General features: G+C 66.0%; 84 protein-coding genes, 1 tRNA gene and 1 pseudogene. 46 read left to right on the plus strand and 40 right to left on the minus strand.

Annotated features, from left to right (window positions below; translation table 11 throughout):
• From EHV23_RS05545 to EHV23_RS05550, 3 genes are all read left to right on the plus strand, one after another.
• Positions 1–1,522: thioesterase domain-containing protein (locus EHV23_RS05545; protein WP_238990294.1), on the plus strand; the 1,522-nt coding region annotated here is incomplete at its 5' end.
• A 9-nt stretch (positions 1,523–1,531) separates the two neighbouring features.
• Positions 1,532–1,816, plus strand: coding sequence for a hypothetical protein (locus EHV23_RS15195; protein WP_158615847.1), 285 nt, complete (start codon positions 1,532–1,534; stop codon positions 1,814–1,816).
• Between the two features lie 34 nt (positions 1,817–1,850).
• Positions 1,851–2,627: a thioesterase II family protein gene (locus tag EHV23_RS05550; protein ID WP_158615848.1), complete on the plus strand. Its 777-nt coding sequence runs from the start codon at positions 1,851–1,853 to the stop codon at positions 2,625–2,627.
• A gap of 8 nt (positions 2,628–2,635) precedes the next feature.
• Here EHV23_RS05550 and EHV23_RS05555 read toward each other — a convergent pair whose 3' ends face one another.
• Positions 2,636–3,349 (minus strand): autoinducer binding domain-containing protein, encoded by a 714-nt coding sequence (locus EHV23_RS05555; protein ID WP_125095055.1) that lies wholly within the window; start codon positions 3,347–3,349, stop codon positions 2,636–2,638.
• Positions 3,350–3,517: 168 nt separating this feature from the next.
• Positions 3,518–4,339 carry an autoinducer binding domain-containing protein gene (locus EHV23_RS05560; protein WP_238990295.1) on the minus strand — a complete coding sequence of 274 codons (822 nt, stop codon included), beginning with the start codon at positions 4,337–4,339 and terminating at the stop codon, positions 3,518–3,520.
• Between the two features lie 774 nt (positions 4,340–5,113).
• Here EHV23_RS05560 and EHV23_RS05565 point away from each other — a divergent pair.
• The 5 genes from EHV23_RS05565 to pflA all read left to right on the plus strand — a co-directional run bounded on the left by EHV23_RS05565 (position 5,114) and on the right by pflA (position 12,935).
• Positions 5,114–6,157, plus strand: coding sequence for a type IV pilus twitching motility protein PilT (locus EHV23_RS05565; protein ID WP_125095056.1), 1,044 nt, complete (start codon positions 5,114–5,116; stop codon positions 6,155–6,157).
• A 321-nt stretch (positions 6,158–6,478) separates the two neighbouring features.
• Positions 6,479–7,615: a PilT/PilU family type 4a pilus ATPase gene (locus EHV23_RS05570; RefSeq protein ID WP_125095551.1), complete on the plus strand. Its 1,137-nt coding sequence runs from the start codon at positions 6,479–6,481 to the stop codon at positions 7,613–7,615.
• A gap of 213 nt (positions 7,616–7,828) precedes the next feature.
• Complete coding sequence (locus EHV23_RS05575; RefSeq protein ID WP_125095057.1) at positions 7,829–8,752, plus strand: carbonic anhydrase; 924 nt, start codon at positions 7,829–7,831, stop codon at positions 8,750–8,752.
• A gap of 798 nt (positions 8,753–9,550) precedes the next feature.
• On the plus strand, positions 9,551–11,833 hold the full coding sequence (gene pflB, locus EHV23_RS05580; protein ID WP_125095058.1) for a formate C-acetyltransferase: 2,283 nt from the start codon (positions 9,551–9,553) through the stop codon (positions 11,831–11,833).
• Between the two features lie 7 nt (positions 11,834–11,840).
• Positions 11,841–12,935, plus strand: a complete 1,095-nt coding sequence (pflA, locus tag EHV23_RS05585; RefSeq protein ID WP_238990296.1) for a pyruvate formate lyase 1-activating protein — start codon at positions 11,841–11,843, stop codon at positions 12,933–12,935.
• Here the strand turns inward: pflA and EHV23_RS05590 are convergent.
• From EHV23_RS05590 to leuS, 5 genes are all read right to left on the minus strand, one after another.
• Positions 12,932–14,329, minus strand: a complete 1,398-nt coding sequence (locus tag EHV23_RS05590; RefSeq protein ID WP_125095059.1) for a THUMP domain-containing class I SAM-dependent RNA methyltransferase — start codon at positions 14,327–14,329, stop codon at positions 12,932–12,934. The genes pflA and EHV23_RS05590 overlap by 4 nt on opposite strands.
• Positions 14,330–14,496: 167 nt before the next feature.
• Positions 14,497–14,937, minus strand: a complete 441-nt coding sequence (locus tag EHV23_RS05595) for a CopD family protein (protein WP_125095060.1) — start codon at positions 14,935–14,937, stop codon at positions 14,497–14,499.
• A 160-nt stretch (positions 14,938–15,097) separates the two neighbouring features.
• Positions 15,098–16,162 (minus strand): DNA polymerase III subunit delta, encoded by a 1,065-nt coding sequence (gene holA, locus EHV23_RS05600; protein WP_125095061.1) that lies wholly within the window; start codon positions 16,160–16,162, stop codon positions 15,098–15,100.
• A gap of 4 nt (positions 16,163–16,166) precedes the next feature.
• Positions 16,167–16,712: an LPS-assembly lipoprotein LptE gene (locus tag EHV23_RS05605; protein ID WP_125095062.1), complete on the minus strand. Its 546-nt coding sequence runs from the start codon at positions 16,710–16,712 to the stop codon at positions 16,167–16,169.
• 58 nt (positions 16,713–16,770) lie between these two features.
• Positions 16,771–19,434, minus strand: a complete 2,664-nt coding sequence (leuS, locus tag EHV23_RS05610) for a leucine--tRNA ligase (protein ID WP_125095063.1) — start codon at positions 19,432–19,434, stop codon at positions 16,771–16,773.
• 73 nt (positions 19,435–19,507) lie between these two features.
• Here leuS and EHV23_RS15200 point away from each other — a divergent pair, with 73 nt between their 5' ends.
• Both EHV23_RS15200 and EHV23_RS05620 read left to right on the plus strand, forming a co-directional pair.
• Positions 19,508–20,749, plus strand: coding sequence for a cytochrome b family protein (locus tag EHV23_RS15200; protein WP_158615849.1), 1,242 nt, complete (start codon positions 19,508–19,510; stop codon positions 20,747–20,749).
• Positions 20,750–20,758: 9 nt separating this feature from the next.
• A complete protein-coding gene (locus EHV23_RS05620) occupies positions 20,759–23,170 on the plus strand; it encodes a UvrD-helicase domain-containing protein (protein ID WP_125095064.1) in 2,412 nt (803 codons plus the stop codon).
• 22 nt (positions 23,171–23,192) lie between these two features.
• On the opposite strand, the gene EHV23_RS05625 is transcribed toward EHV23_RS05620, so the two are convergent.
• The 6 genes from EHV23_RS05625 to EHV23_RS05655 all read right to left on the minus strand — a co-directional run bounded on the left by EHV23_RS05625 (position 23,193) and on the right by EHV23_RS05655 (position 31,796).
• Positions 23,193–25,250: a hypothetical protein gene (locus EHV23_RS05625; protein ID WP_125095065.1), complete on the minus strand. Its 2,058-nt coding sequence runs from the start codon at positions 25,248–25,250 to the stop codon at positions 23,193–23,195.
• 9 nt (positions 25,251–25,259) lie between these two features.
• Entirely contained in the window at positions 25,260–25,484 is a 225-nt protein-coding gene (locus EHV23_RS05630; protein ID WP_125095066.1) for a hypothetical protein, read from the minus strand.
• Positions 25,485–25,503: 19 nt separating this feature from the next.
• A complete protein-coding gene (locus EHV23_RS05635) occupies positions 25,504–28,551 on the minus strand; it encodes a hypothetical protein (RefSeq protein WP_158615850.1) in 3,048 nt (1,015 codons plus the stop codon).
• Between the two features lie 264 nt (positions 28,552–28,815).
• Positions 28,816–29,748 (minus strand): hypothetical protein, encoded by a 933-nt coding sequence (locus EHV23_RS05645; RefSeq protein ID WP_125095069.1) that lies wholly within the window; start codon positions 29,746–29,748, stop codon positions 28,816–28,818.
• 1 nt (position 29,749) lies between these two features.
• Positions 29,750–30,703: a homoserine kinase gene (locus EHV23_RS05650; RefSeq protein ID WP_125095070.1), complete on the minus strand. Its 954-nt coding sequence runs from the start codon at positions 30,701–30,703 to the stop codon at positions 29,750–29,752.
• Between the two features lie 346 nt (positions 30,704–31,049).
• The gene (locus tag EHV23_RS05655) at positions 31,050–31,796 is read right to left on the minus strand and encodes an LOG family protein (protein WP_125095071.1); all 747 of its coding nucleotides are present in this window, start codon (positions 31,794–31,796) and stop codon (positions 31,050–31,052) included.
• A 333-nt stretch (positions 31,797–32,129) separates the two neighbouring features.
• Here EHV23_RS05655 and polA point away from each other — a divergent pair, with 333 nt between their 5' ends.
• From polA to fbp, 3 genes are all read left to right on the plus strand, one after another.
• On the plus strand, positions 32,130–35,204 hold the full coding sequence (gene polA, locus EHV23_RS05660; protein WP_125095072.1) for a DNA polymerase I: 3,075 nt from the start codon (positions 32,130–32,132) through the stop codon (positions 35,202–35,204).
• A 264-nt stretch (positions 35,205–35,468) separates the two neighbouring features.
• Positions 35,469–36,197: a DUF4197 domain-containing protein gene (locus tag EHV23_RS05665; RefSeq protein WP_125095073.1), complete on the plus strand. Its 729-nt coding sequence runs from the start codon at positions 35,469–35,471 to the stop codon at positions 36,195–36,197.
• 353 nt (positions 36,198–36,550) lie between these two features.
• Positions 36,551–37,555: a class 1 fructose-bisphosphatase gene (gene fbp / locus EHV23_RS05670; protein WP_125095074.1), complete on the plus strand. Its 1,005-nt coding sequence runs from the start codon at positions 36,551–36,553 to the stop codon at positions 37,553–37,555.
• A gap of 224 nt (positions 37,556–37,779) precedes the next feature.
• On the opposite strand, the gene EHV23_RS05675 is transcribed toward fbp, so the two are convergent.
• The 3 genes from EHV23_RS05675 to EHV23_RS05685 form a co-directional block, all read right to left on the minus strand.
• A complete protein-coding gene (locus tag EHV23_RS05675) occupies positions 37,780–38,622 on the minus strand; it encodes a sulfurtransferase (RefSeq protein ID WP_125095075.1) in 843 nt (280 codons plus the stop codon).
• 95 nt (positions 38,623–38,717) lie between these two features.
• Complete coding sequence (locus EHV23_RS05680) at positions 38,718–38,966, minus strand: recombinase RecA (protein ID WP_125095076.1); 249 nt, start codon at positions 38,964–38,966, stop codon at positions 38,718–38,720.
• A 159-nt stretch (positions 38,967–39,125) separates the two neighbouring features.
• Positions 39,126–40,325 carry an aromatic ring-hydroxylating oxygenase subunit alpha gene (locus EHV23_RS05685; RefSeq protein WP_125095077.1) on the minus strand — a complete coding sequence of 400 codons (1,200 nt, stop codon included), beginning with the start codon at positions 40,323–40,325 and terminating at the stop codon, positions 39,126–39,128.
• A 333-nt stretch (positions 40,326–40,658) separates the two neighbouring features.
• On the opposite strand from EHV23_RS05685, the gene EHV23_RS05690 reads away from it, so the two are divergent.
• From EHV23_RS05690 to dxs, 3 genes are all read left to right on the plus strand, one after another.
• Complete coding sequence (locus tag EHV23_RS05690; RefSeq protein ID WP_125095078.1) at positions 40,659–40,931, plus strand: exodeoxyribonuclease VII small subunit; 273 nt, start codon at positions 40,659–40,661, stop codon at positions 40,929–40,931.
• Between the two features lie 68 nt (positions 40,932–40,999).
• Positions 41,000–41,995, plus strand: a complete 996-nt coding sequence (locus EHV23_RS05695; RefSeq protein WP_238990370.1) for a polyprenyl synthetase family protein — start codon at positions 41,000–41,002, stop codon at positions 41,993–41,995.
• Positions 41,996–42,101: 106 nt separating this feature from the next.
• Complete coding sequence (gene dxs, locus EHV23_RS05700) at positions 42,102–44,006, plus strand: 1-deoxy-D-xylulose-5-phosphate synthase (RefSeq protein ID WP_125095080.1); 1,905 nt, start codon at positions 42,102–42,104, stop codon at positions 44,004–44,006.
• 480 nt (positions 44,007–44,486) lie between these two features.
• Here the strand turns inward: dxs and EHV23_RS05705 are convergent, their stop codons facing one another.
• Positions 44,487–44,972 carry a YajQ family cyclic di-GMP-binding protein gene (locus tag EHV23_RS05705; RefSeq protein WP_125095081.1) on the minus strand — a complete coding sequence of 162 codons (486 nt, stop codon included), beginning with the start codon at positions 44,970–44,972 and terminating at the stop codon, positions 44,487–44,489.
• A gap of 446 nt (positions 44,973–45,418) precedes the next feature.
• Between EHV23_RS05705 and tal the strand changes: the two genes are divergently transcribed.
• Both tal and EHV23_RS05715 read left to right on the plus strand, forming a co-directional pair.
• Positions 45,419–46,372, plus strand: coding sequence for a transaldolase (tal, locus tag EHV23_RS05710; protein ID WP_125095553.1), 954 nt, complete (start codon positions 45,419–45,421; stop codon positions 46,370–46,372).
• Positions 46,373–46,374: 2 nt separating this feature from the next.
• Positions 46,375–48,105 carry a hypothetical protein gene (locus tag EHV23_RS05715; RefSeq protein WP_125095082.1) on the plus strand — a complete coding sequence of 577 codons (1,731 nt, stop codon included), beginning with the start codon at positions 46,375–46,377 and terminating at the stop codon, positions 48,103–48,105.
• Positions 48,106–48,121: 16 nt separating this feature from the next.
• On the opposite strand, the gene EHV23_RS16385 is transcribed toward EHV23_RS05715, so the two are convergent.
• The 6 genes from EHV23_RS16385 to EHV23_RS05745 form a co-directional block, all read right to left on the minus strand.
• On the minus strand, positions 48,122–49,483 hold the full coding sequence (locus EHV23_RS16385) for a tRNA (uridine(54)-C5)-methyltransferase TrmA (protein ID WP_275265082.1): 1,362 nt from the start codon (positions 49,481–49,483) through the stop codon (positions 48,122–48,124).
• A 222-nt stretch (positions 49,484–49,705) separates the two neighbouring features.
• Entirely contained in the window at positions 49,706–50,230 is a 525-nt protein-coding gene (gene dut / locus EHV23_RS05725; RefSeq protein WP_125095083.1) for a dUTP diphosphatase, read from the minus strand.
• Between the two features lie 217 nt (positions 50,231–50,447).
• Positions 50,448–51,923 carry a bifunctional phosphopantothenoylcysteine decarboxylase/phosphopantothenate--cysteine ligase CoaBC gene (gene coaBC / locus EHV23_RS05730; protein ID WP_125095084.1) on the minus strand — a complete coding sequence of 492 codons (1,476 nt, stop codon included), beginning with the start codon at positions 51,921–51,923 and terminating at the stop codon, positions 50,448–50,450.
• 62 nt (positions 51,924–51,985) lie between these two features.
• The gene (gene lspA, locus EHV23_RS05735; RefSeq protein WP_238990372.1) at positions 51,986–52,447 is read right to left on the minus strand and encodes a signal peptidase II; all 462 of its coding nucleotides are present in this window, start codon (positions 52,445–52,447) and stop codon (positions 51,986–51,988) included.
• A gap of 321 nt (positions 52,448–52,768) precedes the next feature.
• The gene (ileS, locus tag EHV23_RS05740; RefSeq protein ID WP_125095086.1) at positions 52,769–55,636 is read right to left on the minus strand and encodes an isoleucine--tRNA ligase; all 2,868 of its coding nucleotides are present in this window, start codon (positions 55,634–55,636) and stop codon (positions 52,769–52,771) included.
• A gap of 21 nt (positions 55,637–55,657) precedes the next feature.
• On the minus strand, positions 55,658–56,668 hold the full coding sequence (locus tag EHV23_RS05745; RefSeq protein WP_125095554.1) for a bifunctional riboflavin kinase/FAD synthetase: 1,011 nt from the start codon (positions 56,666–56,668) through the stop codon (positions 55,658–55,660).
• Positions 56,669–57,256: 588 nt separating this feature from the next.
• Here EHV23_RS05745 and purN point away from each other — a divergent pair.
• From purN to EHV23_RS05760, 3 genes are all read left to right on the plus strand, one after another.
• Positions 57,257–57,982, plus strand: a complete 726-nt coding sequence (gene purN / locus EHV23_RS05750) for a phosphoribosylglycinamide formyltransferase (protein WP_125095555.1) — start codon at positions 57,257–57,259, stop codon at positions 57,980–57,982.
• Positions 57,983–58,099: 117 nt separating this feature from the next.
• Entirely contained in the window at positions 58,100–59,638 is a 1,539-nt protein-coding gene (locus tag EHV23_RS05755; RefSeq protein ID WP_125095087.1) for an RsmB/NOP family class I SAM-dependent RNA methyltransferase, read from the plus strand.
• 578 nt (positions 59,639–60,216) lie between these two features.
• Positions 60,217–62,271, plus strand: coding sequence for a TonB-dependent receptor (locus tag EHV23_RS05760; RefSeq protein ID WP_125095088.1), 2,055 nt, complete (start codon positions 60,217–60,219; stop codon positions 62,269–62,271).
• Positions 62,272–62,382: 111 nt separating this feature from the next.
• Here EHV23_RS05760 and rpmG read toward each other — a convergent pair whose 3' ends face one another.
• The 3 genes from rpmG to radC all read right to left on the minus strand — a co-directional run bounded on the left by rpmG (position 62,383) and on the right by radC (position 64,202).
• A complete protein-coding gene (rpmG, locus tag EHV23_RS05765) occupies positions 62,383–62,538 on the minus strand; it encodes a 50S ribosomal protein L33 (protein ID WP_125095089.1) in 156 nt (51 codons plus the stop codon).
• A 45-nt stretch (positions 62,539–62,583) separates the two neighbouring features.
• The gene (gene rpmB, locus EHV23_RS05770) at positions 62,584–62,814 is read right to left on the minus strand and encodes a 50S ribosomal protein L28 (RefSeq protein ID WP_125095090.1); all 231 of its coding nucleotides are present in this window, start codon (positions 62,812–62,814) and stop codon (positions 62,584–62,586) included.
• Positions 62,815–63,200: 386 nt separating this feature from the next.
• Positions 63,201–64,202 carry a RadC family protein gene (gene radC, locus EHV23_RS05775; RefSeq protein ID WP_338034493.1) on the minus strand — a complete coding sequence of 334 codons (1,002 nt, stop codon included), beginning with the start codon at positions 64,200–64,202 and terminating at the stop codon, positions 63,201–63,203.
• A 182-nt stretch (positions 64,203–64,384) separates the two neighbouring features.
• Between radC and EHV23_RS05780 the strand changes: the two genes are divergently transcribed.
• The 5 genes and pseudogenes from EHV23_RS05780 (at position 64,385) to EHV23_RS15975 (ending at position 69,178) form a co-directional block, all read left to right on the plus strand.
• Positions 64,385–64,921 carry an FKBP-type peptidyl-prolyl cis-trans isomerase gene (locus EHV23_RS05780; RefSeq protein WP_420813032.1) on the plus strand — a complete coding sequence of 179 codons (537 nt, stop codon included), beginning with the start codon at positions 64,385–64,387 and terminating at the stop codon, positions 64,919–64,921.
• Between the two features lie 193 nt (positions 64,922–65,114).
• Positions 65,115–66,062, plus strand: a pseudogene (gene ispH, locus EHV23_RS05785) (4-hydroxy-3-methylbut-2-enyl diphosphate reductase); the annotation flags it as partial.
• A 174-nt stretch (positions 66,063–66,236) separates the two neighbouring features.
• Positions 66,237–66,491 carry a glutaredoxin family protein gene (locus tag EHV23_RS05790; protein ID WP_125095094.1) on the plus strand — a complete coding sequence of 85 codons (255 nt, stop codon included), beginning with the start codon at positions 66,237–66,239 and terminating at the stop codon, positions 66,489–66,491.
• Between the two features lie 166 nt (positions 66,492–66,657).
• On the plus strand, positions 66,658–67,152 hold the full coding sequence (locus EHV23_RS05795; protein ID WP_125095095.1) for a four-helix bundle copper-binding protein: 495 nt from the start codon (positions 66,658–66,660) through the stop codon (positions 67,150–67,152).
• Between the two features lie 445 nt (positions 67,153–67,597).
• The gene (locus tag EHV23_RS15975) at positions 67,598–69,178 is read left to right on the plus strand and encodes a glycerate kinase type-2 family protein (RefSeq protein WP_125095096.1); all 1,581 of its coding nucleotides are present in this window, start codon (positions 67,598–67,600) and stop codon (positions 69,176–69,178) included.
• Between the two features lie 45 nt (positions 69,179–69,223).
• Here the strand turns inward: EHV23_RS15975 and EHV23_RS05805 are convergent, their stop codons facing one another.
• Together EHV23_RS05805 and EHV23_RS05810 are read right to left on the minus strand one after the other, a co-directional pair.
• Positions 69,224–70,462 carry a solute carrier family 23 protein gene (locus EHV23_RS05805; protein ID WP_125095097.1) on the minus strand — a complete coding sequence of 413 codons (1,239 nt, stop codon included), beginning with the start codon at positions 70,460–70,462 and terminating at the stop codon, positions 69,224–69,226.
• A 540-nt stretch (positions 70,463–71,002) separates the two neighbouring features.
• Positions 71,003–72,043 carry a LysR substrate-binding domain-containing protein gene (locus EHV23_RS05810; RefSeq protein WP_125095098.1) on the minus strand — a complete coding sequence of 347 codons (1,041 nt, stop codon included), beginning with the start codon at positions 72,041–72,043 and terminating at the stop codon, positions 71,003–71,005.
• Between the two features lie 459 nt (positions 72,044–72,502).
• On the opposite strand from EHV23_RS05810, the gene EHV23_RS05815 reads away from it, so the two are divergent.
• The 3 genes from EHV23_RS05815 to EHV23_RS05825 all read left to right on the plus strand — a co-directional run bounded on the left by EHV23_RS05815 (position 72,503) and on the right by EHV23_RS05825 (position 74,771).
• Positions 72,503–73,417: a pirin family protein gene (locus tag EHV23_RS05815; protein ID WP_125095556.1), complete on the plus strand. Its 915-nt coding sequence runs from the start codon at positions 72,503–72,505 to the stop codon at positions 73,415–73,417.
• A 149-nt stretch (positions 73,418–73,566) separates the two neighbouring features.
• On the plus strand, positions 73,567–74,181 hold the full coding sequence (locus tag EHV23_RS05820) for a glutathione binding-like protein (RefSeq protein ID WP_125095099.1): 615 nt from the start codon (positions 73,567–73,569) through the stop codon (positions 74,179–74,181).
• Positions 74,178–74,771: an NADPH-dependent FMN reductase gene (locus EHV23_RS05825; RefSeq protein WP_125095100.1), complete on the plus strand. Its 594-nt coding sequence runs from the start codon at positions 74,178–74,180 to the stop codon at positions 74,769–74,771. The genes EHV23_RS05820 and EHV23_RS05825 overlap by 4 nt, the downstream gene beginning before the upstream one ends.
• 148 nt (positions 74,772–74,919) lie before the next feature.
• Here the strand turns inward: EHV23_RS05825 and EHV23_RS05830 are convergent, their stop codons facing one another.
• Positions 74,920–75,462: an ImmA/IrrE family metallo-endopeptidase gene (locus EHV23_RS05830; RefSeq protein WP_125095101.1), complete on the minus strand. Its 543-nt coding sequence runs from the start codon at positions 75,460–75,462 to the stop codon at positions 74,920–74,922.
• A 117-nt stretch (positions 75,463–75,579) separates the two neighbouring features.
• Here EHV23_RS05830 and EHV23_RS05840 point away from each other — a divergent pair, with 117 nt between their 5' ends.
• Entirely contained in the window at positions 75,580–75,846 is a 267-nt protein-coding gene (locus EHV23_RS05840) for a DUF2442 domain-containing protein (protein WP_125095103.1), read from the plus strand.
• A 416-nt stretch (positions 75,847–76,262) separates the two neighbouring features.
• Here EHV23_RS05840 and EHV23_RS05845 read toward each other — a convergent pair.
• Positions 76,263–76,338 (minus strand) — tRNA-Thr (locus tag EHV23_RS05845).
• Positions 76,339–76,598: 260 nt separating this feature from the next.
• Here EHV23_RS05845 and EHV23_RS05850 point away from each other — a divergent pair.
• The gene (locus EHV23_RS05850) at positions 76,599–76,856 is read left to right on the plus strand and encodes a FitA-like ribbon-helix-helix domain-containing protein (protein WP_125095104.1); all 258 of its coding nucleotides are present in this window, start codon (positions 76,599–76,601) and stop codon (positions 76,854–76,856) included.
• The gene (locus EHV23_RS05855; RefSeq protein WP_125095105.1) at positions 76,853–77,272 is read left to right on the plus strand and encodes a type II toxin-antitoxin system VapC family toxin; all 420 of its coding nucleotides are present in this window, start codon (positions 76,853–76,855) and stop codon (positions 77,270–77,272) included. The genes EHV23_RS05850 and EHV23_RS05855 overlap by 4 nt, the downstream gene beginning before the upstream one ends.
• Before the next feature lie 14 nt (positions 77,273–77,286).
• On the opposite strand, the gene EHV23_RS05860 is transcribed toward EHV23_RS05855, so the two are convergent.
• Entirely contained in the window at positions 77,287–78,402 is a 1,116-nt protein-coding gene (locus EHV23_RS05860; protein WP_238990299.1) for a Rossmann-fold NAD(P)-binding domain-containing protein, read from the minus strand.
• A 115-nt stretch (positions 78,403–78,517) separates the two neighbouring features.
• Here EHV23_RS05860 and EHV23_RS05865 point away from each other — a divergent pair, with 115 nt between their 5' ends.
• Both EHV23_RS05865 and msrAB read left to right on the plus strand, forming a co-directional pair.
• Positions 78,518–79,576 (plus strand): CDP-6-deoxy-delta-3,4-glucoseen reductase, encoded by a 1,059-nt coding sequence (locus EHV23_RS05865; protein ID WP_125095107.1) that lies wholly within the window; start codon positions 78,518–78,520, stop codon positions 79,574–79,576.
• A 152-nt stretch (positions 79,577–79,728) separates the two neighbouring features.
• Positions 79,729–81,429 (plus strand): bifunctional peptide-methionine (S)-S-oxide reductase MsrA/peptide-methionine (R)-S-oxide reductase MsrB, encoded by a 1,701-nt coding sequence (msrAB, locus tag EHV23_RS05870; RefSeq protein WP_238990300.1) that lies wholly within the window; start codon positions 79,729–79,731, stop codon positions 81,427–81,429.
• Positions 81,430–81,667: 238 nt separating this feature from the next.
• Here msrAB and EHV23_RS05875 read toward each other — a convergent pair whose 3' ends face one another.
• Complete coding sequence (locus EHV23_RS05875) at positions 81,668–83,047, minus strand: serine hydrolase domain-containing protein (protein WP_125095108.1); 1,380 nt, start codon at positions 83,045–83,047, stop codon at positions 81,668–81,670.
• 450 nt (positions 83,048–83,497) lie between these two features.
• On the opposite strand from EHV23_RS05875, the gene EHV23_RS05880 reads away from it, so the two are divergent.
• The 4 genes from EHV23_RS05880 (at position 83,498) to lgt (ending at position 86,227) form a co-directional block, all read left to right on the plus strand.
• Positions 83,498–84,055 (plus strand): TetR/AcrR family transcriptional regulator, encoded by a 558-nt coding sequence (locus EHV23_RS05880; RefSeq protein ID WP_203228885.1) that lies wholly within the window; start codon positions 83,498–83,500, stop codon positions 84,053–84,055.
• Positions 84,052–84,234 (plus strand): hypothetical protein, encoded by a 183-nt coding sequence (locus EHV23_RS05885; protein WP_125095110.1) that lies wholly within the window; start codon positions 84,052–84,054, stop codon positions 84,232–84,234. Before EHV23_RS05880 ends, EHV23_RS05885 begins: the two co-directional genes overlap by 4 nt.
• Before the next feature lie 604 nt (positions 84,235–84,838).
• The gene (locus tag EHV23_RS05890) at positions 84,839–85,105 is read left to right on the plus strand and encodes a TIGR04438 family Trp-rich protein (protein WP_238990301.1); all 267 of its coding nucleotides are present in this window, start codon (positions 84,839–84,841) and stop codon (positions 85,103–85,105) included.
• Between the two features lie 312 nt (positions 85,106–85,417).
• A complete protein-coding gene (gene lgt, locus EHV23_RS05895) occupies positions 85,418–86,227 on the plus strand; it encodes a prolipoprotein diacylglyceryl transferase (protein WP_125095111.1) in 810 nt (269 codons plus the stop codon).
• 41 nt (positions 86,228–86,268) lie between these two features.
• On the opposite strand, the gene EHV23_RS05900 is transcribed toward lgt, so the two are convergent.
• The 4 genes from EHV23_RS05900 to EHV23_RS05915 form a co-directional block, all read right to left on the minus strand.
• A complete protein-coding gene (locus EHV23_RS05900; protein ID WP_125095112.1) occupies positions 86,269–86,466 on the minus strand; it encodes a CopG family antitoxin in 198 nt (65 codons plus the stop codon).
• Positions 86,467–86,496: 30 nt separating this feature from the next.
• Positions 86,497–92,373: a hypothetical protein gene (locus EHV23_RS05905; protein WP_125095113.1), complete on the minus strand. Its 5,877-nt coding sequence runs from the start codon at positions 92,371–92,373 to the stop codon at positions 86,497–86,499.
• Positions 92,374–93,115: 742 nt separating this feature from the next.
• Positions 93,116–93,424: a cell division protein ZapA gene (locus tag EHV23_RS05910; RefSeq protein ID WP_125095114.1), complete on the minus strand. Its 309-nt coding sequence runs from the start codon at positions 93,422–93,424 to the stop codon at positions 93,116–93,118.
• A 17-nt stretch (positions 93,425–93,441) separates the two neighbouring features.
• A complete protein-coding gene (locus EHV23_RS05915) occupies positions 93,442–93,651 on the minus strand; it encodes a hypothetical protein (protein WP_125095115.1) in 210 nt (69 codons plus the stop codon).
• A gap of 842 nt (positions 93,652–94,493) precedes the next feature.
• Between EHV23_RS05915 and EHV23_RS05920 the strand changes: the two genes are divergently transcribed.
• Positions 94,494–97,415, plus strand: coding sequence for a thioredoxin family protein (locus EHV23_RS05920; RefSeq protein WP_158615852.1), 2,922 nt, complete (start codon positions 94,494–94,496; stop codon positions 97,413–97,415).
• Between the two features lie 6 nt (positions 97,416–97,421).
• Here the strand turns inward: EHV23_RS05920 and dapB are convergent, their stop codons facing one another.
• Together dapB and EHV23_RS05930 are read right to left on the minus strand one after the other, a co-directional pair.
• The gene (gene dapB, locus EHV23_RS05925) at positions 97,422–98,234 is read right to left on the minus strand and encodes a 4-hydroxy-tetrahydrodipicolinate reductase (RefSeq protein WP_125095117.1); all 813 of its coding nucleotides are present in this window, start codon (positions 98,232–98,234) and stop codon (positions 97,422–97,424) included.
• Complete coding sequence (locus tag EHV23_RS05930) at positions 98,231–98,650, minus strand: outer membrane protein assembly factor BamE (protein WP_158615853.1); 420 nt, start codon at positions 98,648–98,650, stop codon at positions 98,231–98,233. Before EHV23_RS05930 ends, dapB begins: the two co-directional genes overlap by 4 nt.
• Positions 98,651–98,820: 170 nt before the next feature.
• Here EHV23_RS05930 and EHV23_RS05935 point away from each other — a divergent pair, with 170 nt between their 5' ends.
• The 5 genes from EHV23_RS05935 (at position 98,821) to EHV23_RS05960 (ending at position 110,260) form a co-directional block, all read left to right on the plus strand.
• Positions 98,821–100,218 (plus strand): efflux RND transporter periplasmic adaptor subunit, encoded by a 1,398-nt coding sequence (locus EHV23_RS05935; RefSeq protein WP_125095119.1) that lies wholly within the window; start codon positions 98,821–98,823, stop codon positions 100,216–100,218.
• Between the two features lie 14 nt (positions 100,219–100,232).
• Entirely contained in the window at positions 100,233–103,448 is a 3,216-nt protein-coding gene (locus EHV23_RS15980; protein ID WP_238990302.1) for an efflux RND transporter permease subunit, read from the plus strand.
• Entirely contained in the window at positions 103,445–106,537 is a 3,093-nt protein-coding gene (locus EHV23_RS05950; RefSeq protein WP_125095120.1) for an efflux RND transporter permease subunit, read from the plus strand. The genes EHV23_RS15980 and EHV23_RS05950 overlap by 4 nt, the downstream gene beginning before the upstream one ends.
• Before the next feature lie 254 nt (positions 106,538–106,791).
• Positions 106,792–107,757: a bile acid:sodium symporter family protein gene (locus EHV23_RS05955; RefSeq protein WP_125095121.1), complete on the plus strand. Its 966-nt coding sequence runs from the start codon at positions 106,792–106,794 to the stop codon at positions 107,755–107,757.
• A 523-nt stretch (positions 107,758–108,280) separates the two neighbouring features.
• Positions 108,281–110,260 (plus strand): TolC family protein, encoded by a 1,980-nt coding sequence (locus EHV23_RS05960; protein WP_158615854.1) that lies wholly within the window; start codon positions 108,281–108,283, stop codon positions 110,258–110,260.
• A gap of 312 nt (positions 110,261–110,572) precedes the next feature.
• Here the strand turns inward: EHV23_RS05960 and recN are convergent, their stop codons facing one another.
• Both recN and EHV23_RS05970 read right to left on the minus strand, forming a co-directional pair.
• Positions 110,573–112,228 (minus strand): DNA repair protein RecN, encoded by a 1,656-nt coding sequence (gene recN / locus EHV23_RS05965; protein ID WP_125095123.1) that lies wholly within the window; start codon positions 112,226–112,228, stop codon positions 110,573–110,575.
• A gap of 227 nt (positions 112,229–112,455) precedes the next feature.
• Positions 112,456–113,325, minus strand: coding sequence for an NAD kinase (locus EHV23_RS05970; RefSeq protein ID WP_125095124.1), 870 nt, complete (start codon positions 113,323–113,325; stop codon positions 112,456–112,458).
• A gap of 508 nt (positions 113,326–113,833) precedes the next feature.
• Here EHV23_RS05970 and hrcA point away from each other — a divergent pair.
• Together hrcA and EHV23_RS05980 are read left to right on the plus strand one after the other, a co-directional pair.
• Positions 113,834–114,853 (plus strand): heat-inducible transcriptional repressor HrcA, encoded by a 1,020-nt coding sequence (gene hrcA / locus EHV23_RS05975; protein WP_125095125.1) that lies wholly within the window; start codon positions 113,834–113,836, stop codon positions 114,851–114,853.
• 111 nt (positions 114,854–114,964) lie between these two features.
• Positions 114,965–115,342, plus strand: a complete 378-nt coding sequence (locus EHV23_RS05980) for an AlbA family DNA-binding domain-containing protein (protein ID WP_203228886.1) — start codon at positions 114,965–114,967, stop codon at positions 115,340–115,342.
• Position 115,343 lies beyond the last annotated feature (1 nt).

Consider the following 115,343-nt stretch of genomic DNA (forward strand, 5'->3'; position numbering starts at 1 on the left):
GTTCAGTGATGAGCCGGATGCCCGGATGTACAGGACGGGAGATCTGGGTTACTGGCGCGCAGACGGTCTGATCGGGTTCGTGGGCCGCAATGACTTCCAGGTCAAGATTCGGGGCTTCCGGATAGAGCTGGGCGAGATAGAGGTGCGGTTGGGCGAGCTGGCTGAAGTGAAGGAAGTGGTGGTGCTGGCGCGGGAGGACCATCCGGGCGACAAGCGGCTGGTGGCGTACTGGACGGCCCGAGAGGGAGTGGACGAGCAAGCATTGCCGGATGTGGAGCGGCTGCGGGATCATCTGAAGGCGGAGTTGCCGGAGTACATGGTGCCCAGTGCATTCGTACGACTGGAAGCGATGCCGCTCACACCCAATGGGAAGGTGGACAGGAAGGCGTTGCCGGCGCCGGATGCGGATGCGCTGGTCAGGCACGAGTACGAGGCGCCACAGGGACCGGTGGAAGAGGTGCTGGCCGGAATCTGGCAGGAGCTGCTGGGTGTGGAGCGGGTAGGGAGAAACGACAGTTTCTTCGACATGGGCGGACACTCGCTGCTGGTGATCTCTCTACTGGAAAAAATGAAGGATGCGGGGTTGATCTTGGCGGTTGCTGATGTATTCAAACTTCCGACAATTGCTGGGCAGGCAGGGGCTTTGAGAACGGAAAGAGGGTTTGCGTCTGATGGAAACAAAAATCTCGTCGTTATGAGGTCTGGCAATGAGGAGCTCCCCACGCTCTTTTTGATTCACGATGGGACGGGGGGGGTTGTTCCTTATGTTTCCTTGGTTGAGTGTTTGCCGGGGGAGGGGATGGTTTATGGTATTCAGGCGGCGAATATTGATGTGGGTGGTTATATCCTGGCGTCGATCGAATCCATGGCATCAGAGTATATTGATTCGATAAGATCAGTTCAGCCTCAGGGGCCTTATAGGCTGGCTGGGTGGTCATCGGGTGGAGTAATCGCATATGAGATAGGAGTACAGTTGTCGAGGGCAGGGGAGAAGGTTGATTTTGTTGCGATGATAGATTCGTATGCTCCCGCAGGAATGCATATAGAGAATGCGCATCTGTCTATGAAGGATTCGATGATCTCATTCATAAGATCCCGTTGGTATAACGTCGATGATGACATGATCGAGATGTTGATGGCTAAGGATCGTGCAGATGAAATTGCCGAAGAGTTTTGTGGTTATTCGGGTGATAAGATTGACATGAGTGTGGAGGATCTCATTCGTAGGGCAAATTTGTTGCAAAAAATTGCGGGTGCCACAGCTGAGTACGTGCCGGGTAAGCTGCTTTGTGACTCATATCTCTTTCTTGCGGATCAGCAAGGGCAGTCAGCCAGTGGGGATTCGCAGGAGCTTGTTGCTGCACGTGGCTGGGTAACTGTAGCAGGTATGCCTCCAGAGGGGGTGTATATTGGGGGAGATCATTACTCCATTATGCAGTCTCCAAGGGTAGACAGGATAGCTAGGTTTATAGGAAAGCTCCTTAGACTCAACTTTCAAGTGCAACACCCCACCCCCATATGAGGTGTTGCCATGGAACAGACCCGAACCTACACCCACCTGAGCCCCGAAGAGCGCCCTATGAGTCATCCGGAGGATCCATCGGCCAGACTGGGGGCTTTTCTGCTGCCAGCAGAAAGTTCGGGTGGCGAAGAATCAGATGAGCCGGCGTCATCAGTTCCGATAGACAGTACTCTGACCTGTGATGCGGCAAGAGTCTTGGGCGTCGATTTGGAACCAGCTGATGCGCCGATGCTGGATCGCTACATCAGATATTTCCAATCGGTGGGGTTTTTCCCAAAAGGCTCGGAGTACTGATGAAAAATTCCTTTGTTGGATAGCTCGCTTTATATTGTCTTATTTCGTAAAAATCATGCACAGAACCTGGTTTCAGTCGAAGAAGCATCCGGATGCTTCATCATTGAACACTCACGTGTTCGGTTTTCCCTACGCTGGCGGCTCCGCAACCTCATTGCGCCCGCTCGAAGAGACAGTCAATCCGGAAATCAGTCTGCACCTGGCCACGCTCCCCGGTCGTGGCCGTCGCTTCGGCGAGCCCGCGACCTCGGACATCTCCGTTCTGGTCAACGGCTTCTGCGATGCCATCGAGCGCATCACCCCGCAGCGATTCGTCCTGTTCGGCCATAGCATGGGCGGCATTTTGGCTTTCGAGGTGGCGCGAGCCCTGCGCCGGCGGCGTAACCGCTTCAAGCCGGTTGCGCTGGTCGCTTCCGGGGTGAGCGCACCACACCTGTTTGCCCGGGAGGAGAAGGAGCATCGCTACAACCTACCCAGGGACGAGTTCGTCGAGTATTTGCGGGAACTCGAGGGGACACCGCCGGAGCTGCTCGAGCACGAGGAGGCGCTGAATGTGATGTTGCCCACGCTGAGGCGTGATTTCGAACTATGTGACACCTATCGCTTCGTGATGGAGTCACCGTTGTCGGTGCCGATTGTCGTGCTGTCCGGCGTGGATGATCACCATGTGCAGGGGAAGAAGGTCACGGACTGGTCATTGCACACAACGGCGGGATGCCGTGTGCACAGGTTCTCTGGCGGACACTTCTTCCTGAACGATCACTGGGAGGAAATCGGTGCCTTGCTGGGTGAGCTTGTAATGCCCCAGTAGAAGCATGTTCAGTGAATCATCCCCATCAACACCGCCCGTACCACCGCGGCCGTCTTGTTTGGCACGTTCAGCTTGCGGATGCTGTTCTTGATGTGGAAGTCCACGGTGTTTTTCGACAGCAGCAGGATTTCGGCGATATCCTGCGCCGATTTGCCGTCGGCGGTCCATTTCAGGACCTCGATTTCCCGCTCCGACAGGGGGCGGTCCCGCTGGACCTGCTGCTGCAGGATCAGCCGGGACAGCAGGGTGTGAGCCATGTGGGCCAGCCAGTTCAGGCGGTCGCGCTTGGCTTCCAGTTCATGCGGGTTCAGGGCCGGGTGACGCCGCACCAGTGACAGGAAGGCGGTGCCGGCCGGGCTGTCTCCGAATACCTGGGTCCAGCCGTGACAGATGCCGTGTTCCCGGGCGCTCTGCTGTACGTTCGGGTTGCGGGCAAAGACTTCGTCCGTCCACAGGATGGGGAGGCTGGACTGCATGCGGCTGCGAATCTGGGCTTCGTTCAGAAAGTGTCCGGCGTCGGCGTTGTGGGAACGCCAGTCTTCGGGGTAGTTGTTGACCAGCGTGACCCGGGGGTTGCTGGCCGGCAGGGGGGCCTGATGACAGTACGAGACGTAGTCGAAGCCCAGGGCGATTGCCGCCTGTTCGATGCGGGCGAAGGCCTGGGGCAGGGAGGTTGCATCGTCCAGGGGGTGATGCAGCAGGTCGGTTTGCCAGGGTTCCATGGTGGTGAGGCCGGTTCGTTGGCGCTGCGGTTGGTGGATGTCGTGGTTGGGCTTCTACGGCTGCTATTGCCGCGGCTGGCGTTGGTACAGCCATTTCTGCCACAGCCGGCGCTGTCATGACCGGGATGCGGCCGATTGCCCGTCCGTTCGCGGGCTGCTGCGTCTGCATCACTGGAACAGCCCCGTCAGGATGGCGCGCACGACGGCGGCCGTCTTGTTGGGCGCTGCCAGCTTGAGGATGGCGTTGCGTATGTGGAAGTCGATGGTGTTTTTCGACAGACCCAGGATCTGGGCCACGTCCTGCGCCGATTTGCCGTCGGCGGTCCATTTCAGGACTTCGGTTTCCCGCTGGGTGAGGGCGGGGGCCTGCTGGCGTGTCCGTTCGTGCAGGATGCGGGAGAAGGCCTGGTGCGCCAGCAGGCCGAGCCAGCGCAGGTGCTGCTGGTGTGCCTGCAGTTCCTGTTGCGACAGTGGTGTGGCCCGCGACAGGGTGATCATGCTGATGCCGCCCGGTTCATCGAGGACCGACTGGGTCCAGCCGTGGCCCATGCCCAACCGGTCGAGGGTGTTCCACAGTTCCGGTTCGTCGGCAAAGAACCGTTCGTCCCAGCTGAACGGGGTGGATGACTGGCGGGCGCGCAGCAGGCGGGGGTCGTGCAGGGCGTGGCCGCCGGTGGCGTAGTGCTGCCGCCAGGCGTCCGGGTAATTGTTGAGCCATGACCATTCCGGGTCCCCCACGGGCAGCGAGGCCTGATAGATGCATGACACATGGGGGAATCCCAGGGTTTCGGCGGCCTGTTGCAGGCAGGAGAAGATGTGGGACTCGGAGGGCAGATCGCTGCTCATGGCTTCCATCAGCCGGTTCTGGCAGTGCATCATGGCCGTGTCGAGCGCCGCGGGGGCCCGGGGAGATGTGGCGGGCGGGGTCAGCCCGGACAGCAGTCCGGGATGGGGAAAGGTCGATGGGTTCTCGTGTGGGCTGGTATTCATCCGGAAAAAGGCCGGTATTCGCCTTCTGATTGAGTTGCGGCCAGTGTATCGGCGCAATGCATCTGGAAAAGCAGCATGAAGTACACGATGGTAATGGTCTGTGCCCGTGCGTATTTTTCCTGAATGGGATACGGGACAGGCCTGAACCGGGGGTGATCCGGCAGGATATGACACGAAATGGCGGATATTGGCGCCGTGATTGGTGACCGGCGACGGATGGATCGGCGCATGCTGAAGGTATCAAGGGTATGCATGCCGCGCAGTGGCGCGTCTGTACGCCGTTCCTGTGGGTATTGTACTGTGGTTGCGGCGCCACAGGTGTGCTGCAAACGGGAAAGGGTGGGGGAATTTGAGGGGGGCCGTACACCGGTTTTTTGGTGGGTCTGTTACGTGCTGAATACAGTGTGAAAATGGATTGAGGGGGAGTCGTCGCGGAGGTGTTGTGGCACGGCAACGGGTGAAGGTACATACCGTTCATCGCCTGTGGCAGCGAGTTCGCCTGACCGGGCGAGGCTTTTCCCGCATCAGCCCCTAGTATGGGCAGTGGATGAGGCTCCTGGCCGTGTCCGGCTTTCGGTTGTCCGGGGGCTGGCGGGGTGTGGCCGGGGGTCATGGATTCGCTGCGCGGACCTGCAGAGGTGCTGGGCCGGATCCGTTGCGTGAACTTTTTGTCAGGCATGGCAGGGCAGGCTGGCGCGGTTTTCTGTGTCCATGGATTGGGGGCGCGGGGAAGCTGGCGGGCCTGTGGCTGCCCGAGCTGAGCCAGGGATCGGCATGGATATCACAGAGCTGTTGGCGTTTTCGGTCAAGAACAAGGCGTCGGACCTTCACCTGTCGGCGGGGCTGCCGCCGATGATCCGGGTGCATGGGGATGTGCGGCGCATCAATCTGCCGGCGATGGATCATGAAGAGGTGCACAACCTCATCTACGACATCATGAACGACTCGCAGCGCAAGGAATATGAAGAGCGGCTGGAGTGCGACTTTTCGTTCTCGATTCCGGGGCTGGCGCGTTTCCGTGTGAATGCCTTTGTGCAGGAGCGCGGGGCAGGTGCGGTGATGCGGACGATTCCGTCCAAGATTCTGACGCTGGAGCAGCTGAATTCGCCGAAGTCGTTTACCGATATTGCGATGCAGCCGCGGGGCATCGTGCTGGTGACGGGGCCGACGGGCTCCGGCAAGTCCACTACGCTGGCGGCGATGATCAACCACATCAACGAGAACGTGTACGGGCACATCCTGACGGTGGAGGATCCGATCGAGTTCGTGCATGAGTCCAAGCGCTGCCTGATCAACCAGCGTGAGGTGGGGCCGCACACGCAGTCGTTCAACAATGCACTGAAGAGCGCGCTGCGTGAGGATCCGGACATCATTCTGGTGGGTGAGCTGCGGGATCTGGAAACGATCCGGCTGGCGCTGACGGCGGCCGAGACGGGCCACCTGGTGTTCGGGACGCTGCACACGTCGTCGGCGGCCAAGACGATCGACCGTATCGTGGATGTGTTCCCAGCGGCGGAGAAGGACATGGTGCGGGCGATGCTGTCGGAGTCGCTGAAGGCGGTGATTTCGCAGACGCTGCTGAAGACGAAGGATGGCAGTGGCCGGGTGGCGGCGCACGAGATCATGATCGGTACGCCGGCGATTCGCAACCTGATCCGGGAGGCGAAGGTGTCGCAGATGAATGCGGCCATCCAGACCGGGGCTTCGGTGGGGATGCAGACGCTGGACCAGTGTCTGACCGATCTGGTGCGCAAGAACGTGATTTCGATGGCCGAGGCGCGTTCTGCCGCGGCCGTGAAGGAAAACTTCCCGCTGTAAGAGTCAGAGTGCCCGGGGAATCTGCCAGGGAAGCTCTGCAAAAGTCTGCGAGTGCTTGGGGCTCAGGATTGCCCGAGCATGGGAGCCAAAGAGCCACAGGATCACAGGATTTTTGCAGAGCTTCCCCGGACGGCACAGTACAGCCTGGCTTTGCCAGGATTGTGCGGGTTCCACGGGTTTCAGAACGTTGCAAGCTGATGGCTTCGGCAGACATGCCGTGAGGTGAAGCCGTCAGGCTACAGGAGTGCAAAGATGAGTACCGCTGCCCACCCGGCCAGTCCGGCATCCCGTCCGGCCGCCGGCCCCCAGAAAACCGCGATGATGGAGCGGGAGCAGGCTTCGGCCTTCCTGTATGACCTGCTGCGGCTGATGATTGCCAAGGACGGGTCGGACTTGTTCCTGACGGTGGATTTTCCGCCGGCGTTCAAGATCAACGGCAAGATGGTGCCGGTGTCGGACAAGCCGCTGACGACGCAGCATACGATCGAGCTGGCGCGGGCGCTGATGAACGACCGTCAGGCGGCGGAGTTCGAGGCCAACAAGGAGCTGAACTTTGCGATCAGCCCGGGGGGGATCGGTCGTTTCCGGGTGAATGCGTTCACGCAGATGGGGCGCACGGGGCTGGTGCTGCGGGTGATCAAGAGCGAGATTCCGGATCTGGAAAGCCTGGATCTGCCGCCGGCGATGCGCGAGCTGTCGATGACCAAGCGCGGGCTGATCCTGATGGTGGGGGCGACCGGTTCGGGCAAGTCGACGACGCTGGCGGCGATGATCGGCCACCGCAACGAGAACAGTCATGGCCACATCATCACGATCGAGGATCCGGTGGAGTTCGTGCATGTGCACAAGAACTGCATCGTGACGCACCGCGAGGTGGGAGTGGATACGCTGGACTGGGAGGTGGCGCTGAAGAATACGCTGCGCCAGGCGCCCGATGTGATCATGATCGGCGAGATTCGCGACCGCGAGACGATGGAGCATGCGGTGGCCTTTGCGGAGACGGGCCATCTGTGCATGGGCACGCTGCACGCCAACAGTGCGAACCAGGCGCTGGACCGGATCATCAACTTCTTCCCGGACGAGCGTCGCCAGCAGCTGCTGATGGACCTGTCACTGAACCTGAAGGCGGTGGTGTCGCAGCGGCTGGTACCGGCCGAGGGCCGCAAGGGCCGGGTGGCGGCGGTGGAAATCATGATCAATTCGCCGCTGATCTCCGATCTGATCTTCAAGGGCAGCGTCAGCGAGATCAAGGAGATCATGAAGAAATCGCGGGAGCTGGGCATGCAGACTTTCGACCAGCACCTGTTCGATCTGTACGAGGCCGGGCTGATCACTTATGAAAATGCCTTGCGCAATGCGGACTCGGTGAACGACCTGCGGCTGAACATCAAGCTCAACAGCAAGCGGCGTTCGGAGGACCCGGCGTCGGCGACGGCCAGCAAGCTGGGGATCGTTTGAGGTCTGCAGCGCAGCAAAATCTGGCGGTTCAGTGCAGGTTCCCTCATGACCGGATGCCCACCACGTCTGCATCGAAGACGGCTTCGGGTTGGTGAGCGCTCTTCTGCTGTATGGCAACAATTTGACTCAGTGATGCCTTCTGACGAAACAGGCGACGAAGAACGTTAAATAGCTATAATTGATCGTCTGGGTTCCGTCGTTCTGGAGGTCATCATGGTTGTTCGTCGTCTGCTGCTGCCGGTTTCGCTGGCAGCCCTGTGTGTTGCTCCGGCTGCGTTTGCGCAGCAGGCCGGTGGGGGGCAGGTTGCCCATGTGGAGTCGGCCAGTGCGCCGATCGTGGATTCGGCGCCTGCCGGGGAGAGCAAACAGCCGGCTGCGGTGTCGAAGCAGGAGCGGCTGGAGGGCGATATGCGGCGGCCGCATTCGTCCATTGGGACACATCAGCCGGAGCACTGGTCCTATCATCATGACAGGACTGGGCCGGACCGGTGGGGGGAGCTGGATCCGTCCTATGCCGTGTGCGGGTCGGGAAAGAATCAGTCACCGGTGGATCTGCGTGAGCCCGATGTACGCACGCGCAGCAGCACGGTTCGGCTGGATTACCGGCCGGCACGGTTTTCGGTGAAGAATTCGGGGATGGTCGTGCAGGCCAAACCGAAGGATTCGCCGCGTCTGCCGGCGGTGAAGGTCGGTGAACGGACCTTCGTGCTGAAGCAGTTCCATTTCCATTCGCCCAGCGATCATACGTTCCGGGGGCGGCATTTTCCGCTGGAGGTGCATCTGGTCCACGAGTCGGAGGACGACCAGTATGTGGTGCTGGCAGCGATGTTCCGGCCCGGGCCGCGCAATGCGGCGCTGGACCGGGTGCTGTCGAAGCGCGTGAAGGCCGGCGAGACGGTGGATATCGACCAGGCGCTGCATGTGCGGGCCCTGCTGCCGCAGCAGCTGGCGCATTACCGCCTCAATGGTTCGCTGACCACGCCGCCCTGCAGCGAGGGGGTGAACTGGGTGGTCTTCGTGAAGCCGGTGTATGCCAGCCGCGAGCAGATCGAGACGCTGCGGCACATGGTGGATGGTCCGAACAACCGGCCGGTTCAGCCGTTCAATGCGCGGCTGCTGATCGAGGAAACGCGCTGAGTCGTGTTGCCGGTACGGTACGCGGGCCGCATGGTGGTCATGTGCGGGGCGGGCACGGATGCCGGCGTGTGACTGTCGGGTACTGCCTGGTTGCAGGCGTGTGACGGGTTGTGCGTGGTGCCGGGGTGAGTGTGGCAGGCTGTGACGCAGATGCCGAATATGCGACGGTGGACGCGCCTGGCGCCGGAGTGTGGCTGCTTCTTTGGCTAGAATGGATCTGTCTTGACTGATACCTGTTTTCAGGGGGAGAGGATCATGATTTCTCGAGGCTTCCGGCACCGAAACGCTGTTCTGGTGGCTGCGCTGGCTCTGGTGGTGACCGGGTGCGCCAGCAGCAGTGGCTATCAGATGGACGACCAGTCCCTGAATGAGGGGGCGGGATCGCGTGGGGTGCTGGTGGCTTCGGCTGGTTCGCAAGCTGGGTTGAGGGTGGCACGGGCATCCGGCGATGCGGACGGCCATGCGACCCGGAGGGCTGGTTCGGCTGAGCGTCGATTTGCAGGTATTTAACATTGTAATATTCGATATTCATGAGGCACATACGGTTGCTGTTTCCCGTCAGGCGAAATGGACAGTCGCATGGTGCACCTGCACAAGTGCTATGCTGAAGCCATGGCAAAGTCACGAAAAGGTCCGGATGGCCTTCCAACCCCTTGTGGGCCGTCCATGAAACAGACCGTACGGTAAGGGGCCCCAGTCAGGCTCCTCCTGTGCCGATGTGCGTGGACTTTTTCGCGTGTTTCGAGGCTGCTTCGGGCTCACGAGGCTGCGAGGCATACGCAAAGACAGGAGTTCACCATGCTGGCCCCCACACAAGAGCATCCCGCTGCCTGGGCAGGTTTCAAGTCCGGCCCCTGGGAAGAGACGATCGACGTACGTGACTTCATCCAGTGCAACTACACGCCCTATACGGGCGATGGCAGTTTTCTGGCACCTGCCACCGATGCCACGCTGAAGCTGTGGGATCAGGTGATGGAGGGCATCAAGGTGGAGAACCAGACGCATGCCCCGTACAAGATCGACGCGCAGGTGGTGTCGGGCATCACCAGTCATGGTCCGGGCTACATCGACGCCGCGCTGGAAAAGATCGTCGGCCTGCAGACCGATGAGCCGCTCAAGCGGTCCATCATGCCGGCCGGTGGCCTCAAGATGGTGCAGGATGCCTGCAAGATCTACGGCGTGCCGCTGAGCGAGACGGTACAGGAAACCTTCACGAAGTACCGCAAGACGCACAACCAGGGCGTGTTCGATGTGTACACGCCCGATATCCGCCGCTGCCGCAAGTCCGGCGTGCTGACCGGGCTGCCGGATGCGTACGGGCGCGGCCGCATCATCGGTGACTATCGCCGGGTGGCCCTCTACGGCATCGACCGGCTGATGGCCGACAAGGTGGAGCAGTTCAACTCGCTGCAGGCCGATCTGGAAGCCGGGAAGAACCTGGAAGAGACGATTCGCCGGCGCGAGGAAATCAACGACCAGCACAAGGCGCTGGGCGAGATGAAGGAGATGGCGGCCAGCTATGGCTTCGACATTTCCGGGCCGGCACGCAATGCCCGCGAGGCGGTGCAGTGGACGTATTTTGCCTACCTGGCGGCGGTGAAGTCGCAGAACGGGGCGGCCATGTCGTTTGGCCGGGTGGCGACCTTCCTGGACATCTACATCGAGCGTGACCTGCACAACGGGACGCTGACCGAGGTTCAGGCGCAGGAGCTGGTCGACCATCTGGTGATGAAGCTGCGGATGGTGCGCTTCCTGCGAACGCCTGAGTATGACCAGCTGTTCTCGGGCGATCCGATCTGGGCCACCGAGTCGATCGGCGGGATGGGGCTGGATGGCCGCACGCTGGTGACGAAGAACAGCTTCCGCTTCCTGCACACGCTCTACAACATGGGGCCGTCGCCGGAGCCGAACATCACGGTGCTGTGGTCCGAGCAGCTGCCGGAAGCCTTCAAGCATTTCTGCGCGAAGGTCTCCATCGACACGTCGTCGATCCAGTACGAGAACGACGACCTGATGCGGCCGGATTTCGACAGCGACGACTACGCCATTGCCTGCTGCGTGAGCCCGATGGTGGTGGGCAAGCAGATGCAGTTCTTCGGCGCCCGGGCCAATCTGGCCAAGACGCTGCTGTACGCCATCAATGGCGGGGTGGACGAGAAATCCGGCATGCAGGTGGGCCCGAAAACCGAGCCGCTGGCTGGCGAGGTGCTCGATTACGACGAGGTGATGGCCCGGATGGACAGCTTCATGGACTGGCTGGCCACGCAGTATGTGACGGCGCTCAACCTCATCCACTACATGCACGACAAGTATGCGTACGAGGCGGTGCTGATGGCGTTGCACGACCGCGACGTGAAGCGGACGATGGCCTGCGGCGTGGCCGGGCTGTCGGTGGCGGCGGATTCGCTGTCGGCCATCAGGTATGCGAAGGTCAAACCGGTGCGCAACGAGCAGGGCATTGCCGTCGATTTCGAGATCGAGGGCGAATATCCGCAGTTTGGCAACAATGATGACCGGGTGGACGACATTGCCTGCGATCTGGTGCGCCGGTTCATGGGCAAGGTGGCGTCACACCGGATGTACCGCGATGCGGTGCCGACCCAGTCGGTGCTGACCATCACGTCCAATGTGGTGTATGGCAAGAAAACCGGCAACACGCCGGACGGGCGTCGCACCGGCATGCCGTTCGGCCCGGGGGCCAATCCGATGCATGGTCGCGATGTGTGCGGTGCCGTGGCGTCGCTGTGCTCGGTGGCCAAGCTGCCGTTCTCCTGCGCGAAGGACGGGATTTCCTATACGTTCTCGATCGTTCCGGGGGCGCTGGGCAAGGACGAGGCTTCGCGCGAGCGCAATCTGGCCGGCATGATGGATGGCTATTTCCACCATGAGGACGGCGTGGAAGGTGGTCAGCACCTGAACGTGAACGTGCTGAACCGCGAGACGCTGCTGGATGCAATGGATCATCCGGAGAAATATCCGCAGCTGACGATCCGCGTGTCGGGCTATGCGGTGCGCTTCAATTCGCTGACCCGCGAACAGCAGCAGGATGTGGTGACCCGTACGTTCACGTCGACGATGTGACCGGGTCATGACGGTCCGCGAAGCGCCTTCGGGTGGGCAGGTTTCACCTTCACCGGCGGCTGCCGGTGAGGTGACGGCCACCCGGGGCGCCCCCAATGGCTGGCAGTCGCCTGTACGTGCGGCTGCCGGCCATTCTGTCATTCCGCTGGTGCCGGTTGACCGGATCGCAGACAGTTCCCCCGAAGGTTGCGAAGGCAGCGTGTCTGTCCGGCGCTTGCAGCCAGGGGAAACCGGATCCGGGGTGCTCCGGGATACGCCGGCCGGTGGGCTGGAAGGGCGCGCTGCCGGGCCGGACGCGGCTGGTGCTGCGGCAGCGCATGCCTCGGCTGGAGGAGGTCATGCCCGGCATCGCCACTACGAGGGCGTGGGGCATGTGCATTCCATCGAGTCCTGCGGGACGGTGGACGGGCCGGGGCTGCGCTATGTGCTGTTTCTGCAGGGCTGCCTGATGCGCTGCCTGTACTGTCACAACCGCGACACCTGGGATCTGAAGAGCGACCGGGCGAAGGACATGACGGTGCCCGATGTGATGAAGCAGGTGCTGGCGTACCGGCACTATCTGAAGGCCACGGGGGGCGGGGTGACGGCCACGGGCGGGGAGCCGCTGTTGCAGTACGAGTTCGTGCGTGACTGGTTCATGGCGTGTCATGCGCACGATATCCATACCTGTCTGGATACCAACGGCTATGCGCTGCACTACGACGAGGTGCTGCAGGCGCTGCTGGACAATACCGATCTGGTGATGCTGGACCTGAAGCAGATCGATCCGGACATTCACAAGGTGCTGGTGGGTATTCCCAATACGCGTACGCTGGCCTTTGCCGAGCATCTGGCCCGGCGCGGGCAGCGCACGCGGGTGCGCTATGTGGTGGTACCGGGCTATACGGATGACGAGCGCTCCGCGCACCTGCTGGGGCGTTTCATCGCGCCGATGAAGAATGTGGATACGGTCGAGGTGCTGCCGTATCACGAGCTGGGCGCCCACAAGTGGGCGCTGTGTGGCGACGAGTACCGGCTGAAGGGGGTGCATCCGCCGCCGAAGGAGACGGTGGCGCAGATCTGCCGCATTCTGGAAGGTTACGGGAAGGCGATCATCGTTTAACGTGCCCGCATGGTGAATTCGAACAGCCGGCATTCGATGGCGCCGTTGAAGAGTGGTGTCTTGCGGCTTTCGCGCAGGCCCAGCTGGCCGGGCAGGCCACGGTCGCTGGTGAGCAGGTAGACGTGCCAGCCACCGAAGTGGTGGCGCAGGGTGGCGCCGATGGCGCGCCAGTGTTCGATGGGGATGCTGACCCGTTCGTTGTAGGGCGGGTTGGCGACGATGATGCCCCGGGGATCCGGCTGGCTGCTCTGGGAGTCGGGGTGGCTGCCTTGGGAGTCAGGCTGGCTGGTAGGGGCGGCGGCTGCGCCGTCGGGCCGTATGTCTGCTGCGTCGGCCGTTTCGAGATGGACCAGACCGTCGGGGAATTCGAGGGTCTTCAGGTTTTCGGCGGTGAGGCGGACGGCATTCGGGTCGAGGTCGCTGGCGCGGATCAGGCCGCGCGGGGCCTGTTGCATGCCGGTGCGGGCACGTTCGCGCAGCTGTTCGTGCAGCGTGCCGAACAGGGCGCCGTCGTGGATGCGCAGCTGGTCGATGCCGAAGTGACGGTCGAGCCCCGGGGCGCAGTCGCAGAGCATCTGGGCAGCTTCGATGACCAGGGTGCCGGAGCCGCAGAAGGGGTCGAGCAGCGGGGTGGTCCGGTCCCAGCCCGAGAGGGCGAGCAGGCCGGCAGCCAGGTTTTCCTTCAGGGGGGCGGCCACGCGGTTCTCGGCGCTGTTGCGCCAGCCACGTTTGAAGAGGGGTTCGCCGGAGAGATCCAGATAGAGCTGCAGACGCTCGGCCGACAGGAAGGCGCTGACACGTACGTCGGGGTGATGGGTGTCCACCGAGGGGCGCTGGCCGCTCTGGTCGCGGAAGCGGTCGACGATGGCATCCTTGATGCGCAGGGTGGCGAAGTTCAGGCTGCGCAGCGGGGAACGGTGGGCCACCACGTCGACGCGCAGTGTCTTGCGGGCATCGAACCAGTCTTCCCACGGCAGGGCGTGGCAGAGGCGGTACAGGGCGTGCTCGCTGGTGCAGGGGGCATCGAGCAGGCGCAGCAGGACACGGCTGGGCAGGCGGGCTTCGAGGTTGATGCGGTAGGCGAGCCGCAGGTCGCCGCGGCAGCCCACGCCGCCGGCGGCCGGGGTGATGTGGCGGGCGCCCAGTGCCTGCAGTTCGCGTGCCAGCACTTCTTCGAGGCCGCGCGGGCAGGGGCAGAAGTAGCTGAAGATGCCGGCGCCGGGGCTGATGGGGGTGGCGTCGGCACCGTCGGTGATGGGGCGGCGGGCTGGGCGCTGTGCGCTGGCCGGACGCCCCGGTTGCTGTTCAGGGGAAACCGGCTTTGCCTGCCGGGGCGTGTCGGCTTTGGCGGGTGTCGTGTCGGTGGTGCGCTTGACGGGGCGGAGGTTGATCATGGGAACGATGGGTTGTGGCCTGTCGTGGCTGCACGGCAGGGGAAGGGATTGTGTGAGTGGTGCCCTGTCCATGGTGGATTCGTTGGCGCCTGCCGCCTCCTGCATCCTGCACGTCCGAGGAGGCATTGGGGGACGAATGGGGGCCAATACACCAGGGGATACGCTTCTCAGAAGGGTTTCATGACCACCATGGCCACGACGATGAGCAGCAGGATGACGGGGGCTTCGTTGAAGACGCGAAACCACCGTTCGGAGCGGGTGGAGCGCTCTTCGGCGAATTTCTGCAGCAGGCGGCCACAGCCGTGGTGGTAGCCGATGAGCAGCACCACGCAGCAGAGCTTGACGTGCATCCAGCCGCTGCCCATGCCGATGCCGAAGCCCAGAAAGAGCAGCAGGCCGGTGGCAGTGGCCAGGGTGGCCAGTGGCAGCATGAAGCGGTAGAGGCGGCGGGACATGCCGACGAGGCGGTCATATTCGGCGCGGGAGGTGGCCGGGCTGACCTGCGCCAGATTGACGTAGATGCGGGGCAGGTAGAACAGGCCGGCAAACCAGCTGGTGACCATGACGATGTGCAGGGTCTTGGTCCAGAGGTAGAGGGTGGGGCTCATGGGGCTGAAGCGCGGGATGCCGGGAAGGACGATGGAGGGGGTGGCCGGGTTCGGGCGGGGATGAATGCGTTCATGACCCGCGCCGGGGAATAGCTGTCGTGACGAGTATCAGGGTATCAGGGACGAGTCATGAGGGTCTTTGGGACAGGTCATGGTTTCGTCAGGTTTCGGTCAGGCTGCCGGTGAGGTCCAGTGGGCCGGGCAGCCGGCCACCGGCCATGGCGACCAGCAGGGTTTCGGCCTGGAACCAGGGACTGCCGAGGGAGCCGCCCACGCCCTTGGCCATTCTGTCGAGCACGGCCGTGTGCTGCAGCAGCTGCTGCAGGGTGGGGATGTCGAGCCGCGCCAGCGCACGGCGCATGACGGTTTCGCGCTTGCCGAAGACGCCGGCGCTGCGCATGGCCTGCTGCATCGAGACCCGGTCCAGCTGGAGGGCCTGCTGGATGCGCAGCAGCTTGCGCAGGGCATCGCCCAGTGCCCAGACGAGCAGCGGCATGGCGGCATCTTCGGCCGCCAGGGACCTGGCCATGCGCAGGGCGCGGGCCGGCTCACCAGCCAGGGCAGCATCGACCAGGCCGAAGAGTTCGAAGCGGGCGCTGTCGAGCACGATCTCGGCCACGGCATCGGCCGGCAGCTCACCGGGAGGCAGCAGCAGGCCCAGGCGCTGGATGGCCTGGTGGGCGGCCAGCAGGTTGCCTTCGGTGCGCTCGGTGATGAGGGCGAGCACGGGGGGCGTGGCCTGCTGCTTCTGGGCGGCCAGCCGTTCGGCGATCCATTTGCCCAGCGAGGCCACATCGATGCGCGGGGTTTCCATCCAGAGCATCTGTCTGGCCAGGGCCTCGAACCAGGCGGTGCTGGTGGTGGCCTTTTCCAGATGCTGGCTGGAGACCATGATGCGGGTGTCGTCGTCCAGCCGCGGCAGCAGGTCGCGCAGGGCCTCGCCCAGCTCCTTCGTGGGCTTGACGTTCAGGCGCAGGTCGATCAGGCGGCGGGAGGCAAAGAGCGAGGTGGACTGTGTGGCCTCGATGAGGTGGCTGCGGTCGAAGCGGGCGTCGATGTCGACGACTTCGCGCTCGTCGAAGCCCTGCTTGCGGGCCTGGGCGCGCACCAGGTCGGCGGCCTCGATGACGAGCAGCAGCTCGTCGCCACTGATCCAGAGCAGCGGCGGCAGGCTCTGGCCAATGGCATGACGCAGCTGGTGCGGCGTGCCGATGCGCTGGCCCATGGGATCAGGACGGGGTCTTGAGGGCGGCCAGCCGCCACATCAGCTGGTGGGCCATGTCGTTGCTCATGTCGCGAAACAGCATGGCCTCCTCGTCGGCCCGGGCGGTGAGCTGGTTGTCGGCGTTGGAGATCTCGCGGCGCAGGGTGATCTCGCTTTCGGGGACGAGGTCGTTGCCTTTGGCGTCCTCGATGTGAAAGCGCAGTCGCAGGCGCAGCTCGTATTCGCGGGCGCGGCCTTCGGAGGAGTAGGCGACGACCTCGCGTTCGGGCACTTCCTGCAGGATCAGCAGCCGGACCTCGGCCTTTTTGGGGTCGGTGACCAGCTCGGCACCTTCGGCGTGCGACATCTCGCGGCGCAGGGCCAGGCCGATGCTGCCGTTCGGGGACAGGTTGGTGTAGAGCGTCCGGAACGGCAGGCTGGTGCTGCGGCGCAGATGGAAGCCGCAGCCGGCCAGGCTGGCCAGTCCGCTGACTGCCAGGCTGCCACCTGTGCCGAGCATCCAGCGGCGGCGGGCCGGGCGGGGGGGCGATGCGGTGCGGTCTGCGTGCATGCGGAGACTCCTGTGTGTTCTGCCGGTGTTTCCGGCGGGGCTTTTGGTGATGAGGCCGTCAGAGCACCACGTTCACCAGCCGGCCCGGGACGACGACGATGCGTTTGGGCGTCCTGCCCTCGGCCAGGCGCACCACCTCGGGGGCGGCGGCAGCCACGGCCTCGATGGCCGCCTTGCCGGCATCGGCCGGTACGCGGATGCTGCCACGCAGCTTGCCGTTGACCTGCAGCACCAGTTCCAGTTCGCTTTTGACCAGCGCGCCCTCGTCCACGACGGGCAGCGGGGCATCGATGATCTCGCGGCCGTCGAAACTGCGGCCCAGCGCCAGTTCGTTCCAGAGGGCGTGCGTGATGTGCGGAACGATCGGGTAGAGGCTGCGCACCAGGATCGACATGCCTTCGCGCAGGGCGGCGGCGTCGGCCGGGCCGGTGGGCGGCGTTTTCTGGGCGGCGGCTTCCAGCGCGTTGAGGATCTTCATCGCGCCGGAGACGATGGTGTTGTACTGCTGGCGCTCGTAGTCGTACTGGATCTGTTTCAGCACGGTATGCACGTCGAAGCGCAGGTCGCGCCAGGTGTCGGACAGGGCGCTGGCGTCGATGGTGTCGGCTGCGCCGGCGATGGTGGCCTGCTGGGCATGGCCGAAGGCCCAGAAGCGGCGCAGGAAGCGGCTGGCGCCTTCCACACCGCTGTCGGACCATTCCAGCGTCTGCTCCGGGGGGCTGGCAAACATGACGAATAGCCGCGCGGTGTCGGCGCCGAAGCGTTCGATCAGCGAGGTGGGGTCGACCCCGTTGTTCTTGCTCTTGGACATGGTGCCGATGCCGGCGTAGGTGATTTCCGAACCGTCGGATTTCAGGCGGGCGCCGGTGACGCGGCCCTGGGCGTCGGTGATGTTCTCGACATCCTTCGGCCAGAAGTATTCGATGCCCCCCTTCGGTGTGCGCCGCTGGTAGATGTGGTTGAGCACCATGCCCTGGGTGAGCAGGCGGGTGAAGGGCTCGTCGAACTTCACGAGGCCCATGTCGCGCATGACCCGGGTCCAGAAGCGGGCGTAGAGCAGGTGCAGCACGGCGTGCTCGATGCCGCCGATGTACTGGTCCATGGGCATCCAGTAGTCGTTGCGGGCATCGACCATGGCCTGGTCGTTGTCGTGCGAGCAGTAGCGCATGTAGTACCACGACGAATCGATGAAGGTGTCCATCGTGTCGGTTTCGCGCCGGGCCGGCTTGCCGCAGCAGGGGCAGTCGACCTTCAGGAAGGCTTCGCACCTGTTGAGCGGGTTGCCGCTGCCGTCGGGAACGAGGTCTTCGGGCAGGACCACCGGCAGGTCTTCGTCCGGTACGGGCACCTCGCCGCAGGCCTCGCAGTGGATGATGGGGATGGGGGTGCCCCAGTAGCGCTGGCGGGAGATGCCCCAGTCGCGCAGGCGGTACTGGATGTGCTTGCCGCCCAGTCCCTTCGCCTCGAGTTCGGCCGCCACCTTGTCGACGGCGGCCTGGTGGCCGAGTCCGTCGAGCAGCGGTCCGGAATTGACGCAGACGCCGTGTTCCTTGTCGGCGTACCAGTCGTGCCACAGGTTTATGTCGTAGGGCTGATTGTCGACGGAGATGACCGGGTGGATGGGCAGGCCGTATTTGTGGGCGAAGTCGAAGTCGCGGTCGTCGTGGGACGGCACGCCCATGACGGCGCCGTCTCCGTAGCTCATCAGCACGTAGTTGCCCACCCAGACCGGCACGTCGGCGCCGGTGAGGGGGTGCCGGACGGTGAGGCCGGTATCGACGCCCTGTTTTTCCATGGTGGCGAGGTCGGCTTCCATGGCGGAGCCGGCACGGGCGGCCTCGACGAAGGCGGCCACCTCGGGGCACTGGGCGGCGGCCAGCTGGGCGATGGGGTGCTCGGCGGCCACGGCCACGAAGGAGACGCCCATGATGGTGTCGGCGCGGGTGGTGAAGACGTAGAGTCTGCCGTCACCGATGGGCTGGCCGTCCGGGTCGCGCAGGTCGTGCGGGAAGGCAAAGCGCACGCCCTCGGAACGGCCGATCCAGTTGGCCTGCATCATGCGCACGCGCTCGGGCCAGCCTTCGAGGTGTTCGGTGACTTCCTTCAGCAGCTCGCCGGCGTAGTCGGTGATGCGCAGGTAGTACATCGGGATGTCGCGCTTCTCGACCGGGGCGCCCGAGCGCCAGCCCTTGCCGTCGACCACCTGCTCGTTGGCCAGCACGGTCTGGTCGACCGGATCCCAGTTGACGGTGCCCTGCTTGCGGTAGGCAATGCCCTTTTCGCGCATGCGCAGGAACAGCCACTGGTTCCATTTGTAGTAGTCGGGACTGCAGGTGGCCACTTCGCGCGACCAGTCGATGGCCAGGCCCAGCGGCTGCATCTGCTGCTTCATGTAGGCGATGTTGTCCCACGTCCATCTGGCCGGGGCCACACCATTTTTGAGGGCGGCATTTTCGGCAGGCAGGCCGAAGGCGTCCCAGCCCATGGGCATGAGGACGTTGTAGCCGCTCATGCGCAGGTGGCGGTACATCACGTCGTTGAGCGTGTAGTTGCGCACGTGCCCCATGTGCAGGATGCCGGAGGGGTAGGGCAGCATCGAGCAGGCATAGTATTTGCCTTTGGGGAAACGCGGGTCGTGCTCGATGGCGCGGTAGGCGTTGGTGGCCTGCCAGTGCGCGCGGGCCTGGGATTCGATGCCGTGGGGGTCGTAACGCTCGTCCATGGGGGCTTTTGGGGAGGGGCGGGGGAGTCCAGTAAGCCCCGTATTCTATCTTTCCTTCGGTATCATGCGCCCCATGCTGGATTTTTCCGTACTTCCCTCCTGGCTGGCCGGGGTGCTGCGTGTCTGCATGGACTGGCTGCTGGCACCGGTGCACGCCGGGCCGCCCGACGACGTGAACCAGGCCGATTTCTGGCACGGCGTGCTGATGGCCGTGGGTGGTGGTGTGCTGGTGCCGGTGTCGGTGCTGGCCGCACGCTACTGGAAGATCGTGCCCGGGCAGGACTGGCCGCGGGTGATCAATCACCGGGGCTGGCAGATCGTGCACCACGCAGGTGGTGCGCTGGCACTGCTGTGTCTGGTGACCGGGGTGACGCTGGTGTTCCAGGGCATGTCGCTGGCCAGTCACCTCAACCATCCGCATGCCTGGGCAGGCTGGGGCGTGATGACCCTCGTGCTGTTGCTGGTGCTGAACACGGCGCTGCGGGGCAGCATCGGCGGCCCGGGGCGGCGGCAGGCGCGCACACTGGTGCATCTGCACGATGTGCCGGGTGACTTCTACGACATGACACTGCGGCGCCGCATTTTCGAGTGGGGGCACCGGCTGCTGGGCTGGGGGCTGGTGTTTGCGCTGCTGGGCACGGTGCTGACCGGCTACTGGCACGTGAACGTGAACCGGTGGGTGCTGCTGCTCACCGCGCTGTGGTGGCTACTGCTGGCCGTGCTGGCGCTGCGCTGGGAGCGGCAGGGCCGGGCGGTGGATGGCTATCAGGCCCGCTGGGGGCCGAGCATGGGCCACCCGGGCAACCGCATCCCGCTGCTGGGCGGCTGGCACCGGCGCTATTCGGAAGAGGAATACACCCGGCTGCCGTGGGGGGGCGGGCTGATTCGCCAGCGCCGCAAGCGTACGGCACGCCAGCGGCGGGCGGCCCGGCTGCAGGCGGCGGCCGACCGGCGCGCGCAGGCGGCGGCGCAGGCGCTGGAGGAGGCACGGCAGGTGCCCCTGTCCGATACGGTGGTGGCGGCCGATGGCGTGGTGATGGCTGCGCAGGAGGGCTCGGCCGAGTGGGCGGAGCTGTCGTCCTGGCCCGAGACCATCACCATCCTGGAGGTGACCGACGGGGCCGTGGTGACCCGCGGGCTGAAGGTGCTGTCGGGCGATGAAGGTGATGCAGCGCGTGGCGGTGTTTCGGCCGGGGATCTGCCTGCGGGCGGGCGGCGTGCCGGTGCGGGGCGCCGTCGCCGGACCCGGCTGCACAAGGCATCCGTGCGCCGCGAGGGCGGGCGCCGGCCGCCGTCCACGTCCGGGGGCCGGTAGAATGCCGGCATGGCTGATCTACTTGCCCATCTCAATCCACAGCAACGGGCCGCTGTCACCGTCCCTGGCGGACATGCACTGATTCTGGCGGGAGCCGGCAGCGGCAAGACCCGCGTGCTCACCACCCGCATCGCATGGCTGGTCGGGTCCGGACAGTGCTCGCCGTCCGGGATCATGGCCGTGACCTTTACCAACAAGGCTGCGCGCGAGATGATGGCGCGTCTGGGGGCGATGCTGATGAGTGCCAACCCCCGGGCCATGTGGGTGGGTACCTTCCATGGTCTGTGCAACCGGCTGCTGCGGGCGCATCACCGCGATGCGGGGCTGCCGGCCAGCTTCCAGATCATGGACGGTTCGGACCAGCTGGGGGCCATCAAGCGGCTGCTGCGCGGGCTGAACGTGGATGACCAGAAGTTCCAGCCCAAGGCGGTGCAGCACTTCATCAACGGCAGCAAGGAGGCGGGGCTGCGTGCGGCCGATGTGCCCACCGGTGACGCGCACAGCCGCCGGCTGGTGGAGCTGTACGCGGCCTACGATGAACAGTGCCAGCGTGAGGGGGTGGTGGATTTTGCAGAGCTGCTGCTGCGTGCCTACGAGCTGCTCAAACGCAACCAGCCGTTGCGTCAGCACTATCAGCAGCGCTTCCGGCACATCCTGATCGACGAGTTCCAGGACACCAACGACCTGCAGTACCGCTGGCTGACGCTGCTGGCGGCCGGCGGGGCGTCGCTGTTTGCGGTGGGCGACGACGACCAGTCGATCTACGCCTTCCGTGGTGCCAACGTGGGCAACATGGCGGCCTTCGAACGCGACTATGCCGGCCCGCAGCTGATCCGTCTGGAGCAGAACTACCGCTCGCACGCGCACATCCTGGATTCGGCCAACCATCTGATCCGCCAGAACACCGGCCGGCTGGGCAAGGACCTGTGGACGGATGCCGGCGAGGGCGAGCCGGTGCGGGTGTTTGCCGGTTTTTCGGACCGTGACGAGGGCAACTGGATTCTGGACGAGATCCGCGCGCTGGTGGCCGACGGCATGGAACGTTCGGAAATCGCCATCCTGTACCGCGCCAATGCCCAGTCGCGCATTCTGGAGCACACGCTGTTCTCGGCCGGGGTGCCATACCAGGTGTATGGGGGCCTGCGCTTCTTCGAGCGGGCCGAGATCAAGCATGCGCTGGCCTACCTGCGGCTGATCGAGAACCCCGACGACGACGGCGCCTTCCTGCGGGTCGTGAACTTCCCGGCGCGCGGCATCGGCGCCCGCACGCTCGAGAGCCTGCAGGACACGGCGCGCACGCATGGTATCAGCCTGTACCGTGCCGTGCCGATGACGAGCGGCGCGGGCGGCACGCGGCTTTTGCAGTTCGTCAGGCTCATCGAGCTGATGCGCCAGAACAGCGCCCGCCTACCGCTGTCGGAGAGCATCGACGACGTGATCGGCCGCAGCGGCCTCATGGCTCACTACGAGCAGGAGCGCGAGGGCCAGGAGCGCATCGAGAACCTGAAGGAGCTGGTCAACGCGGCGCTGGCCTTCCAGGCCGAAGGCGGCATTGATGCCGCCACGCCGGCCAGCGCGGGCCTGGCGGGCACGACACAGCCGGCCGCAGATGGCGCCGTGCTGCCTGCCGATGCAGCGCCCGTGGTGCAGGTCTCGCCGCTGGCGGCCTTCCTGGCTCATGCCTCGCTGGAATCCGGCGATGGCCAGGCCGAGGAGGGCGTGGATGCAGTGCAGCTGATGACCGTCCACGCGGCCAAGGGCCTGGAATTCGAGACGGTGTTCGTCACCGGGCTGGAGGAAGGGCTCTTCCCGCACGAGAACTCGGCTTCCGATCCCGGCGGGCTGGAAGAGGAGCGCCGGCTGATGTACGTGGCGATGACCCGTGCACGTCGGCGTCTGTACCTGTCACTGGCCCAGACCCGGATGCTGCACGGCCAGACCCGCTACAACATGCAGTCCCGCTTCCTGTCCGAGCTGCCCGAGCGTTCGCTGAAATGGCTGAGCGAAATGCCCTCGGCCAGTGCCCAGGGCAGCCTGGGCCTGGGGGCGGAACGCGGCAGCCGGGGCTACTACGGAGGTGGCGGCTACGGCGGAGGTGGCTACGGCAGTGGCGGTGGCAACGGGGGCGGCAACTGGCGCCCGCGTCTGGACAGTGCCGTGCACGAGCGCAACCGCCAGTCCGGCTGGGTGCGCCCGGCCGATCCGAGCATCCCGGCCAGTGGCGACGCCAGCGGCAAGGCCCGCGCCGGGCGCGACAGCCGCTACCACATCGGCCAGTCGCTGCGTCATGCGCGCTTTGGTGAAGGCGTGGTCACGGGCATCGAAGGCAATGGCGACGATGCCCGCATCCAGATCCGCTTCAAGGCGCCGCACGGCATCAAATGGCTCGCGCTGGCCGTGGCCAAGCTGGAGCCGGTCTGATGACGTGTGCGGCCTGCGGTGTTCAGAGCAGGCCGGTGGTGCCCGGGTGCTGTTCCAGCACGCTGTCCAGCAGGGCGGTGCTGCTCATGGAAAGGGGCATCATGCCCGGGGGCTGCGCCTGAGCCCCCGGCAGCGTCACGCCGTCCGTGGCCGGGTGTGCCACACCCACAAGCTCGGGCGACGCGTCCGTTGTCTCCCGCTCGTGGTGAGGGAGGGGCAGCGATTTCTTGTCCGGGGTTTTCCAAGAAGGTTCCAGTTCCATCGAGTACGGTCCCGGATCGACCATCCGGTCGTTGGCGTTGTAGGGGGTGAGAAAAATTTCCCCACCCTCGTTCGACGCATGGTTCCAGTACACCTTGTCGAAGTCCTCGGCCCTGATGATGTCGCCCACTTTCAGCTGGGTGCCGCCATCTTCACCCAGGACCAGGGCATCAAGAATGCCATTGGTGTCGTTGCTTTCGGTGATGTTGGTCACCTTGACGTAGGCAGGGTGCTCTTCCACCGGGTCGAAGTACCCGGCAGCGATGTGGAACAGCGGCCTGGCCTCGTTGATGCTGACGGTCTGCTCGATGGCGCCCGGCAGGGCAGTACCCTGGGCATCCTGCACCGGGATGAACTTGAACGAGCCGCCTTCGTTCTTCGAGGCGTCCCAGACCACCTTGTCGAAATCGGCGCGGGAAACCACGCTGCCGGTCGTGAGGGCCTCGCCGTCCTGCAGGCTCATCGTGTTGGCAGTGGCTTCGCCTTCCTTGCCCTGGATGGCCGTGATGCGCACGAAAGATGGTGCGGTTGCACTGTCCGTTCCGTTGAAGATTTCAGCGCCGACCGCCTTGCTCTGGTTATACGTATAGGCCACGGATACGTCGGCCTCGTAGGTGGGCAGTGCAGGGGCCTCGTGAATGGTGACGGTCTGCTCGACCGCACCCGGCAGGGCGGTACCCTGCGCATCCTGTACCGGAATGAACTTGAACGAGCCGCCTTCGTTTTTCGAGGCGTCCCAGACTACCTTGTCGAAGTCAGCGCGGGAGATGATCTGATGGGGGACGATCGCGTTGCCGCCCTGCAGGCTCATCGTGCCGGCGGTGGCGTCGCCCTCCTTGCCCTGGATGGACGTGATGCGCACGAAGGCCGGTGCCGTCTCTTCGTTGGAGCCGCTGAAGATGGCTGCACCCAGAACCTTGCTCTCGCTGTGTGCGTAAGAGACCGATGTGTTCCCGGCATAGGTGGGCAGGGGCTTGGCCTGCGGCGGCGTGTCGTCGTGACCCCCCTCGGTGGGTCTAGGGGTATCCGTGCCGGACGTGACAGGTTTGGCAGGTTCAGTGGGTGCAGCAGGCGCAGCGGATGTGCCTGCCGTGCCATCGTTCGTCGGCTGGGAAGGAGCCGCCGGCGTGATTCCGGTCGCCAGCAAAGCTGCGTTCGCGGATGGAGTGGTCGTCGTCCCGAGTTGGGGAGCGTCCGTTCCGGCCGTGTTGCTGTCCTTGTTTCCATCTTCCCGGCTGCCATCGTCGCGTCCGGTGGACAGGCGGTTGCGCGCCGAGAGGTTGTACATCCGGTCGCCATCGTTCAGGTTGGCGCCGGCAGCCAGAGCGAAGGCGCCAAGGATGCCGGGGCCGAGCAGCGTCGAACCGGCTGCGGCCGTCATGCCGACAGCGCCGGCCGTGCCTGCAGCCACGCCAGCCGTGCCCGCAGTCGCGCTGGCCGTACCTGCGGCTGTGCTGGCCGTACCTGCAGCGGTACTGGCTGTGCCCCCAGCAGCACTGGCCTCGGCCGAGGCGCCGACAGAGGCTGCTGCGCCGTGGGTGGCCGACGATGCAGCGCCAGCCGCCTGTGCAGCGCCGTCTGCGGTGGTTGCGGCATCGGCGCCGGACGGCAGCCAGAAAGCCGCCTTGTCCTGGTCATCGTCCTCCTGGGCTTCGGGTGTCGATGCGGCCGCAAGTTTCAGGTTTCCCTGGGCCTCACCAGAAGGAACACGTGCCATGGTGTCACGATAAGCGGCACGGGCATGCTTCAGGACATCGTGCCGCAGGATGTCGTGAGGGGAGAGGGTATTGCCAGACTGGCTGCCGGTTCGCGTCATCATCGATCGATCTCAAGAGAAAGCGCAAAGAGCGGCCGAACGCAGGGGATGCGCCAGGCCGTATTCTTCGTTGATCTCGATACTGACGATTTGTTCTCGAATTAAAAGCAGATGATGAACGACTGGAAGCCGTGACGGGACGGATGGCGCCTGTTGTGGAGGCTGGGTGAATTTCAGGAGGCTCAATACGACAATGGTGCCGGGGACGTATCCCTCGGCACCATCGTCATCTCTCACGGCAGGGTGTCGTCCTGCGTCAGATGATGCTGTGGTTCATCTGCTGGTCCAGCAGATTGTCCAGCGTGCTCTGACCGTTCACCGAGAAGTGAGAGGAACCGTGGAAGGCTGACGCTGCGTCCGTGAAGGACTCGGGGTGCAGGGCGGCCGAGTGACCAGCGATGTCATCGCCGTCTTCGTCGTCGGTCTCTTCACCACCGGGCTCTTCAGGAGGCAATTTCCCGGTTCGGGTCTTGGCAACATCCTCCAGGACCAGGTTTTGATTTTTCTCATCGGTTAGATCTTTTCCTGAAGCATCCACTCCGACAAGCGTGAATCGTCCGCCGTTGTTGGACGAATAGTCCCAGTACACCTTGTCGAAATCCTCGGGCCGGATCAGGTCACCCAACTTGAGCGTCGTGCGCTCGCCGCCGTCCAGCTTGAACATGCCGTCCAGTGTGCCGTTGGTGTCCTGGTGTTCCGTGAGACTGTGGATCCTGTAGTACGAGAATCTATCTTCACCCTCGTACGCCTCCCGGAAAGGCTCACTCTGGAAATGGTGCACGTAGTTGAATCCGATGGAGACGGTCTGTTCGGTGGCCCCTGGCATCTCCGTGCCCTCGCTGTCCATCACCGGAATGAACTTGAAAGAGCCGCCCGGCGCTTTCAGCGCATCCAGGAACACGCTCTCGAACTGCTCCTTGCTGATCACCTGGTCTGTGGTGATGGCTTCGCCCCCTTTGCCCAGGGTCATGGCATCGGAGACCTCATGGCCTTCCTTGTCCACAACCGCCGTGATCTTCACGAAGGAAGGTGCGTGCGCCGGGTTGGTGCCGTTGAAGATGGTCGCGCCGACAGGCTTGTTGTTGGCGTGGATGGCTTGCTGGACCGACTGGTTCGGGGCGTAGTCCGGCGGGGTGGGCGACGGCGTCGTGACCGGCGGATTGGTCTGAGATGCCGAGTCCTCGCCGTTCTTGCCATGCTCGCCGTCTTCTCCCTTGGTGCCGTCACCCTCGGTTCCGTCACCTTTGGAGTCGTCACCGTCGTGCTTGCCATCGTCCTCGGCGGCGTCATCCTCGCTGCCGTCGCTGGTTTGCTTGCCGTCGCCGTGGTCGCCGTCGCTTCCGGTCTCGCTGGTTCCGGGTTGGGCACCGCCAGTCTGGGCGCCGCCGGTTTGGGTTCCACCCGTTTGCGTGGTGTCACCCGTACCCGGGTTGCCCGTGGCAGGGTTGCCCGTGTCCGAGCCGCCGCCCGCGTTCTGGGGAGGTGTCTGGCTGGCGTCGCCTTGGCCACTGGCATTCTGAGCAGGGGGCTGGCCGCCGCTCTGGCTGCCCTGCGTCGGGTTGGTCGTCTGCTCGCTGCTGCCTTGGCTCCCCGGAGTCTGAGGAGGCGTCTGGCTTTCGCTACCCTGGCCACCTGCATTCTGAGAAGGCGCCTGGCCGTTGCTGGCCTGGCTACTCTGTCCTTCGCTGGGGGTGGAACCACCTTTATCGGAGCCGCTTCCTTTATTGCGGTCCGAACCGGAGGTCGAGTCGGAGCCGCCGGCCGAGCCGGAGCCCGAAGCAGAACCCGAGGTCGAGTCAGAGCCCGAGCCCGTCACGGGCTTGTTCTCCGAGCCTGAACCCTCTGCGCCCGGTTTGCCGCCTGCGGGCGTGGTGCCGTCACCGCTGCTGGCGCTTTGGTTGGACGTTTCGCCCGTACCGGAAGGCGAACCCGTGTTCTGGGTGGTACCGTCACCCTTGTCGTTTCCGGACTGCTGGCCGGTCGTGTTGTTCGGATCCGTACCGTTATTTGCCGTGCCGGTGCCTGCGTTGGCGCCCGTGTTGGCACCGTTACCCGTGCTGGAACCCGTGCCAGAGCCTGCACCTGTCTGGGAACCTGCCTCATGGCCAGTGTTTCCGCCTTCACCGGAAGAGGTGCCCGGGTTGCTGCCGGGGGCAGGGGGTTCGGGGGTCTTGATGACGACAGTCTGCTCGACAGTATTCGGTGCAGCGGTGCCCTGGGCATCCTGCACGGGAACGAAGCTGAAGGAGCCGTCGCTCTTGGAGGCATTCCAGAAGATCCGCTCGAAATCGTCGCGGGAGATGACCTGGCCGACGACGATCTCCTCACCGTTCTCCAGGGTCATCAGGCCGTGGGCACCGCCAGAGTTCTTGCCGCGGATGGCGGTGATGCGGATGAACGCCGGAGTTTCATTGGTGTTGTTGCTATTGAAGACGTTAGCGCCGATGGCCTTGTTCTCGTTGGCGCCATAGTTAAGAGAGCGGGTATTGGCCGGATCGGCAGCGCCAGCGCCCCCTACATTGCCGGAGCCACCCGCGCCTGCACCCGAGCCCGAAGCAGAGCCGGAGCCGGATCCTGCAGCTGCACCGGCATCGGCGCCCGAACTTGCGCCTGCACCGCTGCCCGTTTGTTCGTTGCCACGGTTTCCTTGTGCGTTACCGTCAGCAGCTGATCCTTGCTGCCGCCCAGCGCCGGAGGCGAGGAGGGTCGATGCAGACGAACCCGAGGAACTGCCACCACCACCCAGAGCGGCAGCAAGGGCCACGGTACCCAGGACGGCACCTGCCGTCAGCAGGGTGCCTGAGGCCATACCAGCAGCCCCCACACCCGCGGCACCTGCACCAGCAGCTCCTACGCCTGCAGCGCCTGCACCGGCAGCACCAGCACCGGCAGCACCAGCACCGGCAAAACCAGCGCCAGCAACGCCTGCACCGGCCGCGCTTGCACCGGTGGTCCCGGCGCCAGCAGCGGTGACAGACGATGCGCCTGCCGCAGCTTCGGCTGCTGCGCCCGTCATGGAAGATCCGCCGGTGACGGATGCCGTGCCGCCCAGGGCATCGGTGGCTGCAGCCGCTTCATCGCCGGTGGGCAGCCATGCCGCATCGTCGTCGTCGTCTTCGTTGCGCTCATGGCGCCGGGCAATCTCGGCCACACCGGCGGCAGCCAGCTGCTTGCTGTCGGCAGCCTCGTCGCCCGTCAGTGCCAGCATGCTGTGGGCATGGTGCTTGGCCGCTGTCGGGTGTGCCTGTGCCGACGTGGTGCGCGTCGGCACGGGTTGGGTCATGTCGGTCGATTGCTTGGTCATCGGGGCGGTCTTTCAGGAAAGGAAGTCCGTTGACCGGCGCGATGGCGATATCGGGCATCGTGCCGGAGTTATCTGCACGCTGCATGATGTGTGTCTTCAAGAATCGGCGGTAGAGGCTATCGGCCGATTGGTCGAGGGGGCAGGATGGGTGGCTGCGCGCTCGGGCAGGCTGTCTGAATAGGCAGCACAGGACGCCTGTGGTCAGCCCGGCAGGACGCCGCTGGCTGTTCTGCAGGCGGTGTGAGGGCGAGGGAATGGGGGCGTTCAGCCCTGGTCGGAATCGTCCTGCAGCCGTGGGGCCCTGCCGTCATGCCCGGCCACTTCCACGGTGTCCAGGTAGCAGGCCCACAGGGCACAGGCGATGACGGCGAACACCACCGGCAGGACCAGCAGGAAGATGGGCGAGGCAAAGGGCAGGGTCGGGGCGCCGCTGAGCAGTTGCGTCACCAGGGCCACGCCGATCATGAAGACCAGCAGGCAGAGGGCGTGGCAGACAAAAGCCAGGGCGTTGCGCCCGACGGCCACGGCCGAGAACACCACCGACTTGAGCAGCGGCAGCCCGTGCAGGCCGGCAAAGATGGGCGCATACCACAGCAGCAGGTAGCAGGGCACGGTGATGACTGCCATCGTCATCATCGACTGGAACACCGGCATGATGAGGTTGCTCATGGCTTCGGCGTCGGGGACCTTGTTGGCCGGCATCTGGCTCAGCGTGTCGAACATGGCCGCCACGGCATCCTGATAGCCCGACAGCCAGGCCGCACCCGTGTCGATGGCCAGACTGAGCAGGCCCAGCTGGGCCACGGCCAGCAGCGCCCGGCGGTTGCCCTGCGCCCAGCCGAAGAAGACGCGGGCGTTGAAGATTTGCGTGAAGGCGCGGGAGCCGGGGGCCGGTGCACCCTGGGGCGTGGCCGTGCTCTGTGCAGCCACGGGCGTGCCGCTTCCGGGCGGAGCCAGCTGCCGCAGGATGGCAAGGTAGCCCACCAGCAGCACGGGCACCACCAGCTTGGCCAGCACCAGACCGACGATGCCCAGGATACCGAACAGGTTGCTGGCCGTGATCAGCATCAGCATGAGCAGCAGCAGTGGCAGGGGGGCCCGCCCCAGCAGGCCGAAGCCGCGCTTGAGCCAGTACCAGCCATGGCTGGCGGGCACGCGGTGGACCTGGATGCCGCTGGATGTCGTCTGTCCGGCCATGTCAGTGCAGCTCTCCCGAAAGCGTGCGGCGATCGTTCAGGATCCGCTCGAAGTGGGTGGGATCCTTGGGCTGCAGCATGGCAGCTTCGCGGGGTAGCAGCAGGTCGTAGAGGCGCGACAGCCAGAAACGCAGGGCAGCGGCCCGCAGCGCCATGGTCCAGCCACGCTTCTCGGCGGGATCGAAGGCGCGCACGCTGCGGTAGCCGTCCAGCAGGGCGTCGGTGCGGGCCGGATCGAGTGTCACGTCGTTGGGGGCCAGGCACCAGTCGTTGCAGACCACGGCCAGATCGAACAGCCAGGTGTCGTGGCAGGCGAAGTAGAAGTCGATGACACTGGGCTCGGACGGACTGGTGAACAGCACGTTGTCACGGAAGATGTCGGCGTGCACGGCCGAGGCAGGAAGGTTCTTCCAGTCGGGCGTGTCCATCCAGGCCTGCTGGGCCGCCAGTTCGTCCGCGGCTAGCGTGCGCAGGGCAGGTTCCAGCCGGGGGCGCAGCTCTTCCAGCGCGATGGGCCACCACTCGGGCCCCTTCACGTTGGCGGGGGCCGGGCCAAAGTCGGCCGCAGCCAGGTGCATGCGGGCCAGCAGGGCGCCCATGGCGCGGCAGTGTTCGGGGGTGGTGTCGACCACGGCCTTGCCGCTCAGTCGCGTGACCAGGGTGGCCGGCTTGCCGTTGAGCGGGCTGAAAAGGCGGCCTTCGCGGTCGGCCAGCGGGGCCGGACAGGGAATGCCGCGCTGTGCCAGGTGCTGCATCAGCTCCAGATGGAAGGGCAGGCGCTCGACGGGCAGGCGCTCGACCAGGGTGAGCACCCAGCGGCCGCGCGTGGTGTCGACGAAGTAGTTGGTGTTTTCGATACCGGAGGCGATGGGTTCGGCCTGCTGCAGCTCGCCTGCATCATGGTGGGCCAGCCAGTCCTTGAGCTGCTGATCGGAAACGACGGTGAAAACGGCCATGGGGCGATCCGGTAGGGGACTGCCGTCCGGGGTGCCGGGCGCGGGTGCCGCAGGGGCAACACCGGCCGCCGGCAGGGCGCGGACAGGCAGCGGTTCGGGGAATTCGGGCAAGATGCGCCGATTCTAACTGCCTGCCGGGACTGCAGGTAACGGGCCAGTATCGGGTCGCGCCCGGAACTTTCAGGGGGAGCCTGCCGCGGATTCGTGCGAGGACGGGGGGGTGACGGGCCATGGGCAGCAGGTGCGCCGGCAGGGAAGGGGCATCCTATCAGTGCGCGGTGTGAAACCGTGCCAGGGCTGCAGTCTGCCGACGGCTGACCCATCGGCACGGGGCAGCGTGAGCACGTCAGAGCTGCAGGTTCAGCTGCCGCTCGTCGCTGGTGGCATAGAAGCCACGCTGCTGGTAGAAGTCGAAGATCTCGTTGACCACGGCATCCGGGTCGTCGATGACGCGGATCAGCTCCATGTCGGCGGCCGACACGGTGCCCTGGGCGACCAGCACGTCGTTCATCCAGGCGAGCAGGCCTTTCCAGAAGGCCGAACCCACCAGAATGACGGGGATGCGCCGGCCGACCTTCGTCTGGATCAGCGTCAGCACCTCCATCAGCTCGTCCAGCGTGCCCCAGCCGCCGGGGACGGCCACGAAGGCGGCCGCGTACTTGGCAAAGGCCACCTTGCGCGGGAAGAAGTGCCGGAAATGCAGTGACACGTTCTGGTAGGGGTTGTCGTGCTGCTCCATGGGCAGCTGCATGTTCAGCCCCACCGACGGGGAGGCGCCGGCATGGGCGCCCTTGTTGGCCGCTTCCATCAGGCCGGGACCGCCACCGGAGATGACCGCAAAACCGGCGTCCGACAGCTTGCGGGCCAGCACCTCGGTCTCGTGGTACCAGGGGTGGTCCCGGGGGATGCGGGCGCTGCCGAAGATGGAGACGGCCGGGCGGATGTCGGCCAGCGCCTCGGTGGCCTCGACGAACTCTGCGATAATGCCCAGCACGTGCCAGGACTCGCGGGCCTTGATGGCCGTGGCGCGTTCGCTGGGCATCATGGCGCTGAGCTTGGGGGTCTTGGGGCGGGTCTTGAGGTTGTTGACCATGGGGTCGGGTAGGGTGTCCGTATACGGTGTGAATGGGGCGCCACGTCCGGGCCGGCGCAGGCCGGTGATGGCTGAAGGCAGCAGGCTCGGCCCGGTGGCAGGAACGGCCCGGGGCCGGAGCCCCGCGGGCAGCGCAATGGCCCAAAGCGTATCAAACTTCGGTGCCCGGGCCCCGTTTGACCCTGCATGCCCTCGCCGGACCGTCCGGGCAGTTCCCGTGTAGTCCGCGGTTCGGTGACATTCCGTCGTACCGTTCCCGCCGCTGCGTCCAGGTGGCATCCGTCTGCCCCGGCCGGGGTTGTCCGTCCCTTCTGTCCGATCTTCCGTTATCCGATGACCAAACCGTCCGACAAAACCCTGCTGCTGGTCGATGGCTCCAGCTATCTGTTCCGCGCCTATCATGCCCTGCCCGATCTGCGCAACAAGGCGGGCGAGCCGACCGGCGCCATTCACGGGATGGTCGGCATGCTGCGTCGTCTGCGCGACGACACCCGGCTGCATGGCGGGGCCACGCGCGGGGCGGTGATCTTCGATGCGCCGGGGCGCACCTTCCGCGATGACCTGTACGAGCACTACAAGGCCAACCGCGCCTCCACCCCCGAGGATCTGGTGGCCCAGATTGCGCCCATCCATGAGCTGACGCAGGCGCTGGGCTGGCCGCTGCTGGTGGTGCCGGGCATCGAGGCCGATGACGTGATCGGTACGCTGGCCACGCAGGCGCGCCGGGCGGGCATGCGCACCGTGATTTCCACGGGGGACAAGGATCTGGCGCAGCTGGTGGACGACGAGACCATCCTGGTCAACACCATGACGCGCGACGGCGTGCCACCCGTGCCGATGGACGCGGCCGGGGTGCGCGAGAAGTTCGGCGTGAATCCGGACCAGATCATCGACTTTCTGAGCCTGACCGGCGACACGGTGGACAACGTGCCCGGGGTGGACAAGGTGGGCCCCAAGACGGCCGCCAAATGGCTGAACGAATACGGCACGCTCGATGCCCTCATGGCCCAGGCCGACGCCATCAGGGGCAAGGTGGGCGAGAACCTGCGCGCCGCACTGGACTGGCTGCCGAAGGGCCGCGAGCTGGTGACGGTGCTGCGCGATGCCGACCTGTCCGCCTGGGTGGGGGGCATAGACCAGCTGCAGCTGCGCGACGAGGATGAAGAGACACTGCTGCGGCTGTTCGACCGCTGGGAACTGCGCACCTTCGCCCGGCGGCTGGTGGCGGAGCGCCAGCGGCGCGAAGGGGGCGCGGCAGGCGGTCTGGCGGGCGGCATCGATGGCCTGGCCGCAGGGACGGCGGGCGGTATCGACGGCCTGCATGCGCAGGGGCTGGCCGCCAGCGGCAGCCGGGTGTTTGCCGAAGGTGGCAGCACGGCGGGCAGCGGTGCGGCGGCGGGCGTTTCAGGCACGACCGGTGCAGCCGGGACAGTGGCCGGGGGGGGGCCGGGCGCTGGCGGAATCCCGGCTGGTTCAGGCGCCGGTGCCGCCGGTGCGGGTGCCGCGAGTGGCCCGCGAGGCGCTGGCGTGGCGGCCGCGCTGGCCGAATTTACCGGCGGTCACTTCACGCGTGATGGCATCGTGCTGGATGCACCGCCGGCTGGTGAGCTGCACACCGTGATGATCACCACCCGCGCCGCGCTGGAGGACTGGCTGGCGAAGGCGCAGGCCGCTGACCGCGTGGCCATCGACACCGAAACCACGGCGCTGGATGCCCGGCAGGCCCATCTGGTGGGCATCTCGCTGGCGGTGTCGCCGTGGGAGGGTGCCTACATCCCGGTGGGGCACAGCTATGCCGGCGTGCCGGACCAGCTGCCGCTGGACGAGGTGCTGGCGGTGCTGAAGCCCTGGCTGGAAGATGACAGGCCGCAGAAGGTGGGCCAGAACATCAAGTACGACATGCACGTGCTGGCCAACCACGGCGTGCGGTTGCGTGGCGTGGCGGACGATACGATGCTGGAGTCCTACGTGCTGGAAGCCCACCGCACCCATGGCATGGACGCGCTGGCCGGTCGCCACCTGAACCGCCTCACCACTGCCTATGAGTCGGTGGCGGGCAAGGGGGCCAAGGCCATCGGCTTCGACCAGGTGGCGCTGGAGGTGGCTGCGCCCTACGCTGCCGAGGATGCCGACGTGACACTGCAGCTGCACCGGGTGATGGCGCCGGCCATTGCCGCGAACGAGACGCTGCAGTACGTCTACCGCGACATCGAGATGCCGACGCTGCAGGTGCTGTTCGACATGGAACGCCACGGCGTGCTGCTCGATGGTGCCCTGCTGAAGCAGCAGTCGGTGGAACTGGCCACGCAGATGCTGGCGCTGGAGAAACAGGCGCACGAGCTGGCCGGCCAGCCCTTCAACCTGGGGTCGACCAAACAGCTGGGAGAGATCCTGTTCGGCCAGCTGGGGCTGCCGGTGGTGAAGAAGACACCGGCCGGCAAGCCGTCCACCGACGAGAGCGTGCTGGAAAAACTGGCGCTCGATTACCCGTTGCCCAAGGTGCTGCTGCAGTGGCGCGGGCTCTCGAAGCTGCGCTCCACCTACACCGACAAGTTGCCGGACATGATGGATGCGCAGGGCCGCGTGCACACGACGTATTCCCAGGCCACGGCCATCACGGGCCGGCTGGCCTCCAGCGAGCCGAACCTGCAGAACATCCCGGTCCGCACGCCGGAGGGACGCCGCATCCGTGAAGCCTTCATCGCGCCGCCCGGATACCGGATGATGTCGGCCGACTATTCGCAGATCGAGCTGCGCATCATGGCGCACATCTCGCAGGATGCCGGCCTGCTGAAGGCCTTTGCGGCCGGCGAGGACGTGCACCGCGCCACCGCGGCCGAGGTGTTCGGCGTGCCGCTGGCCGAGGTGGACAGCGAGCAGCGCCGCTACGCCAAGGTGATCAACTTCGGGCTGATCTATGGCATGAGCGCCTTTGGGCTGGCGGCCAACCTGGGCATCGAGCGGGGGGCCGCACAGGCCTACATCGACCGTTACTTTGCCCGCTATCCGGGGGTGGCGGCCTACATGGAACGTACCCGGCTGCAGGCCCGCGAGCAGGGCTATGTGGAGACGGTGTTCGGCCGCCGGCTGTGGCTGCCCGAAATCGCCTCCGGCAACGTGGGCAAGCGGCAGATGGCCGAGCGGGCCGCCATCAATGCGCCGATGCAGGGGACGGCTGCCGACCTGATCAAGCTGGCGATGATCGATGTGCACGCCTGGCTGCAGCGCGAGCAGCTGGAAGCCCGGCTGGTGATGCAGGTGCACGACGAGCTGGTGCTGGAAGTGCCCGAGGCCGAGGTCGAGCGCCTGAAGACGGCACTGCCGGCACGCATGGCCGGGGTCGCCTCGCTGTCGGTGCCGCTGCTGGCCGAAGTGGGGGTGGGCGCCAACTGGGAGCAGGCGCACTGAGTTTGGGAGATGACGGTCGTTGACGGTCTGTTGCCTGATGGTCTCGCTCCATGCTCGTGACAGGGCCGATGCGTGCCGGATGGTGCGGGCGGCTGGTACGATTCCGGCTCTGGTCGGCAGGCCGGGGCATGTCGTGGTCTGCACGGATTCGGGAAAATCCCTGACTGGCACGGTGCCGGCACAGGATATGGGCGGCAAGGGCCGTCTGGCACTTTCCCTGGCCGGAGGGCCAGGTTCACGGGATTATCGGGAGGAAACCGCAAGATGGACAAGAAATCGTCAACGGGCCTGCGTGGCCGTATCGCGGGGGCGCTGGTGGCTGCCTCGCTGGCACTGGGTACCACGGGCCTGCTGGTGAGCATGCCCGCTGCCGCACTGGACCTGTCGTCGCTCACGCAGAGCGATGCTTCCGCCGGCGTCAAGGCCGCGCTGGAGAAGGGCGCCGAGACGGCGGTGGCCAGCCTGGGCAAGGCCGACGGCTTTCTGGGCAACCCGGACGTGAAGATCCCGCTGCCCTCCAGCCTGCAGAAGATGGAAAAGGCAGCGAAGCTGATGGGCAAACAGAAGGACTTCGAGGCACTGCAGACCAACATGAACCGGGCGGCCGAAGCGGCCGTGGTCGAGGCCAAACCGCTGCTGCTCAACGCCATCAAGGGCATGTCGGTGAGTGACGCCAAGGGCATCCTGTCCGACGGAGACGATTCCGTGACGAAATTCTTCCGCGAGAAGACCTCGAAGGACATGTTCAACAAGTTCCTGCCCATCGTGACGCAGTACACCAGCAAGCTGGGGCTGGCGCAGCAGTACAACAGCCTGGCCGGCCAGGCCTCGAAGCTGGGCGTGATAAAGTCCGACGATGCGAAGATCGAGAACTACGTCACCAACAAGACCATGGACGGCCTCTACAAGATGATCGCCGCCGAAGAGAAAACGATCCGGCAGGATCCGGTGGGTACGGGGTCGGCCATTCTGAAGAAGGTGTTTGCGAAGTAATCCGGCCCCTGTTTCGCGGCAAAACCCGGTCTGGATGCGTGACGCACGTGTCCGGCCGGGTTTCTTGTGACCGGGATCGGGGTTTCCGGCAGTCTGGGGCAGGGGTGCTGCAGTTGCCTGCGTTTTGTGTGAGCCGGGCCGTGTGAGTTGGGTCGAATGGTGGTTTATCGGGGCGAGCGCCGTGTTGCAGATCGCACTGCTGCGTTGTGGATGCCATTGGGGTTTACCCTGATGCCATGAAAAAACACCCGGCCTCTTTGACGGAGAATGCCCAGTCGTTCACAGAAAATAACCGGTCTCCTCATTACAATACGGGAAGTCATTTATTCTCAATTCTCAATCAGGAGACTTCCATGAAAAGTCTGGGCGAGTTCATCGTCGAGAAGCAGGCCGAGTACCCGCACGCCCGCGGCAATCTCAGTGGCATTCTGGCGGCCATCCGTCTGGCGGCCAAGGTCATCAACCGCGACATCAACCGTGCCGGTCTGGTGAACGAGATTCTGGGCGACGCCGGCGCCGAGAACGTGCAGGGTGAGCAGCAGAAGAAACTGGATGTGTTCGCCCACAAGACCATCAGCGCAGCCTTCTTTGCGCGGGACGACGTGGCGGGCTTTGCCTCGGAAGAGGAAGAGAACTTCATCGCCTTCGACAGCGAGAAGAACCGCAATGCCAAGTACATCGTGCTGACCGATCCGCTCGATGGTTCGTCCAACATCGATGTCAACGTGTCGGTGGGGACCATCTTCTCCATCTACCGCCGGGTGACGCCGGTGGGCACGCCGGTCACGCTGGAAGACTTCCTGCAGCCGGGCAGCGCCCAGGTGGCAGCGGGCTATGTGGTGTATGGCTCGTCCACCATGCTGGTCTACACCACCGGCAACGGCGTCAATGGCTTCACGTATGATCCGGCCATCGGTGTATTTGCCCTGTCGCACGAGAACATCCGCCTGCCCGATGATGGCACCATCTACTCGGTGAACGAGGGCCAGTACCTGAAGTTCCCGCTGGGCGTGAAGAAGTACATCAAGTACTGCCAGGATGACCTGCCGTCGGAAGGCCGTCCGCTGACCTCGCGCTACATCGGTTCGCTGGTGTCGGACTTCCACCGCAACCTGCTCAAGGGCGGCATCTACATGTATCCGCAGGGCAGCAACTATCCCAACGGCAAGCTGCGTTTGCTGTACGAGTGCAACCCGATGGCCTTCCTGGCCGAGCAGGCTGGTGGCATGGCCACCGACGGCAAGCGCCGCATTCTGGACATCCAGCCGACCAAGCTGCATGAGCGCAGCCCCTTCTTCGTGGGCTCGAGGAAGATGGTCGAGAAGGTGCACGAGTTCATCGAGAAGAACCCGGACTGACTGGGGCTGGCCCCGGTCAGGTGCCTTCAACTGCTGGTTGGGTTTTCGAACCCGGCTGCGGTTTTCCGGCGGTTCGCTCCATCAGCCGCCGGGTGGCATGACATGATGCCGCAAAGTCGGACAGAATGCTCCTGTCGTGGCTTTGCGGCGTTTTCGTTCCAGAGCGGCCGACGCGTCGTGACGGCGGTGCGGGGGCTGTTCTTCCGCGCCGTCAGATGGTTGCTTCAGCCTTTGGCGACAGGCCTTGCCGGATCGCTGATCCAGCCGCTCCACGAAGGCGGGTACAGGCGGCTGCCGGGCAGGCCGGCCAGTTCCATGGCCAGCAGGTTGTGGTTGGCCGTCACGCCCGAGCCGCACTGGTGGATGATGTCCTCCGGGCTGCGGCCGGCCAGCAGCCTTTCCCACTCGTCGCGCAGCACCTCGGCGGGTTTGAAGCGGCCGTCGGGGCGCAGGTTCTGCATGAAGGGCCGGTTGAGAGCGCCGGGGATGTGGCCGGCCACCGGGTCGATGGTTTCGTTCTCGCCCCGGTAGCGGTCGGCCCCGCGGGCGTCGACCACCTGGCTGTGGCCGTCCTGCAGGGCGGCCTGCAATTGGGCGGTATTGAGCAGCTGCACGAGGCTCGGGCGCTCCGACAGCTGGCCGGCCTTGCGGGGCGTCGCGGGTTCGGCGGTCAGCGGGTAGCCGGCCCGCTTCCAGGCCTCGAAGCCGCCATCGAGCAGCGCCACCTTTTCGTGGCCCAGCCAGCGGGCCAGCATCCAGAGGCGGCCGGCCATGGCGCCTCCCTGGTCGTCGTAGAGCACCAGCTGGGTGTCGTCCGACAAGCCGAGAGCGGCCAGTTTCTCGCGCAGTGGCGCGCGGTCGGGCATCGGGTGGCGACCCAGCGAAGGATCGTGGCGGCCGGAGAGGTCATCGTCGATGGACAGGAAGTGCGCCGTGGGGATGTGGGCTTCTTCCCACGCGCGGCGGCCGGCCTGCGGATCATCGAGCCGGTGGCGGCAGTCGACGAGGATGCAGGCATCCAGATGGGTGGCCAGTTCTTCGACGGAGAGGGTGGTGGTCCAGGACATGAGAAAGGCTCGGGAAGATGACAATGGCATCTATCTTAGAGCGGGTCATGGTCGGTCCGTTTCTCTTGACCCTTCGGCATGTACAGCACTGTCTCTCAGCCCCTTGACCGGACCTCGTCCTGCGCCCAGGCCACGGCCGCGCTGATGGCCGCCCGGGCCTGGGGGCTGTTTTTCCAGCAGGTACTGCGCGTGATGGACGCCCCCATGGCGAGGATGTCATCGACGCTGGCCTGGGCGAGGCGTTCGGCATCGTCCAGGCCCATGTCCTGCAGCCGCTGCAGGACGGTTTTGCCCACGCCCTTGCAGGCCAGCAGGGATTTCGTCTGGGCTTCGGTCAATGGCATGGGGGAACTCCTCGCATGACGGTCATGTCCGTTGGGTGGGGCGTCATGGGACGCAGCCGGTGTTGCCCTGCATGGCAGGGCGACTGGCCTTGTCTGCGCGGTACCCTGTCAGCACACGGTCGGGGCCAGCGTTGGGACGCATGAGTCCATGGCACGCAATCAGGCCCGCCGGCGGCGCAGCTGCTGCTCGATCAGCTGGTGGCCGGTGGGGTGGTTGGCCGGCAGGTTCTTCGTGTCGCCCACGTCGCCCAGCTCGCGGCGCAGGAACTCGTGGAAGTGCTGCATGCCGTCTTCCATCGGGCTCTGGTAGGGGCCGGTCTGGTTTTCGCCGCGCTCGAACAAGGCCCGGCGGCCGGCGTCCATGCGCTCGCCGATCTCGTCATCCTCGATGGCGGTTTCCATGTAGGCGGCGCGCTCGGCCTCGATGAACTCGCGCTCGAACCAGACGATCTCTTCGGGGTAGTAGAACTCGACGATGTTGGTGGTCTTGCCTGGTCCGCGCGGGATGAGCGAGGAGATCACCAGCGAGTTGGGGTACCACTCGACCATCAGGTTGGGGTAGTAGGTGAGCCAGATGGCACCGTACTTGGGCATCTTCCCGCCGTTGAAGCGCAGGACCTCATCGTGCCACTTGCGGTAGACCGGGGTACCGGGCTTTTGCAGGTCGCGGTGCAGGCCGACGGTCTGGACCGAATACCACTCGCCGAACTCCCACCTGAGCTGGTTGCAGTCGACGAAGTGACCCAGCCCCGGGTGGAAGGGCACGACGTGATAATCCTCCAGATAGACCTCGATGAAGGTCTTCCAGTTGTAGTTGCACTCGTGCACCTCGACGTGGTCGAGCCGGTAGCCGGAGAAGTCGAGATCGGCCGCCACGCTCATGCCGCGCAAGTCGGCCTGGATGTCGCGCGGGCTCTCGAAGAGCAGACCCTGCCACTCCTGCAGCGGGTAGCGTGGCAGCTCCAGGCAGGGTTGCTGGTCGAAGTGCGGGGCGCCCTTGAGACTGCCGTCGAGGTCGTAGGTCCAGCGGTGCAGCGGACAGACGATGCTGTCGGCATTGCCGGCGCCATTGAGCATGATGGCCTGGCGGTGGCGACAGACATTGGAGAGCAGTTCGATGCGGCCGTTGGGGTTGTGTTCGTCCGGGCGCTGGTTGACCAGCACGCGGCCTTCCTGTTCTGCCACCAGGGTACGGTAGTCGCCCGGTTCGGGCACCATCAGGCGGTGGCCACGGTAGCCGGGGCCGTTGGAGAACAGGGTGTGCAGCTCGTGCTGGTAGAGCGATTCGTCAAAGTAGGCCGAGACCGGCAACTGGGTTGCGGGTCGCTGGATGTGTGCCAGATGCCCAATGTCCGTCATGATGGAAGGTGCGTCCCTCCGGCAGGTGTGGTGCGGCAAAAGAAGGACCGGTTGGCAGCCCGCCGCGGGGCGAAACTACCGGTACATCAGCAGGTGTGTCATGGACGGGTTCGTTCCGCCCGTGACACGCGCTGGATGAATGAAGGGTGAAGGGCGGATTCTACCGGGACCGGGGCCGGGGTAAAGCCTGTTTTCGAGTATCGTGCCGGTGTATATGTTGCGGGACGTGTCCGGGTTTGTGCGGGGTCAAAGGACGTGCAGATGGCGCGATGCGTCCGTGCGACACGCGCTAGAATGCCGGCAGCCCTGCCTTTACCTGTCGAGGTCCTGCCCATGTCTGAAGCCGCCCGCGCGGACGGTCCTGCCCCCCTGCCGGATCATTTCGAGGATGCGATGACCGAGCTGGAAGCGCTGGTCGGCCAGATGGAAAGCGGCCGTCTGCCGCTGGAAGACGCGCTCACGGCCTATGAGCGCGGTGTTGCCCTGGTGCGTCACTGCCGCGAGCGGCTGGCCGTGGTCACGCAGCAGGTGCAGGTGCTGGAAGCGGGCCTGCTGGCTCCGTACGGGGACGATGCCGGTGAGACCTCCGGCGAGGACGAAGCATGACGAACGACACCCTGGCGGCGGCTCTGGGCAGCCGCCCGGTGGCTGCGCCCCTGACGCTGTCGGCCTGGATGCAGGCGCGGGCAGCCCATGTGGAGGCCGCGCTGGCAGCCCGTTTGCCCGGGCCTTCCGGGCTGGCTGCCGGGCTGGCACCCGACCGGCTGCACGAGGCCATGCGCTATGCGGTGCTGGGGGGCGGCAAGCGGGTGCGTCCGCTGCTGGTGTATGCGGCCGGCGAGCTGGTGGGGGCCGATGCCGCGGTGCTGGATGGCGCTGCCTGTGCGGTGGAGCTGATTCACGTCTATTCGCTCGTGCATGACGACATGCCGGCCATGGACAACGACGACATGCGCCGGGGCCGTCCCACGGTGCACGTCCAGTATGGCGAGGCCATGGCCATGCTGGTGGGTGACGCCCTGCAGACGCTGGCCTTCGAGGTGCTGGTGGCACCGGCCGGATCCGCCGCGCAGGCCGGCACGGTGGCGCCGGCTTCCGGCCAGCCTGCAGAACGGCCACTGGCAGCAACCGCTCCGGGGTCGGTGAAGACTGGGGACTTTCTGCCGGCCACGGACAGCGCTCCGGTGCCGGTGGCTGCCATGGTGACGGCGCTGGCCAGGGCGGCCGGTTCGTGGGGCATGGCCGGCGGCCAGGCCCTGGACATCGAGGGGGTGGGGGTGCGGCTGTCGCGCCCGCAGCTCGAGGCCATGCACCGGGCCAAGACCGGCGCCATGCTGTCGGTATCGGTGACACTCGGCCTGCTGGCCGGAGGCGAACCGCCGGCGGCACTGGCGGCGGCGGTGAAGCGCTATGGCGAGATCATCGGCCTGGCCTTTCAGGTGGTGGACGACATTCTGGATGTAACGGCCGACTCGGCCACGCTGGGCAAGACGGCCGGCAAGGACCAGGCGCACGACAAGCCCACCTATGTGTCGCTGCTGGGGCTGGAGGCGGCCCGTGCGCTGGCGGCCGACCTGCATCGCCAGGCCCACGGGAGCCTGGCCGGGCTGGGGCCGGAGGCCGACCGTCTGCGCATGCTGGCCGATTTCATCGTCGAGCGGTTGCACTGATGGCGCGGCTGGCCCCCGTGCCCGGCGGTCTGGCGATGCCATTCGTGGCGGTGTCACCCGCGATGGTGTCATTCGAATCATATAAATCAGAGACTTCTGCCAAGTCATGACCGAAGACGTTAAACCCCCGACCGAAGCGCTGCTGGCCCGTATCGACAGTCCAGCCGACCTGCGCACGCTGGACCGGGAGAAGCTGCCCCAGCTTGCCGACGAGCTGCGGCAGTTCATTCTGAACGCCGTGTCGCGTACCGGGGGGCACCTGTCGTCCAATCTGGGTACGGTGGAACTGACCATCGCGCTGCACTATGTGTTCAACACCCCGCGTGACCGGCTGGTCTGGGACGTGGGGCACCAGTCCTATCCGCACAAGATTCTCACCGGCCGACGTGACCAGATGGCCACGCTGCGCCAGTATCAGGGCCTGTCGGGCTTTCCGCGGCGCAGCGAGAGCGAGTACGACACCTTCGGTACCGCCCATTCGTCCACCTCGATTGCGGCGGCGCTGGGCATGGCGGTGGCTTCGCGCAATCTGGGCGAGAACCAGGGGCCCGACCGCCGTCGCCACGTGGCGGTGATCGGCGACGGCGCGATGAGTGCCGGCATGGCCTTCGAGGCGCTCAACAACGCGGGCGTGATGCGCGACGTGGACCTGCTGGTCATCCTCAACGACAACGACATGTCGATCTCGCCGGCGGTGGGGGCGATGAACCACTATCTGGCACGCACGCTGTCGGCCCGGCCGATCGTGAAGGCGCGTGACGTGGCCCGCCAGATGCTGTCGGTGATGCCGCCGGTGTACGAGCTGGCCCGCAAGCTGGAAGAGCACGCCAAGGGCATGCTGGTGCCGGCCACGCTGTTCGAGGAGCTGGGCTTTACCTACTTCGGCCCCATCGATGGTCACGACCTCGATGCACTCATTCCCACGCTGCAGAACCTGCGCGAGATCAGCGGGCCGGTGTTTCTGCACGTCATCACCCGCAAGGGGCAGGGCTACAAGCTGGCCGAGGCCGACCCCATCCTGTATCACGGGCCGGGCAAGTTCGACCCGGCCGAAGGCATCAAGGCACCGGCCACGCCGCCCAGGAAGCCCACCTACACGCAGGTGTTTTCCGACTGGGTTTGCGACATGGGCGAGGCCGAGCCGCGGCTGGTGGCCGTCACGCCGGCCATGCGCGAGGGGTCGGGGCTGGTGGAGTTCGAGCAGCGTTTTCCCACCCGTTACTTCGATGTGGGCATTGCCGAGCAGCACGCCGTGACCTTCGCGGCCGGCATGGCCTGCGACGGGCTGGTGCCGGTGGTGGCCATCTATTCCACCTTCCTGCAGCGGGCGTACGACCAGCTGCTGCACGACGTGGCGCTGCAGAACCTGCCGGTGGTGTTTGCGCTGGACCGGGCCGGCCTGGTGGGGGCCGACGGGGCCACGCACGCCGGTGTGTACGACTACGCCTTCCTGCGCTGCGTGCCCAACATGGTGGTGATGGCGCCGGCCGACGAGAACGAATGCCGGCAGATGCTGTATTCGGCCGTGAAGTACCAGCGTCCGGTGGCAGTGCGCTATCCGCGCGGGGTGGGGCCGGGCGTGCCGGTGCAGAAGACCTTCACCGAATTGCCACTGGGCCGGGCCGAGGTGCGCCGGCAGGGCAGGCGCATCGCCATTCTGGCCTTCGGTTCGATGGTGACCCCGGCCATGGCGGCGGGCGAGGCGCTGGATGCCACCGTGGTGAACATGCGTTTCGTCAAGCCCATCGATGCCGACCTGATCCGTGAGCTGGCGGCTACTCACGAGGCTTTCGTGACGGTGGAAGAGCACGTGGTGATGGGCGGGGCCGGCAGTGCCTGTCTGGAAGCGCTGGCCGAAGCGGGGCTGACCCGTCCGGTGCAGATGCTGGGGCTGCCCGACCGCTACATCGACCACGGCGATCATGCGCTGCTGCTGCGGCTGGAGGGGCTGGATGGCCCGGGCATCGAGCGGCAGATCCGCGAGCGTTTTCCGGACATCACGGGCGCGTGACCCTCCTCGCATCCCAGAATCGTCAGGTATTGCGCCACCTGCTCGCGTTACGCAGTAACATATAAAACGTGTTACGCAGTAGCATGCAAAAAAGAGCCCCGGCACTGCGGCAGCAGGACCGGGGCGAAGAGAGGAGATTGGGTAATCGAAAACAACCTGACCGGACCTGCAGCGTCCCGTGCGGCTACGTGATGCTGCAGGTCAGTGTTCATCGCTTGCGACTGTGAAGATTTTCGCACAGACGATGTTCTTTACATATGACCGTTCGTCTGCCGAAATGGGCCGTTCGTATGATCAGGCGTCAGGATCGGTTGTTTGTATCACCGCTGAAACATTGATCATCGGGGTTTCTGTGGTAGTGGCCGCTAACACGGCCGTGGCGGCTGCCGTTCGTCGGCCGGGCTGGCCGACGGATGGTGGCTTCACAGTGTGTGGTCGGACGATGCACGGCACGCGGGTGTGCGGTCCCACCGGGCCGTCTCAGTCGCGGAAGTTGTTCATCACCAGCGGCAGGTCGGGAATGCCGCTTTTGATCAGGCCGATGGCGGTCTGCAGGTCATCGCGCTTGTTGCCGCTGACGCGCACCGAATCGCCCTGGATGGAGGCCGAGACCTTCATCTTGCTGTCCTTGAGCAGCTTGACGATCTTCTTCGCCTGGTCGGTGGGCACGCCGTGGCGGACGGTGATCTTCTGCTTCATCTTGTCGCCGCCGACCTTCTCGGGTTTGTCGTCTTCCAGATAGCGGACATCCACATTGCGCCTGGCCAGCTTGGCCACAAGCACGTCGCGGACCTGGCCGAGCTTGAAGTCATCGTCGGCATAGGTGGTCATCACCTTGTCGTTGAGTTCGATGCGGGCATCCGACCCCTTGAAGTCGAAACGGTTGGTGATTTCCTTGTTGGCCTGGTCCACCGCGTTGCGGATCTCGACCATGTCGGCTTCGAGGACGACATCGAAAGAGGGCATATGCTTCTGCTCCGTACAGCGTAAAAGTTATATTTTATTGTGGATGTGGCACGTGTGCCGGCAGCATCACGCCGGCACGCGCTCCGGTGTAGGATACACGGACCGGTGCACGGCGTCCGGCCGTGGGCACCGGCGTCGAACGTGTTCTGGATGAACGGGTCCATGATACGTATCCGGCACGGTTGCCGGAGGTGGGTTGGCCTCCGGGTTTCTGCAGCATCATCAATACAGCATCAACAGGCGTGGCGTCTGGCCGGGCGCAGTCCGGCAGCGGGCAACGTGTCCTGACGGAGCGGGCTTCGGCCCACTTTGGGGGCACACGTCTGCCGTATCGAGAGGGAGGGTTATCCATGGTGGGCGGTCAGGCAGGTTCGGGGTCGGCAGACGGGGCAGCAGGTACGGGTCAGGCGGGGAGCGAGGCCGTCGGGACGGCCGCCGGGGCAGCCATGCCGGGTACGTCGCAGCCATCGGCCCTGGACCAGCTGCGCCGCTTCACCACGGTGGTGGCCGATACGGGCGATTTTCACGGGCTGCAGGCCTTCCGCCCGCAGGATGCCACCACCAACCCCTCACTCATCCTGAAGGCGTTACAGAAGCCCGAATACGCCGGCCTGCTGCAGGCCGTGAAGGCCGCGCACCCGCAGGCACCGGTGGACGAGCTGGCCGACCGGCTGCTGGTGGCCTTCGGGCAGGAGATCCTGGCCATCATTCCGGGCCGGGTGTCGACCGAGGTGGATGCCCGCCTGTCATTCTCGACGGCAGGCACGGTGGCCCGGGCACAGCGGCTCATCGGGCTGTACGAGGCGGCCGGCATTTCCCGCGAGCGGGTGCTGGTCAAGATTGCCGCCACCTGGGAGGGTATCGAGGCGGCGCGCCAGCTGGAGCGCGACGGCGTGCGCTGCAACCTGACGCTGCTGTTCGGCTTTGCCCAGGCGGTGGCCTGCGCCGATGCCGGGGTGACGCTGATCAGCCCGTTCGTGGGGCGCATCCTCGACTGGTACCGGGCACGCACCGGGCAGAACTATGTACCCGAACAGGATCCGGGCGTACTGTCGGTACGGCGTATCTACACCTACTACAAGCGCTTCGGCTATGCTTGCGAGGTGATGGGGGCGAGCTTCCGGAGCACGGGGCAGATTCTGGCACTGGCCGGTTGTGATTTGCTCACCATCAGTCCGGCCCTGCTGGCCGAACTGGCGGCCGACCATGCCCCGGTGAGCCGCCATCTGGACCCCGCCCGCGCGCAGCAGGCGGCGCTGGAGCGGCAGGCGCTGGACGAGGCGCGCTTCCGATTCGACATGAACGAGGATGCCATGGCAACCGAAAAACTGGCCGAGGGGATTCGCGCCTTCGTGGCCGATGCGCGGACACTCGACACGATGCTGGCGGGCGCGCAGTGACCATGGGGCGTGTCCTTCGCTTTCCCGGCCGCCGGGGCTGGCTGGCCGCCCTGCTGGCGCTGGCGCTGGCCGGGTGTGCCACGCCCCGCGGTGCCGATCGTGCCACGGAGGCCGTGCGTGCCGATGGGCCGGAACTGTCCGGCGGGCAGGGGCGGGTGCGCGAGGCCTTCTCGCCCGGAGGCTTACCCGATGGTTTCGGCGTGGCCTGGTGCACCAACCTGTACGAGGCGCTGGAGGGGCAGGTGCGCAACCGGCAGGTAATCGATGCCGGCGAACAGCGCCTGCCGGGCTACCCGTTCCTGCGCAGCAACCGCTTCCTGGCATCCTTTGCTCCCGACTTCTCGGCGCAGCTCGAGGCGGGCAAACCGGCCGATGACGGCGAACGGGCCACCCGTGCGGCGGCCCTGCTGCAGACGCCGGCCTTCCGGGACTGGATCGGGCGCCTGCAGCAGCTCGACACCCACGTGCGCCGGCTGGAGGTCAACCGGCTGCCCGACGAATCCTTCCCGCTCTATCACCTGCCCAACCGCATGCAGCTGGAAGACAGCCTGTCCCGGTGTGCGCCGCTGATGGCTGCACATCTGACGCCTGCCGATGTGCCCCGGGTGCTGCAGCAGGCGGTCGTGCCGGATGAGTACCGCCGCTCGCTGCGTGCGCTGGGGCTCTATCCGCTGACCGGCATCGGCGTGGCTTCGTCCATCCGCAACTGGGAGGCAGACCAGCGCCGGGTGTTTCGCAGCGAACGGCGCCCATCGCTGTCGGGACGAGCCTCGTTCCAGCGCTATCGGCCCGCCCAGCAGATCTCCGGGGCCGATGCCTGGCGTACGGCTGCGCAGATCATGCGGGATGTCCCCCGCGACGCGCTGGGCATTCCGCAGTTTTCGGCTGCGCAGCGTGAGCTGCTGTTCGTGGCCTTCGCACCCACCTGGGAGGTGGCCACCACCACCGATTCCGACCGCATCGGCCGCCTGCAGTGGATCGATCTGGCCGGACTGGTGCGCGATCCGGACGAACGCTTCTGGCTGGATGTCGACACCAACGTGCCCGTCGTCTACCAGCGCCTGAGCTTCACCCGTTTTGGTGATGCGGTGCTGCCGCAGCTCGAATACCTCGTCTGGTTCAGCGACCGCCCGATGCAGGGCAGTGGTGACCTGCAGGGCGGGCGTCTGGATGGCCTGATCTGGCGGGTCACGCTCGATACCGACGGGGCGCCGCTGATCTACGACACCATCCAGCCCAGTGGCCGCTACGCCATGTTCTTCCCCACCCGCCGGCTGCAGGTCAACCGCGCGGGCCAGGCAGCCGTCGAGAGTCTGGCCGAGTGGGTGTATTCGCCCATCGACACGGCCATCGAGGACTGGGTGGGCGAGACCTGGCCCGGCCCGCTAACGCTGTGGGTCAGCAGCGGCACGCACCAGCTCGTCGGGGTGTCACGACCTGGCCGGAACTGGGGCTCACCGGTGTTCGACAACCCGCCGTACCGGCTGGAGTCCAGCGACATGCTGCGGGCGCTGCCGGTGCCCGGTGGCGTGGCGCGCAGCATCTACAACCAGGACGGGGTGGTTTCGGGGACGGAGCGGCTGGGGCGCCTGCTGTTCTGGGCGATGGGCGTGTCCAACGTGGGGGCCATGCGCCAGTCCGGCCACCAGCCCACGGCCCTGGTGGGTCGCCGGCATTTCGACGATGCCTGGCTGTTCGACAAGCGTTATGTGCGGGTGCCGGTGAAGCGCTGACGCAGAGCGGCCGCGCTCAGTTTCTGCGCACCAGCAGCACGCCGCTCTCGATGTGCGGCGTGAACGGAAACTGGTCGAACAGCGCCCGGCGCACGATGCGGTGCGTCCGGCAGAGTGTTTCGAGGTTGGCGCGCAGCGTGTGCGGGTTGCACGAGATGTACAGAATCCGGTCGAAGCGCTGCAGCAGCGCAAGCGTGGCGTCATCGACACCGGCACGGGGCGGATCGACCAGTACCGTCGAGAAGCGGTAATCGGTCAGCGAGATTTCCTGCTCGCGCAGCCTGCGGAAGCTGCGGGTGCCCTGCATGGCCTCGGTGAATTCCTCGGCCGAGAGGCGCGCGATGCGCACGTTCGGGCAATGATTGGCCGCGATGTTCCACTGGGCGGCGTGCACCGAGGTTTTGGATACTTCGGTGGCCAGCACCTGCCGGAACAGGCGCGACAGCGGCAGCGTGAAGTTGCCATTGCCGCAGTAGAGTTCGAGGAGGTCCGTGTGCCGGGGGGACCACGTGTCTGGCGCGCTGGGAGCATGCTGGTCCCGGTCCGGGCCGGAGAAGCCATCGCCCGGGTCGGAACGACCATGGAGCTGGCCTGGGCGGGCACTGTCTGCTTCGGCGAGGCCCGGGCCGGCGCTGTCACGGATGGCTGCATCCGTTTCCTGGACCACGCGGCAGGCCCAGCCGATCATCTGCTCGCACATGCGGGCATTGGGCTGGGTGAAGGCGCCCTCGGGCTGACGATAGAGAAAGGGGGCGCCGCCAGGGGCGGCTGTCTGCGTGCCGGGACCGGGGCGTGTGGTGGCCACCGGTGTCACTGCCTCGCCCGTTGCGTGCTCCGCCGCCGGCAACCCCGGAATGTGCAGCCGTTCGGTCACGAAATCCTGCACAAGCACCTGCTTCTGTCCCTTGCTGCGGCCGATGATGAAGATGTCCAGCTGCGCCTGCAGCGCGCGTGCCGCCTCTTCCCAGGCCTCGTCCAGCCGGCGGTGGTAGATCATCGTCACCAGCATCTCCCCGCTGAGTGTGGCCAGAAACTCCACCTGATACCAGCGGGTGGCCAACACCGGGTTGGCCTGCACGGCGGCCAGCAGCCGCGGCATCAGCGCATTGATGGCCTCGCAGGCGGCCGGTAGCCGGTCGATGCGCTGCATCGTGGCGCGGCTGGCCTTCTGGCCGCCCTCGAACATGGCGTAGCAGAGCTGCCCGTCTTCATGCCAGATACGGAATTCGGCCCGCATGCGGTAGTGCTGCGGGGCCGACGCAAAGACTTCCAGCGGTGGCACGTCCAGTCCAGCAAAGAGGGTGTCGAGCAGCTGCTGCTTGTCGGTGAGCTGGCGGGCATATGCGTCGTGGTCGGGGCAGGGCAAGGCGTGGGACATGCGTGAAGTCGTACGGAATGCGGGGGAAGGCCGGAGCAGTTGGTCGGACAGACGCGCCAGGGCGATGGCACGCAACCGGGCAGGGGATGCGTGCAGATACTGGCATATGCAGGCGTGAACCGGAACATGCGGGTAGATGCGTGCATATGCTGGTAAATGCGTGCAAATACAGATGAATGCAGGCTGGGCAAATACAGGCAATGGCAGGCGAATGGTGCCGGATCAGTGCGCGCCGGTGCTGCCAAATCCACCCGTGCCGCGTTCGGAGGCGCCGAATTCGGTCACGACCCGAAACTGTGCCTGCACTACCGGCACGATTACCAGCTGGGCCAGGCGTTCCATCGGCTGCAGCGTGTAGGCGGTGTTGCCACGGTTCCAGCACGACACCATCAGTGGCCCCTGGTAGTCGGAATCGATCAGCCCGACCAGATTTCCCAGCACCAGCCCGTGTTTGTGGCCCAGTCCGGAACGGGGCAGGATGACGGCCGCCAGCCCCGGATCACCGATGTGGATGGACAGGCCGGTGGGAATCAGGTGCGTGTTGCCCGGTTCGATGGCCAGTGGCGCGCCCAGACAGGCGCGCAGGTCCAGTCCGGCGCTGCCCGGCGTGGCATAGGCCGGCAGCTGGTCGGCCATGCGCGGGTCGAGGATCTTCAGGTCGATCACTGGGTGGGGGGCGGTGGCGCCTGTCGCCGTGGAACTGTTGGGGCGATGGTCTGGGGCAGGCGGGGCGGATGTAGGGGTCATGGCTGCGAGAATCGTGCTGGCACTGGTACTGGTATTGGTATTGGACTGGTGCTGGTGCCTGGTACGGGCGTTGGTGCCTGTACTGATGCTTGTGGCTGTGCTGGCGAGACGGGCCTGCGTGATGGGATGGACTTTGCATTCGCCTTCCGCAGGCCACATGGAGGGAGTCGTGGCCGTGCAGGCGCCTGTGTGGAGACGACAATCTTCCTGATACGCGTCAGGCCGGCAGCCGCCGGCCCAGCTCCTGGGCCAGCCAGCGGGCCAGCGCCGTCTTGCTGCCGGCCGGCAGGGTGCGGGTGCCGTGTTCGTCTACCAGGAGCAGGGTGTTGTCGTCCTGTCCGAAGGTGGCCGGCCCCAGATTGCCCACCAGCAGCGGAATGCCCTTGCGGATCCGCTTTTCGGTGGCATGGTGCAGCAGATCTTCGGATTCGGCGGCAAAGCCTACACAGTAGGGGGCATCCGGGCGCCGGGCCACGCTGGCCAGGATGTCGGGGTTCTGGGTGAGGGCCAGTGTCAGGGTGTCTGCCGGGACCGTGCCGGTGCGTGACGGGCGGTCTGCGCCGGCCGGCGCCGTGCCTGTGTGGGATGTGCCGCCGGTCCTCGCAGATCCCATGCCTGCGTACGATGTGTCGCCGGCTCCGGCCGTTCCCGTGCCTGCGTGCGATGTACCGTCTGCACCGGTCAGTATCGTACCGTCCTGCGCCAGACCCCTTTCCTTCTTGATCTTCTGGCTGGCCACCTGCAGCGGGCGCCAGTCGGCCACGGCGGCCACGCCGATGAAACAGTCGATGCTGATGGTGGAGGCCGCCATGTCCAGTTCGGCCATCACGGTGTCGAGCATCTGCTGCGCGCTCTGCACGGGCAGGAAGCGCACACCGTACGGGCGGGGCAGGGCCGTGGGGCCGCTGACAAGCGTGACCAGGGCGCCGGCCTGCCGGCAGGCCTGGGCCAGTGCATAGCCCATCTTGCCGGAGGACAGGTTGGTGATGCCGCGTACCGGGTCGATGGCCTCGTAGGTGGGGCCGGCCGTCATCAGGATGCGCTTGCCCTGCAGGGTCTTCGGGGTGAAGAAATCCGACAGCTCCTCGACCAGCACGGCAGGCTCCAGCATTCGTCCGGCGCCGACCTCGCCGCAGGCCTGCTCGCCCGCATCCGGACCCAGTACCTGCACGCCATCGGCACGCAGCTGGTTGATGTTGCGCTGGGTGGCCGCGTTCTGCCACATCTGCCGGTTCATGGCCGGTGCCACCAGCAGCGGGACGTCGCGGGCCAGGCACAGGGTGGAGAGCAGATCGTCACACAGGCCGTGGGTCACCTTGGCCAGAAAATCGGCCGATGCCGGGGCGATGACGATGGCGTCGGCATTGCGGCTCAGTTCGATGTGGGCCATGCCGTCGTCGATGCGGGTGTCGAAGGCGCCGGTGAACACCGGTCTGCCCGACAGCGCCTGAAAGGTGGCTGTGCCGACGAAATGGGTGGCAGCCTCGGTCATCACCACCTGCACGCTGGCGCCGGCCCGCTGCAGGTCACGCACCAGCTGTGCGGCCTTGTAGGCGGCCACACCGCCGGTCACGCCCAGCACCAGATGGCGGCCTGCCAGTGGGGGCGGCGGCAGCGTCACGTCGGCAGCGTCTGCCGTGGGGGCGAGTGGCCAGCTGGGGGCGGGATCGGTGGTCAGCGGGGGTGCATTCATGGGGGAAGGGGGTGAACAGGGGGCCTGCGCGGGAACGGGCAGGTCTGGGGCACGTGCTGGTGTCATCCGGTCTTGCGGCGGCTGCCGAACCAGGGCAGCACTTCACTCAGGATCAGCAGTGCGGCGCCCAGCGTGATGGCGCAGTCGGCCAGGTTGAAGGCCGGGAAGGCCCAGCTGCCCTGATAGAACAGCAGGAAGTCGGTGACGTGGCCCAGCACCAGCCGGTCGATCAGGTTGCCGATGGCACCGCCCAGAATCAGCCCCAGCGCAGTGCTGAACATCGGCTGGCCCCGCTGGCTGCGCAGCAGCGAGATGAGCACGACCGAGGCCACCACGGCGATGCCGGCAAAGAACCAGCGCTGCCAGCCACTGTGGCCGGCCAGGAAGCTGAAGGCCGCGCCCGGGTTGTAGAGCAGCGTCAGGTCGAAGAAACCGTCGATGACCGGCAGGCGCTCGGCATAGGCAAAGCGGCCGATGATGGCGTACTTGCTGATCTGGTCGAGCACGATGACGACCAGCGCCATCAGCAGGTAGGGCCAGACAGCGCCGGTGGCTTCGGGGCCCGGTGCAGGTGTTCCCGGCGTGCCGGGGCCGGCATGCCGGGCAGGCCCTGCTGCAGGGGCCGCCGGGCCGGCGGAACCGGTGGGCCCAGCGGGGCCAGCGGGTGCGGCGGTTTGCCGGCTGTTGCCGGTGGAAGACGGCTCGGTCATGATCGTGCTTTCCCTTGCTGGGTCGGACCGCCCCGGAAACGGGCGGTCTGTGTCCGGGAACCTGTGGGTGCCCGGAAGGCTGCCTGCCCTGCACGATGCCATGGTGGTGGCGCACAGGGCAGCCCGGCCATGCTGTCAGGCGTGCTCGCGCGCTTCACCCTGGCCGAACAGGTTGTCCTCGCAGCGGCCGCACAGCCCCGGATGCTCCGGATTGGCGCCCACGTCGGCACGCCAGTGCCAGCAGCGCTCGCATTTCTGGTTGGGGCTGGCCTTCGCGTCGATCTGCAGTTCGCTGTCGGGGCTGCCAGCAGCCACCTGCGCGGCCGAGGTGATCAGCACGAAGCGCAGATCGTCCCCGAGGCTGGCCAGTGCATCGTACAGCTCGCCCCCGGGGGCGGTGAGTGCCACCTCGGCCTGCAGCGATGAACCGATCTGGCCCTTCTCGCGCAGCTCCGACTCCAGATGCTGCTGCACCTGGGCCCGGGCCTTGCGGATCAGCGTCCAGCGGGCATCCAGCGCGTCGGCATCCGGCAGCTGCGGGAACACGTGGAAAAGTTCCGTCTGGATGGTGCTGCCCGGTTCGGTGCATTTTGCCGGTGCAAACACGCGCCAGGCTTCATCGGCCGTGAACGACAGGATCGGCGCCATCAGCTTGAGCAGCGCATCGGTGATATGCCAGAGTGCCGTCTGTGCGCTGCGGCGGGCCAGGCTGCCGGGGGCCGTGGTGTAGAGACGGTCCTTCAGGATGTCCAGATAGAAAGCGCCCAGTTCCTCCGAGCAGAAGGTCTGCAGCAGGGACACCACCGGGTGAAACTCGTACTTCATGTACAGGTCGACGATGCGCTGCTGCACCTGGTCGGTCATCACCAGCGCATAGCGGTCGATGTCGAACATCCGGTCCAGTGGCACAGCATCCTTTTCGATGTCGAAGTCCGACACGTTGGCCAGCAGGAAGCGCAGCGTGTTGCGGATGCGGCGGTACGATTCCACCACCCGCTTCAGGATCTCGTCCGATACGGAGATCTCGCCGGAATAATCGCTGCTGGCCGTCCACAGTCGCAGGATCTCGGCGCCCAGGCGGTTGGCCACCTCCTGCGGCTCCACGCCGTTGCCCAGCGACTTGCTCATCTTGCGGCCCTGGCCGTCCACCACCATGCCGTGCGTGAGCAGCGCCCGGTAGGGGGGCTCGTCGTTCATCATGCACGAGGTGAGCAGCGACGAATGGAACCAGCCACGGTGCTGGTCCGAGCCTTCCAGATACAGGTCGGCCGGGAAGCTGAGTTCCCCTGCATGCGAGCCGCGCATCACCGTCTGGTGCGTGCAGCCCGAATCGAACCACACGTCCAGCGTGTCGCGGCCCTTCTCGTACTGGTCGGCCTCGTCGCCCAGCAGGTCGGCGGGCGTGAGCGTCTGCCAGATCTCGATGCCGTGCTTTTCGACCAGATCGGCCACTTTATCGAGCAGTTCGGGGGTGTTCGGATGCAGTTCGCCCGTTTCCCTGTGCAGGAAGAAGGCCATCGGCACACCCCACTGGCGCTGGCGCGACAGCGTCCAGTCCGGCCGGTTGGCGATCATCGCGTGCAGGCGCGCCTTGCCCCAGGCAGGGAAGAAGGCGGTCTGCTCCACGCCCTCGAGCGCGCGCTCGCGCAGCGTCCCGCCCTCGACGGGTTTCGTGTCCATGCCGGCGAACCACTGGCTGGTGGCGCGCAGGATTAGCGGCGTCTTGTGGCGCCAGCAGTGCATGTAGCTGTGCGGCAGCTTCTCGGACAGGAAGAGCGTGCCGTTGCTGCGCATGTGCTCGACGATCTTCGGGTTGGCATCCCAGATCATCAGGCCGCCGAACAGGGGCAGCGACGACACATAGTGCCCGTTGCCCATCACCACGTTGATGATCTCGTCATCCTTCATGCCGTGGGCACGGCAGGTGAGAAAGTCTTCCACACCGTGTGCGGGGGCCGAGTGCACCAGTCCCGTGCCGGTGTCGATGGTGACGTAATCGGCCACGTAGACCGGCGAGGTACGGTCGTAGAACGGATGCGTAAAACGTACCTGGTCCAGCGCCTGGCCAGGGGCGGTGGCGATGATCTCGCCCTTCAGGCCATAGCGTTCGAGCTGGGCGGTCACGCGTTCCTTCGCGAGGATCAGCAGCGTGGGCTGGCCGTTGCGTTCGGTCCTGACCAGTGCGTATTCGATCTCGGGGTGCAGGTTCAGTGCTTGGTTGGCCGGCAGCGTCCATGGTGTGGTGGTCCAGATCACCGCGTAGCCCTGGTGGCCGGCGGGCAGTGCCTGCAGCCCGAAGGCCCTTGCCACCTTCTCCGGCTCGGCAAAGGCAAAGCCCACGTCGACGGCGGTGTCGGTCCGGTCGGCATACTCGACCTCGGCCTCGGCCAGCGCCGAGCCGCAGTCGAAGCACCAGTTCACCGGCTTGAGCCCGCGGAACACGAAACCTGCCCGCATGATGCGTGCCAGCGAGCGGATCTCTTCCGCCTCGTTGTGCGGGTTCATCGTCAGATAGGGGTTGTCCCAGTCACCCAGCACGCCCAGCCGCATGAAGTCGGTCTTCTGCTTCTCTACCTGCTCGCCGGCATAGGCGCGGCACTTCGCCTGCACCTCGGAGGTGGGCAGGTCCTTGCCGAACTTCTTCTCGATCTGGTGCTCGATGGGCATGCCGTGGCAGTCCCAGCCCGGCACGTAGGGGGCATCGTAGCCGGCCAGTCCGCGCGACTTGATGATGATGTCCTTCAGGATCTTGTTGATGGCGTGCCCCATGTGGATCACGCCGTTGGCATACGGCGGGCCATCGTGCAGCACGAAGAGCGGCCGGCCCCTGGCCACGGCGCGGATGCGCCGGTAGACCCCCTCGTCCTGCCAGCGCTTGACCCAGCCCGGCTCCTGTTTGGGCAGGTTGCCGCGCATCGGGAAGGGCGTGTCGGGCAGGTTCAGGGTGTGGCGGTAGCCGGCAGCTTTGTCCTGGGTACCGGTGGAATCAGACGGTTTGGCCATCAGCGTCAACTCGTTGAGGGGCTAGGAGAGGATGAGGGGGCTGGGGTGTTTGCTGCCTTCGCGGGAGGCGTGCTGCAGAAAATGGCATCTGGCCTCGTCGGTATCGCGGCCGATCTGCGCCTTCAGCGCATCGAGGCTGTCGAAATGGGCCTCGTCGCGCAGCTTCTTCAGGAATTCGACCTGCACCAGGCGGCCGTAGGCATCGCCCTGCCAGTCGAGCAGGTGTACTTCCAGCAGCCACTGGCCATGGGCCTCGACGGCCGGACGGGTACCGAAGCTGGCCACGGCGGGCAGGGGGCGCTGCGGATCGGCATCCAGCCCGCAGACCTGCACGACGAAGATGCCCGACAGCGCCGGCTGCCCGTGGGGAAAGCGCAGGTTCAGTGTGGGAAAGCCCAGCTCGGTGCCCAGTCGCCGTCCGTGGACGACCCGGCCCGACAGCGTGTAGGGGCGGCCCAGCATCTGCGCCGCCCAGCCGAAATCGGCCTGGGCCAGCGCCTCGCGGATGAGCGAGCTGGAGATGCGCACGCCGGCATCTTCGACCATCGGCATGGCCACGACCTCGATGCCGCATTCGGCGCCCACGGACTTCAGCAGGCCGAAATCGCCCTGCCGGCGCGCACCGAAGCAGAAATCGGTACCGATGCGGATGTGGCGGGCCTGCAGACGCTCCGCGAGGCAATGGCGGACGAAATCTTCCGCAGGCCAGCCGGCCACACGGGGGCCGAACGGGGCCAGATGCACCTGGTCCACCCCCAGACGGGCCAGCATGTCCAGCCGGTCACGCAGACCGGAGATGCGCAGGGGCGCCGGCCCCGCCGCCTGGCCCCGCTGCTGCTGCAGCGCATGAAAATATTCGCGCGGATGCGGTTCGAAGGTCAGCACGGCTGCCGGCAACCCCTGCGCGCGGGCGTCGGCCACCAGCGTGCGCACCAGTGCCTGGTGACCCAGGTGGACACCGTCGAAATTGCCGATGGTCAGCGCACAGGGCTGGCCGGGGCGGGCAGGGGGCAGGGAGCGAAGGATCTTCACCGGCGGCATTATAGAGCGTGTCATGGACTTGTTCGCCCCCGTGAGACCCCCTTGGGGCGTGCATTCCTGGGGACGCATGGCTGTGTCGCTGGCAGTGCCTTGAAGCCATCGAGGATTTTGCGGCCCTGCCGCCTCGTCTTGCACGTCAGGAGGGGGGCATGCGGGCTGGCCCCGAGCGCACCCCCCAGGGGCGTTTCCCTTCGGGTAGCTCCTGCGTTGCGGAAAGCGCTGCCCGACCGGGGAAAATCTCCGGGAACCCGTACCCACCCCGTCAGAGAGTCTCTGTAAAAGTCTGCGGACGCTTCGGTCCCAGGGCGGTGATACTGCCCTGCCGGCACGGGCGAAGACTGGTGCTTTCGTGCCACACTGCTAATATTCAGGCAGGGGCGCGGAGGCTCCGCTCCCAGGGGGCAGAGGCTCTGCTCCGGGCCCTGACGACAGGAATCACCGGTCATTCCGTTCCGGTCTGCCATGTTCCCATCGCTGCGCGCCCGGCGGGATACATCGCGCCCGGCCGCCGGCGGACTTCCGGCCGACAACGCTCGCTCTCACACATACACCATGGCTACAGCTGCCCAGAACACACGCATGGCCCGGCACGCGTCGGGTCCGTCCACTTTCGCACGGATCGTCATTCTCATCTCCGGCCGCGGCTCCAACATGATGGCGCTGGTCGAGGCCATCGAACGTCAGGGGTTGCCCGTGGAGGTGGCCGGCGTGGTCAGCAACCGTCCCGAGGCGCCGGGCCTGGCCTGGGCACAGGGCAAGGGCATTCCCTGTCGTACGGTCGATCACCACCAGTTTGCCGACCGCGCCGCCTTCGACGTCGCCCTGGGCGACGCCATCGACGAACTGGCGCCACCGTCCGGGCGCCCGTGGGTGGTGCTGGCCGGCTTCATGCGGGTGCTGACCGAAGGCTTCATCGCCCGCTATCCGGACCGGATCGTCAACATCCATCCCGCATTGCTGCCGGCCCATCCGGGGTTGCACACCCATCGGCAGGCACTGCGCGCCGGCGCCCTGCTGCACGGTGCCACGGTGCATTTCGTCACGCCGGAAGTGGATGTCGGCCCGATCATCGCCCAGGCCGTGGTGCCCGTGCTGACCGGCGACACCGAAGAGAAACTGGCCGCCCGCGTGCTCGAAATGGAGCATCGCCTGTTCCCGATGGTGCTCGACTGGCTGACCGCGAACCGGGTGACGGTGTCGGCCGAGGGCCGCGCCCTGCTCGATGGCAGCGACCACCCCAGCAGCCGCACGCTGATCCATCCGCTGCTGGCCGGCCTGTCGTCCACGGGTGGGTCGGGGTTCTGACGCCGATATCGGGGTTATGGCGGCGCGCGCAGTCCGGCCGGCACCTTTTGCCGGGTTGATCCCGAAGGGAAACCCCCTTGGGACGCGTGAGTCCATCACACGCTCCAGAGAGTGTTCATGAAAGAAGAATCCGGATTGCGTGTTTCCCCACGCCTGACCGGGTGGGCGGCCGACGCCCTGCTGGCCGTGCTGCCCGACGGGGCAGCAGACAGGCCTGCCCTTTTTGCCGCGCCCGACGGCGCCTCTTTCAGCCGCAGCCTGCCCGCCTGGCACCGCAGTACCCCGGCCGACCAGCGGCTGGGTTTCTGGCTGCGGCGTCATCCATTGCTGGGGGCACGCGAGCGTCGCTGGCTGTCCGACCGCGTCTATGACGTGCTGCGCCATGGGCGCGCCTACGAGACCTTTCTGCGGCAGTATTCCATCGATCCCGGAAGCCCCGGCGGGGGGAATGCGATACGCCCTGCGCGTGCCGGACAGGGTGATGCCCCGCTGTCGTCGGTGCCGCCGGATGGTGGGCGGGAAGGTACTGCCGGCGTGCAGGCCATGCAGCGCGTGCAGGCGGTGCAAGAGGGACGACTGCTGGCCCTGATCCACCTGTCGGAGGCCATGCGCCAGCAGGCATCTGCTGCCCGGGCGCAGTCCAGCCCGCCGTGCCAGGACGTCTCCCGGCAGGACGGTGAGCAGCAATGCGGAGCCGACGCGCAGCATGGGATCCATCCGTGGCACGAGACCGATGCGCTCACCACGCTCGCCGGTGACTACACCCGCTGGCTGGCCACCCAGCCGCCGGCCGTGCGTTTCAGCCTGCCCGACTGGCTGTGGCAGCGCATCGGGGCGGCCCATGGCGAACAGGCGCCGGCACTGGCCGCACACCTGCTGTTGCCGGCCAGTACCGACATTCGCTGCAACCTGCTGAAGGGCAAGCCCGCGGCCCTGCAGAAGCTGCTGGCCGCCGCCGGCCTCGCGGCCGAACCCGTCGCAGAAGTGCCCACCGCCCTGCGCCTGTCCGGCCGCCCGGCACTGGCCCGGCTGCCGCAGTTCGGGCAGGGGTGGTTCGAGCTGCAGGATGCCGGCAGCCAGGCCATTGTCGATACCTGCGGTGTCAGGCGGGGCGCCCGGGTGATCGACTTCTGCGCGGGCGCCGGCGGCAAGACGCTGGCGCTGGCCGCGCGCATGCGCAACCAGGGGCAGATCCTCGCCTTCGATACCGAAGAGGCTCGCCTGTCGCGGCTGACCCCGCGCCTGACGCGCGCCGGGGTCGATATCGTCACCACGCTGCGCATCGATGGCTGCGACGATCCCCGGCTGGCCCGCTATCAGGGCTGGGCCGATCTGGTGCTGGTCGACGCCCCCTGCAGCGGCAGTGGCACGCTGCGCCGTCATCCGGACCTGAAATGGCGCCTGCAGCCCGACGACGTGGACCACTACCAGCAGCTGCAGCGCACCATCGTGCTGGCGGCGCTCAGGCTCCTGCGTCCCGGGGGCAGGCTGGTCTATGCCACCTGCAGCCTGCTGGCCGACGAGAATGCGCAGCAGATGCAGTGGCTGGTCGAACGGCTGGGCGCCGGCTGGCAGGCCACCGCACAGCGCGCCTGGCTGCCGGGCGAGCAGGGCGGGGATGCCTTCTTCATGGCCGCCTGGGAAAAGCCGGGCTGATTCCCGTCCCCGGGCGATTCGGATGTCTCTGCAAGCGTCCTGCAGCACCTTGGCTCACACCCGGGCGAACCAGTGCGTTATCGTTTGCCGTCCATGGTCCTGCCATTGCTGGCCAGGTGCTTTGAGGTTCATCCCGATCCTGGCTCCAAAGCGCTCGCAGACCTTTGCAGGCCGAATGCAAGACCTGCCCCCCCTTCAGACCTTCACTTCATTAACGCTTGCTTTCCTGGAAGCGTCCATGCAGGAGGCTTCCCGGTGCGTTGCCGTTTTATAAGTTGATGATAATCATTGGCGTTCTTGTCTCCCCCGGCGTAGTCTGACGATGATGAGGCACCAAAGCGAGCCATTACCCTGTCAGTCCGGAGGTTCCCCGCCTTTGGGCGCGCATGACCGTGCTGGCGGTGTGTCCTGAATCCATGGAGGATTCTGCGGCCCTGCCACCTCGTCCTGCAGGCCCAAAGGGCGTTTCGTGGGGACGAATCAATCCATGACACGTTCCATGGGCGTACAGGACAGGGTGGCAGCGCCGACGGTGTCCCGTATCTGTCCATATTCGTCCATATCGTGAGGAGAACACCATGAATCGCCCCAGCCGCATTGCTGCCGCCATCGCCAGCCTGCTGGCGGCCAGCGCCCAGGCGCAGACCACCCTGTCCACCGTCAACGTCACCGCCAAGGGCTACGAGGCCGATGCGGCCGAAACCCCCGTGGCCACCTCCGTGGTCGGGCGTGCCCAGCTGCAGCGCCAGCAGTCGCCGAACGTGGGTGACGCACTGCGTCACGAACCCGGCATGGCCGTGGCCTCCGACAGCGCCCAGGGCCAGAATCCGGTCATCCGCGGGTTGGGCAAGGAGCGGATGGTGCTGCTGGTCGATGGCATGCGCTTCAATTCGGCGCAGCCGGTGGGGGCCATTGCCTCGTTCATCTCGATGGGGCTGGCCGAGCGGGTGGAAGTGGTCAAGGGGCCGGCCTCGGTGCTTTACGGAACCGGCGCGCTGGGTGGCGCCATCAACGTGCAGATGCCGCAGGCGAAATTCGAACCGGGGCTGGGGCTGCGTGCCCAGGCCGGCTTCGACTCGGCCAGCCGCGGCCTTCGTGGTGCCGCGGTGGGCAACTTCAGCGAGGGCGATCATGCGCTGATGCTGGGGCTGTCGGCCTCGAAGGACCGGGATTACAAGGCACCCGGCGGCAAGGTGGCGCATACCGGCTACGATTCCCGCGCCTTCATCGGCCAGTACCGCTACCGGCTGGACGGACAGCAGCAGCTGCGCGTGTCGGCCCAGCACGAGCGCGAGGACGATGTCTGGTACCCGGGCAGCGTTCGCCGCCACCCACTGGCCAACGTGGTGGGTAACACGCTGACCCACTCGCCACGGCAGGAGCGCACGCTCTACGAAGTGGGCTACAGCCGCAGGGGCGCCGTGGCTGGCGAAATCAATGTCGATGCCCGCGTCTACCGGCAGGAGATGCACCGCACCATCTACGTGCAGTCCAGTCTGCTGGGGCGCGACATCGTCAGCAACGACGTGACCTTTGCCACCACCGGCGTGGATGCCCGGGCCGACTGGCTGGTGCATCCCGAACACCTGCTGTCGGCGGGGGTCAACGTCTGGCGCATGACGGCCAGCCCGGACAGCCGCTCGGCCCGTCCGCCGCAGTTCACCCAGTGGGTGCCCAACCTGCCGTTCACCGATGGCAAGGTGCAGGCGGCCGGCATCTACGTGCAGGATGACATGCACTTCGGTCCGTTCAACGTGCTGGCCGGCCTGCGGCACGACCGCGTCAAGGGCAGTGCCAGCAGCATCAACAACCGCACCGTCACCACCGGCCTGAACCGTACCGATGGTGCCACCTCCGGCAGTCTCGGCGTGATCTACGAGGCCGACCCGCTGCTGCGCCCCTACGTGAACGTCTCGCGTGCCTTCCGGGCGGCCGACATGCGCGAGCGCTACCAGTCCGGCGCCCGCACCAACGGGTACTACTATGCCGGCAGTCCGCAGATCAAACCCGAATACGCCACCCAGATCGAGCTGGGCCTGAAGGGCGAGAACGAGAACCTCGGCTATCAGGTCTCGGTCTACCGCAACCGCATCACCGACTACATCACCGGCACGCAGCTGACCGGTCAGCAGGCCGTTGCCGCCTGCGGCCAGGCCCAGTCCCAGTACTGCATGAAGACGGTGAACCTCGGCCACGCCACCATCACCGGCTTCGAGGCGGGTGCGCGCTGGCAGGCATTGCCCGGCCAGTGGCTGCAGGCCGCGTTCACCCACCTGCACGGCACCAATGGCGACTATCACGAGCCGCTCTTCCAGATGCCGGCCGACCGGCTTTCACTGGGCTGGGAAGGAAAACTGGTGGCTGGCTGGAGCGCCGATGCCGACCTGAGCCTGGTACGCAAGCAGAAACGCGTGGCCACCCGCTTTGCCCGGGGCCTCGAAGACCCCACCGCCGGTTATGGCGTGCTGAATGTGGGTGCCACCTGGCAGTTTGCAGCGCAGCAGAGCCTGCGCTTCATGGTGAAGAACGTGGGCGACAAGCGCTATCACGACCACCTGACCGAGGGGCTGGCCGGCATGGAGCCCCCCGCACCGGGCCGCGCCCTGCTGGTGTCGTGGGAGGGACGGTTCTGATATAAAAAAACCGGCCACCCAGCAGCGCTTCCGTGGGAAGCGCCCTGAATGGCCGGTCTGGCAATCTCGCTGCAGGGTGTCATGCCGCTGGCATGCCAGCCCCGGGCGGGATCACTTGATTTTCGTTTCCTTGTAGATCACGTGCTTGCGGGCAACCGGATCGAACTTCTTGATTTCCATCTTTTCCGGCTGGGTACGCTTGTTCTTGGTGGTGGTGTAGAAATGACCGGTACCGGCGGTCGATTCCAGCTTGATCTTGTCACGCATGTCGGTTCTCCCGTGGGATGATGTCTGGGCGCAGGGGCAGGGCGATCAGGCCTTGCCGGCGTTCATTTCGGCCAGAACGGCCTCGATGCCCACTTTGTCGACCTTGCGCAGGCCGGCAGCCGTCAGGCGCAGGCGCACATAGCGCTGTTCGCTCTCGACCCACAGGCGACGCTGCTGCAGGTTGGGCAGGAAACGACGCTTGGTCTTGTTGTTTGCGTGGGAAACGTTGTTCCCGACCATTGGGCCCTTGCCCGTGACTTGGCAGACTTTTGCCATGATGCTGTTCCTGTCCTGTTGCGACGTGGCCGGCCTTTGCGCTGGAAGAGGGTGCCCGGGTTTGCAGGCAGACATGCCCAGGCCCCTTGAAAGGCCCGCTGGCAATGCCAGCCCGTGCATGCGCTCCTGCTTTTGGCAACCTTCTTCTGGCCTGGCGCCACCAGACCACGTTGGAGTGTCTGTAAAGGTTGAAAAAGGCTTTTGCCGCAAGGCCAAAGCCCACTAAAGCCGTGCATTATAGCCAGATGTGGCGCATGGAACAAGTTGCCCTCCTGTCCTGTCCGGTGCGGGACACAGCTGCTGCTAGTGCTGCCCTGCGCGCGGCTCACCACGCCCGGTGCACCGGGAAGGAATGGCGTGGCACATCGACGCTGCCGGCTCCGGCTTCACAGCTCCCCATGCACCGAGAACGAATGGTGCTGCCCTCCGGCCACGATGATGTGATCCAGCACCCGCACATCCACATGGCCCAGGGCCGTCTGGAGCGTGCGCGTCAGGATCCGGTCGGCCTCGCTGGGGGTGGGGAGACCGGACGGATGGTTGTGCGCCAGGATCACGGCCGCCGCGTTCAGCTCCAGTGCCCGCTTGACCACCTCGCGCGGGAACACCGGCGTCTGGGCCAGCGTGCCGGCAAACAGCTGGTCGGCACGGATCAGCCGGTGCTGCGCATTCAGGAAGATCACCACGAACACTTCCCGGGCCAGCCCCCGCAGCGTGATGCCCAGGTACTCCTTCACGATCTCGGGGCTGTTGATCAGGATGCTGTCCTCCATCTTCTCCACCAGCACCCGCCGGGCCAGTTCGACCACCACGGCCAGCGTCGTGGCCCGGGCCGGCCCCAGACCATCCATGCGCATCAGCTGCTCCGGTTCGGTGGTCAGCAGCCGCGACAGCGAGGTGCCACTGTCGGCCAGCAGCTGCTTGGCCAGCGCCACGGCCGACTGACCCCGGTTGCCCGTTCGCAGCAGAATGGCCAGCAGCTCGGCGTCCGACAGCGCCGCCGCACCATGCCGCAGCAGCCGCTCGCGTGGGCGCTCCCGTTCCGGCCAGTGGCGCAGCGGACTCGTATCGGTCAGCTGCAGGGGCTGTGGTGTGGCCGGTACTTCCACGGACCCGGGGCCGATTGCGCGCCGGATGAACGCCAGCGAGGGCTCGGGCAGCCGGTTCGAGCGGGCCCCCGGGCGGAAGGTGCCACCATTGGGCAGCCGCTCCGGGTTCGGGGCCGGATGCTGCCGGGTGGCGGCATGCTGGGTGGACGCATGCTGGGTGGACGCATGCTGGGTGGATGCATGCTGGGTGGCGGCGTGCCGGAGGGAAGCATGCTGGGGCACGGCATGCCGGTGGGCGGCATACCGGGTGCCGCTGGCCGGCAGGACGTCTTCCCGCACACCGTGCCACATTCTTCTGCATTCCGGATGGCCCGTCCGCAGGTCGGACACTGTGCCACCCCGGCCTTCGTCCCATACAATCGGGCCAGTTGGCGTGCCGGCCATGGTGGCGCTGCCTTTTCCTGTCATCTTCCGGGCACGATGGCCCGCAATCCATGTCTGATTCCGTTTCATCTGGTTTCGTGAATCCATCTTCCGGTTCATCCAATGCCGCTGGCGCCCCCGTGGACGCATCAGCGGCCGCCCCATCCCCGGTACCGGAGGCTGGCCCGGTCCGGGTCGGTCCGCAGTCGTTTCTCACGCTGCATTACCGCCTGACCCTGCCGGAATCCGGTACGGATGTGATCAATACCTTCGAAGGTAAGCCAGCAACCTTGCAGCTGGGTATAGGCCAGATGGCCGAAGCGTTAGAAAGTTGTCTTGTTGGCATGGCCGACGGCGAGCACCGGGTGTTCGATCTGCCCGGTGGCGAGGCGTTCGGCCAGCGCAATCCGGATCTGATCCAGAAGGTTTCCCACGCGCTGCTCGACCGCGACAGCATGCCCGACGATGTCGGCACCTATCAGCCCGGCGACCTGGTCGAATTCCCCGCGCCCGACGGCAGCCGCTTTGCCGGCGTGCTCAAGTCGCAGGACGACACCGGTGCCGTCTTCGATTTCAACCACCCGCTGGCCGGCAAGGCCGTCCGCTTCGAGGTGAAGCTGCTGGGGGTGCTCTGAACCCCGCTGTGGCATGAAACTGCCGGGCATCCGTGAAAGGCCCCCGGCCCTGATGTGACCCTGCCGGGTTTGCAGCGAGCGTTTTCCCGGCAGCCGATGTATGGGAACAATGACCGAAACCGAACTGAACGCAGTCGATCTGCACCGCAAGCCGGCGGGGGCCGGTGCCCTCCAGGGCGATGTCGAAGCCCTGCTGAATGCCGAGCTGCCACCGGGTGAAGAGGCGGTACTGCTGGCACAGCCCCGTGGCTTCTGCGCCGGGGTGGACCGCGCCATCACCATCGTCGAGCGGGCGCTGGCCCTGCACGGCGCGCCCATCTATGTGCGCCACGAGATCGTCCACAACGACTATGTCGTCTCCAACCTGCGCGAAAAGGGCGCCGTGTTCGTCGAAGAACTGGACGAGGTACCCGACGGTGCCACCGTGATCTTCTCCGCGCACGGCGTGTCGCGGGCCGTACGCGCCGAGGCGGCCGACCGTGGCCTGCACGTGTTCGACGCTACCTGCCCGCTGGTGACCAAGGTGCACGTGGAAGTGACCAAGATGCGCAAGGAAGGCCATCACGTCATCATGATCGGCCATGCCGGTCACCCGGAAGTGCAGGGCACCATGGGTCAGGCCGACGATGGCATCTATCTGGTCGAGACCGAGGCCGATGTCGAACGGCTGCAGGTGCCCGATGGCGTGACGCTGGCCTACGTCACCCAGACCACCCTGTCCGTGGACGACTGCCGCGCTGTCATCGAGGCGCTGCGCCGGCGCTTTCCCCACATCAACGAGCCCAAGAAGCAGGACATCTGCTACGCCACCCAGAACCGCCAGGATGCCGTGAAGTTCATGGCGCCGCAGTGTGACCTGGTGCTCATCATTGGCAGCCCGTCCAGCTCCAACAGCAACCGCCTGCGCGAGGTGGCCGAGCGCCACGGCTGCGAAGCCTATCTGATCGGCAGTGCCGCCGAACTCAAACCCGAATGGGTGGCCGGCCGCAAGCGTGTGGGTGTGAGCGCCGGTGCCTCCGCCCCCGAAATCCTCGTGGACGAACTGGTGGCCCGCCTGAAGGAACTGGGCGCCAGATCGGTACGCCCGCTCGAAGGCGTGGAAGAGAACATGGCCTTCCCGCTGCCCAAGGGCCTGTCGCTCAAGAAACAGCAGGCCGAGGCGGCCGGGGCGGCAACGACCGGTGCCCCTGCGCCGGCCGCCCAGGCTGGTTCCGTCCCTGCGGCCCAGTCTGCATCAGCCACTGCGGTGCCGCAGACCGCCGGACCGGCTCCATACACGCTCTGACATGCGCCAACCCGTTCTGGTCCGGTCACCATGAAGCTCACCGTCCTTTCCCGCAGCTACTGCAGCCTCTGCCAGAAAATGCTCGACGCCCTGGCCCCCTGGCAGGCGCAGTATGGCTTCGAGGTCCAGACCATCGATGTCGATGGCGACGAGGCGCTGGTGGACCGCTACAACGAGCTGGTCCCGGTACTGCTGGCCGGCGATACCGAGATCTGCCACTGGCATCTGGACGAGGCGAAGCTGCAGGCTTTTCTGGCTTCTATCCATTTTTATTCAGAAAATTAAAAATAGCGAAATACGGCACATGTCAGGTGCCGTTTGTCGGAATTGCTACCGTTTTTGAAAATACCGAATGGTGTTTTTCATTGTGATACAACCCTGTCCGCTATACTCCCGCCTCTCTCGCTCCCTGGTTTTCCATTCCAACATCCTCTTCCACAGGAGTCCTTTCATGGATCGTCGTTCCTTTATCGGCAGCGCCGCTGCTGCCTCGCTGGCTTCCGTGTCGGTTGCTGCCGTTGCCGCCGAGAAAACCGGCCACAACCACGCTCACATGAACCACAATCAAACCCCCATGAACCACAACCACCACGCCATGCCCATGCATAGTGGCCTGTACGACGGCGTGCTGGCTGCCGCCGGCAAATGCGTGGTCGACGCCGAAGTGTGCCTGGCCCACTGCATCCGCCAGCTGTCCGAAGGCGACCAGTCGATGGCCGATTGCGCCAAGGGCGTGAACCAGATGCTGGCCCTGTGCAAGGCCCTGGAAAGCCTGGCTGCCCAGCGCTCGCCGCTGACCCCGGTGCTGGCCAAGGTGTGCATCGAGGCCTGCAAGCAGTGCGCCGATGCCTGCAAGGAACACGCTCCGCACCACGCCGAGTGCAAGGCCTGCTACGAGTCCTGCCTGGCCTGCATCGAAGCCTGCGAAAAAGTGGCCGTCAAGTAATCTGGCACCCGTTGCCCGTTGCGCCCCGGTTGGGGTGGGCGGGCAACGCCTCCGGCCTGGAGGGGAAACTCCCTTTGGGCACGCATGACGGTGTTGACGGTGCCTTGAAGCCATCGAGGATTCTGTGGCCCGCCACTCGTCCTGCGTACCCAGATGGGGGGCGCGAGGGCGAATGAGCCCGTGACACGCGCCAGGGGACAGCGCACACCATTCCGTTCGGTGTGCCTGTCCCTTTTTCGTTTCTGGGTGGGGAATGGCTGCCTGCTTTGCTGCGGGGCGTGTCCGCCTGGCCCACTGAAAGCGGGCTGTGCCGGGATACCGGCACGCGCACGGCGTAGCCTTTCTGCCAGTGAGGGGGCTGCCTCGTTGCTGGCCTATGGATCTGCTACCGTAGCGCAGCGCGCTTCCGGGCGCCCCAAAGCGCCCAGATCTCAGGAGATCCCCCATGACCGCCCAGCCCACCCAGTCTGTCACCTGGAACGATGCAACGGCCCGCACCGTCCTGCGCCAGCTGTTCGATGCTGCCGTCCGGTGCGCCGATCCGGGGGAGGCGGTCCGCCGCCATCAGCCAGAACGGCCGGTGGGGCGCTGCGTCGTGGTGGGTGCCGGCAAGGCGGCGGCAGCCATGGCGGCTGCGCTGGACGCCGCCTGGCCCGATGTGGATGTATCGGGTGTGGTCGTTACCCGCTATGGCCATGCAGGTGCAGCGGGTCATGATGCATCGGCCCCACAGCAGGGGGGCGCCACCGCATCTGCCTGCACGGCAACCTCAGAGCGCCCCGCCGCTTCGGGCAGTGTCGCAGTCGCAGCTACAGGCGGCATCCCGGTGGCTGGGGGACTCGCTGCTGCCGGCGGTACGGCCGCCCCCAGCCGCATCACCGTGCTCGAAGCCGCACACCCGGTACCGGATGAGGCCAGCGTGCGGGCCTCACGGCGCATCCTGCAGGCGGTGCAGGGACTGACGCCGGATGATCTCGTGGTGGCGCTGATTTCGGGCGGCGGTTCGTCACTGCTGACCCTGCCGGCTGCCGGCATGACGCTGGCCGACAAGCAGGCCGTCAATCGCGCCCTGCTGCACAGCGGCGCCACCATTCATGAAATGAATGTCGTGCGCCGCCAGCTATCTGCCATCAAGGGGGGACGGCTGGCTCAGGCAGCCATGCCCGCGCGGCTCTGCACACTGATCGTTTCCGACGTGCCGGGTGATGATCCGGCCATCATCGCCTCGGGACCGACCGTGGCTGATCTTGATGGCTGGCTGGATGTCATCGGTGAAAATCGTTCGGTTTCCGACAGGGAAACAGGTGGTGATACAGACGGGGGCTCGGTTGGGGATGCTGACCAGGCCAGGCGGCCCGAAATCGCAGGGGCTGCATCTGCCGACCCGCAGGCCCAGGCCCGCGAGATCGTGGCCCGTTACGGCATGCAGCTGCCACCTGCGGCCCTGCAGGTTCTGGATACGCCGCAGCCACCGGTGCGGCCCCATCCCGATCACACACTGCACATCATCGCCGCGCCGATGATGTCCCTGCAGGCGGCGGCCCGTGCGGCTCGCGACCTGGGCCTCACCCCGCTCATCCTCGGTGACGCACTGGAAGGCGAGGCCGCCCAGATGGGTACGGTGCTGGCTGGTATCGGCCGTGCCGTGGCGCTCTACGGTCAGCCGTTGCCGGCGCCAGCCGTGCTGCTGTCGGGCGGCGAGGCCACCGTCACCATCGGCCCGCAGGGTGCGGGCCGGGGTGGCCGCAACACCGAATGCCTGCTGGCCATGGCACTGGCCCTGGGGGCACAGCGGGGTGTCTGGGCACTGGCGGCCGACACCGATGGCATCGACGGCACCGAAGATGCCGCCGGCGCCCTCATCGGCCCCGACACGCTGCAGCGGGCCCGGGCGGCCGGGCTCGATCCACGCCGTTTCCTGCAGGATCACGACAGTTACAGCTTCTTTGCCGCCCTGAACGATCTGCTGATCACCGGCCCGACCGGCACCAACGTCAACGATTTTCGGGCCATTCTGATCGCGTGACCCATGCTGCCGGTTTATCCGCAGGGCGGCTGGCCAGCAGAGGGCTCACACGGCCTTCTTGCGGTTCAGCAGCGCATTCAGGATGATCGCTCCGAAGGTGGCCGTCCCGATGCCGCCCAGCTTGAAATCGCCGAACTGCAGCGTGAAGTCGCCGGCACCGAGGATCATCGTCACCGCCGCCACGATCAGGTTGCCGTTCTGGCTGAAGTCCACGCGGTTCTCCACCCAGAAGCGGGCCCCGGCAATGGTGATCAGCCCGAACACCACGATCGACACTCCACCCAGCACCGCGGTGGGGATGGTGGAAATGGCCGCTCCGAACTTCGGTGAAAAGCCCAGGCAGATGGCTGCCAGTGCCGCAATCACGAACACCAGCGTGGAATAGACGCGCGTCACTGCCATCACGCCGATGTTCTCGCCATAGGTGGTTACCCCCGTACCGCCGATGCTGCCCGACACGATGGTGGCCACCCCGTCACCGATGAACGCCCGGCCAATCGACGAATCCAGATTGCGCCCCGTCATGGCCGACACCGCCTTGATGTGTCCGAGGTTCTCGGCCACCAGCACCAGCGCCACCGGTGCGATCAGCAGAATGGCCTCCGTGGAGAAGGCCGGCGCCGTGAAGCGCGGCAGCCCGATCCACGGTGCCTGCACCACCGGCCCGAAATCGATGGGCGTCCCCAGCCCCAGCACATTGGTCAGCAGCCAGTACAGCACGTAGGCCGACATCAACCCGACGAGGATCAGCAGCTTCTGGATGGCCCCGCGTGCAAACACCGCCACGCTACCTACACACAGCACCGTGGCCAGCGACATCCAGCGGTCGAAATCGTTGGCATTGACACCTTTCACCACCACCGGTGCCAGATTCAGGCCGATCACCGCCACCACGGCACCCGTCACCACCGGTGGCATCATCCGCTCGATCCAGCGCGTGCCCGCCGCATTGACGATCAGCCCGATCAGCACATACAGCACACCGCAGGCGATGATCCCGCCCAGTGCCACCGGCAGGTTGGCATTGTCCCCACCCCCCGCATAGCCCGTGGCCGCGATCACCACGCTGATGAATGCAAAGCTCGACCCCAGATAGCTGGGCACCCGCCCGCGCACGATGAAGAAGAAGATCAGCGTGCCCACCCCCGACATCAGGATGGCGATGTTCGGATCGAAGCCCATCAGCAGCGGCGCCAGCACCGTGGCACCGAACATGGCCACCACGTGCTGCAGCCCCATGGCCACCATCTGCGGCCACGGCAGCCGTTCGTCCGGGGCAATCACGCCACCCTGGGTCCTGAGCGTCCAGTGAAAGGGGCGGGATTCTGAGGGAAGGGACCCGGGAGCCGATGCGCCGGCTGGGGGGCTCTCATGCACAGAGGAAGATGTGCGGGGCGAGGTGCCACCATGGACGGGGGAAGAAGTGCCGGGTGGGGTGCCCTCATGGCCAAGAGAAGATGTACCGGGTGGGGTGCCCTCATGGCCAAGAGAAGATGTACCGGGTGAGATGCCCCCATGGGCAGGGGGAGAGGTGCGGGGCAAGCGGCCTTCATGGATGGGGGAAGAGGTACTGTGCGAAGTGCCCTCATGGGAGGAAGGCGCTGGCACGCCGCCGGTGGGTGTTGCCGGTTCGGACGAAGGGGAGGCTTCAGTGGGCATGATGAATGTCTGAAATCAGGGGGCCGTCTGAACGTGACAGGGCAGACGGCGCATCTCCGCAGCATGGGCAGGGCTGTCCCGGCCAGCAGTCACCTCACTGGCCGCAGGATCCTGCAACCCCCAGATTTTGCACCAAACCAAAACGCCCGTTGTGCCGACCACGCACTATTCCCAATCGCGCTCCGGCAGTTCGGCTTTCAGACGTTGACCGTCATGCCGGTCACCCACCTGCACCAGAAAATCGACGAAGTCGTCCAGGGTTTTCCCGTCTCCTGTGCCGGCCGCAGCCACACACCGTCCATCCTTCACCAGCGCGCCGAACGCCTCGCCCAGCGCATCCAGCAGCTGCCGCACCGCCGGCCTCATGCCCCGGCGCGACGCGAACACGGCCTGCACCTGTCCCGGCTCCGGCTGCCAGCCGGGCAGCAGCGGCAGCAGGTCGCCTCGCTGCAGATCGTCGAAGATCATCATCAGCGGCAGGATGGCGCAGCCCGCACCGGCCAGCGCTGCACAGCGCAGCACCGCCACATCGTCCACCACCAGCCGCGGCACATGCGGTATCTGGGCCCGTTCGCCGTCGGCATTCCACAGCGTCCACACATGCCCTTCGGCGCGGTGCCCAAGCGACAGCGCGGGCAGGGCGGCCAGATCATCCGGCTGGGCGGGTGGTGCCGCACTGGTCAGCAGTGAGGGCGCGGCCACCAGTACATGCGGACTGATGGCCAGCACCTTCACCGTTTCCTCCAGCGGCAGCGGCGTACCGGGCGCACGGACCCGCAGCGCAATATCCACGCCCCCTTCCCACACATCCACCGGCCGGTTGGTGGCCTGGATGTGCAGGCGGATCTGCGGCCAGGCATTCAGAAAGCGCGTCAGCATGCTGCCCACCGCCGCCTGCAGCAGGGCCGGCGGACACGACAGATGCACCGTGCCTCGCGGTGCCGTGGACTGCTCGTTCACCAGCGCCTCGGCAGCCTCGGCCTCGGCCAGCATGGCGTGCGCATGGGCCAGCAGTGCATGGCCCGTGTCGGTCAGCGCAAACCGGCGCGTGGTGCGATGAAACAGCCGTACACCCAACCGTTCCTCCAGCTGGCTGATTCGCCGGCTGAGTTTGGACTTGGGCATGCCCAGCGCCCGGCCGGCCGGCGCAAAACCGCCATGGTCGGCTACGGCGGCGAAATAAGCGAGGTCGTTGAGGTCCTGCATGAGATGAGATGCCAAATGGGGAAACAAAGCTGCGTTGGCCAAAGTGCCGGTTGCCCGGGACACGAACGCAGTCAGGATCAGGAAAGGGGGCAGGAATGGACTGTCAGCGGCAGAGATGGCAGGAATTGGGGACAGATCATCGTTCTATATATGAAACGATGAAGTGTATTTTCAGTATGTTATCAGATCAGTCGTTTGTCCTTAATATTCATTCTATACTGTTCCTGCGCCGGAACACGGTTTCGCAACACCGGCCGATCCAGGTATCCCGGGCTGCGACACGGTCCTCGGAGCCTCTTGCACCTGAAACGGATCCGTCCAGACCACCCGGCCAGCGACGCAGCCTCTCGTCCGAAACGAAACCCGGCGCACCTGCCCATGGCAGGTGCCCACCACGGAAAGGCCCGTGCCTTTCACAAGGAGCGAACCATGAGCGCAACCCCGAGCACCACCACAAACATGGTCACCCCCGTGGCCGATGCCGTCGTCCACACCTCCCCGCACCTGTCCACCGCGGCCAAGGCCATTGTCCAGATTGGCGACAAACCCGGCCGCCACTGGGTGGGTGACGGCTTCCCGGTCCATGGCATGTTCGGCTACAACCACGGTGCCGCTGCCCGCAGCCCCTTCCTGATGATGGACTACGCCGCGCCCACCACCTTTGCTCCCAACAGCGGCCATCCCAGAGGCGTGGGCGGGCACCCGCACCGCGGCTTCGAAACCGTGACCATCGTCTACGACGGTGAGGTCGAACACCGCGACTCCACTGGCGCTGGTGGCGTGATCGGCAAGGGGGATGTGCAATGGATGACCGCCGGGGCCGGCGTCATCCACGAAGAGTTCCACTCGGAGGCCTACAGCCGCCGCGGTGGCCCCTTCGAGATGGTGCAGCTGTGGGTCAACCTGCCCGCGAAGGACAAGATGACCCCGGCGCGCTATCAGAGCATCACCGCCAGACAGATTCCTGTCGTTGGCCTGGGGCAGGGGGTCGTGCGTGTCATTGCTGGTGAGTTCGACGGCCATACCGGTCCGGCCCAGACGCACACCCCAATGAATGTCTGGGACGTACGCCTGCCGGCCGGTCAGACCGCCAGCCTGCTGCAGCCCGATGGCTGGACCACCCTGCTGCTGGTGCAGGCGGGTTCCGTACAGGTCAACGGGCAGGAAGTGACCGAAGGCCGGCTGGTCACCCTGTCGCGTGAGGGCAGTGGGCTGACGCTGGAGGCGGCAGCCGATGCCCGGGTGCTGCTGATGGCCGGTGAGCCCATCGATGAACCGGTTGCCGGCTACGGCCCCTTCGTGATGAACACCCGCGAAGAGATCCAGCAGGCCATCCTGGACTTCAACAGTGGCCGGTTCGGCGGCATGCACTGAGAGATGGCGTGTGGCCAACGGGGCGCCCGCCTGGAGGCCGATGTCTGTCTGCTTCTCTTCCTGTCACGTTCATGCCACGGCCCCGGGCGCCCGCCCGGTGTCCGGTTCGTGGTAACTTCCCTGTGTCGCGAGAAGACTCGGAGAAACACATGAAACTGTTCTACAAAGCCGGCGCCTGTTCCATGGTGCCCCACACCGCCCTGGCGTGGATCGGCAAGCCCTACGAGGCAGAAGGCGTCACCATCGAACAGATGAAGGCGCCGGCCTATCTGAAGCTCAATCCCCAGGGGGCCGTGCCGCTGCTGGTCGATGGTGAGCTGGTCGTTACGCAGAACGTTGCCATCCTGGCCTATCTCGACAGCCTGCACCCCGAAGCGAAACTGTTCGGCAGCAGCACCCCGCAGGGCAAGGCCCTGGCCTGGCGCTGGCTGGCCTTCCTGAATGCCGACGTGCACAAGGCCTTCTCGCCGCTCTTCCATGCCCCGGACTGGATGAGCGACGACGTGAAGGCTGCAGCCCAGCAGGCTGCCCGCGAGCAGATCGTCAAGATGCTGAAACAGGCCGACGACCGGCTGGCCACCACCCAATGGCTGGGGGGCGAGGACATTTCCGTGGCCGATGTGTACTGCTACGTCATTCTGCGCTGGGCGCGTGGCCTTAAACTCGACATCGGCGCCCTCAAACGGCTGGAAGACCTCTACAACCGCGTGGCCGCCAACAAGGGTGTGCAGGCCATCTGCGCCCAGGAAGGACTGCAACCATGACCTCCATCCTCATCGTTTCCGGCAGCCTGCGTGCCGGCTCCTTCAACACCGCCCTGGCCAACGCCGCGGCCGAACTGGCGCCCGAAGGGGTCGAGACCACCGTCGTCACCCTGCACGGCATCCCGCTCTACGATGGTGACATCGAATCCAGTGAAGGCATCCCTCATGCCGTGCTGCGCCTGAAAGAGAAGATTCTGGCGCACGACGGCCTGCTGCTGGCCACGCCCGAATACAACAACGGCGTGCCCGGAGTGCTGAAAAACGCCATCGACTGGGTATCCCGCGCCGACATGAAAGCCGTGTTCAACGGCCGCCCGGTGGGCCTGATGGGCGCCTCGATGGGCGGCTTCGGGACCGTTCTCGGTCAGGCCGCCTGGCTGCCCACGCTGAAGTTCCTCGGCACCGTCATCTACGGCGAAGGGGGCATGCTGCTGTCGCGTGCACAGGACACCGTGGACGGGCAGGGCAAACTGACCGACGAGGCCGCCCGGAGCAGCCTGATCAGGTTCATGGCCGGGTTTGCGGCGTTTGTGGAGAAACACAAGCTGCCGCCGGTGGAAGTGCCGGAGGGGGTGCAGCAGCAGGGGTAGCAGGTACCCGGTCAAGGGATGATGCCAAGCCGAACCTTGACCTTGATTTCTTCGAGCCACGCATGGCGGTAGTGCCGTACCGGTTCGTATCCACGAAAACGCGAAGGCGCCCTTGTGGAACAGCGGTATGCTGCATGGTAGGGGCGCCTCACAGTTCAAACGGTGAGGCCATGGAATGCTCGGCAAACAGCTCCGCCAACTGCGAGAGATTCATGCCCATCGTCTTGGCTGCCTTGCGTGCCGACAGTTGGCCATGGTCGATGGCACGATGCAGCATGCCGACAAAGGAGGGTGAGAAGCGCTTGGGTGCAGGAGAATGAGCAAGCCGCTGTCGTTCGGCTTTCAGTGCCTCTACCATGGACTTGTCGATCCAGCGCAGATTGAACAGACGCCAGGCCAGTGCAGAAGGCGCTACCCGCAGCTGGGCTGCGATGTCGGCCAGATAGGCTGAATCGTCAGTACGACGCTGGTCGATGAGCTGACTCAGGGCTGCAGTGGGCATGAGCAGCGCTGCTGCAAAACTGTTGGCCAGCTGCTCGATACGTTTGCCACGAGCACGATCTTCAAGAGAATTCGATTCCCGATGCTCGGGCTGCATGGCGTCCCATGTAAGTGCGTGGAACAGCTCGTGGGCCAGATCGTAATAGCGCCGGGCAAGTGGCTCATTGCAGGGCTGGCGGCAAGGAAGCAAAGCTCTGGTTGTACCCCTCTGTGCGGATTGCTTTCTGTGACGGGTTTTCCCGGGTGGAGCAGGTAGAACTGGTTCTTGTGGTGGAGTTGCATGTCGAAACCATCAGGAGCGCATGGAATGGGCACTTCGGTGAAAGCGACGACGGTTCGCTTTGATGACGACACGATGTGGGTGGACCTTTCGGATGGTCGGACCATCGGGGTGCCACTTGCGTGGTTTCCGCGGTTGCTGAAGGCCACGCCGAAGCAGCGTGCACAGGTGGAGATTGGCAACTACGGCCTGCATTGGGAGGCTATTGACGAGGATGTGTCGGTGGCTGGGCTGCTGGCAGGCCAGGGAGACCAGACACGGCTGGGGCGTGCTGCAATGAACCTGATGGCATGAAGACCGCTGCCCGCCCAGCGAGCTGATGTGTCATCGGAGCGGCCGGCATGACTCGCTGGCGCCCGCGGGAAAGACCACAAGAAGAAATCTCCGGGCATGAGCCGTAGCCTGCCCGAGGGGCGGCATCACCCCCAGGCAGCGGTACGCCATTACCGCCTGATCACTCTACTTCTGATGTCGATCAAAAATGGGGGGATTACCCTGGAGTTCGGGTCGGCGGATCTGGAGAGGCTGTGAATGAAATTCGTAGCCGACTTGATGAATTCTTTAGGGAATATGGTGCAGATGCCAGGAAGCAGAGGGTTGAAAACCGGTTGTACGGTTTTGCTCAGATAATATTGTCGCTGCTGTCCTGGATTCGAGGGCTGTTTGGCTAAAGCAAAAAGGCCACCGCAAGGGTGGCCTTTTCGAAAATCTGGTGCCGGTGAAGAGAGTCGAACTCCCGACCTTCGCATTACGAATGCGCTGCTCTACCAACTGAGCTACACCGGCAGGTGCTGCAGAAGCTGCGATTCTAACCTGAAACCGGGGAGGGTTGGCAAGTCCCCTTGCAGGAGAGGCCAGAACCGGTCGCGCCGATGACACACCAAGACTTGGAAGGCCGATAGATGGGTCCCGATTCTGAACAGGAGAGGAGGAGCTACCGGGCCGTTCAATCGCGAGGGAGGCTTGTGCTGAACTGGTACCTGCTATCTCGAATGACAGCATTGCTGTAGAATTGCTGTCATGTCTTCTGATTGGATCCGATTACCATGGGTGTTCTCACAGTTCGAAACGTTCCTGACGATATCCACCGTGCTCTGCGCGTTCGGGCGGCCGAACATGGTCGCAGTGCTGAAGCTGAGGTGCGAGCCATTCTCGCGTCCGTGCTCAAACCACAGGAGCGGGTCCGGGCTGGTGATGCGCTGGCGGCCATTGGCAGGGATCTTGGCCTGACTCGGGAGGACTTTGAATTCATGGAAAGGCTGCGGGACCGTACGCCTGCTCAGCCGATGAGTTTTGACGAATGATCGTACTCGATACCAACGTGGTCTCTGAGGCCATGAAGCCGGATTCGTCGTCTGCAGTGATGGCATGGCTCAATGAGCAGGATCTCAATACGCTCTATGTTTCAAGTGTTACACTGGCAGAGGAATTGTTTGGTATCAACGCATTGCCTGTTGGCAAACGCCGAAATTTGCTCCATGCGGCTTTTTTGCGGCTGCTGGCCGTGTTTAATGAGCGGATTTTGCCTTTTGATGCAGAAGCGGCGCGTTGCTATGCTGATCTGGCGCTTCTTGCAAGGCAGCGCGGGCGTGGTTTCCCTGTGCCAGATGGCTATATAGCGGCTATTGCTGCGTCCCGGGGCTTTATCGTTGCATCGCGGGATACAGCGCCTTATGAAGCTGCAGGGGTTGAAGTTGTCAATCCTTGGCTTGTGGCCTGAAGGCCCGGGAAGATTCAGCTTTTGGTCTGATTTTTGATCCGAAGAGGGGATGCGTGTGCAAGAAAGCTTGCAACCGTCCCCCACCGCAGTTTCACCCCCAGCTCCCGCCTGAGCCGCGCATTGCCCAGCCGTCGCGACTCCCGCATGAAGCTCATCCGCACCGCCGGCAATACCTGTTCCAGCTCGGCCTGCGACCGCCGCGGCGCCCTTGCCAGCCCGAATGCATCCGCCACCGCATCCATGTAGTCGCCCAGCGTCATCTGCGTGTCGTCCACCGCGTTGATGACCCGCTGCCGTGGCCCGCGCAGGAGGGCGATGCGGCAGATACGTGCCAGATCGTCGGCATGGATGTGGTTGGTGATCACGTCATCCGCACGCGTCAGCACCGGTACCTGCTGCCGCAGCCGTTCCAGCGGCAGCCGGTCGCCGGCGTAGATGCCCGGCACGCGCAGGATCAGCGCCGAAACCCCCGGCTGGTGCAGCCCGCCATGGGGTCGCGCCGTGGCCGGGGAAGATGGTGATGTTTCGCGCCACGCACGCGTGCCAAAGCGCACCTGCCGCTCGGCATCCACCCGGCGCCAGGCCCGGTCGGTCAGCGGGCGGGGTGTGTCGGTCTCGTACGTCCAGGCACCTTGACGGTCTCCATAGACGCCGGTGGTGGAAATATAGACGAAGCGTTTTGCCTGCCCCCGCCCGCCATGCTGCCCGCCACCCCGTGTCCGGTCCTTGCTTCGGCGCTGGGCGGCCACGTTCAGGGGGGCCAGATAGAGCGGCGCCAGCTGGTGCACCAGCCGGGTGGATGGGTCACGTCGCTGCCTGCGCGGCGGGTAGACGGGATGACGCGTGGCCCGATGGTTCGAAAGCCCCATGCCGGCCGACAGTCGCCGGGCTGCCTGTCCGCGGGCACGGGCCAGCGCGTGCAGCCAGAAGCGCGTCAGCCGGTCGTTGATCTCGCCGTCGGCACAGTCGGGCGGCGCCAGATGCATCACCTTCGTTGCCCACGCGGTCAGGTTGCGTTTGCCGATGTCGGCCGCCTTCACCGCCATGGCCCCCGTTGCCCGCACCTTGGCCAGTGTGGCGTCTTCCCGCGCCAGCCCGATGACGCGCCAGCCGTGGTGCAGCTGTTTCACCAGACGTTGACCTATGTCGCCACAGCCGATGATCAACAATCGTTGACGGCGAAAAACCCGCGGAACTGCGGGATAATGCCGGGTTTGTCCTGTTCTGGTTCTGACGGGAGTTGACATGAGCTATAACGTAACGATTTCACCCAGCGGCAAGCAGTTCGAGGTGGATGCCGAGACCTCGGTGCTGGAAGCCGCGCTGGATGCGGGCATCGTGCTGCCCTATGGGTGCAAGAACGGGGCCTGCGGTTCGTGCAAGTCGCTGGTCACGGAGGGTAGTGTAGTGCAGGGCGACCATCAGGCGTCGGCCCTGTCGTCATCCGAGATCACCCAGGGCTATGCGCTGCTGTGCACGGCCAAAGCCACGTCGGATCTGCAGATCGAAGCCACGGTGGTGGCCGGGGCAGGCACCATTCCGGTGCGCAAGCTGCCGGTGCGGGTGCGCAGCATCGGGCCGCTGGCGGCGGATGTGCGATGTATCCGCCTGCAGCTGCCGTTCAACGAGCGGCTGCAGTATCTGCCCGGCCAGTACGTGGACCTGATCTTCCCGGATGGGGTGCGCCGCAGCTATTCCATGGCCACGGCGCCCGACACGCTGGCCGATGTGGAGCTGCACATCCGTCATCTGCCGGGCGGCCATTTCACCGACCGGGTGTTCGGGGTGGGGCCGCGACCGGCGTTGAGGGAGCGCGAGATCTTTCGCATGGAAGGCCCGTTCGGCACCTTCTTCCTGCGCGAGGAGAGCGAGCGGCCGGTGGTGCTGCTGGCCAGCGGCACGGGTTTTGCGCCCATCAAGGCCATTGTCGAGCGTATTGCGGCGCTGCAGGCCAATGGCCAGTTCAGCCGTCCGGTGCGTCTGTACTGGGGGGGGCGCCGCCCGGCGGACCTGTATCACGATGCGCTCTGCCGCCAGTGGGAACGGGAGCTGCAGCACTTTACCTACATCCCCGTGCTGTCCGACGCTACGCCGGCCGATGCCTGGCAGGGTCGTACCGGCTTCGTGCACCAGGCGGTGATGGCCGACCTGCCATCGATGGCCGACTGGGAGGTCTATGCCTGCGGTGCCCCCATCATGGTGGAATCCGCGCGGCGCGACTTCGTGGCCCAGTGCGGGCTGGATGGCGCAAACTTCTACGCCGATGCCTTCACCTCCGAGGCAGACCGGGCGAAAGCGGCGTAAACCGCCGGTTTTTGCCCGCCGGCTCCCTGTCGGCTACGGGTCACCTGCGCACGGTCTCGCACGCTTTGCTGTAATCTCTTCTCCGTCCCGTTCGACCAAGTGGATATCGGGCCTCCATCGTGGCGGCCCCCATCCTCTCAGGGGAGAAGATCATGAAGAGACTGTTCACCCCCAGAAACCTGCTTCTGGTGGTGCTGCTGGTGTTGATGTTCCTGGCTTTCTTTGGTGGCATACCCAGTGCGGGCAGCAATCCGCTGGCGCTGGGGACGGCCGGTGCGGCGGGCAAGGGTGCCGACCAGCCGGGCAGCGAGCTGCCGCCGGGGCTCAAGGGTACGCCGCTGGCCTATCTGTCCAAACTGCAGGACGTGCAGGGCAAGCCGGCTACGTCCTACATCAAGGCGGGCAGGCCCACGCTGGTGAAGTTCTGGGCCAGCTGGTGCCCGCTGTGTCTGGCCGAGCTGGCCGACACCAATGCCTGGGCGGCCGACAAACGCTTTGCTGGTGCCAATCTGGTCACGCTGGCCTCGCCCGGCTTTCTGCGCGAAAAGCCGGCCGGTGAGTTCACCACCTGGTATTCGGCCCTCGTCAGGGACTATCCGCACATGCCGGTGCTGGTGGACAATGGTGGTCTGCTGGCGCGGCAGCTGGGCGTGAAGGTCTATCCGTCCTGGGTGGTGCTGAATGAAGACGGGGCCGTGGTGCGCGTCATCCGTGGCCGCATCACCGAGGCGCAGGCGCTGGCCATCATCGACAATCCCGAAGAGGCCGATATCTCCCGTCTGGCGCCTTCTGCGCAGACCTACTATCAACCCGACTCCAAAAAATCGGACAAAGTCATGAACACCAAAACCATCTATCTGGCCGGTGGCTGCTTCTGGGGCGTGGAAGCGTATTTTCAGCGCATTCCGGGTGTGGTGGATGCCGTGTCGGGCTACGCCAACGGCCACACCAGAAACCCCAGTTACGAGGACGTAATCCGTGGCGCCGGCCATGCCGAAACGGTGAAGGTGACCTACGATGCCGACCGTCTGAGCCTGGACGATATCCTGCAATACTATTTCCGCATCATCGACCCGACCAGCCTGAACAAGCAGGGCAATGACCGCGGTGCGCAGTACCGTACCGGCGTGTACTACACGGACCCTGCCGAGCAGGCCGTCATCCAGCGTGCGCTGGAAGCCGAGCAGAAAAAATACAGCCGCCCACTGGTGGTGGAAAACCAGCCGCTCCAGAACTTCTATGACGCCGAGGAATACCATCAGGACTACCTGATGAAAAACCCCAACGGCTACTGCCATATCGATGTGCGCAAGGCCGACGAGCCGCTGCCCGGCAAACAGGCTGGCAATCCTGCACAGGCCGGCGTGCGGGCGGATGCAGGCAATGCGGCAAACAAGGGTTTTGATGCGGCTTCCTACCAGAAACCGTCCGATGCCGACCTGAAATCGAAGCTCACGGCCGAGCAGTATCGGGTGACGCAGCAGGCCGGCACCGAGCGCGCCTTCACGCACGAGTACGACCACCTGTTCGCGCCCGGCATCTATGTGGACGTGGTGAGTGGCGAGCCGCTGTTCAGCTCGAAGGACAAGTTCGATTCCGGCTGCGGCTGGCCCAGCTTCACGAAGCCCATCGAAAAGTCGGCCGTAACCGAACACCGGGATACCAGCTTCAACATGATCCGCACCGAGGTGCGCAGCCATGCGGCCAATTCGCACCTGGGCCATGTGTTTCCCGACGGTCCGCGTGACAAGGGCGGCCTGCGCTACTGCATCAACGGGGCCAGCCTGCGCTTCATCCCGCTGGAAAAAATGCAGGAAGAGGGCTATGGCAACCTGATCGATGCCGTGAAGTAAACAGCGCGGGCGTGCGGGTGCCCATCAGTTTCTGTCAGGGCTCCCGGTATGCGCGCAGCCGGGCAAGTGTACCTGTCAGCGGTGTGCCGTGTTCCAGAGGTTTCGACGGAATACGGCACACCATTTTTTGAAGCTGCAGCGATGCGGGGTTGCGGTCGTTCAGGATGGAACCTTCCTGTCAGAAAATAAAAATTCCTTTGGAAAAAGGCGTTCTGGCAGGATGAGGCTGCCTCGTTGATTATTTCCCTGGGGAACCGTTTACCGCAGCGTATACGGCATCGACCACATCCGTCGTGAATGGGCCGTTCATGCCTTCCACCGAGGTGTTGGTGAAGGCCACCACCGCCACGTCCTTCACCGGATCGTAGAACCAGTGGTGGCCGTACACGCCGCCCCACTGCAGCGTACCGCGGCTCATCGGGGTGTGGGCCCTGGCGGGGTCATCCAGCACGGCCCAGCCATAGCCCCAGCTCCAGCCCGGTTTCATGAAGTCCAGCCAGGCAGGGTTGACATGCGGCTGCATCATTCGCGCGACCGTTTCCGGTTTCAGCACGCGCTTCTGCGCCCCGGGCCGCAGGCTGAGCAGGAATTTCATGAAATCCGGCGCTGTGCCCACCATGCCGCCGCCGCCCGACGGATAGCCCTGCCTTTTCCAGACATGGTCGTTGTCGAAGTTCAGGATGCCGCTGCCGGTGTCCAGTGTGTCCTGTGCCTGCATGCGGATGGCCGCGCGGATGCGGGGCGCGGCGCGTGCCGCCTCTGCATGGTTGTCATCATGCCTGCTGTCGCTGCTGTGCGTGCTGCCGTCGCTGGTTTGTTTGTCGCCGTTGCTGCTGTGTGTGTTGCTGCCACTGGCGTTCGTGCCGTTGCGGCCGGAGGTGGGTGCCGTGGCACTGTCCTTTGCCGGTGCATCCTTGTAGGGCACGGCCAGCCGATCCGGGTCGGTCACGGCAAAGCCGGTGTCCTTCATGCCCAGCGGGCCTGTCACGGTTTCACGTACGATGTCGGGCAGTGACTGGTGGGTTTCGGCCTCCATCGCGCCGCCCAGCACGTCGATGGACAGCGAATAGCGCCAGCCCTTGCCCGGCTCGTAAACCAGCGGCACGCTGCCCAGCCGTTTGAGGTTTTCGGCCAGACTGATGTCCATGTTCAGCCCGTCCGATACTTTGGCACGTGCGTACGGGCTGTTCCTGTCTTCCATGAAGCTGTAGCTGAGTCCGCTGGTGTGGGTGATCAGCTGCTCGATGGTGATGGTGGGGCGACGAGGTTCTGCTGTCTCTGTCTGCGTCGCCTGGGCTGCCTGGGGGGCTCTGGGCCGGAAATCCGGCAGCCAGCGGGTGACGGGGGCCTGCAGCGGCAGCCTGCCTTCTTCTTCCAGCCGCATGGCGGCGGCGGTCACCATTGGCTTGGTGACCGAGGACAGGCGGAAAATGGTGTCCGGCTGCATCGGCTTTTTCGCTTCGCGGTCGGCCCAGCCGGCGGCGCGCTGGTAGACGATCTGGCCGTGGTGGGCTACCAGCACGACGGTGCCGACGATGCGTTCTTCCTGCACCGCCTGGGTGATGACGGTGTCGAGGGTATCGAACGTCGGGGCGGGGGGATGGTCGGCAGGCATCATGGTGAGGCTCCTTCTGTGTTGGTGTCGCGTGGCGATTCGCAGGACCGTTCGTCGTCCGTGGCGTTTCGCAGGCTTCGCAATGTTTGCAGGATTTGCAGGGGTTGCAGGGGGGCAGTCGGCGGGAGGCAGATCTGCCCGTGGCTGACCCCTTCAGCTTTGTATGGAATAATCACATCGATCGTTCCGGAAATCTACGCCATCGATCTGGATAATTCAAGAGTGGTCGTTATGAAAAAGGGTGGGCAGTCGGACGCTGCTTCCAATGGGCTGTCCGTCGTTCCTGGTGGGCTGTCACGGACGGACCGCCCGCAGGCACCGGATCAGGTGTCAGCGCCGGATGCCAGCCCGGGGAGAGCGGGCTCACATCAGATGGAGGCGTCATCGAGGGAGGGGGCATCCGGCAGGCCCGCGCGCCGCCGGGGGCGACCGCCGGCCTTCGATCGGGAGACGGTGCTGCATCAGGCCACGCTGACCTTCTGGAAGCTGGGCTACGAGGGCGCCTCGATTGCCGACCTGACGGCGGCCATGGGCATCACACCGCAGAGCCTGTATGCGGCCTTCGGCTCGAAATCGGGGCTGTACCGGGAGGTGTTGGCGCATTACCAGCGAGTGTTCGGTGCGGCGTCGGTGCAGGCGCTGGAACAGCCGTCGGCGCTGGCCGGGTTCACGCAGATGCTGCGCCGCTCAGCGACGGCCTTCAGCCGGCCGGATCTGCCACGTGGCTGCATGGTGTCCACGGCCACGCTGCGCTGTGCCCGTGAGCACCAGGCGGAGGCCGATCATGTGGCGGCACTGCGCAATGCGGCCGTGGCCATGTTCGAGCGCCGTATCCGTGCCGCCATCGGGGCGGGTGAGTTCAGGCCGGATACCGACGCTGCGGCGCTGGCCCGCTTCATCGGGGCAATGATCCAGGGCATGTCTATCCAGGCGCAGGATGGCGCCACGGAGGAAGAACTGCTGGCGCTGGCCGAGGTGGCGGTCGGATTATTGGAGGAGAGATCTGTATGAGAAAGCAGGAAACCTGCGAAGGGTATGCTGTGGAGACGTTTCTTCGACTATTGGCTCGTGATATTGAACAGGGGCGAAATCTTCGGGACATTCCCGCCTATCTATTGGCCCCTGATGTCCAGACGGAGAATCACCCTGTCGATCCCGATGATGAAATCATGGGAGAGGTCGCGCTGTGAAGCTTCGGGCTGGCATGCACTCGTGGCCCGCTACCAGATGATGTTCCTCACATGAAAAAAGCCCGGACCGAAGTCCGGGCAAAAACCAACCAGGGAGGAATTCAGCAAGGGGCCCGCGCGGGCCCTCGTTGTTGCTGAACAACGACATTCTATCGACAGTTCATGATGTGTCGCGGAAATGCGTCACGCGGGCCGCTCGAGCGGATGGGTGGTGGTCGCCTGGCCGCCATCCTCGCCCAGGTGGGCCCGTTTTGCTTTGGCAGGCGGATCAGTTTCTCATTGGCGGTGACACGTATCAGGCAGGAGAACCTCATCCGGGCCATGCCAAAGGGAAGATGGACGGGGCCGGCTGGGTGGACATGGCGGAAGGCACCATCCCGCTCATGTTCAAGGCATGAATCAACAAAGCGTGAATGAACAGATCCACGCCACGTACCGGGTGCCGCCTGCCGCCCTGCGGGCAACCGCCCGGCACCGGATGGCTGCAGGTTGCGCCGGCCGGCTCTATGCTGCAGAAGCCCGGTGATTTGCCCGGCGCCGTCCTGCACGCCTCCATCAGGGAACGCGTCCATGGCGTGCGTCAGGGCCGCACCGGAACGATCCAATGACAGAGGGATGCTCTATGTGGCTGGTCTGGTGCGGCGCGCTGCTGCTGGTACTGAAGTGGTTCGAGGTGGATCCGGTGGCCACCTGGAGCTGGTGGTGGATTCTGGCACCGCTGGCGGCCGCGTTCGTGTGGTTTGAGTTCTTCGAGCGGATGTTCGGCCGTGACCGTCGCCAGGTCGAGATGGCCGAATACGAGAAGCGCGCCAAACAGCGTGTGGCCGATACCTTCGAGGGTTTCCGCAAGGGGCGCGCCGGCCGTTCCTGAGCCGGTGCATTGCCAACGTTGCCCTGCCTGGCGAAGCGGCCTGTTTTGCCTGTTGTGAGAGTATTCTGTCGGCCACGGCTGAGGCCAACGCGGGGAGGAATGATGCCATGATTCACCCTGCAGCATGGACTTCGGCGGGAGACTGCATGTTCAGCACCTGATGTGGGTGCTGCGGGGGGGCAGAGGGGCAGCCCGTCCCCCGGCACCTGCCCGTCAAAGCATGTCAGAATTGCGTGCATGAAGCGGCCGTCTGTTGGACCGCTGCCCGGTGCGGTGCAACTCGCCGGGCTGTGCTTTCTTCTTCTCCCCGACATGCTCACTCATCCCCAGTTCGATCCCGTTGCCCTGCAGATCGGTCCGCTGGCCATTCGCTGGTATGGGCTGATGTATCTGGTGGCCTTCACGCAGTTCCTGCTGCTGGGCCGCATGCGCATCGCGCAGCGCCAGCCCGGCCAGCCGCTGTACGGCCTCACCGGCAAGGACATCGAAGACCTGATGTTCTACGGGGTGCTGGGCGCCGTGATCGGCGGCCGGCTGGGCCATGTGCTCTTCTACGGGCTGCCGTACTACCTCAGCAACCCGCTGCACATTTTCTATGTGTGGGAAGGGGGCATGGCCTTTCATGGCGGGCTGGTTGGCGTGCTGCTGTCGTGCGCGCTGTTTGCCCGTCGCCATGGCCTGAAGTGGCTGGACCTGATGGATTTCGTGGCGCCGCTGGTGCCGCTGGGGCTGGCGGCTGGCCGGCTGGGCAATTTCATCAATGGTGAGCTGTGGGGCCGGGTCACGGATGTGCCCTGGGGCATGGTGTTTCCGCAGTCGGGCAGCATGCTGCCACGCCATCCGTCGCAGCTGTATGAGCTGGCGGCCGAAGGGCTGCTGATGTTCGTGGTGCTGTGGCTGTATTCGCGCAGGCCCCGGCCTACCGGCGCAGTGAGTGGGCTGTTTCTGCTGGGCTACGGGCTCTGCCGCTTTCTGGTCGAGTATGTGCGCGAGCCGGACGATGGTTTCTGGGGGCCGTTCACGGCCGGCCAGGCGCTCACGCTGCCGATGCTGGTGTTTGGCGCCTGGCTGATGTGGCGGGCCGGGCGCGGCGCAGGGGCACAGGAACGGACAGCGCCATGACACGCACCAGGGGCGGCCGCCATGGGGGCGCTCCGTGGATGTCAGCCTGCCCGGGCGATGTCCGCTTCGATCAGCATGCGGACATAGCGGGTATACGGAATTCCCTTGCTGGCTGCCCTGGCCTTGAGCGCGTCCAGTAGCCCCAAGGGAATCCGCATGTGCAGGGCGGCTTCCTTGCGGGCAATCTCGATGTGAGAACCCCCGGCCGGGAAGCGTCGAGGCTTTCCGGCAGGGGGCATGGTCGGTTTGGCCAGCTCCTGTGTGCCGGCTCAGACCAGCGGCAGATGCTGCAGCTCGTCCTGCAGCGGGCCGGTGCCATGCCACAGATTCTGTGTGGCAGGGGTGGCGCTAGCGGTGTTCATGCCGGCGGCCCCCGTGGCACCTGCGGAGGTGCCGGCATGCGCAGCGGCCTGACCGGTTGTCAGGTCTGCTGCGTGGAGGGGCGTCGTGCCGGCCTGCGGGGATGTCTGGCCCGCGCGCTCTCCGGTCTGGGCTGCCGGCTCTCCCTGTGAAGCATGCTGCCCGTTCACCAGATCGTCGAGCTGCAGGGCGTTGCCTGCAACAGTCAGGCTCTTGCTGCCGGCGGCGGGGGCCGGCTGGGTGGCATTGACGGTGACGGTCTGTGGGAGCGTGTTGAAGATGATTTCGTCCCTCCCGTCCAGGCCGTAGAAGGTGAACGTGCCGCCCTGGTTGTGGTGCGCATCCCAGTAGAGGCTGTCGTACTCGCTCTCCAGCACCTTGTCGCCTTTCGTGAGGTAGACTTTCTGGCCATCACGCAGCACATACACCGGTGACTGGCCCGGATCCGTGTCGCCGTTTTCGGTGAAGTCCTGGAAACGGATGGCCATGGGCTTGATGGCAGCGTTTTTACCCATCACGAACCTGGGTTCGATCTTCTGGTCCTGACCCGGCGTCACGCTGAAGTGTGCTTCGGCGGGCGGGTAGTAAGAGGGGCGCGGGGCGCTTTCATAGGCGGTGATGACGCGCGAGATCTCGTTGCCGTCATGGTCGATGAAGGTGTTTCCCTGGGCGTCCAGCGGGGTGAAGCGGAAGGAGCCGCCATCGTTGTACGCGCCGTGCCAGTACAGGAGAAATTTCTGGCTGTTGGGATAGAGGATGTCACCTTCGTTGACCGCAGGGTCATTCAGCGACTGACCCTGGCGCAAGGCTGCAGACCCTGGCTTTGCGTTGATGGCGTCGATCTTGTCGATCCGGATGGATGCGACGTGATGCTCGCCATTGCCCCAGAAGCGTGGTCCACGGGCGCCACTGGAGAGATGTGCATGGGCGTTGTACTGGAAGGGGAAGACGGTGTCATTGAGCTGCAGATCGAAGGCATCCTCACGGATGTCCAGATACCGGTGCGCCGTCGTGTCCGGGTTCTTCAGAATCTCGGCCCCGTGCTCGTCCAGCGCGGTGAAGCGGATCCGGATGTTGCCGTCGTTCTGGGTGGAGTCCCAGCGTACCTTGTCGTAGTCGGCGGCCTGGATGGTGTCGCCCTGTTTCAGGTTCGTGCGTACGCCGTCCTTCATCAGGTAGAGGCCGGTGGCCGGCAGCATCTGCGGCGGGATCGTGCCCGCCACGGCAAAGCCGTCGATGCGCACCTGGGCGGGCACGTGCTCGCTGGCCTCACCGCTGAACAGCGCGGGTTTCAGCACGAAGCTGTTGTAGTCGTGCGGCACGCGCAGGGACACGGCGTTGCTGCCGTTTACCTCGTACTGCGGGCTGTGCGGCAGCTCGTTGACGTGGATGGTCTGGGTCACGGGCTTGCCGTCGGCACCCAGGATGGGCACCTTGTCGGCATCCAGCGCCACCACGGTGAAGAAGCCGCCGTCGTTGAACTTGCCGTTCCAGTACAGCTTGCTCACGTCCCCGGCAGCAATGATCGACTGTTCCGCCTCGGCCTGGGTGCTGTCGGCGCCTGCGCCCGGAATGACCACGGTGCGGGCCGGTGTGCTGCCCTGGGCCTCGTGGCGCAGGGTGAGCGGCGCCTGCGATTCGGCCTGGCTGGTCTGGTTGACCGGATTGACTTCCGTGACCATCAGGTAGGCCGGACGGTGTGCGGCATCGGTGCCCAGCAGCCTGTTCTCGATGTCCGGAACGCGGGCAAATGGGTGTGCCCAGTTCCAGGCCGTGTTCACGGTCGAGCCCTCGCCGGCATAGGTGGGCGCCACCGGTGATTCATGCACGGTGACGGTCTGCACCCGGGTGGTGGGGATCAGCTCGCCGTTGGCATCGACCTGCTCGAACGAGAAGCTGCCGCCGGCGTTGCCGGTGGCGTTCCAGCTGAGTTTGTCGAAGTCGGCACGGTCGATGAGCTGGCCGACGCTGACCTGCACGGGGGCCTCGCCGCCCGGGCCGTCACGGTCGATCTGCAGGGTGTTGCCGGTGGTCGTGCTTTGGCCGGCATCGTTCAGGGCATTGATGGCCGTGATGCGGATCTTCGGCGGGGCATTGCCGGGGATGGTGCCGATGAAGGTGTCGGCCTGCAGGGCAACGTCCTGGTCGTGCGGTGTCACGATGGGGGCCGCAGGATCATCGTACTGCGGGGCGTGCAGCTGGTCCTCATGGATGGTGATGGTCTGGGCGACGGCACCCGGGATCTCGTTGCCCTTGCTGTCCAGCGGCACGAAGGTGAAGCTGCCGCCCTTGTTGCCGACGGTGTTCCACGAAAGCTTGGCAAAATCGGCCGCGTCGATGGTGTCACCAGTGTTCAGGGCGGTGGGGACGGTGCCGCCCTTGCCATCGGCATCGATCTGCAGGGCAGGGGTCTCGGGCGTGCGGTGCTCGTCCACCTGCAGTGCCGTGATCCGGATCTTCGCGGGGGCCTTGTTTTCCGTGTCACCCGTGAACAGGGACGGATTCAGCGTCACGACCGCATCGTGTGCCGTGTTCAGGGCCTCGCGGCTGGCCGGATAATCCGGCGCAAGGGCCGGTTCGTTGATGGTGATGGTGCGCCGGATCACCTGGTCGTCGGCGCTCAGCAGCGGCATGTAGGCACTGTCCAGCGCCACGAAGGTGAACTTGCCGCCGGTGTTGTGGCGGGCGTCCCAGACCAGATTGTTGATGGCGGCCTGGCTCAGCACCATCGGCATGGAGGGCAGTGGATGCAGCGAGCCATCCGGGTAGCGGAGCATCAGGCCGCTGGGGTGATCGGCCTCGGCATCGTTGACGCTGACCTTCGTGATGGCCACGAAGCTGGGGGCACGGGAGGAGTCGCTGCCATCGAACAGCGAGCGTGCCAGGGCGTGCGTCAAGTTCTGCTCCACGTCGAGGGTGAGCCGGGCGCTGTCGTAGACGGGCGGCAGCGGCGATTCACGCACGGTGACGGTCTGCTCGCCAAAGCCCACGATGGGCTGCTGCTGCCCGTCCAGCGGGATGAAGCGGAAAGTGCCGCCTTCGTTGTGGGCGCTGTCCCAGCGCAGGTTGGCAAAATCGTCGGCACTGATGGTCTGCCCGGCCCGCACGGGTTCTCCGGTCGGGGAGGCCGCAGAGACCAGGCCGAGGGGGCCGGAGGCCCCCTGGTCGGGGTTGGCCGGGTCGATGGCCACGATCTGCACGAAGGCCGGTTTGCGGGCGGCATCGCTGCCGGCCAGCACGCTGGCATCGATGGGCAGTGTCTGGTCGTGGGCCACCAGCAGCGGGGTGTCGTTGTCGTACACCGGGCCTTCGGGCGATTCGTGCACTGTCACGGTCTGGCTGACGGGCTGGCGGCTGGCATCGACGATGGGCACGCCGTCGCCGTCCAGGGCCGTGAAGCTGAACTGGCCACCGTCGTTGTCACCGGCATCCCAGCGCACCAGCGCAAAATCGGCGCGATCGACGATGCTGCCGGCCTGCAGGGGCTCCTTCGTGCCGTCGCGGTCGATGTAGAGCGCCGGCTGGCTGGCGTCGGTATCGCTCTCCGGGCTGATGCGGTCGATGCGCACCTGGGCCGGACGGTTTTCCGAGGCGGTGCCGCCCAGAATCTGCGCCTTCATGCTGGCGACGCCGTCATGCGCCACCGGGACGGTGCTGTTGGCCGCATAGGTGGGCGCAACGGGCGATTCGTGCACCTGCACGACCTGCGCCGGCAGGTGGGGCAGGGGATCCTGGTCGGCATCCAGCGCGATGAACTCGAAGCTGCCACCGCCGTTGTGGCCGGCATCCCAGCGGATCTGGCCGAACTGGGCGGCCGGCACGATGTCACCCACCTTCAGCGGGGTGAGCCGGCCGTCTTCGCCCTTCAGCATGGGGGGCGAGCCAGTGCCGTCCTGGATGGTGGCATCGATGGCCGAGATCTGGATGAAGGCCGGACTGCTGGCCGGGCGGTTGCCGGCAAAGACGGTGGCGGGCAGGGCCAGTATGGCGTCCTGCGGCACGACATGGGTGGGCGGCGCCTCCGGATAATCCGGATAGTCGGGATACTCGCATACCGTGACGGTCTGGGCCGTCCAGCCGGGTACGTCGGCCCCCTGCGCATCCACCGGCATGAAGCGGAAGCTGCCGCCCTCGGAGTTCATGGCGTCCCAGCGGACCTTGTCGAAGTCCTCGGCGCTGATGGTGTCGCCCGGCTTCAGGAACACCCGGTTCCCCGGATACTGGATGTACAGGGGCGAAAGGCCGTCGGCCTTGTCGGCGTTTTCGGAGAGGGACAGGATGCGCACGGCCGGCGGGCGACGGGTGGCGTCCTGGCCGGCAAACAGGGTGCCATCGACCGGGTGCTGTGCGTCGTGGCTGGCCTTGAAGCCCAGATCGTCCGCATAGACGGGGGCGAGGGGGGCTTCGTGGATGGTGACGGTCTGCGGGGTGCCGGTTGCCTCACCGCTGGCGTTCAGGGCCGTGAAGCGGAAACTGCCGCCGTCATTGTGGGCGCTGTCCCAGACGAGACGGCCGAAGTCGGCCGGTGCCACCACGGTGCCGGCGGTCACGGCGGTCAGTGTCCCGTCTTCTGCCTTCAGGTACAGGGCGGGCGTGCTGCCGTCGGCCTGGCTGGCATCGATGCCGTCGATGCGCACGCCACCGGCCGGGGCCGTTTTCGGGTTCTGGCCGGCCAGGGCCTGGGCGTCGATGGCCAGTGTCTGGTCGTGGGCGACGGTGTAGCTGACGGGCTGTTCCGGATATACGGGTACCGGGGGCAGCTCCTGCACGGTCACGATCTGCGGTGTGGCACCGCCGACTGGCACGCCCCGCGCATCGCTGGCAACGAACTGGAATTCGCCGCCGGCGTTGTCTTCGGCGCTCCAGAACACGCGGCCGAAATCGGCTTTGGCGATGATGGCGCCGGGTGCCAGGCGGGTGGGGGCGGAGCCGTCGTCGTGACGCAGCCACAGGCCGCTGGTGGTGTCGTCGGCACCGGTATCCGTGCCGCCGTCGGTGCTGCCGCTGCGCACGCGTACGCGCTGCAGCACGACGTAGTCGATGGATTTGCCCGTTACGCCCCGGCCGAACAGGGCGGCGTCGAGCGTGTGTTCGCCGTCGTGTGCCACGGTCTGGACCGGGGTCTGCACGGCGGGCTTCAGCGGTTCGGTGCTGGCGGTCTCGTTGCGGCCGGAAGGCTGCCGGCCGCCGCCATGGCCGTCGTGGCCGCTGGCCACGGCGGAAATGCCGCCCAGCAGCACGGCCGAGCCGGCGGCCAGGGAGGCAGCGGTGAAGGTGCCCAGGGCGCCGGTGCCGGCTGTTGTGGCGCGCGCGGCTGCCGTTCCGGTCATTGCACTGCCTGCGGCCATGCCACTGGCAGAAATACCGCCCGTGGCCATGCTGCCTGCAGCGGTGCCGGCCGCTGCGGTTCCCCCGGCTGCTGTGCCACCCGTTGTGGCAACACCTGCAGCCGTGGTGCCGGCTGCTTCCCCGGCCGCGGCGCCGGTGGCTTCGGCGGCAGCGCCTGCCGCATTCATGCCGCCATGGTGCGGCAGCAGAATGGCGCAGCGGTTGTCCGAATCGTCATCGTCCCTGGTGCGTGGCTGGTTTTCGTCCCGGTCCTCGCAGGTCCGGTCGTCGTCATCGTGGTGGTGACCCCGTCGGCCCGGCATCTTGGCCGGATTGGGCGCCGCCGCCAGCAGGCCGGACTGCGCGGGCAGCGTGTGTGGCCGGTCAGCCTGGGCGGAGACGGGGGACAGGTGTTCGGGCGCGAGCGGAGCGGACGGGATAGTGTTTTGCGACGCCATGGTAAAAAGGGGCAACGAAGTCCGTGATGCGCCATACTTCCTTTTTTGTCGCAGAATCCCTAGTCTTTGTTCACAGATGGCCGTTCCGGCCCGCCGGGCGTCGGCCGCGGCAGCCGATTCGTCAAGAAAATGCAACGGCTGGTGCAGGGGCAGCCAATCTGACCTGTCCAGTGCGCCTGTCAGTACATGGCCGCGACGAGTCTGGGGGTGAATGCGTCCAGAACACGCTCCAGCCAGGGTATCCACCTGTGGCACGTGTCCTGCGCAGGTGCGCCGGGGATACGCTTGGGCACGTGTGTGCCAGCGAAGGAATGTGCAGCGGGAAATCGGCGGCTGGAGTGCCGTACCGTGGTGCTGCGCCGTGTTGTTGCCAAGGGACGCACCGGCTGCGTGCAGGCACAAAAAAGGCCCGATACTGCCGGGCCTTTTTTGAGGAAATGGGTAACCCCGCCTGTGCCGGTTGGCCGGCATCCTGAACCGTGATTTCAGTTCAGGTCGGCAAAGAAAGCAGCCACATCAGGTTCATCCGCAAAAGGGACGATCGCAACAGTGGCGTACCTGTTTTTCTTCACCTCATGCATCGCATTGGTTCAAGGAATATATGGCCTGAACGAACACTGCAGGGTTGAAGCAATTATACGCGCTTGTTTACGGCCCGTGGCAAGTGTGGTCATGCATCTTTCAGGGTGTGACCGATGAATGGTCGGTACCTGTTGCCTGCCCGAAGAGAACGCCCGAATGCTCAGCGCACGCCGTCGTGGCGGCGGATTTCCTCGTCGAGGTCGTTGTTGAGTTTGGCCACCAGGGTCTGCACCTGTTCGATGGTGGCGGCGCCCGAGTCCACCGGCTGGCCGAGAAACTCGTAGGTGATCTGCAGGGCGGCGTGCACGGCAATGCGCTCGGTACCGTGGGCCATGCCGGCATCACGGATGCTGCGCATCTTCTGGTCGACGATCTGGACCGCGTTCATCAGCCGGGGCTTCTCGCTGGAGGGCACCTGCAGTTTGACGGTGCGGTCAAGGATCTTGACCTCGATCTGTTCCATGGACATGGGCGGGATTCCGAAACTCAGTCTTTGTCGGTCTGGGGCAGGGGCAGGCGGGCCAGGGCCGATTCGACGCGGGCACGCGCCTCGGCCAGCCGCTGCTGCATGTCGGCCTGGGTCATGGCGGCCTCACCCAGGCGGCCGCGCAGAAGCTGGTTCTCGTCCGAAAGCTGACGGGAAATTTCAAGCAGGCGCTTCACGCGCTCGGCCAAAAGCTGGAGATCGGTTTCCATGCCCGGGGATGGTAGGGATTTGTCACAGGAGGGTCAAGGCAACCGACATCAAAGGTACAGCGCCGCTCGCGCGTGCCATGGACATGTCGGCACCCTGGTTGATCCGGAACGGGCCGTGGCCACGCACCGGTGCAGGTGACTGGACCTGTGGAGGCCCGCCACACGCATTACCCCTGATTTTGCCATGCACGGCCGATGGCCGTCCGCTGGCGGGACCGGACGCTGGTGACAGGTGCCGGTGACGGGCGCTGGCAGCCCGCCTGTCGGGCCGGACCCCACGAGGTGCTGGGGGCTGGATGCAGCTGTCATCCCGCCAGGCCGGTTCACCGTTGTCTTTCGCTGGTCCATTTCCCTGCAGCCGCGGGCTGCTGTTTGTGCCATTGCTGCCATCTGGCTGCTGCCATGACGGCCATTGCTGTCATGACGGCGATGGCCATAGCCGCCATGATGGCCATCGGGTGGCAGGCCGCGCCTGCCGTGGTGCCGTGGCGTGCCGGCATGCTGCGGTTCGGGCATCTTCTGCCCGGCCCCTGCCGACCGTCGCAGACGGCCGGGTGTGTAATGCCTCCCGGTGCCGCGGCGACAGAGGGGATGGCGGCGCAGCAGCCGGCCGTCATGTCCCTGCCCGGATGCAGGAATCCCTTACACATATCACGAAAGATGTATCCAACGTGACCGGTGCGGGAGGAATGCCGGGGTTGTGTCATGGTCAACCGGCCGGCCTGCCGCTACCATCGGGGCAGCGCATTCTGCGCCCGGGTCCCCACCTCCCGTACAAACCTCTTTCCCGACCGACGATGAAGAACCCGTTCTGCTGGCCGCTGTCCCTGTGTCGATCCCCCGTGCTGCCGTCCCTGCTGCTGGGCGCATCCCTGCTGGGGGCCGTGCCTGCCCTGTCGGCCCATGCCGGCGACACGGCCCAGGGGGGGGCAGAGACCCCGGCCACGGCGGGGGCCGCGGCGGCTTCGGCCACAGGGGCGGCGCCTGCGGGGGGCCAGCCGGCAGCCACCGACTGGAAAACCGGCCCGCAGCGGGTGGGTTCGCTGGAGGTGGAGCTGGTTTCCGATGCCACCCAGGTGGTGCCGGGCGAGACCTTCCGGGTGGGGCTGCGGCTGCGGCACGATCCCCACTGGCACACCTACTGGCGCAACCCCGGCGACACGGGCTTTCCCACCAGCTTCGTGCTGGAGGGGCCGGAGGGTACCCGCTATTCGGACATCCGCTGGCCGGCACCTTCGCGGCTGGCCATCGGGCCGCTGGCCAATTATGGCTACGAGGGCGAGGCCCTCATCTATCGTGACGTGACGCTGCCGGCGGGTTTCGCGGGCCGGCAGGCGCATTTTCAGGTGCACACCGAATGGCTGATCTGCAAGGAAGTGTGCATCCCCGGTGATGCCGCGCTGCAGCTCGACATTCCCGTGGGCGGGGCCACCATGCATGACCAGGCCGAGCTGGCCGGCTTCGAGGATGCCCGCCGTCACGCCCCGGCAGCCGACCAGAAACCGGCCCAGGCCGGCTGGTGGCAGCGGGGCGGGCAGGCCGTGCTGGTGCTGCCGGCGGCGCTGACCGAAGAGAAGACACCGAAATCGGCGCTGTTCCTGCCGTATTTTGCCGGTGTGGTGCGTCCGGCGGCACCGCAGAAGCTCATCGAGATTTCCGGCGAATCGGGACGCTATGGCATTGCCCTGGAGCTGGACGAACAGGCCATGCGCACGGCCGAGGCCGGCTGGGAGGCCCAGGGCGGCATGGTGGTGATCGATGGCCAGCAGCCGGTGGAACTGGCCCTGAAGTCGCAGACGGTGGTGCCGGTGGCGGCCCGTACGGTTTCCGTCAACGAGCCGGTACAGGTGGATGTGTCGGGCGCAGAAGGCGGGGGTCAGGGCGCCCAGGCGGCCCAGGGCAAGGGCAGTTTCATGGGGCAGCTGCAGATGGGGGCGGCCCAGGGTGGAGCCACCGGTGCTGAGGCCGCAGGCGCCCGGACGGGTGCGCAGGCCGGCCAGGCCGGTGCTGCCCCGGCAGCCGCAGGGGCTGCCACGGGGGCTGCGGGACAGGATGCCGGCAGCGGAGCAGGGCCGGACGCGGCGGCCGGTGCAGGCGCTGCTTCCGGTGCCACGCCGGGGGCAGCAGGGGCCACGGCCACCACGGGTGGTGCAGCGGCTTCTGCACCGGGTGTGTCGGTCGACGGCAGTGCTGCTGCCGGGGGAGGCGCCAGTCGTGCTCCGGGGGCCGCAGGTGGTACGCCGGCAGCCGGTACACCGGGAGCCATGGGGGCCCAGCCGGGCACCGACGGCACGGCCGCCGAGAACGGCCAGAGCATGACCGAGGCCAGCGGCGCACTGGCACAGCTGACCGGTGCCGGAGAGGGCGAGGGTAGCTGGCTGACGCTGGCCGGGGCCATTCTGGGCGCCTTCCTGGGCGGCCTGATCCTCAACCTGATGCCCTGTGTGTTCCCGGTCATCGGCCTGAAGGTGCTGTCATTCACCGAGGCCGCTGCCGGCAAGCCGGCCGAGGCACGGCGGCACGCCATGGTCTTCGGTCTCGGTGTGGTGGTGAGCTTCGTGGCGCTGGCCGGGGTACTGCTGAGCCTGCGCGCGCTGGGACAGGCGGCGGGCTGGGGCTTTCAGCTGCAGTCGCCGGTGTTCGTGGCGGTGCTGGCGCTGCTCTTCGTGGTCATCGGCCTGAACCTGTTCGGCGTGTTCGAAACCGGTACCCGGCTCACCCAGCTGGGTGCCATGGGTGGTGGCCAGGGCAGCCGGCAGGGCTACGGGAGCAGCTTCATGACCGGCGTGATGGCGGTGGTGGTGGCCACGCCGTGCACGGCGCCCTTCATGGGCAGTGCGGTGGGCTTCACGCTCAGCAGCTCGGCGCTGCTGGTGCTGGCGGTGTTCGTGGCCATCGGCGTGGGCATGGCGCTGCCGTATCTGCTGCTGGCCAGCAGCCAGCGCCTGCTGGCCATGCTGCCGCGTCCGGGGGTCTGGCTGCAGACCTTCAAGCAGTTCCTGGCCTTCCCGATGTTCATCACGGCCGCGTGGCTGACCTGGGTGCTGGCCCTGCAGGCCGAGGCCGAAGGCGTACTGCTGCTGCTGCTGGCGGCCATCTTCCTGGCCTTCAGCTGCTGGATCTATGGTCGCTGGCAGTTCGAGCTGCGCCCGCGCGGGGCACGCAGTACGCCGGCCTGGATCTTCGTGGCGCTGCTCTCGCTGGGCGCCGTGGTGGGGCTGCTGAGCCGGCTGCCGGTGGTGGCCGATGCCTTGGTGGCGCAGGCACAGGGTACGGAGGCCGTGGCTGCGGTGGCGTCGGGGTCGGCCGTGGCGGCCGGTGCGGGTGTTGCCGGGATGCCGGGTTCGGCGGCTGGCGGGGCTGGTGGCGCCTGCCGGCCTGGGGCCGATGGCAAGCTGCCCGCCGCCTGCCGCGGCTGGCAGCCCTGGTCGGCCGAGCGCTTTGCGGCGGCCCGTCAGGCCGGCGTGCCGGTGTTCGTCGATTTCACGGCCGCCTGGTGCCTGAGCTGTCAGGTGAACCAGAAGGTGGCGCTGGATCGCGACGAGGTGCAGGCCGCCTTCCGCGAGCGCAACGTGCTGCTGCTCAAGGCCGACTGGACGAAGCGTGATCCGGCCATCTCGGCCGAGCTGGCCCGTTATGGCCGCAACAGCGTGCCGCTCTACCTGTATTTCGAGGGGCGTGACCCCAATGCCGCCCCCCGCCGGCTGCCTGAACTGCTGACGGTGGATACGGTGCTGACGGCCATCGGGGCACAGAAGGGCTGACGGGGGTCAGCCGGCAGTCCGGCTGCCGGGCAGGCCCAGCACGGCCCGCATGTCGAAGAGGCCGTGGGCCTGGCCGGCCAGGAAGCGGCAGGCACGCAGGCTGCCGTCGGCATAGTGGGCGCGGCTGGTGGCGCGGTGGCGGATCTCGATCTGCTCGCCGGTGCCGGCAAACAGCACGGTGTGGTCACCCACGATGTCGCCACCGCGAATGGTGGAAAACCCGATGGAACCGGGCTGGCGCGGGCCGGTATGGCCCTCGCGGGCAAACACGCCGATTTCCTTCAGTGGCTGGCCCAGCTGGGTGGCAATGGCCTCGCCGATGGCCAGGGCGGTGCCGGACGGGGCGTCCACCTTGTGTTTGTGGTGGGCCTCGATCACCTCGATGTCGGTGTCTGCCAGCATCTGCGTGGCCAGTTCGATCAGGCGGATGGCGATGTTGACGCCCGGGCTCATGTTGGCGGCCTGCACGATGGCAATGTGCCGGGAGGCCGTCTGCAGGCGTGCCTTCCCGTCATCCGAAAACCCGGTGGTGCCGATCACCATCTTCACGCCCAGTCGGGTGCAGATGTCCAGATAGGCCAGCGTGGCCTCGGGGCGGGTGAAGTCGATCAGCACGTCGGCACCCTTCAGCGCCTGCTCGGCCTGGTCGGTGATGGTCACGCCCGTGGCCTGGCCCATGAAGGCGCCGGCATCCGTGCCCAGCGACGGGCTTCCGGGTCGGTCCAGCGCGGCGGCCAGCTCCATGTCGGGGGCGGCCAGCACGGCCTCGATCAGCATGCGCCCCATGCGGCCGGAGGCGCCGGCAACGGCAATCTTCATGATTTTTCAGTCTCCTTCGGCTGGTAGCCGGGCAGGGCGGGGTCGTTCGGATCGTCGCGGGCCGGCAGCGGGTCATGCTTTATGTCGGTGACCCGGTTGTCGGCAAAGAACACCGTCACCCGGCGCAGTTCGGATTCCCCGTTGGGGTACTGGAAGCGGAACACGTATTCCCAGCGGTTGGGATGAAACACGTCGGCCAGCAGCGGCGTACCGATGCGCAGGCGCACCTCGTCGGGGCTCATGCCGGTGCGCACCTCGTCCAGCATCTGCTGGTTGATGTAGTTACCCTGCGGAATGGCAAAGCGGTAGGGCTCCAGAAAGCCACTGCGCGAGCGGTCGGAGGCGCAGCCGGCCAGTGCCGTGACGGCGGCCAGCGCCAGCAGGGGGACGGAATGGCGAATGAGTCGGTGAGGCATTCGGGGGTCTGGCTGGGTTGGAGGAAATGCAGAGCCACACGCGTGTTGGTCCCGCGAAACGCGCGCGGCCCCCGCATGTAAAGTTCCTGCAAAGTTGCCGGTGCCGATGGTTTCGGGCCGGGCATACCCCCGTATGATAAGGGCTTCCTGTTTCATGCTGTTTCAGCTTCATGTCAGCTTCGTTCCGCGCGGCGTCGGGCCGCCGTACTGTTCTGGTGGTCACGGTGGTGGTGGTGCTGGCCATCGGGGCCGGTCTCTGGTTCTGGGTCATCAAACCCTCGTCCGGCACAGCCCCGGCTGCGGACATGCCGCCGGGGCCGCCCGGCGCACCCGGAGGTCCCGGTGGGCCCGGTGGCGGGCAGCCGGTCACCGTCAGTGTCTCCCCGGTGGTGAAGGGGGCTTTCCCGGTGCTGGTGCGGGCCGTGGGCAATGTCACGCCCTACAACACGGTGACGGTGGTGCCGCAGGTGGAAGGGCGGCTGCTGCGTGTGCACTTCCGGGAGGGGGACCGGGTGAGGGCCGGCGACCTGCTGGCCGAGCTGGATGCCCGGGCGCTGGAGGCCAGCCTGGCCGAGGCCCGTGCCACCCAGGCACAGAACCAGGCCGAACTCAGGAATGCGCAGGCCGACCTGGCCCGCTATCAGCGGCTGTTCAGGCAGGATTCGGTGGCTCGCCAGCAGCTCGACACCCAGCAGGCGCTGGTGCGGCAGCTGCAGGCGCGCTCTGCGGCCGACCAGGCCAAGGTGGACAGTGCCCGTGTGCAGCTGGGCTACACGAAAATCCACGCGCCGGTGACTGGCCGGCTGGGTCTCATCAAGACCAACGTGGGCGCCATGATCGGCCCCAGTACCACCGACGGGCTGGTGAGCATCGTGCAGGTCGATCCGATTTCCGTTGTGTTCGGCGTGCCCGAGGTGCAGTTGCAGTCGCTGCGCGACGCGATGGCGCAGCAGGACATGTCCGGGGGCCTGGAAGTGCAGGCGTGGGACCGCACCGAATCACGCCTGCTGGCCACGGGCCGGCTGACCACGCTGGACAACCAGATCGACACCACCACGGGTGCGCTGCGGGTGCGGGCGCGCTTCGACAACCCGGGTGAGCAGCTCTTTCCCAACCAGTTCGTCAATGTGCGGCTGACCCTGCAGACGCTGCCCGGGGCGCTGAGTGTGCCGGTGGATGTGGTGCAATTCGGCAACCAGGGCAACTATGTGTACGTGGTGCGCGACGGCAAGGCCCATATCCAGACGGTGAAGCTGGGGGCCAGTGCCTCGGATCGCGTGCAGGTCGTCGACGGGCTGCAGGCCGGCGAACAGGTGGTGCTGGAGGGCATGGACAGCCTGCGTGACGGCAGCCGGGTGAAGATCGTCGCGCCGGTGGAGGGAGACCCCGATGCGCTGCTCGGTGGTACGCCGGATGAGACGGCAGGCAAACCGGCACCCGCGGCTGGTCATGCGGCACCCGCGGGCGGGAATGCGGAATCTGCAGGCGGGAATGTGGGACCCGCAGGCGGGGACGCCCAGCATGCCGGGGATGCCGGCCCGGGTGGCGACGCACCGCCTGAACCCTGAGCGGGGCAGACGCCATGAACATCTCCCGTCCGTTCATCCTCCGGCCCATTGCCACCTCGCTGCTGATGCTGGCGCTGCTGGTGGCGGGGCTGCTGGCCTGGCGGCTGCTGCCGGTGGCGGCGCTGCCGCAGGTGGAATATCCGGTCATCCAGGTGCAGGGCGAGCTGCCCGGGGCCGGACCCGACACGGTGGCGCGGATGATCACCGCGCCGCTGGAGCGCAACCTCGGCCAGATCTCGGGGCTCAAGCAGATGTCGTCGGCCAGTGGTGCCGGCGTGTCGGTGATCACGCTGCAGTTTGCGCTCGACACGCGCATGGACGTGGCCGAGCAGGACGTGCAGTCGGCGCTGGACAATACCAGCGGGGTGCTGCCGCAGGGCATGCCGTCACCCCCGCGCTACCGCAAGGTCAATCCGGCCGATACCCCCATTCTGACGCTGGCGGTCAGCTCGAAGACGCTGCCGCTGCCCCAGGTGCATGACCTGATCGACACCCGCATGGCGCAGAAGCTCGCCCAGGTGCAGGGGGTGGGGCAGGTGAGCCTGGCCGGCGGCCAGCGGCCGGCCATCCGCGTGCAGGCCGACAGTGCCGCGCTGAAATCGGCGGGCCTGACGCTGGCCGACCTGCAGAAGGTGATCGCCTCGGCCAATGCCAACCTGCCCAAGGGCAGCTTCGATGGTCCGGTGCGCAGCACCATTCTGGATGCCAACGACCAGATCACCACGGTCAGCCAGTACGACGATCTGGTGGTGACCTGGAAGAACGGGGTGCCGCTGCGCCTGAAGGATGTGGCAAAGGTGGTGCAGGGGCCGGAGGACCGCTTTCTGGCCGCCTGGGCCGATGCCGAGCGCGCCATCCTGATCAGCGTGCAGCGCCAGCCCGATGCCAACGTGATCGAGGTGGCCGACCGGGTGCGCGAGCTGCTGCCGCGGCTGACCGCTACGCTGCCGGCCAGCGTGGATGTGCGCATTCTCACCGACCGGACGGAGAGCATCCGCAGCTCGGTGCGCGACGTGCAGACCGAGCTGGTGCTGGCCGTGGGGCTGGTGGTGCTGGTGACGCTGCTCTTCCTGCGTTCGGGGCGGATGACGCTGATTCCGGCCGTGGCGGTGCCGCTGTCGCTGGTGGGCACCTTTGCCGTGATGTATCTGGCCGGTTATTCGCTCAACAACCTCAGCCTGATGGCACTGACCGTCGCCACCGGTTTCGTGGTGGACGATGCCATCGTGATGATGGAGAACATCGCCCGGCACCGCGAGGCCGGCAAGCCGCCCCTGCAGGCCGCACTCGACGGGGCCCGCGAGATCGGCTTCACGCTGGTGTCGCTGACCGTGTCGCTGATTGCCGTGCTGATTCCGCTGCTGTTCATGGGGGACGTGGTGGGGCGGCTGTTCCATGAGTTTGCCGTCACGCTGGCCGTGTCGATTGCCCTGTCGCTGGTGGTGTCTCTGACGCTGACGCCGATGATGTCGGCGCGGATGCTGAAGGGGCATGACGGTAGGACGAAAGAGCAGACCGTAGGGCATCCTGTTCATGACGACAGGGCAAACGGGCGGCAGGGAGCGGATGCGCGCCATGAGCAGCATGATTTGTCATCAAACCATGCCGTTTCCATCACTTCGTCCGGAAATGCGGATCCTGGCGGAAATGCCGGTTCTGCCGGACACGCAGGTTTTCTCGACCGCCTCATCGCCGCCTATGGCCGCAGCCTGCACCGCGTGCTCGACCACCAGCCGCTGATGCTGGGGGTGATGCTGGCCACGCTCGCCGCCACGGTGCTGCTCTATCTGGCCGTGCCCAAGGGATTTTTCCCGGTGCAGGACAGTGGCGTAATCCAGGTGGTGACGCAGGCGCCCGGCACCATCTCCTTCGAGGCGATGAAGCGCCAGCAGGAAACCGTGGCGGCGCAGCTGCTGGCCGATCCGGACGTGCAGAGCCTGTCGTCGTTCATCGGCGTGGATGGCAGCAACACGGCGCTCAGCACCGGCCGCATGCTGCTCAATCTCAAGCCGCATGAAGATCGCAGCGATGACGTGCAGGCCATCACCGCGCGCCTGCGCCGGAAAATGGCCGACCGGCTGGTCGCCGAACGCCAGGCCATGGGTGTGTGGTTCCAGCCGGTGCAGGAACTGTCCATCGAGGACCGCATCAGCCGCGCCCAGTACCAGATGACGCTGAGCACCCCCGACAGCAGCCTGCTGGCCGAATGGGTGCCGAAACTGCAGCGGGCGCTGGCCGCCCGTCCCGAGCTGGCCGACATCGGCAGCGACCTGCAGAACGATGGCTGGCAGGCGTACATCGACATCGACCGCATCGCCGCCGCCCGGCTGGGCGTGCAGGTGGAGACGGTGGCCACGGCACTGCAGAATGCCTTTGCCCAGCGCCAGATCGCCACGCTGTTCACCCAGTCCAACCAGTACCGGGTGGTGCTGGAACAGAACCCGGAACGCGCGCAGGGCGTGGCGGCGCTGGATCACGTGTACGTGGCGGCCACGGATGGCACGCCGGTGGCGCTGTCGGCGCTGGCGCACTGGCGCAGCCGCAAGGCGCCGGTGGTGGTGAACCATCAGTCGCAGTTCCCGGCGGCCACGCTGTCGTTCAATCTGGGCGAGGGCCACTCGCTGGGGCAGGCCGTGGCGGCCGTGGAAGAAGTGCAGCAGCAGCTGGGCTGGCCGCTGGCCATCGAGAGCCGCTTCCTGGGGGCGGCCGAAGCCTTCCGCGCCTCGCTGTCCAATACGCTGTGGCTGGTGCTGGCGGCCGTGGTGGTGATGTATCTGGTGCTGGGCATCCTGTACGAGAGCGCCATCCATCCCATCACCATCCTGTCCACGCTGCCCTCGGCCACGGTGGGGGCGCTGCTGGCGCTGCTGCTCAGTGGCCGGGTGCTGGACATGGTGGCGGTGATCGGCATCGTGCTGCTGATCGGGCTGGTCAAGAAGAACGGCATCATGATGGTGGACTTTGCGCTGGAGGCCGAACGGCACGGGCGCCTGACGCCCCGTGAGGCCATCCACCGGGCGGCCGTGCTGCGTTTCCGGCCCATTCTGATGACCACGCTGGCGGCCCTGCTGGGGGCCGTGCCGCTGATGCTGGCCCACGGCTCGGGGGCGGAACTGCGCCAGCCGCTGGGCTGGGTGATGGTGGGGGGGCTGCTGGTCAGCCAGGTGCTGACGCTCTACACCACGCCGGTGGTGTATCTGTTCTTCGAGCGGCTGGGGCGCAGGACATGAACCTGTCGCGCCCCTTCATCCGCCGCCCCATCGGCAGCACCATGCTGGCGCTGGCCATCCTGCTGGCGGGCCTGCTGGCCTGGCGGATGCTGCCGGTCTCGCCGCTGCCGCAGATCGACACGCCGATGGTGGTGGTCTCGGCCAGCCTGCCGGGCGCCAGCCCGGTCAGCATGGCGGCCACGGTGGCCGGGCCACTGGAGCGGGCGCTGGGTTCCATTCCGGGGCTGACCAGCATTTCGTCGTCCAGCAGCACGGGCAGCACCGAGGTGCGGATGTTCTTCGACCTCGACCGCGATCTGAACGACGCGGCGCGTGACGTGCAGGCGGCCATCAACGGCGTCATCGACCAGCTGCCGCCCGGCATGCCCAGCCGGCCCACCTTCCGCAAGCTCAATCCGTCCACCTCGCCCATTCTGGCGCTGGCGCTGTCGTCCCGCACGCTCACGCCCAGCCAGCTCTACGACATCGCCGCCAACACGCTGCAGCAGAAGCTTGCGCAGGTGAAGGGGGTGGGGGAGGTGTCGCTGGGCGGCGCCTCGCTGCCGGCCGTGCGCATCCGCTTCGAACCGTCGGCCCTGGCGGCCATGGGCCTGTCGCTGGAGGCGGCCCGCCAGGCGGTGGCGGCGGCCAATCCGGACGTGGCCCAGGGCTTTCTGGAAGATGGCGAGCACCGCTGGCTGGTGGCCACGGGCCGCACGCTGAAGAATGCGGCGGATTTTTCCGCGCTGGTGCTGCGCTGGCAGAACGGTCAGGCCGTGCGGCTGGCCGACGTGGCGGAGGTGACCGATTCGGTCGAGAACCGCTACAGCAGCGGTTTCCACAACGACAAACCGGCCATCATCACGCTGGTCAGCCGTCAGCCCGATGCCAACGTGGTGGCCACCATCGATGCGCTCAAGGCCACGCTGCCGCAGCTGCAGGCGCTGCTGCCGCCGCAGGCCGAACTGACGGTGGTGATGGACCGTTCGCTGGGCATCCGCGGCAGCCTGGCCGAGGCACAGTGGACGCTGGTGTTTTCCTGTCTGATCGTGGCCGCCGTGGTGTGGCTGTTCGTGGCCCGCGTGCGTGAGGCGCTGATTCCGGTGGCCGTCATTCCGGTGTCGCTGATCGGCACCTTTGCGGTGATCTGGCTGGCCGGGTTTTCGCTGAACAATCTGAGCATCATGGCGCTGGTGGTGGCGGCCGGGCTGGTGGTGGATGACGCCATCGTCGTGCTCGAGAACATCACCCGCCATGCCGAGCAGGGGCTGTCACCGTACCGGGCTGCACTGCGCGGGGCGGGGGAAGTCAGTTTCACGCTGCTGGCGCTGAACGTGGCGCTGGTGGTGGTGTTCGTGGCCGTGCTGCTGATGGGCGGCATCATCGAGCGGCTGTTTCGCGAGTTCTCCCTCACGCTGGCTGCTGCCATCGCCATCTCGCTGGTGGTGTCGGTCAGTCTCACACCGGCGCTGTGTGCGCATGTGCTGCCCCGGCGTGTGCGGCGTGCAGAACCGGCCGGCTGGCATGCTGCGTATTTTCATCACCTGCAGACGCTCTACGAACATTCGCTGGCCCGGATGCTGCGCCATGCCTGGCTGGGCCTGGTGCTGCTGCTGGCCCTGATCGGCCTGAGCGGCTGGCTGTTTGCCAAACTGCCGCGTGCCGACCTGCCCGAGCAGGATACCGGCGTGATCGGTGCCTTCATCCGCGGGGATGACGGCTTTTCCTTCCAGGTCATGCAGCCGCGCATCGAGGCCTACCGGCGCTGGATCCTGTCCGATCCGGCCGTGCAGGACGTGGTGGGCACCAGCGGTGGCAATGGCGGGCTGACCAATGCCCATCTGGTCATCACGCTCAAGCCGCTGGCAGAACGCAGGGTGTCGGCCCGGCAGGTCATCGACCGGCTGCGCCGCAACGCTCCCGAGATGGCCGGCACGATGTTCTTCGGCCGTGTGGAGCAGGACCTGGAGCTGTCGCCCCCCCGTTTCGGTGACGATGCCGATCACACCATCGTGCTCAAGGCGGGTGACGTGAACCTGCTGCTCGACTGGAACCAGCGGCTGGGCAAGGCATTGTCGGCCCGCCCCGAGCTGAACAACGTACGCTACAGCCGGGGCGGTGATACCCGCCAGATCGTGCTCGACATCGACCGCGAGGCGGCCAGCCGGCTGGGCGTGTCGATGAGCGACATTTCGGCCGTGCTCAGCAATGCCTTTGCTCAGCGGCAGGTGGCCACCCTGTACGAGGACGACAACCAGTACCACGTGGTGATGGAGGTGTCCGAACGCTTCACCGAGAACCCGCTGGCGCTGGACCGGGTGCAGATCATCACCTCCGAAGGCAAGCAGGTGGCACTGTCCGAGCTGGCCACCTGGCGCTTCGACATGGTGCGTGACCGCGAGCGCCACGTGGACCAGTTCTCGGCCACGCTGATCAGTTTCTCGGTGGCACCGGGCGTGACCGATGCCCAGGCGCTCGAGGCCGTGCGCCAGACGCTGGATGCCGAACGCATGCCTGCCACCGTCATCGCCGACATCGACGGTGATGATGGCCGCCCGAAGTCACTGGTCAGCACCGACGGGCAGGGCTGGCTCATTCTGGGTGTGTTGCTGGCCGTGTACATGGTGCTGGGCATCCTGTACGAGAACCTGCTGCATCCGCTCACCGTGCTGTCCACCCTGCCTTCGGCCGGCGTGGGGGCGCTGCTGGCGCTGTGGGCCAGCAGCACGCCGTTCAGCCTGATTGCGCTGCTGGGGCTGTTCCTGTTCATCGGCGTGGTGATGAAGAACGGCATCCTGATGATTGACGTGGCCTTGAAAAAACAGCGCGACAATGGCCTGCCGGCGGCACAGGCCATCCTGCAGGCAGCCAGCCAGCGGCTGCGGCCCATCCTGATGACCAACCTGGCGGCCCTGGCCGGTGCCATCCCGCTGGCCATGGGGCTGGGCGATGGCGGCGAGCTGCGCCGGCCGATGGGTCTGGTCATCATCGGCGGTCTGGCCGTCAGCCAGCTGATCACCCTCTACACCACGCCGGCGCTGTACCTGCTGCTGGCAAGGCTGCAGCGCAGGAAGGGGCTGGACGGTGGGCCGGTACATGGGGCGTCGTGAGGAAGCCGAAACCGCGAGGATGCTGAATGACTGGGGAAGGTGAAACGGTGAGACAGACCAGGGAGGGTTGCAGGACGTGCCGGAACCCGAGGGTGAAGGATCATGGCGGGGCCACACGGGAAGAGGACCGAAAGGGTCGTGACATAATGCGTTACGTTTGCATCCTGTGATGAAGTCTCCCTCATCATGCCTTCACCGGCCGGTCCTCCCATTGTCTGGCCGGCCCCTCCTCCTTCCTGCCGACATCTGCCTTCATGGATACCCTGCTCAAAATCGTCCGCTTCACCAACAAGACCTTCGCCCTGTGGGTGCTGGTGTTTGGCCTGCTGGGCTTCTGGTTTCCCGAAACCTTCAAAAGCCTCGGCCCCTGGATTCCGTACCTGCTGGCGCTGGTCATGCTGGGCATGGGCCTGACCCTGTCGGTGAAGGACTTCACTGGCGTACTGCGCTACCCGAAGGCCGTGCTGGTGGGCGTCTGCGCCCAGTTCCTGGTCATGCCGGGGCTGGCCTGGCTGCTGTGCAGGGTGTTCGACCTGCCGCCCGATCTGGCCGTGGGCGTGATTCTGGTGGGCGCCTGCCCGGGCGGCACGGCGTCCAACGTGATGACCTATCTGGCCAGGGGCAACACCGCACTGTCGGTGGCCTGCACCACCGTGGCCACGCTGCTCGCCCCGGTGCTGACCCCGTTCGTGTTCTGGCTGTTTGCCTCGCAGTGGCTGCAGGTCGATGCCTCGGCCATGTTCATCTCGGTGCTGCAGGTGGTGCTGCTGCCGATCATCGTCGGACTGATTCTGAAGGCCCTGCTGGGGCACCGCGTCGATCATGTGGCCGAGAGCATGCCGCTGGTCTCGGTCATCGCCATCGTGCTGATCGTGGCCGCCGTGGTGGGCGGCAGCAAGGACCGCATCATCGATTCCGGCCTGCTGATCTTCGGTGTGGTGGTGCTGCACAACGGTCTGGGCTATCTGGGCGGCCTGCTGGCGGCACGGCTCTTCAGACTGTCGTTCTACGACGCCAAGGCCATCGCCATCGAGGTGGGCATGCAGAACTCGGGGCTGGGCGCCACGCTGGCCGGCCTGCACTTTGCCGCCTCGCCCATCGTGGCCGTGCCCAGTGCCGTGTTCAGCTTCTGGCACAACGTCTCTGGTCCCATCCTTGCCACCTGGTTTGCCAGCCGGCCCAATGGCATCGAGGGGGTGCACGACGAGGTGGCGTCCTGATGTCCATGGGAGGTTTTCTGTCGCCTGCCTGTTTCCGGGGAGGTTTCCTGTTGTCTGTCCGTTTCCGGGGAGGCTTCAGATCGCCTGTCCGTGCCGCTCCCGTCCGAAAGGGGGGTAACCTACCAACATCGTTGGGGCAGGGGACGCTTCGGGGCGCTTACACTGAAGCGCCCGCATGTGTGATGGTGCCATCATGTGATGGTTCCACCCACCCGGGAGCGTGTCAGAACCCGTTTTCCCCCGTCTGGCGCGTGTCATGAACTCATGCGTTCCTGCGCTGGCCCCTGAAAACGCGTGCTGACAGGGGGCGATGCGCCGGAAAGACCGGCCACCTTGCCAGACTGGGCAACGCCGGCCGCACGCCGATTGGGTGTCGGTTCAAAGGGCATGCCCCGACGGGCACGCCTCCCGGGGCTGGTTCTTTCCAGGGGCGCCTCCGTCATCGAAACTCACATCCGGACGTTTGTTTTCTGGGCCGGATGTCTTTTGCATTCATTTCCGATCAGACTCATTCCAGACCGTCATGATTCCTCTGTTCCGCCGTTCCCTGCTGGTCGCCAGCATCGCCCTGATTCTCAGCGGCTGCAATGTGATCGCCCCCTATCAGCAGCCGAAGGCTGATCTGGATGCCCCGCTGGAGCAGAACACGGGCTGGCACCTGGTGTCGTCGGCCGGGCAGACCGCTGCGCAGCAGGGGGGGGCAGCCGCGTCCGGCCGGGGTGGCCAACCGGGGGGTGCAGCACCATCCGGTCGGGCGGGCCAGGCCGCAACCGGTCAGGACGGCGCACGTGGTACGGATTCCGGGCGCAACGGCGAGAGCAACGCCGGGCAGGGGGCAGCCGGGCAGCAGGGTACCGGCCAGCCGGCTTCCGCCGATGCCAGCCAGATCCCCGCACCGCTGGCCACCGTGACGCTGCTCAACGGCGCCGCCTTCGATGACCCGGTACTGACCCACCTGCTGGCGCGCCAGCAGAGCGGCAACCTGACCCTGGCCCAGTCCGAGGCCCGCATCCGGCAGGCCCGTGCCGTGCTGGCCGGTGCCGGTGCCTCGCGGCTGCCACAGGTCACGGCCAATGCCGGGGGCACCCGCCAGGGCACCAAGGCCAGCGGCAGTGCCAGCAGCAGCCTGAGCAGCGCCATGTCGGGCAGCGGAACCTCCACGACCGGCACCACGGGCAGCAGTGGCATGTCCGGTCTGTCTGGCATGTCGGGTGGGCTGGGGGTGGCCAACAGCGTGCAGGCCGGCACCTCCATCAGCTGGGCACCGGACCTGTGGGGGCGTGTATCGGCCAAGGTCGAGGGCAGCCGGGCATCCCTCGAAGCTGCCAAGGCCGACCGCAAGGCGGCCGAACTGCAGGCCCAGGTCAGCCTGATCCAGTCCTACTGGCGCATGCGCCTGGCCGAGGCTCGGCTGGTGCTGCTGGAGCGTTCCATTGCCACGGCCGAGCGCTCGCTGAAGCTGGTGCGCAACCAGCATGCCTCGGGCCTGGTGGCCAGGGCCGATGTGGTACAGGCCGAGACCCGGCTGCAGACCGTGCTCACCCAGCGCCACGAACTGGTCAGCAGCCGCGACACCGAACGCCACGCCATGGCCGTGCTGATGGGTATCCCTCCGTCGGCGCTGACGGCAGAGATGCTGAAACCGGCTGCCGGTTCCGTGCTTGGGCGGCAGATCGGTTCGTCGGGTGCGGCGATGCCCTCTGCATCCGGCGCAGGAAGCCCGGAAGCGTCGGGCGCAGGGACACCGCAAACATCGGGCATGCCCGGTACTGGCTCATCCAGTGCCTCCGGTTTCAGAAAGACCGCGGATGCATCAGATACCGGAAAAACAGTGAAGCCGGGTACCGAGGGGGCTGATGGTCCTGACAGGGCATCTGGCCAGACAGCCCCGCCCGTCCAGCTGCCGTCCGTGCCGGCCCTGCCCGAATCCCTGTCCATCGACCTGCTGGTCCGCCGCCCCGACGTGCGCGCCACCGAGCGGGCCGTGGCCGCGGCCAATGCCGAGCTGGGCATTGCCCGCAGTGCCTGGCTGCCGGACCTGACCTTCACCGCCTCGGGCACGCTGGGCGCCGAGACCGTGGCCAACCTGATCTCCTCGCCGCTGCGCTCCTGGTCGGTTGGTACCCAGCTGGCGGGTACCCTGTTCGACGGTGGCACCCGCAGCAGCACCCTGCAGCAGCAGGAAGCCGCCTACGACGAGAAGGTGGCTGCCTATCGCGAAGCGGTGCTCAAGGCACTGCAGGAAGTGGAAGACGGGATGCTGAACTTCCAGACCCTGCGCAACCAGGAGGCCGACCAGCAGCGTCTGGTCGAGCTGGCGCAGGAATCCGAACGAGTCGTGCGCAACCGCTACCAGAGCGGGCTGGTGAACTATCTGGAACTCTCCACCGCCGAAAGCACCAGCCTTTCCGCCCAGGACACGCTGCTGTCGCTGCAGGCCAACCGGCTGAACAACTACATCACGCTGCTGTCCGCGGTGGGCGGGTCGTGGCAGGTACAGTGACGACATGCGGTGGCCCTTCGCATGAAGCAAACGGATGAGCATCAGTCTGACAACGGGCAGACAAGCGGTGAGTGCCCTGGTGGCTCTGGCCCGGCCCGTGCCGCTCGGAATCAGGGAGACCTGATGTCACTGGCCGGCGTGTTCAGACACGCGACGCATGTCAGACTGACGGATGATGAACTGGATGCAGCCATCAGGAATGGCTATGCCGATCGGGGCATGCGGGGCCTTGGGCAGCCTGATCCGGACGCATCGGAGGGCTGAGCAGCAGCCTCTGCAGAACATCCTGGCGCCATCTGTTCCCTTGGCCTTCTACCGCCGGCTCGCCTCCAGCAGCTCCGCCGCATGCGCCCGTGTCGTCCCGGTGATTTTCTTGCCCCCCAGCATCCGGGCAATCTCCTCCTCGCGGGCGGCAGCGTCCAGCCGGTCCACCCGGCTCGAGACCGCATGGGCCGAGCGTGTCTTCAGCACCTTCAGGTGATGATCGGCGCGGGCGGCCACCTGCGGCAGGTGCGTCACGCACAGTACCTGTGAATCGGTGGCCAGCCGCTGCATCAGCTCCCCGATCACTGCCGCCACGGCACCGCCCACGCCCGTATCGGCCTCGTCGAAGATCAGGATCGATACCGGGGCCGAGCGGGCTGCCAGCACTGCAATGGCCAGCCCGATGCGGGACAGCTCGCCGCCCGAAGCCACTTTCGCAATCGGCCGCGGCGTGGCTCCCTCGTGCGCGGCAATCTGGAATTCCACCGTATCCACCCCGGATAGTCCCGGCTGCGTCGGCGTGCAGGCAATCAGCAGGCGCGTGCCCGGCATGCCCAGCCGTTCGATCTGCTCCGTCACCTCGCCAGCCAGCTTCACGGCGGTTTTCTTCCGGGTGGCCGAGATTTTTTCTGCCAGCCTGCGATATGTGGCTTCGGCCTGCGCACAGCTGGCTTCCAGCCTGTCGATGTCCACCGCGGCCCCCAGCTGCGCAAGCTCTGCCTGCAGCCCTTCCAGATGCCCGGCCAGATCCTGCGGCTGCAGGCGCAGCTTGCGGGCCGTGTTGAAGAGCGCCGCCACCCGCTGTTCCACCTCCGCAAAATGCTCGGGGTCGATGTCCACCCGCTCGGCGTAGGCCCCCAGCTCGCTGGCCGCCTCGTCGATCTGGATCAGCGCCGAATCCAGCAGCTCGGCCGCATTCTTCAGCGCCGGATCGATCTCGGCCAGCCCGCGCAGCCGTGTCTGCAGGCTGCCCAGCCGGCTGCCGATGGCATCGTCGTCCCGCTCCAGCGCATTGACCAGGGCGTCGGCCCCGGCCAGCAGGTCGTGAGCATGCGACAGCCGCTGCTGCTCGGCCGACAGCGATTCCCACTCGCCCGGTGCCAGCCGCAGCTGCGAGAGTTCATCGATCTCCCACTGCAGCCGCTCGATCCGGATGGCCTCTTCGCGCGAGCCATGACGGGCCGCTTCCAGTGCTCTGGCGGCTTTCTGCCACTGCTGCCAGTGCTGCCCAAGCTCGGCCAGCTGCCTTTCCTGTCCGGCCATGCGGTCGAGCAGCTCGCGCTGGGCACCCGGCCGCAGCAGATGCTGCGACTCGTGCTGGCCGTGAATGTCCACCAGCTGCTCGCCCAGCTCGCGCAGCCGCGCAATCGTGCTGGGATGACCGTTGATCTGTGCCCGCGAACGGCCGTCCTTCTCGACGATACGCCGCAGCAGCAGGGTGCCTGGGTCGCCGGCCAGATCATGTTCGGCCAGCCAGGCGGCCAGTGTGTCGTCGATGCCGAACTGCGCCGAGATGTCGGCCCGCTCGGCCCCTTCGCGGACCAGCGTGGCATCGCCCCGTCCACCCAGCACCAGGCCCATCGCATCCAGCAGGATCGACTTGCCCGCGCCGGTCTCGCCGGTCAGCACGGTGAAGCCCGGCCCGAATTCGATCTCGGCCGATTCGACGATCACGAAATCCCTGAGTCGCAACCAGTGCAGCATGATGGAGGCTCCCGATGAGCGGCCCCGACGCCCGCGTTCCGTTGATGCAGCGCCGGCCGGTGTGTCCTGATGATGTCTGAAAATGTGTCCTGGCGCCGGTCATGGACTCGTTCGTCCAGGCCCACGACCGTGTTGACCGTGTCCCGAAGGCATTCGGCCCTGGTGCCGCCGCCTTGTTCCGTGCGTTCTGGAAAGAGGGGCAGGGATGTACGGGTCCATGATTCGCGCTAGCCCCGTCGTGGCTCCAGCCCCGGAATCTCGTGCCAGTTGAGCTTGGAACGCAGCGTGGCGTAGTAACTGTAGCCCGGCGGATGCAGGAAACGGCTGGCATCCCGTGAGCGGCGCAGTGTCACCCGGTCGCCTTCCTCCAGCTCGGAAAAGGTCTGCATGTCGCAATTGAGGCGTGCATGGCGGCCGTGGTGGATGGTCAGCTCCACCGTGCAGCTGTCGGGCAGCAGGATGGGGCGGTTCGACAGCGACTGCGGCGCCACCGGCGCCAGCACGAAGCCGCGCAGCGATGGGTGCATCAGCGGCCCGCCCACCGACAGTGCGTAGGCCGTCGAGCCGGTGGGAGTGGCCACGATCAGGCCGTCGGCGCGCGGGCTGTACATGTAGAGGCCGTCCACGCTCACCTCGATCTCGATCATGCCGGCGCGTGAACTGCGGCTGATCACCACATCGTTCAGCGCCCGCGCATTGAACAGCTGGCGCTCGCCCCGCCATGCCTGTGCCTCGATCAGTGTGCGTTCCTCGATGGCATACTGTCCGTCCAGAATGGCGGTCAGCGCGCTTTGCCAGTCCGTCAGCGGAATGTCGGTGATGAAGCCCAGCCGCCCGCGGTTGATGCCCACCACCGGCACATGCAGCGGTGCCAGCGTGCGGGCCACGCCGAGCATCGTGCCGTCGCCGCCCACCACCAGCGCCAGATCCGCCCTGTGTCCGGCGGCCTGGATCAGGCGCACGCTGCGGCTGGTCTGGGTGATCACCTGGATGCCCCGCTGGCTGAGCCAGGCATCGATCTCGTCGAGGATGCGACCGTCCAGCCCGTCCGTCTGCGGGCGGCTGAACAGCGCGATGGTCTTGAAGGAAGCGCTCATGGTTCGGGGAACCTGTGAAGAACGGCCGGCATGGACCTGCAGGCCCGTTGCTGGCAGGGGAGCATGGCACATACCGGCCGCCTTGCAGTCTCTGGTCCATCACCCGTTGCCGGCATGAGGTTGAGGGACCTGACCTGCAGCTGTTGACGGGACTGCCATGCGGCGGATTGAACCATAATTCCGCATAATTGCATGATACAGAACACCGTTCCGGCCATCCGGCCTATGCCGTCTGGCCTGTGCCATCCGGTCTGTGTCATCGGGCCCGTGTCGTCTGACCTGAGTCCGCCGGTTCATGCCCTCGGTGCATGTCGTGAACCTGGTCAGGGCAGATGGATGATCGCAGAGCCGGGCCGGTTCATCGGGTGCCCTGGCCCAGAGTACGAGCCAGCCCGTGCTCCGTCGTACCGTCGTACCATCGGACCCGTGACCCGTATCCCGTCCCGTGGGCACCCGATGTCCCGCCCGGACCGGGCCTGCCTGGATCAGCCTCTGTGAAACGCCCTGCATGGACGAACGCGCCCGCATCCTTCTCAAATCCCTGATCGAGCACTACATCGTCGATGGCCAGCCGGTGGGGTCGCGCACGCTGTCACAGTATTCGCGGCTCGATCTGTCGCCGGCCACCATCCGCAACGTGATGGCCGATCTGGAAGAGCACGGCTTCATTGCCCACCGCCACACTTCCAGCGGCCGGGTGCCCACGCCGCGCGGCTACCGGCTGTTCGTCGACTCCCTGCTCACCGTCCAGCCGCTGGATGCGGGTGAGAGCAGCCAGATGCAGCATGCGCTGGTGGCCGAAGACCCGCGACAGGTTATCACCCGGGCCGCCGGCCTGCTGTCACAGCTGTCGTCCTTTGCCGGTGTCGTGTCCACACAGCGGCGGGACGGTGGTTTCCGGCACATCGAATTCCTGCGCCTGTCGGCCCGGCGCGTGCTGCTCATTCTCGTTTCGCCGGACGGTACCGTGCACAACCGCATGCTGCAGGTCGATCGCGACTACAGCCCGTCCGTGCTGCACGAGGCCGCCAACTACATCAACGCCCATTATGCCGGCGTGAGCTTCGAGGAGATCAGGCGCCGCCTGGGCACGGAGCTGGCCGAACTGCGCCGCGACATCAGCCAGCTGATGCAGCGTGCCGTCGATGCCGGTCTGGATGCAGCCCGCGATGATGCCGACAAGATGGTGATCGCCGGCAGCAGCAACTTCGTCGGCATTCCCGATTTTGCAGACGACATGGCCCGCCTGAAGCAGCTCTTTGGCCTCTTCGAGCAGCGCACCGACCTGCTGCAGCTGATGGACGCCTCGGCCCGGGCCGATGGGGTGCAGATCTACATCGGCGGCGAGTCCGAGCTGGTGCCCATGGAAGAGCTGTCCATCGTCATCGCCCCCTACCGGGCCGATGGCAAGGTGGTGGGCACGCTGGGCGTCATCGGCCCCACCCGCATGGCCTACCAGCGGATGATCCCGATGGTGGACATCACCGCCCGGTTGGTGTCGGCGGCGCTGGATCAGGGGGAGATGTGAAAGGGGACCAAGGTGCCCAGGCGAACCCGGATGAGGGCGTGTGGTGTTGCAACAGCAGGAAAAGCCATGGCTGGACACGCTCTACAATCGGGGGGCCGGATGGGCGCCCGCATGAACGGGGCCAAGGGTTGGGCTGCTGCGTCGAACTGGCAGTTTACCGGCACCAGTAACCGGATTCGTCATGTCAGAGGAGTGAGCGCCGTGCTCGACAAGGAAGCATTGCTGGCTTTGCTGGCCGATCTCGAATCCGATCGGGTCGAGAGAACGATATCGGTGGACAAGACGGACAAGTTCTCCCAGGCCGTGTGTGCCTTTGCCAACGATTATCCGGGCCATCGCCAGCCAGGCTACCTGATCATCGGCGTGGATGACCGCGGCAGGCTCAATGGAACGAAGGTCAGCGATCAGCTGCTGCAGAATCTGGGGGCGTTACGCTCAGACGGAAACATTCTTCCCCTGCCGGCACTGTCGACAAGTTCTTTCTGGTGAC

The sequence above is a fragment of the Lautropia dentalis genome, from assembly GCF_003892345.1.
GTDB lineage: Bacteria > Pseudomonadota > Gammaproteobacteria > Burkholderiales > Burkholderiaceae_E > Lautropia > Lautropia dentalis.

Coding starts and splice junctions, on each gene's coding strand:
- recN (WP_125095123.1), bottom strand. CDS start 112,228: ATGCTGCACTGGTTGCGACTCAGGGATTTCGTGATCGTCGAATCGGCC.
- lspA (WP_238990372.1), bottom strand. CDS start 52,447: ATGGCGCTGGTCGTCATCGTGCTCGACCAGATCAGCAAGTACGCCATC.
- EHV23_RS15975 (WP_125095096.1), top strand. CDS start 67,598: ATGACCGCCCAGCCCACCCAGTCTGTCACCTGGAACGATGCAACGGCC.
- EHV23_RS05950 (WP_125095120.1), top strand. CDS start 103,445: ATGAACCTGTCGCGCCCCTTCATCCGCCGCCCCATCGGCAGCACCATG.
- EHV23_RS05890 (WP_238990301.1), top strand. CDS start 84,839: ATGACAGAGGGATGCTCTATGTGGCTGGTCTGGTGCGGCGCGCTGCTG.
- EHV23_RS05855 (WP_125095105.1), top strand. CDS start 76,853: ATGATCGTACTCGATACCAACGTGGTCTCTGAGGCCATGAAGCCGGAT.
- EHV23_RS05875 (WP_125095108.1), bottom strand. CDS start 83,047: ATGATGCCTGCCGACCATCCCCCCGCCCCGACGTTCGATACCCTCGAC.
- EHV23_RS05685 (WP_125095077.1), bottom strand. CDS start 40,325: ATGACGGACATTGGGCATCTGGCACACATCCAGCGACCCGCAACCCAG.
- EHV23_RS05675 (WP_125095075.1), bottom strand. CDS start 38,622: ATGTCCTGGACCACCACCCTCTCCGTCGAAGAACTGGCCACCCATCTG.
- purN (WP_125095555.1), top strand. CDS start 57,257: ATGGCCCGGCACGCGTCGGGTCCGTCCACTTTCGCACGGATCGTCATT.
- holA (WP_125095061.1), bottom strand. CDS start 16,162: ATGGGCCAGCGCATCGGCACGCCGCACCAGCTGCGTCATGCCATTGGC.
- EHV23_RS05850 (WP_125095104.1), top strand. CDS start 76,599: ATGGGTGTTCTCACAGTTCGAAACGTTCCTGACGATATCCACCGTGCT.
- EHV23_RS05695 (WP_238990370.1), top strand. CDS start 41,000: ATGCAGGCGCGGGCAGCCCATGTGGAGGCCGCGCTGGCAGCCCGTTTG.
- EHV23_RS05760 (WP_125095088.1), top strand. CDS start 60,217: ATGAATCGCCCCAGCCGCATTGCTGCCGCCATCGCCAGCCTGCTGGCG.
- EHV23_RS05865 (WP_125095107.1), top strand. CDS start 78,518: ATGAGCTATAACGTAACGATTTCACCCAGCGGCAAGCAGTTCGAGGTG.
- hrcA (WP_125095125.1), top strand. CDS start 113,834: ATGGACGAACGCGCCCGCATCCTTCTCAAATCCCTGATCGAGCACTAC.
- rpmG (WP_125095089.1), bottom strand. CDS start 62,538: ATGCGTGACAAGATCAAGCTGGAATCGACCGCCGGTACCGGTCATTTC.
- EHV23_RS05595 (WP_125095060.1), bottom strand. CDS start 14,937: ATGAGCCCCACCCTCTACCTCTGGACCAAGACCCTGCACATCGTCATG.
- EHV23_RS05810 (WP_125095098.1), bottom strand. CDS start 72,043: ATGCAGGACCTCAACGACCTCGCTTATTTCGCCGCCGTAGCCGACCAT.
- EHV23_RS15200 (WP_158615849.1), top strand. CDS start 19,508: ATGCTGGATTTTTCCGTACTTCCCTCCTGGCTGGCCGGGGTGCTGCGT.
- EHV23_RS05970 (WP_125095124.1), bottom strand. CDS start 113,325: ATGAGCGCTTCCTTCAAGACCATCGCGCTGTTCAGCCGCCCGCAGACG.
- ileS (WP_125095086.1), bottom strand. CDS start 55,636: ATGGCCAAACCGTCTGATTCCACCGGTACCCAGGACAAAGCTGCCGGC.
- pflA (WP_238990296.1), top strand. CDS start 11,841: ATGACGGTCCGCGAAGCGCCTTCGGGTGGGCAGGTTTCACCTTCACCG.
- EHV23_RS05555 (WP_125095055.1), bottom strand. CDS start 3,349: ATGGAACCCTGGCAAACCGACCTGCTGCATCACCCCCTGGACGATGCA.
- EHV23_RS05650 (WP_125095070.1), bottom strand. CDS start 30,703: ATGGCCGTTTTCACCGTCGTTTCCGATCAGCAGCTCAAGGACTGGCTG.
- EHV23_RS05620 (WP_125095064.1), top strand. CDS start 20,759: ATGGCTGATCTACTTGCCCATCTCAATCCACAGCAACGGGCCGCTGTC.
- rpmB (WP_125095090.1), bottom strand. CDS start 62,814: ATGGCAAAAGTCTGCCAAGTCACGGGCAAGGGCCCAATGGTCGGGAAC.
- msrAB (WP_238990300.1), top strand. CDS start 79,729: ATGAAGAGACTGTTCACCCCCAGAAACCTGCTTCTGGTGGTGCTGCTG.
- EHV23_RS05790 (WP_125095094.1), top strand. CDS start 66,237: ATGAAGCTCACCGTCCTTTCCCGCAGCTACTGCAGCCTCTGCCAGAAA.
- EHV23_RS05905 (WP_125095113.1), bottom strand. CDS start 92,373: ATGGCGTCGCAAAACACTATCCCGTCCGCTCCGCTCGCGCCCGAACAC.
- EHV23_RS05690 (WP_125095078.1), top strand. CDS start 40,659: ATGTCTGAAGCCGCCCGCGCGGACGGTCCTGCCCCCCTGCCGGATCAT.
- EHV23_RS05590 (WP_125095059.1), bottom strand. CDS start 14,329: ATGATCAACCTCCGCCCCGTCAAGCGCACCACCGACACGACACCCGCC.
- EHV23_RS05565 (WP_125095056.1), top strand. CDS start 5,114: ATGGATATCACAGAGCTGTTGGCGTTTTCGGTCAAGAACAAGGCGTCG.
- dapB (WP_125095117.1), bottom strand. CDS start 98,234: ATGAAGATTGCCGTTGCCGGCGCCTCCGGCCGCATGGGGCGCATGCTG.
- EHV23_RS05935 (WP_125095119.1), top strand. CDS start 98,821: ATGTCAGCTTCGTTCCGCGCGGCGTCGGGCCGCCGTACTGTTCTGGTG.
- EHV23_RS05705 (WP_125095081.1), bottom strand. CDS start 44,972: ATGCCCTCTTTCGATGTCGTCCTCGAAGCCGACATGGTCGAGATCCGC.
- EHV23_RS05900 (WP_125095112.1), bottom strand. CDS start 86,466: ATGCCCCCTGCCGGAAAGCCTCGACGCTTCCCGGCCGGGGGTTCTCAC.
- EHV23_RS16385 (WP_275265082.1), bottom strand. CDS start 49,483: ATGTCCCACGCCTTGCCCTGCCCCGACCACGACGCATATGCCCGCCAG.
- coaBC (WP_125095084.1), bottom strand. CDS start 51,923: ATGAATGCACCCCCGCTGACCACCGATCCCGCCCCCAGCTGGCCACTC.
- EHV23_RS05885 (WP_125095110.1), top strand. CDS start 84,052: ATGAGAAAGCAGGAAACCTGCGAAGGGTATGCTGTGGAGACGTTTCTT.
- EHV23_RS05575 (WP_125095057.1), top strand. CDS start 7,829: ATGGTTGTTCGTCGTCTGCTGCTGCCGGTTTCGCTGGCAGCCCTGTGT.
- EHV23_RS05570 (WP_125095551.1), top strand. CDS start 6,479: ATGGAGCGGGAGCAGGCTTCGGCCTTCCTGTATGACCTGCTGCGGCTG.
- EHV23_RS05980 (WP_203228886.1), top strand. CDS start 114,965: ATGAACGGGGCCAAGGGTTGGGCTGCTGCGTCGAACTGGCAGTTTACC.
- EHV23_RS05955 (WP_125095121.1), top strand. CDS start 106,792: ATGGATACCCTGCTCAAAATCGTCCGCTTCACCAACAAGACCTTCGCC.
- EHV23_RS05960 (WP_158615854.1), top strand. CDS start 108,281: ATGATTCCTCTGTTCCGCCGTTCCCTGCTGGTCGCCAGCATCGCCCTG.
- EHV23_RS05605 (WP_125095062.1), bottom strand. CDS start 16,712: ATGCACGCAGACCGCACCGCATCGCCCCCCCGCCCGGCCCGCCGCCGC.
- EHV23_RS05840 (WP_125095103.1), top strand. CDS start 75,580: ATGGGCACTTCGGTGAAAGCGACGACGGTTCGCTTTGATGACGACACG.
- EHV23_RS05715 (WP_125095082.1), top strand. CDS start 46,375: ATGGGGCGTGTCCTTCGCTTTCCCGGCCGCCGGGGCTGGCTGGCCGCC.
- EHV23_RS15195 (WP_158615847.1), top strand. CDS start 1,532: ATGGAACAGACCCGAACCTACACCCACCTGAGCCCCGAAGAGCGCCCT.
- EHV23_RS05825 (WP_125095100.1), top strand. CDS start 74,178: ATGACCTCCATCCTCATCGTTTCCGGCAGCCTGCGTGCCGGCTCCTTC.
- polA (WP_125095072.1), top strand. CDS start 32,130: ATGACCAAACCGTCCGACAAAACCCTGCTGCTGGTCGATGGCTCCAGC.
- dxs (WP_125095080.1), top strand. CDS start 42,102: ATGACCGAAGACGTTAAACCCCCGACCGAAGCGCTGCTGGCCCGTATC.
- dut (WP_125095083.1), bottom strand. CDS start 50,230: ATGACCCCTACATCCGCCCCGCCTGCCCCAGACCATCGCCCCAACAGT.
- EHV23_RS05755 (WP_125095087.1), top strand. CDS start 58,100: ATGAAAGAAGAATCCGGATTGCGTGTTTCCCCACGCCTGACCGGGTGG.
- fbp (WP_125095074.1), top strand. CDS start 36,551: ATGAAAAGTCTGGGCGAGTTCATCGTCGAGAAGCAGGCCGAGTACCCG.
- EHV23_RS05910 (WP_125095114.1), bottom strand. CDS start 93,424: ATGTCCATGGAACAGATCGAGGTCAAGATCCTTGACCGCACCGTCAAA.
- EHV23_RS05625 (WP_125095065.1), bottom strand. CDS start 25,250: ATGATGACGCGAACCGGCAGCCAGTCTGGCAATACCCTCTCCCCTCAC.
- EHV23_RS05820 (WP_125095099.1), top strand. CDS start 73,567: ATGAAACTGTTCTACAAAGCCGGCGCCTGTTCCATGGTGCCCCACACC.
- EHV23_RS15980 (WP_238990302.1), top strand. CDS start 100,233: ATGAACATCTCCCGTCCGTTCATCCTCCGGCCCATTGCCACCTCGCTG.
- EHV23_RS05680 (WP_125095076.1), bottom strand. CDS start 38,966: ATGCCATTGACCGAAGCCCAGACGAAATCCCTGCTGGCCTGCAAGGGC.
- EHV23_RS05645 (WP_125095069.1), bottom strand. CDS start 29,748: ATGGCCGGACAGACGACATCCAGCGGCATCCAGGTCCACCGCGTGCCC.
- leuS (WP_125095063.1), bottom strand. CDS start 19,434: ATGGACGAGCGTTACGACCCCCACGGCATCGAATCCCAGGCCCGCGCG.
- EHV23_RS05665 (WP_125095073.1), top strand. CDS start 35,469: ATGGACAAGAAATCGTCAACGGGCCTGCGTGGCCGTATCGCGGGGGCG.
- EHV23_RS05930 (WP_158615853.1), bottom strand. CDS start 98,650: ATGCCTCACCGACTCATTCGCCATTCCGTCCCCCTGCTGGCGCTGGCC.
- EHV23_RS05795 (WP_125095095.1), top strand. CDS start 66,658: ATGGATCGTCGTTCCTTTATCGGCAGCGCCGCTGCTGCCTCGCTGGCT.
- EHV23_RS05815 (WP_125095556.1), top strand. CDS start 72,503: ATGGTCACCCCCGTGGCCGATGCCGTCGTCCACACCTCCCCGCACCTG.
- EHV23_RS05655 (WP_125095071.1), bottom strand. CDS start 31,796: ATGGTCAACAACCTCAAGACCCGCCCCAAGACCCCCAAGCTCAGCGCC.
- lgt (WP_125095111.1), top strand. CDS start 85,418: ATGCTCACTCATCCCCAGTTCGATCCCGTTGCCCTGCAGATCGGTCCG.
- EHV23_RS05635 (WP_158615850.1), bottom strand. CDS start 28,551: ATGACCAAGCAATCGACCGACATGACCCAACCCGTGCCGACGCGCACC.
- EHV23_RS05915 (WP_125095115.1), bottom strand. CDS start 93,651: ATGGAAACCGATCTCCAGCTTTTGGCCGAGCGCGTGAAGCGCCTGCTT.
- EHV23_RS05560 (WP_238990295.1), bottom strand. CDS start 4,339: ATGAATACCAGCCCACACGAGAACCCATCGACCTTTCCCCATCCCGGA.
- tal (WP_125095553.1), top strand. CDS start 45,419: ATGCCGGGTACGTCGCAGCCATCGGCCCTGGACCAGCTGCGCCGCTTC.
- pflB (WP_125095058.1), top strand. CDS start 9,551: ATGCTGGCCCCCACACAAGAGCATCCCGCTGCCTGGGCAGGTTTCAAG.